The sequence below is a fragment of the Spirosoma flavum genome (assembly GCF_042686045.1).
GTDB lineage: Bacteria > Bacteroidota > Bacteroidia > Cytophagales > Spirosomataceae > Spirosoma > Spirosoma flavum.
Genome location: NZ_JBHUOM010000001.1, coordinates 288,358 through 403,700, shown reverse-complemented (window position 1 = coordinate 403,700; position 115,343 = coordinate 288,358). Strand labels below are relative to the sequence as shown.

At 46.2% G+C, this 115,343-nt stretch carries 87 protein-coding genes and 1 tRNA gene (2 of these 88 only partly in view); 68 read left to right on the top strand and 20 right to left on the bottom strand.

Annotation, left to right across the window (positions count from 1 at the left end):
• Positions 1-964, bottom strand: partial view of a ribonucleotide-diphosphate reductase subunit beta gene (locus tag ACFS25_RS01555; protein ID WP_381496643.1) — the 5' portion only. The gene continues 86 nt to the left of window position 1, outside the view; the window shows 964 of its 1,050 coding nt (coding positions 1-964); it begins with the start codon at positions 962-964; its stop codon lies off the left edge, out of view.
• Between the two features lie 777 nt (positions 965-1,741).
• On the opposite strand from ACFS25_RS01555, the gene ACFS25_RS01550 reads away from it, so the two are divergent.
• Positions 1,742-2,434 (top strand): TetR/AcrR family transcriptional regulator, encoded by a 693-nt coding sequence (locus tag ACFS25_RS01550; RefSeq protein WP_381496642.1) that lies wholly within the window; start codon positions 1,742-1,744, stop codon positions 2,432-2,434.
• 75 nt (positions 2,435-2,509) lie between these two features.
• On the opposite strand, the gene ACFS25_RS01545 is transcribed toward ACFS25_RS01550, so the two are convergent.
• Entirely contained in the window at positions 2,510-4,555 is a 2,046-nt protein-coding gene (locus tag ACFS25_RS01545; RefSeq protein WP_381496641.1) for a glycoside hydrolase family 65 protein, read from the bottom strand.
• A gap of 266 nt (positions 4,556-4,821) precedes the next feature.
• On the opposite strand from ACFS25_RS01545, the gene ACFS25_RS01540 reads away from it, so the two are divergent.
• The 3 genes from ACFS25_RS01540 to ACFS25_RS01530 are packed head-to-tail and all read left to right on the top strand — an operon-like array spanning position 4,822 to position 6,794.
• Entirely contained in the window at positions 4,822-5,676 is an 855-nt protein-coding gene (locus ACFS25_RS01540) for an alpha/beta fold hydrolase (RefSeq protein ID WP_381496640.1), read from the top strand.
• A gap of 13 nt (positions 5,677-5,689) precedes the next feature.
• Positions 5,690-6,184: an RNA polymerase sigma factor gene (locus tag ACFS25_RS01535; RefSeq protein WP_381496639.1), complete on the top strand. Its 495-nt coding sequence runs from the start codon at positions 5,690-5,692 to the stop codon at positions 6,182-6,184.
• Positions 6,171-6,794, top strand: a complete 624-nt coding sequence (locus ACFS25_RS01530; RefSeq protein WP_381496638.1) for a hypothetical protein — start codon at positions 6,171-6,173, stop codon at positions 6,792-6,794. The genes ACFS25_RS01535 and ACFS25_RS01530 overlap by 14 nt, the downstream gene beginning before the upstream one ends.
• Positions 6,795-6,890: 96 nt before the next feature.
• Here the strand turns inward: ACFS25_RS01530 and ACFS25_RS01525 are convergent, their stop codons facing one another.
• The 5 genes from ACFS25_RS01525 to ACFS25_RS01505 all read right to left on the bottom strand — a co-directional run bounded on the left by ACFS25_RS01525 (position 6,891) and on the right by ACFS25_RS01505 (position 20,207).
• Positions 6,891-8,246: a vanadium-dependent haloperoxidase gene (locus ACFS25_RS01525; protein WP_381496637.1), complete on the bottom strand. Its 1,356-nt coding sequence runs from the start codon at positions 8,244-8,246 to the stop codon at positions 6,891-6,893.
• A gap of 91 nt (positions 8,247-8,337) precedes the next feature.
• A complete protein-coding gene (locus ACFS25_RS01520; protein WP_381496636.1) occupies positions 8,338-11,760 on the bottom strand; it encodes a VCBS repeat-containing protein in 3,423 nt (1,140 codons plus the stop codon).
• Between the two features lie 53 nt (positions 11,761-11,813).
• Positions 11,814-15,224, bottom strand: coding sequence for a VCBS repeat-containing protein (locus tag ACFS25_RS01515; protein WP_381496635.1), 3,411 nt, complete (start codon positions 15,222-15,224; stop codon positions 11,814-11,816).
• 206 nt (positions 15,225-15,430) lie between these two features.
• The gene (locus ACFS25_RS01510) at positions 15,431-16,909 is read right to left on the bottom strand and encodes a RagB/SusD family nutrient uptake outer membrane protein (protein ID WP_381496634.1); all 1,479 of its coding nucleotides are present in this window, start codon (positions 16,907-16,909) and stop codon (positions 15,431-15,433) included.
• 130 nt (positions 16,910-17,039) lie between these two features.
• The gene (locus tag ACFS25_RS01505; protein ID WP_381496633.1) at positions 17,040-20,207 is read right to left on the bottom strand and encodes a SusC/RagA family TonB-linked outer membrane protein; all 3,168 of its coding nucleotides are present in this window, start codon (positions 20,205-20,207) and stop codon (positions 17,040-17,042) included.
• Positions 20,208-20,678: 471 nt separating this feature from the next.
• Between ACFS25_RS01505 and ACFS25_RS01500 the strand changes: the two genes are divergently transcribed.
• On the top strand, positions 20,679-23,645 hold the full coding sequence (locus ACFS25_RS01500; protein WP_381496632.1) for an FAD-binding and (Fe-S)-binding domain-containing protein: 2,967 nt from the start codon (positions 20,679-20,681) through the stop codon (positions 23,643-23,645).
• A gap of 91 nt (positions 23,646-23,736) precedes the next feature.
• On the top strand, positions 23,737-26,319 hold the full coding sequence (locus tag ACFS25_RS01495) for a GEVED domain-containing protein (protein WP_381496631.1): 2,583 nt from the start codon (positions 23,737-23,739) through the stop codon (positions 26,317-26,319).
• Positions 26,320-26,333: 14 nt separating this feature from the next.
• Here the strand turns inward: ACFS25_RS01495 and ACFS25_RS01490 are convergent, their stop codons facing one another.
• Positions 26,334-27,704 (bottom strand): APC family permease, encoded by a 1,371-nt coding sequence (locus ACFS25_RS01490; protein WP_381496630.1) that lies wholly within the window; start codon positions 27,702-27,704, stop codon positions 26,334-26,336.
• Positions 27,705-27,914: 210 nt separating this feature from the next.
• Positions 27,915-30,932 (bottom strand): TonB-dependent receptor, encoded by a 3,018-nt coding sequence (locus ACFS25_RS01485; protein ID WP_381496629.1) that lies wholly within the window; start codon positions 30,930-30,932, stop codon positions 27,915-27,917.
• Between the two features lie 216 nt (positions 30,933-31,148).
• Between ACFS25_RS01485 and ACFS25_RS01480 the strand changes: the two genes are divergently transcribed.
• Complete coding sequence (locus ACFS25_RS01480) at positions 31,149-32,507, top strand: Gfo/Idh/MocA family oxidoreductase (protein WP_381496628.1); 1,359 nt, start codon at positions 31,149-31,151, stop codon at positions 32,505-32,507.
• Between the two features lie 65 nt (positions 32,508-32,572).
• On the opposite strand, the gene ACFS25_RS01475 is transcribed toward ACFS25_RS01480, so the two are convergent.
• Positions 32,573-33,586 carry an FAD:protein FMN transferase gene (locus tag ACFS25_RS01475; RefSeq protein WP_381496627.1) on the bottom strand — a complete coding sequence of 338 codons (1,014 nt, stop codon included), beginning with the start codon at positions 33,584-33,586 and terminating at the stop codon, positions 32,573-32,575.
• A 39-nt stretch (positions 33,587-33,625) separates the two neighbouring features.
• Here ACFS25_RS01475 and ACFS25_RS01470 point away from each other — a divergent pair, with 39 nt between their 5' ends.
• Positions 33,626-33,829, top strand: a complete 204-nt coding sequence (locus tag ACFS25_RS01470; RefSeq protein WP_381496626.1) for a hypothetical protein — start codon at positions 33,626-33,628, stop codon at positions 33,827-33,829.
• A gap of 17 nt (positions 33,830-33,846) precedes the next feature.
• On the opposite strand, the gene aroC is transcribed toward ACFS25_RS01470, so the two are convergent.
• Together aroC and ACFS25_RS01460 are read right to left on the bottom strand one after the other, a co-directional pair.
• Entirely contained in the window at positions 33,847-34,926 is a 1,080-nt protein-coding gene (gene aroC, locus ACFS25_RS01465) for a chorismate synthase (RefSeq protein WP_381497402.1), read from the bottom strand.
• A gap of 93 nt (positions 34,927-35,019) precedes the next feature.
• Entirely contained in the window at positions 35,020-36,390 is a 1,371-nt protein-coding gene (locus tag ACFS25_RS01460) for a hypothetical protein (RefSeq protein WP_381496625.1), read from the bottom strand.
• Positions 36,391-36,593: 203 nt separating this feature from the next.
• On the opposite strand from ACFS25_RS01460, the gene ACFS25_RS01455 reads away from it, so the two are divergent.
• Complete coding sequence (locus ACFS25_RS01455; RefSeq protein WP_381496624.1) at positions 36,594-36,803, top strand: hypothetical protein; 210 nt, start codon at positions 36,594-36,596, stop codon at positions 36,801-36,803.
• Between the two features lie 72 nt (positions 36,804-36,875).
• On the opposite strand, the gene ACFS25_RS01450 is transcribed toward ACFS25_RS01455, so the two are convergent.
• Positions 36,876-38,273: an MBL fold metallo-hydrolase RNA specificity domain-containing protein gene (locus ACFS25_RS01450; RefSeq protein WP_381496623.1), complete on the bottom strand. Its 1,398-nt coding sequence runs from the start codon at positions 38,271-38,273 to the stop codon at positions 36,876-36,878.
• Positions 38,274-38,451: 178 nt separating this feature from the next.
• Between ACFS25_RS01450 and pbpC the strand changes: the two genes are divergently transcribed.
• The 40 genes from pbpC to ACFS25_RS01250 all read left to right on the top strand — a co-directional run bounded on the left by pbpC (position 38,452) and on the right by ACFS25_RS01250 (position 87,929).
• Positions 38,452-40,743, top strand: coding sequence for a penicillin-binding protein 1C (gene pbpC / locus ACFS25_RS01445; protein WP_381497401.1), 2,292 nt, complete (start codon positions 38,452-38,454; stop codon positions 40,741-40,743).
• Positions 40,744-40,812: 69 nt separating this feature from the next.
• Positions 40,813-41,253, top strand: a complete 441-nt coding sequence (locus ACFS25_RS01440) for a nuclear transport factor 2 family protein (RefSeq protein WP_381496622.1) — start codon at positions 40,813-40,815, stop codon at positions 41,251-41,253.
• 90 nt (positions 41,254-41,343) lie between these two features.
• Positions 41,344-46,971 carry an alpha-2-macroglobulin family protein gene (locus ACFS25_RS01435; protein WP_381496621.1) on the top strand — a complete coding sequence of 1,876 codons (5,628 nt, stop codon included), beginning with the start codon at positions 41,344-41,346 and terminating at the stop codon, positions 46,969-46,971.
• 135 nt (positions 46,972-47,106) lie between these two features.
• Complete coding sequence (locus tag ACFS25_RS01430; protein WP_381496620.1) at positions 47,107-48,516, top strand: hypothetical protein; 1,410 nt, start codon at positions 47,107-47,109, stop codon at positions 48,514-48,516.
• 111 nt (positions 48,517-48,627) lie between these two features.
• Entirely contained in the window at positions 48,628-49,140 is a 513-nt protein-coding gene (locus tag ACFS25_RS01425) for a gamma carbonic anhydrase family protein (RefSeq protein WP_381496619.1), read from the top strand.
• A gap of 3 nt (positions 49,141-49,143) precedes the next feature.
• Entirely contained in the window at positions 49,144-49,758 is a 615-nt protein-coding gene (locus tag ACFS25_RS01420; RefSeq protein ID WP_381496618.1) for a HupE/UreJ family protein, read from the top strand.
• A 186-nt stretch (positions 49,759-49,944) separates the two neighbouring features.
• A complete protein-coding gene (locus ACFS25_RS01415; RefSeq protein WP_381496617.1) occupies positions 49,945-52,329 on the top strand; it encodes a M1 family metallopeptidase in 2,385 nt (794 codons plus the stop codon).
• Between the two features lie 26 nt (positions 52,330-52,355).
• The gene (locus tag ACFS25_RS01410) at positions 52,356-54,758 is read left to right on the top strand and encodes a M1 family metallopeptidase (protein ID WP_381496616.1); all 2,403 of its coding nucleotides are present in this window, start codon (positions 52,356-52,358) and stop codon (positions 54,756-54,758) included.
• 104 nt (positions 54,759-54,862) lie between these two features.
• Positions 54,863-54,936, top strand: a tRNA-Pro gene (locus tag ACFS25_RS01405).
• Positions 54,937-55,498: 562 nt separating this feature from the next.
• Positions 55,499-56,332: a MotA/TolQ/ExbB proton channel family protein gene (locus ACFS25_RS01400; protein WP_381496615.1), complete on the top strand. Its 834-nt coding sequence runs from the start codon at positions 55,499-55,501 to the stop codon at positions 56,330-56,332.
• Between the two features lie 12 nt (positions 56,333-56,344).
• A complete protein-coding gene (locus ACFS25_RS01395; protein WP_381496614.1) occupies positions 56,345-56,971 on the top strand; it encodes an ExbD/TolR family protein in 627 nt (208 codons plus the stop codon).
• Between the two features lie 57 nt (positions 56,972-57,028).
• Positions 57,029-57,565 carry an ExbD/TolR family protein gene (locus ACFS25_RS01390; protein ID WP_381496613.1) on the top strand — a complete coding sequence of 179 codons (537 nt, stop codon included), beginning with the start codon at positions 57,029-57,031 and terminating at the stop codon, positions 57,563-57,565.
• A 4-nt stretch (positions 57,566-57,569) separates the two neighbouring features.
• Positions 57,570-58,394, top strand: coding sequence for an energy transducer TonB (locus ACFS25_RS01385; RefSeq protein WP_381496612.1), 825 nt, complete (start codon positions 57,570-57,572; stop codon positions 58,392-58,394).
• A 5-nt stretch (positions 58,395-58,399) separates the two neighbouring features.
• Entirely contained in the window at positions 58,400-58,621 is a 222-nt protein-coding gene (locus ACFS25_RS01380; protein ID WP_381496611.1) for a hypothetical protein, read from the top strand.
• A complete protein-coding gene (locus tag ACFS25_RS01375) occupies positions 58,614-59,543 on the top strand; it encodes a PstS family phosphate ABC transporter substrate-binding protein (protein WP_381496610.1) in 930 nt (309 codons plus the stop codon). Before ACFS25_RS01380 ends, ACFS25_RS01375 begins: the two co-directional genes overlap by 8 nt.
• A 79-nt stretch (positions 59,544-59,622) precedes the next feature.
• Positions 59,623-61,380 (top strand): tetratricopeptide repeat protein, encoded by a 1,758-nt coding sequence (locus tag ACFS25_RS01370; RefSeq protein WP_381496609.1) that lies wholly within the window; start codon positions 59,623-59,625, stop codon positions 61,378-61,380.
• 193 nt (positions 61,381-61,573) lie between these two features.
• Positions 61,574-62,155: an adenylate kinase gene (locus tag ACFS25_RS01365; protein WP_381496608.1), complete on the top strand. Its 582-nt coding sequence runs from the start codon at positions 61,574-61,576 to the stop codon at positions 62,153-62,155.
• A 9-nt stretch (positions 62,156-62,164) separates the two neighbouring features.
• A complete protein-coding gene (gene obgE / locus ACFS25_RS01360; protein ID WP_381496607.1) occupies positions 62,165-63,169 on the top strand; it encodes a GTPase ObgE in 1,005 nt (334 codons plus the stop codon).
• A gap of 49 nt (positions 63,170-63,218) precedes the next feature.
• Positions 63,219-66,185, top strand: coding sequence for a T9SS type A sorting domain-containing protein (locus ACFS25_RS01355; protein WP_381496606.1), 2,967 nt, complete (start codon positions 63,219-63,221; stop codon positions 66,183-66,185).
• A 182-nt stretch (positions 66,186-66,367) separates the two neighbouring features.
• On the top strand, positions 66,368-68,524 hold the full coding sequence (locus ACFS25_RS01350) for a T9SS type A sorting domain-containing protein (protein WP_381496605.1): 2,157 nt from the start codon (positions 66,368-66,370) through the stop codon (positions 68,522-68,524).
• Between the two features lie 202 nt (positions 68,525-68,726).
• Positions 68,727-69,098 carry an NADH-quinone oxidoreductase subunit A gene (locus ACFS25_RS01345; protein ID WP_381496604.1) on the top strand — a complete coding sequence of 124 codons (372 nt, stop codon included), beginning with the start codon at positions 68,727-68,729 and terminating at the stop codon, positions 69,096-69,098.
• A gap of 62 nt (positions 69,099-69,160) precedes the next feature.
• A complete protein-coding gene (locus ACFS25_RS01340; RefSeq protein WP_381496603.1) occupies positions 69,161-69,706 on the top strand; it encodes an NADH-quinone oxidoreductase subunit B in 546 nt (181 codons plus the stop codon).
• Positions 69,707-69,751: 45 nt separating this feature from the next.
• Positions 69,752-70,252: an NADH-quinone oxidoreductase subunit C gene (locus tag ACFS25_RS01335; protein WP_381496602.1), complete on the top strand. Its 501-nt coding sequence runs from the start codon at positions 69,752-69,754 to the stop codon at positions 70,250-70,252.
• Between the two features lie 83 nt (positions 70,253-70,335).
• Entirely contained in the window at positions 70,336-71,574 is a 1,239-nt protein-coding gene (nuoD, locus tag ACFS25_RS01330; RefSeq protein WP_381496601.1) for an NADH dehydrogenase (quinone) subunit D, read from the top strand.
• Positions 71,575-71,589: 15 nt separating this feature from the next.
• The gene (locus ACFS25_RS01325) at positions 71,590-72,093 is read left to right on the top strand and encodes an NADH-quinone oxidoreductase subunit NuoE family protein (protein WP_381496600.1); all 504 of its coding nucleotides are present in this window, start codon (positions 71,590-71,592) and stop codon (positions 72,091-72,093) included.
• A 7-nt stretch (positions 72,094-72,100) separates the two neighbouring features.
• Positions 72,101-73,441 (top strand): NADH-quinone oxidoreductase subunit NuoF, encoded by a 1,341-nt coding sequence (gene nuoF, locus ACFS25_RS01320; protein ID WP_381496599.1) that lies wholly within the window; start codon positions 72,101-72,103, stop codon positions 73,439-73,441.
• Positions 73,442-73,506: 65 nt separating this feature from the next.
• The gene (locus tag ACFS25_RS01315; RefSeq protein WP_381496598.1) at positions 73,507-74,592 is read left to right on the top strand and encodes a 2Fe-2S iron-sulfur cluster-binding protein; all 1,086 of its coding nucleotides are present in this window, start codon (positions 73,507-73,509) and stop codon (positions 74,590-74,592) included.
• A 90-nt stretch (positions 74,593-74,682) separates the two neighbouring features.
• Positions 74,683-75,840 (top strand): NADH-quinone oxidoreductase subunit NuoH, encoded by a 1,158-nt coding sequence (gene nuoH / locus ACFS25_RS01310; RefSeq protein ID WP_381496597.1) that lies wholly within the window; start codon positions 74,683-74,685, stop codon positions 75,838-75,840.
• Between the two features lie 71 nt (positions 75,841-75,911).
• A complete protein-coding gene (locus tag ACFS25_RS01305; RefSeq protein ID WP_381496596.1) occupies positions 75,912-76,478 on the top strand; it encodes a NuoI/complex I 23 kDa subunit family protein in 567 nt (188 codons plus the stop codon).
• Positions 76,479-76,521: 43 nt separating this feature from the next.
• A complete protein-coding gene (locus tag ACFS25_RS01300) occupies positions 76,522-77,076 on the top strand; it encodes an NADH-quinone oxidoreductase subunit J family protein (RefSeq protein ID WP_381496595.1) in 555 nt (184 codons plus the stop codon).
• A gap of 178 nt (positions 77,077-77,254) precedes the next feature.
• Entirely contained in the window at positions 77,255-78,124 is an 870-nt protein-coding gene (locus ACFS25_RS01295; protein ID WP_381496594.1) for an alpha/beta hydrolase family esterase, read from the top strand.
• Positions 78,125-78,255: 131 nt separating this feature from the next.
• Complete coding sequence (locus ACFS25_RS01290; protein WP_381496593.1) at positions 78,256-79,434, top strand: acetyl-CoA C-acyltransferase; 1,179 nt, start codon at positions 78,256-78,258, stop codon at positions 79,432-79,434.
• Positions 79,435-79,663: 229 nt separating this feature from the next.
• Positions 79,664-81,463, top strand: coding sequence for an acyl-CoA dehydrogenase family protein (locus tag ACFS25_RS01285; protein ID WP_381496592.1), 1,800 nt, complete (start codon positions 79,664-79,666; stop codon positions 81,461-81,463).
• Between the two features lie 219 nt (positions 81,464-81,682).
• A complete protein-coding gene (locus tag ACFS25_RS01280; RefSeq protein WP_381496591.1) occupies positions 81,683-82,171 on the top strand; it encodes a GyrI-like domain-containing protein in 489 nt (162 codons plus the stop codon).
• A gap of 127 nt (positions 82,172-82,298) precedes the next feature.
• Positions 82,299-83,471 (top strand): Gfo/Idh/MocA family protein, encoded by a 1,173-nt coding sequence (locus tag ACFS25_RS01275; protein ID WP_381496590.1) that lies wholly within the window; start codon positions 82,299-82,301, stop codon positions 83,469-83,471.
• A 419-nt stretch (positions 83,472-83,890) separates the two neighbouring features.
• On the top strand, positions 83,891-84,007 hold the full coding sequence (locus ACFS25_RS01270; RefSeq protein WP_381496589.1) for a hypothetical protein: 117 nt from the start codon (positions 83,891-83,893) through the stop codon (positions 84,005-84,007).
• Between the two features lie 88 nt (positions 84,008-84,095).
• Positions 84,096-84,971, top strand: a complete 876-nt coding sequence (locus tag ACFS25_RS01265; protein WP_381496588.1) for a heme/hemin ABC transporter substrate-binding protein — start codon at positions 84,096-84,098, stop codon at positions 84,969-84,971.
• 5 nt (positions 84,972-84,976) lie between these two features.
• Entirely contained in the window at positions 84,977-86,083 is a 1,107-nt protein-coding gene (locus ACFS25_RS01260) for a FecCD family ABC transporter permease (RefSeq protein WP_381496587.1), read from the top strand.
• Positions 86,084-86,095: 12 nt separating this feature from the next.
• A complete protein-coding gene (locus tag ACFS25_RS01255) occupies positions 86,096-86,890 on the top strand; it encodes a heme ABC transporter ATP-binding protein (RefSeq protein ID WP_381496586.1) in 795 nt (264 codons plus the stop codon).
• Positions 86,891-86,903: 13 nt separating this feature from the next.
• A complete protein-coding gene (locus ACFS25_RS01250; protein WP_381496585.1) occupies positions 86,904-87,929 on the top strand; it encodes a hemin-degrading factor in 1,026 nt (341 codons plus the stop codon).
• A gap of 74 nt (positions 87,930-88,003) precedes the next feature.
• Here ACFS25_RS01250 and ACFS25_RS01245 read toward each other — a convergent pair whose 3' ends face one another.
• The 4 genes from ACFS25_RS01245 to malQ all read right to left on the bottom strand — a co-directional run bounded on the left by ACFS25_RS01245 (position 88,004) and on the right by malQ (position 94,052).
• Positions 88,004-88,498: a heme-binding domain-containing protein gene (locus ACFS25_RS01245; RefSeq protein WP_381496584.1), complete on the bottom strand. Its 495-nt coding sequence runs from the start codon at positions 88,496-88,498 to the stop codon at positions 88,004-88,006.
• 51 nt (positions 88,499-88,549) lie between these two features.
• Positions 88,550-89,290, bottom strand: coding sequence for an ABC transporter ATP-binding protein (locus ACFS25_RS01240; RefSeq protein ID WP_381496583.1), 741 nt, complete (start codon positions 89,288-89,290; stop codon positions 88,550-88,552).
• Positions 89,291-89,356: 66 nt separating this feature from the next.
• A complete protein-coding gene (locus tag ACFS25_RS01235; protein WP_381496582.1) occupies positions 89,357-92,377 on the bottom strand; it encodes a tetratricopeptide repeat protein in 3,021 nt (1,006 codons plus the stop codon).
• A 91-nt stretch (positions 92,378-92,468) separates the two neighbouring features.
• Positions 92,469-94,052: a 4-alpha-glucanotransferase gene (malQ, locus tag ACFS25_RS01230; RefSeq protein ID WP_381496581.1), complete on the bottom strand. Its 1,584-nt coding sequence runs from the start codon at positions 94,050-94,052 to the stop codon at positions 92,469-92,471.
• Positions 94,053-94,352: 300 nt separating this feature from the next.
• Between malQ and atpD the strand changes: the two genes are divergently transcribed.
• The 4 genes from atpD (at position 94,353) to udk (ending at position 97,696) form a co-directional block, all read left to right on the top strand.
• A complete protein-coding gene (atpD, locus tag ACFS25_RS01225) occupies positions 94,353-95,876 on the top strand; it encodes a F0F1 ATP synthase subunit beta (RefSeq protein ID WP_381496580.1) in 1,524 nt (507 codons plus the stop codon).
• A 111-nt stretch (positions 95,877-95,987) separates the two neighbouring features.
• On the top strand, positions 95,988-96,677 hold the full coding sequence (locus tag ACFS25_RS01220; RefSeq protein ID WP_381496579.1) for a hypothetical protein: 690 nt from the start codon (positions 95,988-95,990) through the stop codon (positions 96,675-96,677).
• Positions 96,678-96,724: 47 nt separating this feature from the next.
• Positions 96,725-96,970: an ATP synthase F1 subunit epsilon gene (atpC, locus tag ACFS25_RS01215; RefSeq protein WP_381496578.1), complete on the top strand. Its 246-nt coding sequence runs from the start codon at positions 96,725-96,727 to the stop codon at positions 96,968-96,970.
• Positions 96,971-97,078: 108 nt separating this feature from the next.
• Positions 97,079-97,696: a uridine kinase gene (udk, locus tag ACFS25_RS01210; RefSeq protein WP_381496577.1), complete on the top strand. Its 618-nt coding sequence runs from the start codon at positions 97,079-97,081 to the stop codon at positions 97,694-97,696.
• Between the two features lie 43 nt (positions 97,697-97,739).
• On the opposite strand, the gene ACFS25_RS01205 is transcribed toward udk, so the two are convergent.
• Entirely contained in the window at positions 97,740-98,810 is a 1,071-nt protein-coding gene (locus tag ACFS25_RS01205) for a 2Fe-2S iron-sulfur cluster-binding protein (RefSeq protein ID WP_381496576.1), read from the bottom strand.
• 186 nt (positions 98,811-98,996) lie between these two features.
• Between ACFS25_RS01205 and nadA the strand changes: the two genes are divergently transcribed.
• From nadA to ACFS25_RS01130, 15 genes are all read left to right on the top strand, one after another.
• Positions 98,997-99,986: a quinolinate synthase NadA gene (gene nadA / locus ACFS25_RS01200; protein WP_381496575.1), complete on the top strand. Its 990-nt coding sequence runs from the start codon at positions 98,997-98,999 to the stop codon at positions 99,984-99,986.
• 88 nt (positions 99,987-100,074) lie between these two features.
• A complete protein-coding gene (gene nadB / locus ACFS25_RS01195; RefSeq protein ID WP_381496574.1) occupies positions 100,075-101,661 on the top strand; it encodes an L-aspartate oxidase in 1,587 nt (528 codons plus the stop codon).
• A 415-nt stretch (positions 101,662-102,076) separates the two neighbouring features.
• A complete protein-coding gene (locus ACFS25_RS01190) occupies positions 102,077-103,450 on the top strand; it encodes a glutamine synthetase family protein (protein ID WP_381496573.1) in 1,374 nt (457 codons plus the stop codon).
• On the top strand, positions 103,450-104,490 hold the full coding sequence (locus ACFS25_RS01185; RefSeq protein ID WP_381496572.1) for an aminoglycoside phosphotransferase/kinase family protein: 1,041 nt from the start codon (positions 103,450-103,452) through the stop codon (positions 104,488-104,490). The genes ACFS25_RS01190 and ACFS25_RS01185 overlap by 1 nt, the downstream gene beginning before the upstream one ends.
• 23 nt (positions 104,491-104,513) lie before the next feature.
• Positions 104,514-105,107, top strand: a complete 594-nt coding sequence (locus ACFS25_RS01180) for an RNA polymerase sigma factor (protein WP_381496571.1) — start codon at positions 104,514-104,516, stop codon at positions 105,105-105,107.
• 30 nt (positions 105,108-105,137) lie between these two features.
• A complete protein-coding gene (locus ACFS25_RS01175; protein ID WP_381496570.1) occupies positions 105,138-105,461 on the top strand; it encodes a hypothetical protein in 324 nt (107 codons plus the stop codon).
• Positions 105,440-105,979, top strand: coding sequence for a periplasmic heavy metal sensor (locus ACFS25_RS01170; RefSeq protein WP_381496569.1), 540 nt, complete (start codon positions 105,440-105,442; stop codon positions 105,977-105,979). Before ACFS25_RS01175 ends, ACFS25_RS01170 begins: the two co-directional genes overlap by 22 nt.
• Before the next feature lie 48 nt (positions 105,980-106,027).
• Positions 106,028-106,834, top strand: coding sequence for a YHYH protein (locus tag ACFS25_RS01165; RefSeq protein ID WP_381496568.1), 807 nt, complete (start codon positions 106,028-106,030; stop codon positions 106,832-106,834).
• Positions 106,806-107,408, top strand: coding sequence for a toxin-antitoxin system YwqK family antitoxin (locus tag ACFS25_RS01160; protein WP_381496567.1), 603 nt, complete (start codon positions 106,806-106,808; stop codon positions 107,406-107,408). Before ACFS25_RS01165 ends, ACFS25_RS01160 begins: the two co-directional genes overlap by 29 nt.
• Entirely contained in the window at positions 107,377-108,063 is a 687-nt protein-coding gene (locus tag ACFS25_RS01155) for an SCO family protein (protein WP_381496566.1), read from the top strand. The genes ACFS25_RS01160 and ACFS25_RS01155 overlap by 32 nt, the downstream gene beginning before the upstream one ends.
• 117 nt (positions 108,064-108,180) lie before the next feature.
• Positions 108,181-109,029, top strand: coding sequence for a TIGR01459 family HAD-type hydrolase (locus tag ACFS25_RS01150; protein ID WP_381496565.1), 849 nt, complete (start codon positions 108,181-108,183; stop codon positions 109,027-109,029).
• A 155-nt stretch (positions 109,030-109,184) separates the two neighbouring features.
• Positions 109,185-109,424, top strand: a complete 240-nt coding sequence (locus tag ACFS25_RS01145) for an acyl carrier protein (RefSeq protein WP_012929621.1) — start codon at positions 109,185-109,187, stop codon at positions 109,422-109,424.
• 147 nt (positions 109,425-109,571) lie between these two features.
• On the top strand, positions 109,572-110,822 hold the full coding sequence (gene fabF, locus ACFS25_RS01140; protein WP_381496564.1) for a beta-ketoacyl-ACP synthase II: 1,251 nt from the start codon (positions 109,572-109,574) through the stop codon (positions 110,820-110,822).
• A gap of 3 nt (positions 110,823-110,825) precedes the next feature.
• Entirely contained in the window at positions 110,826-111,590 is a 765-nt protein-coding gene (gene rnc, locus ACFS25_RS01135; protein ID WP_381496563.1) for a ribonuclease III, read from the top strand.
• Positions 111,591-111,988: 398 nt separating this feature from the next.
• Positions 111,989-113,515: a Do family serine endopeptidase gene (locus tag ACFS25_RS01130; protein ID WP_381496562.1), complete on the top strand. Its 1,527-nt coding sequence runs from the start codon at positions 111,989-111,991 to the stop codon at positions 113,513-113,515.
• 116 nt (positions 113,516-113,631) lie between these two features.
• Here the strand turns inward: ACFS25_RS01130 and gmd are convergent, their stop codons facing one another.
• A complete protein-coding gene (gmd, locus tag ACFS25_RS01125; protein WP_381496561.1) occupies positions 113,632-114,744 on the bottom strand; it encodes a GDP-mannose 4,6-dehydratase in 1,113 nt (370 codons plus the stop codon).
• Positions 114,745-114,836: 92 nt separating this feature from the next.
• Positions 114,837-115,343, bottom strand: the 3' portion of a protein-coding gene (locus ACFS25_RS01120) for an SPOR domain-containing protein (RefSeq protein ID WP_381496560.1). Its footprint extends 93 nt past the window's final position; only the last 507 of its 600 coding nucleotides appear in the window; its start codon lies beyond the right edge, outside the window; it ends in the stop codon at positions 114,837-114,839.

Sequence of the window (115,343 nt, the reverse complement as noted above, 5' to 3'; positions counted from 1 at the left end):
CGGCTGCTTTCATTGCCTTGAATTTAGACATTACTTCACCCCGCTGGTATTCACCAACCCGCTTTTCGAAGAAATTGGTCTTGCCCTGCAACGAAATCATGTCCATAAAATCGAATGGGTTTGTTACGTTGTAGAGTTTACGCAAACCAAGAGTCGTCAGCAAGTGATCGGCCACAAAGGCGATATACTGCTTCATTAACTCGGCATTCATACCAATCAATGATACGGGCAGTGCATCGGATACAAACTCCTGCTCAATTTCAACGGCGTTACGAATGATGTCATACACCTCCGACTCCGGCATTTTATTGACAATGTGGTCGGTGTAAAGCATACAGGCAAAATCGCGGTGCAGGCCCTCATCGCGCGAGATGAGTTCGTTTGAGAAGGTCAGGCCTGGCATCATACCCCGTTTTTTGAGCCAGTAAATGGAGCAGAACGAACCTGAAAAGAAAATACCTTCTACTACAGCAAACGCAATAAGACGCTCGGCAAACGTACCGTTATCTATCCAGCGCAAGGCCCATTCAGCTTTTCTCTGAACACACGGAATTGTATCTATAGCATTTAGCAGCCGGTCCTTTTCGGTGGGGTCTTTAATGTACGTATCAATTAGCAGCGAGTAGGTTTCGGAGTGGATATTCTCCATCATAATCTGAAAACCATAGAAACACTTAGCTTCAGCATACTGCACTTCCGACAGGAAATTGACAGCGAGATTTTCGTTTACAATACCGTCTGACGCGGCAAAAAACGCTAGTACATGAGATATGAAGTGCCGTTCGCCATCGTTGAGGCTGTTCCAGTCTTTCATATCCTGGCCAAGGTCTATTTCTTCAGCTGTCCAGAACGATGCTTCATGGGTTTTGTAGTATTCCCAAATGTCCCAGTGTTTAATAGGAAACAACACAAAACGGCCTTTGTCTTCTTCTAAGATCGGTTCGATCACATCATTCTGTACCATAGCGTTCGGTATACGGTTTATGTGCAAATAACCAGCCTAGCGAACTGGTTAAGGAGATAACTGATGAGTAAATTTAGTCTAACAAAATTACAGTTTCTGCTCATATCCACAAGTCAGACCGGTGGAACAACTAGCAGGAGACAGTTGAGGGGATAAGCTAACGTGAACGTAATTAGTTAGTTAAGACAAAACAAGTTAGCGAAATTCTTGAAATAATTTAGTTGTAGTATAAGAGATCAATTTGAAGTAAAAAAGAGTGAGGCATGACCTTCCTCAAGTTTCTCCTTACTACACCGGATCATTAAGTTAGTATAGCCTTTGACACTAGGTTGATACAGTGGTGTATAGTGGCCTATTAACACTCAAAGTGTGTTGATATCATGCGTAGAGTATTCTCGAACATACTGGCCATACTGGCCATACAATCTTGAAAGTGCCTACTAATCTCACATTGAACACTTTACCAGTTAATTCAACTTTGACAGGCAAATCATACTTGTTGGCACTGTTAGCACATATAATTTATGCGGTTGCGTATAGTATATTTTGGGCTAAGCTGACAAACCCACCTACCTATTGAAGCCGAAAAATCACCTTCTCCATAAATATGGGAGTCTATGTTCAAGTAAGTGACCTGAAAAAGTAACTACTTTATTTACCTCTGCTGACAAGTGCCATTACAGTCTGTTGATACTAATCGGTTGACAAATAAAAGCTTGCTAAAGTGACTTTAATAATTAGTTATAGTCAAAGAAGGTGACATATACTTGAATTACAATGAATACAGTTATTATGGAGAAGGATGAAAAAATCAGACGCAACCGCTCAAAAACTACTCAACGCATCGTTGAAGCGTTAGAAGAAGTCATTGCAGAACGCGGTTTAGAAGGCGTAGGTGTAAACCGCGTTGCGGAGAAAGCCAATGTCAGTAAAGTTCTGATCTACAGGTATTTTGGCGGAATGGAAGGTCTGCTAGAATACTACGTAAAAATGGGAAAACTTTTCCCAGTCTTTACACCTGCAGTTTTAGACCAGATTCGTCCTTTACACGAATCTGATATAGCCAGAATCTGGTACCGGCAGGTTATTCAAACATATAGATATTTCCGCACGTTCAAGGCCGCTCGTGAGGTACTTAAAGCAAGCGTTATTGAGAATGATTCGATTGCGGAAACAGCAGCTCGGGCGCAGGATGAAGAAATGACACGGCTTGTTAGCCAACTCTCATTTGTAAAAGGAGCGGATACGCAGGCAATCTCGGCAGTCATACTGGGCGCCATGAATTACTTGACCATCATGGCCCAAAACAATCGTACAATGATTAACATTGACCTTCGAAGTGAAGATGGCTGGCAACGCGTTGAGAATGCCGTAAAAACCATCTATATCTCCTTGAATAAAATGGCAATTAGTGCGAAAGATGTTGAACTGGAACTCCAATCTGCCCATTTGCCAGTGGCACAATGGTAAGAACTGATAAGCAGCTTACAACAGGTTGCAGTTGACCAAACTTGTTACTGCACCCCACTGTAAACTGCTTATCATTTACTTGACCTGAATAGTCTTCAATTGCGGACCAACGCCTTTAATTGTCAGTGACTTCCACTTCTTTGGAAGTTTCGTTTTAAGCTGCGTAATACCATTGTCCGTAATCTCTATACCGCCAAAACCGTTCAGAACAGCTTGTAGCATACCACCCGCCCCCGTTGCAAAATACGGGTTTGTTCCTCCGGCTGTTTCAGCAAGCACACCAAACGGCGGCACCTCATTCGGCTTATAACTTCTGACAAAAAAGTCATAGGCTTTGTCCGTTTCGCCTAAGCGGGCATGTAGCGTCGATAATACCGACCAGCCCATGGCTGGTCCTCCGGGTGAATAACGAGGCTCATAGTAGGCCAAATCTTTCTTGACAGCCGCTTCGTCGCTCACAATAGTAAGCGGATAGGCCAGTAGATTCGCATCGGCCTGTTTAATTTGCACACCATCATACGTACGATTTTCTTTGGTAACTCCATCCGGAAATTTCAGGATTGGAATATTGTCAGCGACGAGTTTCCAGTCAGGATTGGCGGTTATGCCTAATTCCTGAGCCGCCTGCGTGGCATACATTAACGAGGTTTTGGCCATACCATTTGTGAAGGCATTGTCATCAATATTTTCCTGCCATTCGTTCGCACCAATTACGTTGTTAATGTGAAATTTACCTAAGCCTTCACGTTCAACGCGGCTGGACCAAAAATCAGCCACTTCCTTTAGCATTGGGTAACCACGCGTTCTGAGCCACTCTTTGTCTTTCGTTACCTGATAATATTTCCAAAATGACCAGCCGACACAGCCAGTTATGTGGTGTTGAAACGGACCCGTTAAGGCCCAAACGGGCGTAGCTTCCTGTCCGTCAGCATCGGACTCCCACGGAAACATGACACCTGCATAGCCGTGGCTGAAGGCATTTTGTTTAGCCATTTTCATACGCTCAAACCGATACTCAAGCATTGATTTAGCGATCTCAGGCTTAAGGGTAAGAATCGGTGGATACATCCAGAGTTCAGTATCCCAGAAAACGTGTCCGTTATAGCCCAGACCTGACAAACCCATTGGCGACAAACTATAGCCGGTGCCCTCACGAACAAATGAATACAGATGATAAAGTGCCGACCGTACTGCCTTCTGGGCATCAGGGTCGCCGTCGATTACAATATCGCTTTGCCATAATTTGACCCATTCAGCATTGTGGCGCATTAAAAGCCGTTCAGGACGCTCGAGGGCGGCAAAAAGTGTTAGTCGTTCTGCTTCGTTGTGTGGATCGGCAGTATGAGCCGTAGACGATACGGATCCCACTACGCTAAACCGATACGTCTCCCCTGCTTTGAGCCGTTTTTTGAACTTGGCAAGATGCATGTTATAATCCCAATCTTCATGAATAACATCGGGTTCCTGACCGTGTGGTTCCTCGAAAATAAAGCTAGTAGATGCCGCTACCGTATGCCGACCCGATGGGCTCTTAGCCACCGATGTCAACAGGCGAATGGTGACGTGGGAACGGTCGATTTCCGAATAAAAGTTCTTAACTTCTTTCAGGTTTTCCGGTGTCTCAATAACGCTCATCGGGATAATTTCGCAGTCTTTCTTTGCCGTAATCTCGACCATTGTTAGCTCCGAAAATGGTAAATGACGCAGGGCCATCATTGTTTGCCGAACGCTTACCTTGTCTTTATAATCGAACGTAGTCGTTAAGGCAGCTTTCTGCATATCAAGTGTCTGCCGGTAGTTGGCAATGTCTTTCGGACCTAGTCGCTGGCCATCGACATCAAGGTTCATGTTGGCAAAATTAAATACCTTCAGAATATTTGAAACGCGGCCCCGCCCATAGGTATCAAACGCACCGTTCAGCACTACGTCTTTCACTTTCATCGGCTCCGGCGATGACACTAGCCCAATCATGCCGTTGGCAATGGTAATACCATAATAAGTAGCTGGATTAATGTTCTGGCCAACAATCTGCCAGGCTGCATTATCGGGTTGCGTCTGTGCTGTAGCTGATAACCCACAGAAGGTTAACAAAAAGCCAAGTAGTACTCCTTCTTTCTTCATAAGTATAGCATAGATGAAACAAAGGCTAAAAATAATACCATTAATATAAATAAGCCAATCAGTTTATAACCTCATATCAAGTAAGAAGTAAGACCTCAGCAACAGAATGGCTCTTCTCTCCGACTAAATAATTTACAGAAAAATGGCCTACACGCTGTAACATTTTGCCAGAACTGGTTTCCAATCACTAACACGATCACTCTGGAGGCCCGGCGCAATGGCGTCAATTCGGTTTTCTGTTCACGAATCTCAACTAGCTAAACACTATGAAAACGTTCCTATTTTTTATACTACTCGTTGCAAGCCAACTGGGGTTTGCTCAACCAACTTCATTTAGTGTAACCGTTACGGGTAAAGGTCAGCCTGTTATTTTGATACCTGGGTATTCATGCAGTGGGGAGGTTTGGAATGAGACCGTAGCTCACCTGAAAGACCGCTACCAGTGCCATGTTCTGACGCTGCCGGGTTTTGCGGGCGTAGCACCGATTAAAACACCAATTTTGCAAACTGTTCGCGATGAAATCATTCGGTATATAAAGGATAAACACCTCCAAAAACCTATTTTGATTGGACACAGCCTCGGTGCCTTTATGGGACTTTGGATTAGCAGTAAAGAGCCTTTACTGATTAGTAAATTAATTTGTGTTGATGGCGTACCGTTTATTTCGGCTATGGGCAATCCCAAAATTTCCGCTGATTCACTTCGTAAACTGCCTATATATAATGCAGATGCAGTAGCCCAGAACTTCGTTAATCTGCCAACGGATTCCTACGAGGCCAATGTGGCTAAATCTATGCTTACACAAGTAAAGGATTCGACACGGGCACGCCAGATTGCGCACTGGTCGGCGTTGAGCGACCGCCGAACGCTTGGCTATACCCTTGTTGAAATGAGTACAACCGATATACGGAAAGACATTTCGGCCATTCAAGCGCCAACCCTGGTAATAGGCAGTTTATATTTTAACAGTGCATCCACTACCGAACGCATCCTCAATGAACAGTATGCTTTGCTAAAACCTAAAACTATTTTAGTTGCGCATACAAAACACTTTATTATGTACGATGACCCAACGTGGTTTTTCGGACAGATAGACCAGTTCCTTAACGCGTCAAACTAACAGCCACGGTTCCATGCTATCGCCACCGGATTTTGACACGCTTTATCAAACGTACTACCCTAAGGTCTTAAAACTCTGCTTAGGCTATACGGGCAGCTATCCTCAGGCGCAGGACCTGGCGCAGGAAGCATTTGTGAAAGCCTGGCAAAATCTGTCATCGTTCAAAGGCGATTCCTTAGTAAGCACATGGCTTTACAGAATTGCAGTTAACACCTGCCTGAATCACCTGCGAAAAGAGCGTAAACAGGCGACCGATACGCTACAGGAATATCACAGCGATCAGCAGGCTGATGAACCGAACGAACTGGAGAGTCAAATCAGTCTGCTTTATAGCTGCATTAGCAAACTTGCCGAAACCGACCGACTTATTATTACGCTGGTATTAGATGATATGCCCTATCCTGAAATTGCCCAGATTATTGGTATTTCGGAAGGCAATTTACGGGTCAAAATTCACCGGATTAAGCAACAACTAACAGATATTTATCATCGACATGGACGACTTTGAGCAACTTAAACATGTGTGGCAGCAACAGTCCGCTCCAGCAAGTATTCCTGACATCGGTGATCTCAAAAAGCGTAATAAAAATACGCAGCTAAAGCTGGAGCGTTTACAATTGTTATCGGCTGCGGCACTACTATTGACGTCGATTTTCATCGTCTGGATGGGGTTTTTCAGCAGCGTTCAATTTCAGTCAACCCTCACCTACGTTGCGGTTGTACTTCTGGCACTGATTCCGGCTGTACAGGCCGCGATTAACATAAACGTTTATGTCCGTTTGCGTCGGATCGACCTGGCAGCGTCTGTAGCGCAACATTTAGAGCAATGGGAGCAGTATTATGCCTTCCGGAAACAGTCAATCAAAGTAAATCTGCCGATCTATTACATTCTCTTGAATGGCGCGTTCGGACTCTATTTTATTGAAATTTTGGGGCATTTCTCAATGCTTGGCCGGGTCTTGGCTCTAATCCCATATTTTGCCTGGATGCTCTATGCCTATTTCGTTCTGGGAAGAAAGTCACTTCAGAAAGAAAACGGACGACTGGAGTCTATTATCAATAACCTACAGACCATTCAGCAACAACTGGACAGCGCAGAAAGTCCTGCCGAAAAATAGCCAGTCACCTCTGGTAAGCACATTCCATTAGTAGCACAAAAGAACGGTCTCTACTGAAGCTACCAGTAGAGACCGTTCTTTATAACTAACGTAAACTTATCGTTTCGCAATGGTTGATTTACGGGCATGAATTTTATCAATTACCCACTTGCCCACTTTTTCGCCTTCAACCTGCCCATTTACTAAGGCTGAACGATAGTGAATACCACCGTACAACCGACTGATAGAGGCTTCGTCGGCGGCATTTCGAAATGACGTAAATGACCGAACGCCATGCCCATATTTAAACTCGGTAGAATCGGTGAAGGCAATATTGTCGCCGATAAGGTTGGTAAGCACCGTAGCCGCTGCGGTGGAGATTACACTATGCCCACTCGGATATTCGGGGAACGGTGGTGTTTGTAGAAAAGGCGTCCATTTAGGGTCAATCGACTTGTTGATGACCGTTTCGGGACGGATCGTTTTGGTCCGGTATTTTTCATCCCAGCACGAAATAAAACCATCGCTCAACGCAAATGAAGTTAGCGCATAGGCTTCAACAGTACGCATCATGTTCAGTTTTTTCTGGCGGGCAACAGTTTGCGCAATCGCCAGCCAATGCCCACCGGGCGTCATTTTCTTGCTGGCATACATAACATGTCCAGCTACATTCATGACAAACGCGTTATCGTCCCAGAAATAAGCAATATCCTGTTTCAACTTATCGACGTCTTTACCTGCCTTGTATACTTCGTCAAGCTCTTTTTCGTAGGGGCTACCTTTAGCAAGGCTATATGGGAATGGGCGAGGAGGCATAAACTGGTTACATGTGTCCATTGCCCAACAGCGCAACTTGTTCCACTGTGGTTCAGCAGCATCCATATAGGCCGGGGGCGTTGGCACCCATGTACCCTCTTCGTTCGTAACAGTATGCTTAAATCCCCGCGTTTGCTTATAACTGTCTTTAGCCGCATAATCCAAAATATGCTTGGCTACAGATTCGCCATAAACCATTGACCGATCATACACCTCGTCGGGTACGCCATCTTTTTTATACTGCTCATAAAATGGTTTCTCGAACTCATCATAAAAATCAACGGAGAACGTCAAGGCTCGGGCAACCATCATGAATGCATGTGTGCTCGCCAAGGGAAAACAGTAGTCTTTGCCAGCTTCCGGCTTGGGGCCAGCCTGGAACCGCTTTAATTTACCTCCCATCGATTCATATTTCGCATCGAATGGCACAAGAGCTTCGTAGCCCGCCAAATTTGCGTAAGAATATATCCGACTGGCAACGGGGGGCGAAAAGATGTCATGAATAATTACTTGTGTCAGCTTATTCAGAGCAGCGTTGTAGTATTCAGGATTGGCAGCCTTTGCATTATATTCGGCAGGCGAAGCAGGCTTCTGACAACCAGTCAATCCAACCAGTAACAGGGCCACCAGATAGCCAAAGCGAAGGGAAGAGTTCATACGATTAATGACAAGTTAGAACGGCAACCAACCGCGATGTGATTGGTTACTATTGACAAATTTAACAGAAAACAGCCGATAAGATTAAGCTTTACTTAAGCTGTAATGGTTTAAACGCCTGCAAGCCAGCACCGTTGCGAGCAACAACAATCAATGTACCCTGTGCCGTATTTACCGGACGAATATCCCGTATCTCCCCATTGAGCAGGAAGCCACTGTCTATTGGCGATAAAGCTACAAAATGTCCCTTACCGTCATTGCGTAAGACCAAACCATAACTTGCGTCGTAACGACCCTGGTATGTACTGACACCGTAAAAATTACCTCCACCCAACACATCAAGATCACCATCGTGGTCAATATCAATAGCTTGCAGAGCAAACAGCTTCGATACTTGTGCCATCATGGGGAGTTCGTGTATAACAAAGTTAGGCTCCCCATCCCGAACACCCTTATTTTCCAGATAGACTGATGCGAACTGATCGACCGTGAACTCTTCAGCTCCTTTTAGTTCATCGTCTTTTAAGACAGCATTAAGCGGTTTACCGGCAAACGACACATAATCGTTAAATCGTTTGTTGATAATACTCGGTATCTGCTTACCCAATTCATCCTTAAATGCCAGTGGATACCATTCTTCCCCCCCGCCTGGTGCAGTCCGATTGTACGCAATGATTTGCTCTACACTCTGATTGTTATCTATATCCTTAACCCACATCCGTAATTGAGAATCGGGCATTTTGCGCAACTTGGTATTCGTACCAATATTACCCGCTATTAAGTCAATGTCGCCGTCTCGGTCGAAATCAGCCGCTATAATCCGCTGGTAAAAACCATTCAAGGGAGTTTTGTTCGCCGTGATAGGTTTAACCTCAGCAAACTTTCCATTGTTGTTGGCGAAAATACGAATCGGCATCCAATCGCCCGCCAGAATCAAATCTTGGTCTTTGTCACCATCATAGTCGGCCCAGACAGCATCAGTAATCATTCCGGCTTTGCGCAGGCCCGCAGCTAGTTTGTCTGTCTGATCTGAGAAATGCGGTTGACCATCCCGCCCTTTGCCATCGTTAATCAGGAGGTACGAGCTTGGTGATTTACCATAGCCAAAACCAACTACGCGCCCTCCAACGAATAAATCAAGGTCACCATCGTGATCAATATCGAAAGGACGAACACAGCTTTTGTTGTCGTACATGGGCGGTAGCGCAGTGGTCGCCCGGCTGAAGTTGCCCTTACCATCGTTCACGTAAAGCCGGTCGAATTGCTCCGACATTTTGTCGTAAAATTCATTCCCCCCCGACACTACATACAAATCTTGATCTTTGTCACCGTCAGCATCAAAGAAAACAGCATCCACATCCTCATAGGTTGAATCTTTTTCGAAGTCTGGTTGAAACGACGCCTTAAACGTGCCATCAGGCTGCTGGACTAACAAACTTCCGGTCTGCCATTTAGCCCCACCAGCATATACGTCGTCTAAACCATCGCCGTTAATATCACCAACAGCTAAATGCGGCCCCTCGGTTGAAACCTTAAATGGCATCAATGATTCACGAACAAAATCAAAGTATTCCTTATTCTCCCTGTGTTTGTATGGAATAGAATCAGTGGTTGTAACATCAGTAAAAAGTGGATGTACAGCCGAAACGGTATATCGAAAATTCGCCCCATCAAGGTGAGCATCTACCTGTTTTAACACCAATGACTGATTAGTTTTCACCTTTGTGCGGATTTCCATACGCTGGTTTGGCCAGATCACGATCAATGAATCAACAAGTTCATGTTTACCTAAGCCGAATAGCAACTCTGGAGCTACCGATGATTCGAAACCTCGTGTCAGCATCAACTGTTGTACCTGCCGCCCCGTTGAACCGGTCGTGTCTCCCCTATATGTCATGATCACTTTTGCCCCTACGCCAAACGTATTTGGAGCATCGCCTTTTAGCTTAATAGTCAGGTGTTTATTATCAGGAAAGATAGTATTCGCATCATTGCGATATAGTCCGGCAGGATCATCAATATTATTAGTAATCAGATCCAGATCGCCGTCATTATCCAGGTCTGCGTAAGCAGCACCATTTGAATAGTTTGGCGTCTCAAATCCCCACGCGATAGACTTGTCCTCAAACCGCAACGAAGGTGTTCCGTGATACAAATAATTGTGAACCTTACCCTCAGGCATAAGCTTGATCGCTCGTTCGTCGAGGGAGCGCGATGTTTCCATGGCGTAACGCAGTGAATCATCGGCGGCAAACTTCACATAGTCGAGGTTGTTAGGCCGGTGTACAATACCGTTACTGATAAATAGATCCTTTATACCATCGTTATCATAATCGGCCAGCAACGGCGACCAACTCCAATCCGTTGCCGCTATACCCGACATGGCCCCAATATCTATGAATTTTTTTCCGGATAGGTTCAGTTGAAGGCAGTTCCGGCTATATTGATTCATGTAGCCAAAGGCCAGTTTGTACAGATATATATCAAGCGGGTCTTCGCCTAATGACGATTTTTCGACGGTTTCGTCTTCCGGATACATATCGAGCGTAACCACATCAGCAAAGCCATCGTTGTTCACATCGGCAATGTCGTTGCCCATCGAGAAACGGCTGGTGTGCTGAAATGCTTTCTTTACACTCTCGGTGAAGGTGCCGTTATGGTTGTTAATGTAATAATAGTCATCCTCATGAAAATCATTGGAGATATACATATCCTCCCAACCATCATTATTCAGATCAGCCACCGAGATTCCGAGTCCGTAACCCATAGCTGCGCCAAAAATTCCAGCCCGCTCGCTCACATTCTGAAATCGGGCAACTTTGCCAGCCGGGGCTTTGCCGGTTTTCGATACAATCTGATTTTCGTACAGGTAATCGCCCGATTCATTGTTGCGTAAATTTCGGGCCGTTACACGATCGTAACTTCGGGAGGTGTGAATGGCATGGTTGAGCAGGTAGCAATCCAAATCGCCATCGTGGTCGTAATCAAAGAAGGCCGCCTGGGTCGAAAATCCCGTGAAGTCCAGTCCATAGTCCGAGGCTTTCTCGGTAAAAGTCTCGTCGCCGTTGTTGATATAAAGCTCGTTAGAACCTTCCTGCCCCCGGAAATTACCAACGGCACAGACGTATATATCTAATAACCCATCGCCATTCACATCGGCCATTGTCGAGCCGGTTTGCCAGTCAGCGAAGCCTTCCACCCCGGCTTTTGCCGTTATGTCTTCGAATTTGAAATTTCCTTTGTTGAGATACAACTTATTTTTACCCTGGTTCGAAACAAAGTATAGATCGGTTAACCCGTCATTATTGATATCACCCGCCGAGACACCCCCTCCGTTATAAAAATACAGGTAGTCAAGAATATTCAGCTTCTCAGTTGGCACTAAATGATTCACAAAATTCACCCCGGTCTGGGTGGAGTCGACTGCCTGGAAAAGTTGTTTATCAGATTTGGAAAGGTTGCAACTCGTCAACGTTATTGCGCCGACAAAGAGAAATAAAGCAATGCGTTTCATAAGGATAATAGATGATGGAAAATGAGTAACGAATCGATAGCCTAGGCCCGTTTTCATTTTTTATTACTCATTGTAAAAATCTGTGCCCGGTCGTTATTCTTGGCTAGAACGATTTGTCCTTGTGCCAGCCGCGCAATATGTCGAACCTGACCTCGCACGAAGAAACCTGACACAGCCGGATTGATTGCTTCGTAAGCAATTGTGCCATTGGGTGCTTTTCCTTTATTGCGCAATACAACACCGTAACTAGCATCATAACGCCCAACTTCCGGCAACACGTCCAGAAAATTACCCGTTAATATGAGGTCGGTGCGGCCATCCCGATCATAATCGGCAAATAGCGCACCACAAACGGGCGAAAATTGAGCTTCGGCTGGCAAAGGCTGAAAGATTAAATTGCCCTTTCCATCATTCAGAAGAATAGCTGTTGTGCCCATAAACGCCTGCTTCACAATAGCCTGTTTCAACTGGTCTTCGTCTAAGATGTCATTGATTTTTTTGCCAGCATAGTCACTGTATTTTACATATTTTTTCTTGATACTGGGCATGGCTTTCTGCAAGTCCTGCTTCAAAACCATTGGATATAATTCGCCCGTTTCATCGGCACAGTTGATAATCTGTTCGACCGTACCATTATGATCAAAGTCGCCGACATAGATTTCAGCTGGAGTGGTCTGTGTAGCCTTAATACGGGAATTTGTGCCTAGATTTCCTACTACCAGATCAAGATCGCCATCACCATCGGCATCGCCCGCCGTTACGCAGTTCCACCAGCCATTCGTTTTTATCGGTTCACCTTTGGCATTTTTGATGGCTAATGCAGGGTTTTGACTTAATTTTCCGCGCTTATTTTCGAATACTTTTACAGGCTCCCAATCACCGACGACAATCAGTTCGGGATAGCTATCGCCATTGAGATCGGCCCAGGTAGCCGACGTTACCATGCCTAGTTGCTCGGCATCAGGCAGAGAACGCTTCGTATAGTTTTTAAAGTTTCCGGTTCCATCATTGGTAAGCAGGTAACTAGCTGGGTTCTGGCCGTACTTTCCCGGAATCATCCGGGAACCCACAAACAGATCAACATCTCCATCCTTATCAAAGTCGGCGGCAGCCACACATGAGCCACTGGCTTTCAGGTTCGGCAAGCCCGTTTCTGAACGAGTGAACCCACCTTTACCGTCGTTCAGGTATAACCTATCCAGTAACTCATCGGACTCATCATCAAACTCATTACTACCCGAAACTATGTAAAGATCCAGGTCTTTATCACCATCAGCGTCGAACAGAACGGCGCTTACGGCTTCGTAGGTAGTATCCTGACGCATTAGAGCAGGCGTTTTATCGACGAATCTGCCAGCGGTTTGCTGCACAAATAAGTGGGCAGGATGTCCGCTAGCTCCCCCAAGAAACACATCATCCAGGCCATCCCCATTTACATCACCAGTAGCTAAGGCGGGGCCCTGCGTAGAGAATTGCTGTTTCAGTAACGCATCCCGGTTGTAATCGACGAAGGGGCTTTCTTTGTGTATGTAATTCAGGCCCGCTGCAACCGTATTATCCTGAAAAAACGGTTCTTGTTTAGTAAGCATTGGTTTCCAAAATTGGGTTGCGTCCTGCTGCCGTAAAATGATCAGTTGGTTTGCCTTCGGCTGGCGCAGGGTTTGTTTCCTGTCGTCGGGCCAGATGACCACAAGCGAATCAATCTGAGGGCTAGAGCCCAAGCCAAACACCATATTAAGATCTACCGACGACTCAAATCCCCGATTAGGCATCTGCTGCAACAGTTGAGTTTGTGCTTGCTGGTAGACGAATACACGGGCACCAATAGCATTCCGATTCAGGCCAAGCCCATCCAATTTAATTTTTAAGTAATTCGTCTTGTTCTTTTCTATAGATTGATTCTTATAAACGGAAACCGGAGAATTTACATTATTAACAATTAAATCCAGATCGCCGTCATTGTCTAAATCACCATAAGCCGCACCATTAGAAAAATCAGGTTCCGATAGCCCCCAATCGAACGCTTTATTGGTAAATTGGAGGTTTCCATCATTATGGAATGCGTAATTCGGTACGGCCTCTGAGGGAGCTTTATCTAAAAACTCCTTAAAGTTGAAAGATCCTTTCCGAGCCATTTGAGCCATGTTTTCGCGGTCGGCCAAGAAGTTCACAAAGTCCTGATCGGTTACGTCTTTGGCAATACCGTTGGCCACAAACACATCTTTACGACCGTCGTTATCCATATCGAAAATCAATGCCCCCCAACTCCAGTCGGTAGCCTGAACACCGGCAAATCTAGCTATTTCGCTGAACGTCGGCAGACCATTATTGCCCGGCTGATTTCCCTGGTTTAAATGCAGCATGTTCTGCATAAACTGATAATGGAAGTCCCGGCCAACTTTAATCTGTTCCAGATCGTGCCCCTCAAATGTGGATGTTTTCTTTAACCGACGGTCATTGCCGGGCAGCATATCGGTTATAAAAATGTCGAGTTTACCATCGTTATTAATGTCAGCCACATCAGCACCCATAGATGACAAACTCGTATGCGGCATAGCGTCTTCTATCGATTCTCGAAATGTACCGTCGTGATTATTGATGTAGAGGTAGTCACGCTCGTAGAAGTCGTTGGAGATATAAATATCCAGCCAATTATCTTCATTCACATCGCCGATAGTAATACCTAACCCAAAACCAATAAGGCTACCATAAATCCCTGCCTGCTCCGATACATCAGTAAAAACGGTAGCCTTAGCAGTATGTATTTTACCCTTGCTCTTCTCAACGGTCATATTTCGGAACAGCTTATGTCCCCCCAATGAATCTCGTTGAGCCCGTAGATTAGCGTAAACTAATTTACCAACAGGCATGAAGCTGTTGTTAAGCAGATACATATCAAGATCACCATCGCGGTCGTAGTCAAAAAAGGCCGCGTGAGTTGAATAACCCCGATCATCTAAACCGTATTCGACAGCCTGCTCCGTAAACGTAGGTATCCCGTTCGCATCATTTCCATTATTGATGAAGAGTTCATTGGCACGGTCGTCCCCATCACGAATGCCCGCATTACAGACGTATAGGTCTAAACGTCCGTCGCTATTTACATCTGCAAAGGTTGCACCTGTGCTCCAGGCTCGCTTACCGGCCACGCCCGCTTTAGCGGTTACATCCTCAAACTGCATCTTACCTTTATTCAGGAAGAGTTTATTATCGCCCATATTGGCAATGAGCAGCACATCGGGCAGACCATCATTGTTGACGTCGCCGATAGCTACACCACCGCCGTTATAAAAATTTCGGTAATTGAAGATGTTAAAATCTTTGTCGTCAGTGACTGTATTAGCGAAATTAATATGGGTTTCGTCGGCAGATAACTTTTGGAAAAGCGGGTCTGAAGGAACCTGTTGTTCTGAACGGCAACTGGTCAGCAGACTCATTGCCACAAATAATAAACGAATGCGCATTAGCACAAGAACGTGATTAATAAAAACGTAGTCTTATTGAAGATTTAACAAAAAAATCTAGAAACTCTCTGTAAAAGGGACTACAAATGTAACGAATTACAGAGGCAGATTAGCCATTTTCCCGGGATTAATTGGCTTTTAATCAGTCAAAAGCGAAAAGAGCAAGCCCTCACGAGCCTGCTCTTTTTATCATATAATTTTATAGCTTAATAACCCGGGTTCTGTTTCAAATTCGGATTCAGCGACAACTGATCTCTAGGAATTGGGTACAATGCCCAGTGGTTATCTGCATCTACAGGTTTGAAGCGTTTAGCATTACCAAATGTGCCAAAACGAATTTGATCCTGACGACGGTGATATTCCCAAGCCATTTCGCGACCACGTTCTGCCAGCATCATATCCAGCGTTAGTGTTGTAAAATCCGGCATGCCAGCCCGTTTCCGTATCACGTTGATATCTGTCAAGGCAGTTGCCATATTCCCTAAACGCAGGTTTGCTTCTGACCGCATCAGATAAACGTCGGCTAAACGGAAAACAACGAAATCGTTATCCTGACTGGTAAAGCTGTTATTTTTCTGAATCTCATACTTCACACTTCTAGCCCCCTGTATACGTCCTTCGGCACCAGCTGCTAACACAAGTGATTTAACTTCAGGCGTGTAGGCTAATGGAAGCGCATCATCTATCAACGCTGTTCCATCAGCTTTGTATTGTTGCCCAACCAGCCACATTTTCTTCCGTGTATCCTTGTCATCGAACGAATTATAGAACTCCGTTACGGCTGCGAAACCATTCCAGGGTGCTGTACCTAAATTGTACGTCAATTGTTGCAGATAGTGAAGATTCTGCATTTGTACCTGAAAGCCCTGACGCTTCGATTTATCGAAAGGCGTTGCCAGAATAATTTCCTGTGAATTCTGGTTTTGCGTAACGAAGTTGCTGAAGAAATCGCCAACGATCTGAAACTTGCCCGAACTAATGATATTCGTTGTACGGGTTACTGCATCGGCCCAACGGGGAGTACCGGTATACACCTGCGCATTCAGATACATTTTCGCCAGAATCATATCAGCCACGTACTTGTTCATACGACCATAGTAAGCTCCACCCGACACATCACTTAGATTGGGATAAACCGCTAGCAGTTCCTTTTCTACATAAGCAAAAACCTGAGCGCGGGTACTTTGTTTCGGTGTACCAGCGCCTACTGAATCAGCAATAATAACATTACCAAACATGTCCATTGCTTCGTAATGGAAAAATGCCCGTAATGCCCGTAGTTCAGCTTTAAGATTGGCATCCGTAATAGTACCTAACTGCTGATTGATGGAGGTAATGTTGTTGTAGCACCAGTTCCAGGGACCGTTAAATTGGTTGTTATCCGTAACCGGGTCCCAGGTATGCGTGTACAACCGTATCCAGTTATCACCATCTTTCCAGTCACCACCCCGAGTTGGCACAATCTGCTCATCCGTTGTAGTGTTCAGGTTGGTTTTATTTCCGTAGTAATCGCCCAAACCATTATAAAGCGGTCCTATCAAAGCCGCCTGCTGATTAGCAGTGCTACCAAAGGTTCCACTAGTAGGGATTACGTCGTAAGTCGTCTCGGAAAGATCAGTACAGGCCTGACTTGCCAATATGAGTACCGAGCAACCCAAAATTGTTTTTATGGTTATTCGTTTCATGTAAGTTTTTAGTAATTAATTAGTTACATCGTCAAACCTTAAAGTAATATACTAACGATGTGTTAATCAGGACGGTTTTCACAAACCGAATTATTTTTTGGATTTAATCCAGTTTGTGAAAACGCTAGGTTTAGAACGTTAAGTTTAGACCTAACTGGAAAGTACGTGTTTTAGGATACACGCCATATGCATCTAAGCCAACACTATTTGGTGCCTGTTGAATGGCACCATTGGATACCTGCAAATCAGCTTTTACCTGCAACTCAGGATCAATGCCTTTATATTTTGTGATTATAAAGAGGTTATTTCCTCCTAAATAAACACGGGCATTGGTAATGTATTTGCTAGCAGGCAATGGTATATTATAACCGATCTGCCAGTTATCGAAGCGAACAAACGAGCCACTTTCAAGCCAGTTCGTCGACAACACATTTATACCATATTTTGGTGGCATACTAGTCACTTCTTTCAGCATATTAGTTTCCAAAATAGATCCTGGAATCATCAGGTTCGACCGCAGGCTATTAAGGATCGTATTACCAAATGTACCCCGCAACTGGAAATACACATCGAAGCCTTTATAACGGAACGTATTGATAAACGACGCATTCAGGAACGGTTGCGGATTACCCTGTTTTATTGGGTTTCCAGCAGCGTAAGCAGCAATTGCATCAGAGTCACCTACTTTTGTTACTGGTGTGTCGCCCGAACCCGGTTTTAGCAAGACCTCACCATTGGCATTGTATCCCAAAAAGGTTGGAACATAGTTAAACTCACCTAATGCCTGCCCTGGTACCAGATACGAGGCATATACATCCGACAAACCACGACCAACGAACGGATTGAAACGCACTTGCCCATTGCTAAACTGATCGTTTGACAATGTTACAATGGTGTTCTTGTTGTAAGCACCTACGACTCGTGAATTCCAGGAAAAAGAGCCTTTCTGGATGACATCACCCCCGAAGGACAATTCGAATCCATTATTACGCATCGAACCAACGTTAGCCAGAATTGTATTTGTGAAGTACGTTACACCATCGGCTGGTACCGAGTACGGATACAGCATGTCTTTAGTCAACTTGTTGTAGTACTCTAATGTACCCGAGAAGCGTCCGCCCAACAACTGAAAATCCAAGCCAACGTTCGAGGTTGTCAAGACTTCCCATTTCAGGTTTGGGTTAGCATTTTGCGTAATCCCATAACCCGGCAGGAAGTCGCCCAGCGTACCATCATAATACGTGCCTTTCTGCCCGTATAATTGAATGGAGTTGTACGGTGCAATACCTTCCGAATTACCCGTCTGCCCATAACCAACACGTAGTTTCAGGTAGTTAAGCGTATTGCTTTTTGGGAAGAATGGCTCGTTGGTAATTGTCCAGCCTGCTCCTACTGATGGGAACATACCCCATTTGTTGTTGATACCAAATTTAGAACTACCATCCCGGCGAACCGTAGCAGTCAAATTATAACGGTCGTTCATATTCAGGGTTGCCCGACCGAAGAACGAAATCAATTTGTACTGATTCCGGTAAGATGTAGCGTAGTTGTTCGCCGGATTTACTAATGTTCCAGAACCTAGACCCAGATTATTGAAGTTAACATCGCCCGTAACAAATCCTGAGTTAGAAGCACTAAATCCATCATTGTCAAACTGTTGGAATGAGTAACCGCCTAATACGTTAAAGTTGCTGTTTCGTGTCCCAAATCCTTTCGTATAGTTCAACGTCGTTTCCAGCAATTTTGTATTGCTTTCTGTATAACCCCGGCCTGCACGTCCATTATTGGCAGAATAGGCTTTAACGGTTGGATCTGTAGAGAAACTACTAGTTGAGTTGTCCCGTTGCATCTGTCCACTAACGCCAAAAATCAGGCCATCCAGAAGCTCGTAGCGTAGAGTAACCCCACCCTGCAGATAGTGTTGAATAGCCGTATTCGTAGAGGTTTCAAGCATAGCCACTGGGTTGAATAGGTCAAAACTACCACCAACTTCAGCGTAGGTACCATTTGCATTACGCACCGGCAGTGTTGGAAGGAACGTCAACGCCCGGTTAAGAATACCATTCGAGCCGCCTGATCCACTAATATTTGGGGCTCCTAAAGTTCCATTATCTGGAAAGTCTTTGTTCGTTTCCGAATACGATAAATTATACTGAATATTCAATCGGTTGTCGAAGGCTTTCTGATCTAAGTTGATCCGGCCCGTAATACGGTCAAAGCCTGTTTTTTTGACAATACCCTGATTGTTAATATAATTCAACGATCCCCGGTAACTAAAGGTTGGCGACCCACCAGCAATAGCCAAATCATGGTTGTTTGTAACCGCTGTCCGGGTAATTTGCTTAACCCAGTCTGTATTATTGCTTCCAGTTGGAAAACGTTGTGCATCCAGCAAGGCGGAATCGCCTTTGAACGCAGAGACAGCCGACCGATACCCATTGGCGTCCAGCATATCCAACCGCTTCGAGATGACTGATATACCAACGTAGTTATTGAACGATACAGTTGTTTTACCGGCCTTACCCCGTTTTGTCGTTACCAGAATAACACCGTTAGCCGCCCGCGAACCGTAAATAGCTGCTGCCGATGCATCTTTCAGTACATCCATCGACTCAATATCCTGTGGGGAAATTGTGCTAATGGGGACACCAATCATACCATCTACTACGTATAGTGGGTCACTACCACCCGCCAGCGACGTATATCCCCGAAGCCTTACTGTTGGCTGTTGGTTCGGATCGCCTGAAGGTGCCGTGATAATCAGACCAGCTACTTTACCCTGAATAGCTTGCAACGGGTTCGGGTTTACCCCGGCGTTGAAGTCTTTTGAACTAACCTGCGCTACCGAGCCGGTCAAATCTTTTCGTTTTGCAGTGCCATAACCCACAACCACAACTTCTTCCAATGCCTTTGTGTCGTCAGACAATTTAACATCTAATGTTGAGCGGTTGCCTACGGCTACTTCCTGACTGGTATAGCCAATGAAGCTTAATACTATCGTAGCGTTATCTGGCACGTTAGCCAGCGAATACTTACCATCAGCATCGGTATTTGTACCACGCTGAGTACCTTTAATCTGCACACTTACACCGGGTAGGGTTGCGCCCGATGGGTCAGTCACGGTACCCGTTAAGGTACGTCCCTGCGCCCAGGCTGCCTGATTGCCAAGCAGCATTATTATCGCCAGCATTGTTAGAAAGCTAAAAAGCGCTTTCTGTCCAAATAACTGAGGCTGGGTTGCCCCAACCTGACCTACGTAGCCACCGAAGCGGTTCATTTTGTAGGATTTGTCCATCATAGGTTTACAGTAAAAATGAATGTTTATTGACTTCTGGTTAAGGCTTGTAAACTATAATGTCGCGCCTTCGATAATAGGACTATCCTACTTGTTCTTCCTTAATTCTATCAACTTGACGAGAATTTATAGAACTAAACCTAAACCATTTGGCGAATTACATCATGTTACAACAAAAATACAAATACAGGGAGGTTAAAAATTAAGCATTTACCGTCAAAATCGTATCATAATTTTTCTTAAAAAAAGTCAACTAAATTGTATTATTACGCTTCTAATTATTATTATTTTTTCTCATTAAAGCTTACTTATCAACTTTTTAACCTATAATTTTACATCAGTAATTTATAACTTTACCAATAAATACTGTATACTATATTTTTTACTCTATTACTCAAAAAAATGTGGTGTTTACACCTACTTTTGCCTATGTATTTTATTGGCTGACAATCAATATCCAGTCTATGTGCTTCTATGAGCGTAAATCCCCTCAAAAATTTAGCTAGTCAGTTAACCGGTGACCTCTTCGACGATACAACGTATCGAACCTTATATGCAACGGATGCATCGGCTTACAGAGAGATGCCAATGGCCATTGCCATCCCCAAAACAACTGAAGATATTAAGACCTTAATCTCGTTTGCGAAGCAGCATAAAACTGCCTTAATTCCCCGTACAGCAGGAACATCATTGGCAGGACAGGTTGTTGGTAGCGGAATCGTAGTCGATGTATCAAAACACTTTACTAAGATACTGGAAATCAATCAAGAAGAACGGTGGGTACGGGTACAGCCGGGCGTTATTCGGGATGAATTAAATCAATTTTTGAAGCCCTACGGCCTCTATTTCGGCCCCGAAACATCTACCGCCAATCGCGCTATGATAGGGGGTATGGTTGGCAACAATTCCTGTGGGTCAAACTCGGTTGTGTACCGGGCAACACGCGAACATACGCTGTCGGTAAAGGTCCTGCTGGCCGATGGTACAGAAGCGGAATTTGGTCCGGTTAGTGGTTGGGATTTCACAAAACAAGTGGGCGAGGCAAGCAAAAAAAATGGTTCCACCACGCTGGCCGATAAAATTCTGCTCAAGACAAATGCTATTTTGTCGGACCCTCTTAATCAGGAAGAAATTAAGCGGAATTTTCCTAAGAAAACGATTGAACGGCGCAATACCGGGTATGCCTTAGATGCTCTGCTCGATATGCAGCCGTTTGCCCCAGAAGGTGAGCCGTTCAATATGGCAAAGCTACTTGCCGGCTCAGAAGGTACGTTGTGTTTCTTGACTGAAATCAAGTTAAATCTGGTGCCGTTACCGCCAAAAGAAAGCGGGTTGGTGTGCGTTCACTGCCACTCAATAGATGAGGCATTGCGCGCTACTTTAGTCGCGCTGAAGTATAAGCCTTACGCCGTGGAGTTGATCGACGATATTATTCTGGAACGGGCTGATACGAATCCAGAGCAACGAAAAAATAGCTTTTTCGTCCAGAAAACTCCAACCGACCATTTCCCGATTATCCTGGTCGTTGACCTGTCGCGCGATACTCGAGCCGAAATTGAGCAACTCTCGGCTGATATGGTAGCCGATATGCACGAAGCGGGCATGGGGTATCATTATCCGCTCCTGTTTGGTGAGGATACCAAAAAAATCTGGACGCTTCGCAAGGCGGGTTTAGGTCTACTTGGCAACCTGCCCGGTGATGCAAAAGCGGTAGCGGTAATTGAAGATACAGCCGTTGATGTCCATGACTTACCAGACTACATCCGCGATTTCAACGAGATTCTGGAGAAACATCACATGCACGCGGTTCATTATGCTCACGCTGGTTCAGGCGAGTTGCATTTGCGGCCAATTATTAACCTTAAAACGGAGGAAGGGCATCGGCAATATCGGCTGATTGCCGAGGAAATTGCCACACTGGTAAAAAAGTATGATGGTTCGTTATCGGGCGAACATGGTGACGGACGGCTGCGGGGCGAATTTATTCCACAAATGGTGGGAGCGCATAACTACGAGTTGATGCGGCAGATTAAGCACACCTGGGACCCGGATGGCATTTTCAACCCCGGAAAAATTATTGAGACGCCCCCGATGGATACGTTTCTGCGCTACGAGGCCGGCCAGGAAACACCAACCTTCCAGACCTATTTCCGCTACAAAGATCAAAACGTATTACAACACGCTGAACAATGCAACGGCTCCGGCGATTGCCGCAAAACCGAAGCTTCGGGGGGAACCATGTGCCCAAGTTACATGGCCACCCGCGACGAAAAAGATACAACACGAGCGCGGGCCAATATCTTACGCGAAATGCTAACGCACTCGCCCAAAGAAAACCGGTTCGACCATCAGGAAATCAAAGACGTTTATGACCTTTGCCTGTCGTGTAAGGGGTGCAAAAATGAATGTCCATCTAACGTTGACGTTGCAAAACTGAAAGCGGAGTTCCTACAGCATTATTACGACACAAACGGTATTCCTGTCCGGTCGCGGTTGATTGCTAACTTTGCCCGATTATCGGGTCTGGCCTCACTGGTTCCCTGGGCCTGGAATGGAGTGTTAGGCACACCGTCGCTCCGGCGCATCGCCAATCGCGCAATCGGATTTCATCCTGATCGCACAATGCCGCTAATGGGCAAGACAACATTAAGGCGTTGGGCAGCGAGCAGAGAGCAAGCTATTTCCAATTCCACACCCAATATACCACGAACACTGCTTCTTTTTTGTGACGAGTTCACCAATTATAACGATGTTGAAGTTGGGCAAAAAGCCATTCAGTTGTTCGAACGGTTAGGCTACAAAGTTATCATCCCGCAACATGGGGAGAGCGGGCGGGCGGCACTGTCAAAGGGCATGTTGAAATATGCCAAAACATTGGCGGAAAAGAATATTCGTCAGTTGAAAGACGTCGTTTCTGCCGAAACACCCTTAGTTGGGTTAGAACCATCGGCTATTCTGACGTTTCGCGATGAGTATCCAGATTTAGTGGATGAGTCGCTGATGGCTGATGCTAAACGCATTGCAGAAAATGCATTGACTTTCGAGGAGTTCGTAGCGCGCGAAATAGAGGCCGGACATATCAAATCAGAGCAATTTACGACTGAAACAAGGCTAATTAAACTGCACGGACATTGTCAACAGAAGGCAGTCTCGTCGCTGGTGCCGAGTAAAAAGGCGTTGTCATTGCCCAAGAACTATACGGTGCAGCTAATTCCATCGGGTTGCTGCGGTATGGCCGGTTCATTCGGTTACGAAGCCGAACATTATGACGTGTCGATGAAAATTGGGGAGTTAGTTTTATTCCCAGCCATTCGTCAACAACCCGATGGCGTGATTATTGCAGCCGCCGGAACATCGTGTCGTCACCAGATCAAAGACGGAACTAATCGTAAATCCCAACACCCAGCCGAGATTTTATTTGACGCCTTGATGCAATCCTGACAGCGCAATTCAATCCCGGCATCTCTTGTACAATCGGTCAGACAACGTGTAGGCATAATTCTTGCGTATGTGTTGTTAATCAATGATTTGTATGGGAAACTTTTTACGGTTACTGATTTTATGGCTGTTGTCATCATTTGTCGTTGTGGCCCAGCACCCAAGCCTTCCGAAGTTACCTGTTTGTGAGACCCTCGATCTAACAGCGGCTCAACGCCAGGAGTTGAATCAGAAGGCGGCACTGGCACTGGCCCAAAAACGGACTAACAATGCCGCCTTTGTAAATATCACCTATGTGCCTATCCGGCCTCACATCCTTCGCCGAAGCGATGGCACTGGTGGTATGTCGCTGTCGAGTATTAATCAAGTCATAGCGACTACCAATAATTATTATCTGCTAAATGGGTACGGCATCCAGTTTTATTTCTGTGGTACCTCACCCGATTATGTCGATAACGACGCCCAGTACGATAGTTTCAGCAATGAAACAGCGATCACACAGGGTCATGATGTGACCAATGCACTGAATCAATATTATGTTCATTTGTTCGCATCGGGCGCGGGTGGTTATTCGTACTATCCGTCTAATAATGTGGCGTCAACCCGCTCTTTTATCCTTAACCTTGTCGATAATGAGGAAGATATGGGAAACCGTCTGGTGCCGCATGAACTGGGACACATTTTCAACCTTGTTCACACATTTGGAGAACGAGTAGGAGACGGCACATTAGGCTCGGGCACAACCCTCGAATTGGTTACGCGGGGCGCGGGGGCTAACTGCACCATTGAGGGCGATTACGTCTGCGACACACCTGCTGACCCGTACAATAAACCGGGAGCCAGTCTAACTACGGTAGGCGGTTGTGTATATTACGACCCTAACAGTTCGGCCCGCGATGCCAATGGCCAGGCTTACACGCCATCGGTCGAAAACATCATGTCATACTATTTCCCGTGTACGCATAACTTTACTTCAGGACAGTACGATCGTATGCAGGCTGGCCTTGCGCTTCGTCAAACGCACACCGCTTACTCCTTGGATTGCCCGCCAACGAATGTAGCGACTCCAACGAATGTAACAGCCACGATACAGGCCAGTAATGTGTTGGTGACCTGGCAAGATAATGCCACGAACGAAATAGGGTATTTTATTGAACGCTCTACTTCGCCTACGTCAAATTTTTTGGCCGTTGGTGGTGTCGGACCGAACACAACAACATTCACTGATAGTAAAATAGCCGCTTACACAGTTTATTACTACCGGGTTAGGCCGTCGAATTCAACCACAACGGGCATAAGTCAGACAGCTACCGTTCGAACGCCAGCTTGCCACCCCACTTATACGTCTACCTCCGCCTGTATATACGGTGACGGTTTATCGGGTCTGGCTATAAACGGCGCGGTATTAAGTCAAAATTCAGGCTGTTCAACGAACGGCTATGGCGTGTTTAATGTAACTTCGGCAACCGTTGCAGCAGGCCAATCCTACTCATTAGCGGGAACGCTGCTTAGTCAATCGTATGCGGAAGGAGTAACGATCTGGGCCGATTTGAACCGTGACGGCATATTTGATACCAGTCAGGGGGAAAATTTGTTTCAAACCCCCAACACAGTAACTACTCAGTTTTCGGGAACGCTCACTTTACCTCTTAGTTTATCATCCGGCCAATTAACTATTCGGGTAGTTGTTGCGTATGAGGTAATCCCGAGCAATCCCTGTGGCACTTATTCGTACGGAGAAACAGAGGATTACGTCTTGACGGTAGTCAATCCAACGCCATCTACTGCCGACCTCAGCCTATCGCTGCAAATCAGCAACCGAACACCAACTGTTAACCAGCCAATCAGTTACTCCCTGACGATGCGCAATAATGGGCCAGCCAATGCTACCGGTATTAGCTGGCAAAATCGATTACCGCCTAATTTAAATTTTGTCAGTGGCGATGCGAATATAATAAATTCCGGCACTGCGGTTAGCGGCAGTAATTTATCGCTTGTCAACGGCACATCGATCACGTTCGTTTACCAATTACAACCAACCCAGGCGGGTACATTTATTAATGCGGCTCAAATTCTGGCCAGCAACCAGCCTGACACAGATAGCCAGCCCGGTTCGGGCACGGGCGATGGGCAGGACGATGAAGCATCGGTAGATGTACGCACTGTGCTTAGTAGTAGCACCGTTTATATCTCACCAAACCCAAACCAGACGCCCCTGCCACCTGTTTCATCGAATCAGCCAGTGCCCGATCCAGCTAAAGCTGATTTATCATTGGTAATGGCTATCAGTCAGCGCACACCCGTATTGGGGCAACCTATAACCTGTACAATTACAATTAGTAATGCGGGTGGTCTGACTGCCACAAACATCATCGTGCGAGATACATTGCGGGGGCTAACCTTAACAACAGTACCCACAGGTATGAGCGTGGTGAATACAGGTAATGGCTATACAATTATTGAAGGAAAAGTGGCATCACTAGCTGGTAAAGCATCAGCACAGTTGATTTTTACGGCGATGACCACCACACCCGGCTACATGAAAAATGCGGCTCAAATCTGGTCGGTGGACAACCCTGACCCCGATTCAAAACCAGGCTCTACAACACCAGCAGCGAATAACATCAACGGCGAAGATGATGTTGCCTGGGCAGACTTTCGGGTGATTTCGCCCTAATTAAATCAGAAGAGCTATTGCTCAAATGGCCATTGTTTTCTAACACCAGCCGATATCAGGTAAGCTACCGTACCCAAACCAATGACTGTTACGCCTGAAAGCATGAATGTTACTCCCGTTGAGAAAAATATGAATAACCATATAACGATTGCCAGCAACACAGGCAATGGGTAAAGCGGCATTCGGAAGGGAAATTCGGAAGCAGCCCGTCGGCGATGTAATAACATCAACCCAATGGCTTGTCCAACAAACTGCACCACAATGCGCATAGCAAGAATGGCCATTATGACATCGCCGAGTCGGAACAGCAAGCTGAACACGAAACCCAATCCGCCCAGAAAAAGCAATGAGACATATGGGAATTGGCGAGTTGGGTGCAGTTTGGCAAATATCTTGAAGAATTGCCCGTCAACAGCAGCGGCATAGGGCACACGTGAATAACCAAGCAAGACAGCAAACAAAGACGAAAAAGCAACCAGCAACACTAAAATCGTTGCCAGTTGGGCGGCACCAGGTCCATAAAGTGTTTCGACAAATGTGCTGACAATGAAGTTGCTGTTTTGAGCAATCTGCCAGGGCACCACACTTATAACACTCAGGTTCATAAGCAAATACAACCCGGCGATACCGATAATAGAGACAAAAATACTAATTGGAATATTGCGCGTAGGCCGCTGAATTTCACCGCCCAAATGGCAAACATTGTAGTAGCCCAGGTAGCAATAAATTGTTTTGACAGAGGCTTGCCCCAGACCAGCCGCCAGCAATCCCCCACTTACGGAACCAATTGATTGAAATGTATCCGCCAACGGAATTCGGGCATTTGTTAATCCGCCGATGATTATCCAGCCGAGTGTCAATAAAACGGCTCCCCACATGATCAACCCGATTTTACCAATCGAATCAATCTTCCGGTATAACAAGGCAATAATAACCAGAACCACTGCCCCCGAAACGGCTTTTCGTTGCCACTCGTCCAAAGGCATCAGGTAAGAGGCATACTGCGCAAACCCGATAGCACCGGAAGCAATAACCAGTGGAGCCTGAATAAGCGTTTGCCAGACGTATAAAAACGATAATAGGCGGCCCCAACGCCGTTCACCATAGGAGATTTTCAAAAAATTGTAGCTTCCGCCTGCCTGCGGAAAGGCCGCTCCTAACTCGGCCCAGACAAATGCATCAATCAGCGATACGAACGCACCCAATACCCAGGCCCACAGGAAAAGAGAGCCCCCAAGGGTTTTGATGACTAATGGTAACACCACAAATGGGCCAATACCGACCATATCGATCATATTTAACGCCGTGCCTTGCAGGAGCGTTAACCGACGGGGTAAAGCAGCCGATGAATCGGGAAGTTGTTCTGAAGAGGTAGCGTTACTCAATAGCGTACTGGATAACAAGCTTATTACGGTAGTCGTATCCCGATTTCAGCGCCATGCCAGGTAAGCATGGTACTGACTTCACGCAGGGCGGACTTATCTGACAAAGGACAGAAACAGCCTAAAAGTTCGGTTAACGATTAGCCTCCGTGGACAAAAAATGCCCTGCTTTTTTGTGATAAAAGCAGGGCATAAGGAAAACAATTGATCAACTTAGTTCATCAATTGGTCGAATGTCAGGCTAACGTAGTACATCGACCCAACACTTGGATTTCCCCAGGCTTGCGTGTAGAGTTTACCAGTCAGGTTTGTACCACCAATTTTCAAAATAGATTTTATACCCGAAAGTTTCTTACTAACCTGCGCATCAAGGGTTCCATAAGCGGGAACAATGGTCTTCTGACGGGCTGTAGCGTCAGAATTCCCAAAGGTTCCTTCCCATAAGAATGAGTCCTGATAGCGCCATACCACATTGAATCCCAGGCCAGTGCCTCTAATACTCCGGTTGCCGAATGATAAATTATAACGATACTTAGGCGTGTTAAACAGCGTTATAAAGCCCGTTGGAATCTGGTCTTTATCGATCAGGTAGTTCGATGACACATTTGCACCAACCATGTAATTACCCGGCAACACGTAGTCTGCTCCAATCGCCCAACCAGCATTTTTCAATTGTGTTGGCGAGTTCACAGGATAGGCGTATACGGCGCGGGTCGATGAACTAATGAGTTGCAGCGTCGAAACAGGATTCGCCAGCGATACCGGATTGTTACCCTGAACCACAACTTCATTTCCTAAAAAATTCAAAAACCGATTGTAATAATAATAGGCATCAATAAACAATTTATTACCTAATAATCCTTTGTACCCTATTTCGTAAGTTTCTACACGCTCAGGATCATACCCGGAGTTGCCTGATGGTTTCAACAACGCTATCGCTTGAGGCAGTGCCGCCGAACCACTTTGCTGCAATACGGCACCAAAAGCCTGAACCGATTGGAGTGTATATACCGGACTGTTGGCAAAGTTGTACCGCTGCTTCAGAAAAGGTAAACCACCAATCAGGTGATAAGATGGCGTGTTGAGATCGATGTACTGGTCTTGTGTGGTTGGAATCCGGAAACCTCGCTGAAACGACGCTCGGAAATTATGCACTTTGGCTAACGTCAGTACCGCCGAAAAACGAGGACTTACCTGCGCCTTGAAGTTCTGATTTTTATCGTAGCGGAGTGAGCCCGTTAGTTTTAATACATCAACCAGCGTTTTCGATGCCTGCGCGTATGCCCCATATTCATCGATGGTAAATTCTTTTCCGTTCTCATCACGAGCGAATAAGGTGCCTTCTGAATTCAGGGCATACCGACGAACATTCCCCCCCACAATCAACTCAACCAGTTTGGGGTCAATGACCTTACTGAAGTTGTACATTGCTTCGGCATGATAGAGGTTCGTTTTATCCAGAAACAGAGCACCAACACCCATTGCGTTTCCCGGTATCGGCTTTGCTGCTACAGCATCAAACGCCTGTTGAAAACCAGGTGTACCGGGCATTAATCTTCCCTGATCAGCTAAACTCCTCGCCTGATTCAACCAACTTGTTTGCTGACTGGCTGCATAGGCTTGGGCAGCCGTCAACGCAGTCGCCTGAGCCTGACCAGCCCCAAGGGCAGTTAGATAAGCACCCGCATATCCCGTAAGTGCCGTTTGTGCATAGGTACCAAAATAAGTTGGAAACCAGGTGGACGCACTACCACTCCAGGCTTCATTGATACCCTGACCCAGGGTTGCGGCAGCATAGGTATTACCTGAACGCTCCTGCGTGGTGTAGGCCCGCACAAAGAAGTTAGAACCACGTAACTCGAGTTTATACTGGCCCAGTTTGAAACCCTTAATGTAATAGCGATCGGCACCCGTGTATACGGTTGTTCCAGTACCCCAGTTGGCTTGCACAATAGCTTCTACGTTATCGTTCAGACGGTAATGCAAAGCACCATTTAGTTTCAAATTCGTGGCGTTATAGTTAACCAGATCCCTTTCCTGATAGCCCGTCCGCGAAATGTTCAGATTTGGAATAATATTATTAAAAATTTGCTGTGGGGTCAGACCCGTAAGCTGTGGTAGGGTTCTGTTGCCCGCCTGTGCAATTTGAGTGGTAGCAATCAGTCCCAGCGCCTGCGATGTGCCATTAGCGCCCGTTCCAGGATGACCATTACCATAAAGATTTGAGTATAGATTGGCACTGGCATCACCGTAAATATTGACGCCATCGTAACCCGCATTGTTCGCACGAGTGCCGGTTTCGAGAGTAGAGCCATTCGAATAACTCTGATCCCGATAATCGGTCGCCTGCCAATCTTTAGCCGTCAGGTACGAAACACCCACTTTAAATGCCAGCCTATTATTAAACGCTTTAGCATACCGAAAGGCGGCATCATAGAACGGTGTAGTAGCCGTTGTGCGATTACTGGCATTCATTACGCCCCCTTTCACGTAAGCACTTAAGCCCTGATACAGAAATGGGCTTTTCGAGGTCATCAGCATTAATCCATTAATGGCGTTCGGGCCATATAAGGCTGATGCTGCGCCCGGTAACAGCTCCACACTCTCTAAATCAAGTTCCGATACACCCGCGATATTGCCCACCGAGAAGTTAAGACCCGGAGCCTGATTGTCCATACCATCGAGCAGTTGCACAAGGCGCGTATTCCCGTTGGATCCGAAACCACGCACGTTGACTGACTTAAATGTTAAGCTCTGCGTACTCATATCCACGCCCTTAATATTCTGTAAGGCGTCGTAGAAGGTGGCGGCTGGCGTAGACTGAAATGAGCGAATATCTAACCGCTCAACCGATACGGGTGATTTCAGTACACTCTCTTCCACCCGCGAAGCCGACACGACAACTTCCTGTCCAATTGTCACGCGCTCCTTCAGGCTCACGTTCAGGTCGGTTCGGTCACCATTAATAACGAATTCCTGCGCCTGAAAACCGACTGCCGAAATGGCAATAGTAAACGGCGTAGGTGTAGTTGTTGTAAGTGAAAAATTACCCTTCTGATCGGTAATAGTGCCAACAACCTTACCTTTCACAGCGATGCTAATACCTACTAATTCTTCTTTTTTAACCTCGTCGGTCACATTCCCGGCAATCCTTGTCTGGGCTCTTGCTTCGATACATAGCACGAAACATAGTCCGAAAAACAGCAGTGAGTAAGTAGTCAGTTTTTTCATAAGTAAAGAGTGAAAAGTGAATGGAGAATGCTCTTCGTTACTTTATGGCTAAACTTACGGATAAGTCCGCTTTTCGTGCAAAATTTTCTTGCAATTGATAAATTACACCCTGCTAATCACACGCAAACAGGTAAGCGCCGGCTAAGCCAATAGTAAATTTAAGAGTGTACTCTCTTTATAATCAGACAACTTTCTCAACTGAAATTATCTACCTGCATGACAAACGAACCGAATCAGGACCGGAGGGACTTCCTCAAAACGTCCGGCTTATTAACGGGCAGTGCCCTGCTTGGCGGCTTGCCATTTCAAACGAATGCCGCAACGGGTAGTCCGGGCTATCATTTTTCGGTAAATGATACAATTAAAGTAGCGCTCATCGGTTGTGGAGGGCGCGGCACGGGTGCGGCTCAACAAGCTCTGAATACGAAGCAAAATGTTAAAATTGTGGCGATGGCTGACGCTTACCGCGACCGTCTTGACGACTCGTATAAAGCCCTGACCGAACGTGGTCTGAAAGCGGCTGACGGTTCGCCTAAAGTAGATGTACCCGAAGATCATAAGTTTGTGGGTTTCGATGCCTATAAGCAGGCAATAGCCTTAGCTGATGTAGTCATTTTAGCCACGCCACCGGGTTTCAGACCAAGTCATTTTGAGGAAGCTGTTCGGCAGAGCAAGCAGATTTTCATGGAAAAACCTGTGGCTACCGATGCGCCGGGCATTCGGCGGGTACTAGCCGCTGCCGAAGAAGCCAAGAAGAAAAAACTGAATGTAGTTGTCGGCTTGCAACGGCGCTATCAGCCCAGCTACCGTGAGATGATTAAGCGCATCCACGATGGGGCTTTGGGCGATATTGTTGGAGGTCAGGTGTACTGGGTTAGCGGTGGTGTCTGGCAGAAACCCCGTAAACCCAACCAGACAGAAATGGACTATCAGATGCGCAACTGGTATTACTTCAACTGGCTCTGTGGCGACCATATCAATGAGCAGCACGTTCATAATATCGACGTTGCAAACTGGGTAAAAGACAGTTACCCCGTATCTTGTCAGGGAACGGGCGGGCGGCAAGTTCGGACGGGCAAAGATTACGGCGAAATTTTCGACCACCACATCGTAGATTATGTCTATGCCGACGGCACGACCATTAACAGCCAGTGTCGCCATTATGAAGGCACCTATAGCCGGGTGGACGAAATGTTCCTCGGCACAAAGGGTAAAATTGAAGGTATGGAGAAAAAAAGCAGCGCATTAATGGGCTATAACGGTCAGCCTATTTACACCCATAACGCTAAAGCCGATGGCAATCCATACCAAATTGAGCACGACGAACTGTTCGACGCTATTGCTAAAGGTCAGTATAAATTTGCCGATGCCGAACGAGTAGCAAAAAGCACAATGACAGCCATTATGGGCCGTATGGCTACTTATTCCGGCAAAGTCGTTAAGTGGGACGAAGCCCTAAATTCGCAAATCGACCTTTTCCCTACAACGTTGGCCTGGGACGCTATGCCCAAAAGCCTACCCGATGCGAATGGATTGTATGCGATTGCCGTGCCGGGCAAAACAGTAACGGTGTAAAGACCTGTCGGACTATCCCGACAGGGAATCGCGCATTACCGCCGGTTCGACAACACTTGGCATCTTTACAAAAACGGGGCCGACTGCCATTTGTGCAGCTGGCCCCGTTTATTTTCCAGAATAAGCAGTTTCGTATCAGGAAATCGTTTGAGCAATCGACGACTTTTACGAAGTCCAGCCACGCTAAATACTTTCGTCAGTGCATCGGCGTGGTAGCCATCGGAGGCCAGCACCGTTGCCCGAACAAAGTGCCGCAGTCCTAAACCCGAACGCGGATTCATAATGTGCGAATACCGGTGGCCCTTGTGTTCTAGAAAACGATAGGTATCACCGGAAGTCGTAATGGCCGCATTCTTAAGCAAAATCGTCGTTGTGTCGGCGTCACCCGCTTTCCCAGAACCAATGCCTACCCGCCAGCCATTACTGTTTGGTGGTGCATTACCAGCCAGAATATCCCCTCCAATGTCAATCAGAGCAGACTGTATCCCAAACTGGTGTAACACTTGAAGAGCCTCGTCAACGGCAAACCCTTGCCCAATACCGCCAACGTCTAACCGAATACCAGCCCGGCGTAAACGTACTGAACGGGTTACGTTATCTAAGTCCATCAGCTTATAGCCAACGGTTCGCCTAGCCCTTCGACGTTCTGTTTCTGTTGGAAACCCTTTCCGCCGAACGGCTCTGCGCCACAACATTGTCAATGCACCAACGGTTGGATCAAAACGCCCGTTCGACAGTCGAGCAATGGTTTGAGCTTTTTGCAGGACGTTGAACAGGTCAGCCGACACGGGTATCCATTTGCCTGAACCGGCTGTTTCTGATAGCTTATTTATTTCGGAGCCATCCATGTAATCACTCATGATATGGTTCAGTGTGTCCATGCGGGCCGAAACAGCAGCATCTGCCCGCTGGGCAGTCAGGCTATCGGGCGCGTAGAAAATGACATTGAACTGTGTCCCCATCAGGCCCCGGCGGAACGAAAAACGGTTCATCCCGGGTTGTGCAATGACCAGTCCCGGTAGCAGGATAGCCATTATAACCCAACCGGCTAAAAAGCGAAAAGAAGAAGGGGCGTTCACGATGTTTTAGCAGGGCAGACTTCCAGAATCCACCAACTAATGGTTACTATCAAAAATAAATATATACTGCTGGCCGCCGGATTTTGGATCACCGGTCTTGCCTCAACACTCCTGGGTGCTTACGGAAAAAACCATCAATGGACTGCCACGGGTACCTTACTAACCGTTGGTATTTCAGCGCAGGCTATTGGCTTCGCCTTTCTGGGCTTTGCTATTATGCAGGCCGTTTTCAGGAAAAAGTGACCCGCTTATAGGATTATTTATACCTGCGCTACTTTATTCCGTAAATACATATCGGCCAGCACCAACGCGGCCATAGCTTCGACAATGGGCACGGCGCGGGGAACCACACAGGGGTCGTGCCGCCCTTTGCCTGAAACCGTTACAGGCTGACCATTTACATCGACGCTATCCTGATTCTGCATGATAGTAGCAACGGGCTTAAAGGCCGTTCGAAAATAGATATCCTCGCCATTGCTGATACCTCCCTGAATACCCCCCGATTGATTGGTTTTTGTCCGGACGCGGCCCGTTTCGTCAGTATAAAATTCGTCGTTATGTTGAGAGCCCTTCAGCTCCGCCCCGGCGAATCCACTGCCGTATTCAAACCCTTTTACCGCATTGATACTGAGCATTGCTTTACCCAATTCGGCGTGGAGTTTATCAAAAACCGGTTCGCCCCACCCTACCGGAACACCCGTAACGACACAATCGACTACTCCACCGATGGAGTCGCCCTGCTTCCGGGTTTCGTCAATGTACTGAAACATCTGTTCAGCAATTTCAGGATCGGGGCAGCGTACGGCATTTTCTTCGGCGAGGGCCAGATTTAGTTCCGAGTATGGCTTTTCGAGTTTCAACGTACCAACCTGTGAAACGTAAGCCTGAATCTGGACACCCTGTTGGGTGAGTAAAAGTTTAGCCACTGCGCCGGCAGCAACCCGGGCCGCCGTTTCACGGGCCGACGACCTCCCCCCCCCCCGATAATCGCGGGAACCGTATTTGGTCTCATATGTATAGTCAGCATGGGAAGGCCGAAATTGCTCAGCAATATGACCATAATCTTTACTCCGCTGGTCGGTGTTTCGGATGATTAGCGCAATGGGCGTACCCTGGGTACGGCCCTCAAATACGCCGGACAACACCTCAAACTCATCCGCTTCGCGCCGTTGGGTTGTAATGCGCGACTGGCCCGGTTTCCGTCGGTCCAATTCATGCTGAATAAAATCGGTATCGAATAACAGCCCGGCTGGGCAACCATCAATCACAACGCCAATGGCTGGCCCGTGCGATTCACCGAATGTAGAAATCTTAAATAGTGTTCCGTAAGTACTGCTCATGCTGACGATTTGGGGCTTCATCCCCGATTAATAGACAAAAGACGGGTAGCCTTACCAGCTATGATCTTTTGTTCTACACCGTTTATCTCAATTCTATTTCTTAATTAACACAAAAACCATCCCTAATAACATCAACACAATCAGCACATTAGCAATAGACCGAATTAAAACTGAAATGCTGATAGGCTGACGCGTACTATCCATCGCTTCGAGGCCCGCATAAAGTGACTTGTTAACCGGTGCTCCCGGAACAGTCTCACTGTTTGTAACGGATGAATCGCTGAGTACATTTGTATTATTCACGGCAACAGCCCCTTTGCCGCCAACTTGAAGTTTTAGATGTGGCCGGAGAGTGTCATATCGGGCGGTTTGCGGGTTGAAGTAAATCCATTGAAAGTAATTTACCAACGAAACTACCTCATTTTGGTGCGGTACAATAAAATACGTAAACGTCTTGCGACCCGTTACTTCATTGCCGTTATGACTAATACTGTGGTGTTCTTCAGGCGGAAAGACATCTACTTCGGTATGTTCATTCAGAATGACAGGTGCCGGAAGAGTCGCTATATTACCTTTTCCTGAGATAGAGAAAGTATAGCGAACACTTTTTCCTGCGATGATATGCTGCCGCTCTAATCCTTCCTCTAGTTGAAACACACCAATCGGCACCCGCCCCCGCAATGGATGAACGGGCCATGATCTGACAGCTACCACAAGGGGTTTACTGGTAAATACAATTGTTTCGGGCTGAGACGATGGCGGCCCAATAACGGGTCGACGTCCTAGTTGAAGGGCTACGGCTGGCAATCGTAACGCTTGATTCGATAAGGGGAAAAAGACGGACTGAAAAAGTCGATACTCCCGAAACTTCTTCCCATTAATTGCTACCGGAATCGGCTTTAAATCAATAATAGGCACGTTTTCTTCCCATAAATTAGCGGGGCGAATTTTCTTTGTAATTTTTTGCAACTGTTTGTCAAGCGCCTGAAAGTTTAGTTCATAAGGATAATTATCAGCGACGAAAAAGGCTAACGTCAAGGATACTCCATCACCCACATAAACGGATGACTTTGATGCGCGAAGTGACAAGAACGCAGCGCCACCCGGTACTATTTCAACCGTATTGATGGTGGTGCTCCCCGGCGGTGACACGGTTGCAGAAGGCTGAACAATAAGGACGGCTCCTTCCGAACGTATCGTCTCACCATTAATAATGACGGCAAAGGGTAACAACCGGAAACGTCCCGGCGCTCTTGCCTGATAATTTTGCGTAATAATTTGATTAGTAACTGTTTTATCGCCTACTTCAACTGGTGTTACGCTGGTTGACGTACCTTTTTTGACAAACCCGATAATATCAGGAAAAGTGACTGTGGCACGAGTTTCACCATTGGGAATAATAAGTGAGATTGTAAATGTCCGTTCAATCGGAAAAGTCGTTTGTCCCAATTCAATAGACGCCACATTGTCAGTAGACTGTCCAAATCCTGCAACAGCAACAAAAGAAAATAGTACAACGAATCTTTGGAATATTACAAGAAACATTCTTATTTTTGAACAACAAAAGTATAAGATGAGCCGTTACGCAGTAAGGCACCAAAGTTAAGAACGAACTATCCATCCTCTTTCAATATCCTTTAGCTTATTAACCGAAAAAATGTCCTCTTATGCTGTCAATGCTTGAGTATATCAAGACTATCCTTCAGAAGGTGAGTTTTGACAAATCCCTATTCGAAAAAGAACTGGCTAAAGCTATTAAAATGCTTATTCCTAAAGAAATCAAGCAACTTAAACGCTGGTGCTATGCCCAATTTGGCAAAGTATATCGTGTTGTGTTAAATCACTGTTTCTCACGGGTACGGGTGCGGTTTACCTGACGACATAATCCGTTTTCGTTAGAAAAATATCCCCCGGCTACCTAAGCCGGGGGATATTTTTGTTCAGGACTTTTATATCAATGTTACTTTTTCCCGCATGTCTGGTATCTCAACATGTTGAAATCCAGCCGCTTCTAAATGATCTTTCCAAATTAGCTGCTTGTCATAGTCGCCGTGTACGAGAAATACAGTTTTTACACGGGTCGGATTCTGACAACTTAGAAAGTGCAGCATTTCGCGGTAATCGCCGTGCGCCGAAAACGAGTCCATAATGGCAACGCGGGCGACAACCGGGTAGCGTTCCCCAAATATAGTTACCTCCTTGTCACCCCGTTTTAGCGCACCACCCAAACTATTGGGCGATGCGTACCCTACCAACAGAATAGTTGTGTTGGGCTTAGAGATGTTATTTTTAATATGATGTTTGATACGACCAGCTTCGGCCATGCCCGATGGGGCAATAATGATACAAGGCTCTTTGCTGTTATTTATCGCCTTCGACTGTTCGACATCAGTAATGTAATGCAGATTCGGGAATTGAAAAGCATCGCCATATTTTTTGACGTAAGCGAGAATGTCAGGGTTAAAGTCCTCTTCATGGTCGCGCATTACGTCCGTCGCTTTTACAGACATTGGGCTGTCAATGTAAACCGGCAAACGAGGTAAGCGACCTTCACTCGACAACTGGTCTAGGGCGTAAATTAATTCCTGAGTACGGTCAACGGCGAAGGCCGGAATGATAAGTTTACCACGTCCTTCAATACAAGTTTGCTGCACTATTTGCAATAAATGAGACTTCATATCGGGCTCCGCTTCGTGAAGCCGGTCACCGTAAGTTGATTCGCAAATGATGTAGTCAGCTTGTGGAAACGTATCGGGCGAGCGCAGAATTTTGTCGTTGGGCCGTCCAATATCTCCACTGAAAAACAGGTGTTTTTCACTATTGTCCTCACGAATAGTCAGACTGACCGACGCACTGCCGAGCAAGTGGCCCGCATCGGTGAGCAAACCCGTTACCTCATCACAAATAACAAACGGCTTACTGTAGTCAACGGGGCGCATTTGGGCGAGTGCCCGCTCCACATCCTTTTCGTCGTAAAGTGCCTCAAGTTCGGGATCGCCCCGACGGATACGTCGCTCATTAACCCGCTTAAGGTCGCTCTCCTGAATACGGGCACTGTCCATAAGCATTACTTCGCAGAGGTCAATTGTGGCTGATGTGGTGTAAATTGGCCCGGTGAAGCCTTGGCGTACGAGCCGGGGAATCAGACCCGTATGGTCAATATGAGCATGAGAAAGTACCATGTAATCAACTCGGGCCGGGTCAAAACCAAATTGCTGGTTGAGTTCATCCGTGTTAATACCCTGAAATAGCCCACAGTCGAGCAGAATTTGTTTGCCACTACTGATAGTGATCAGGTGTTTACTACCGGTTACGGTTCGGGCGGCACCAAAAAATTGAATGGTCATTGTCTGACGTATGATTTTGATGATTAAGGGATTTCAATAACTTTTCTACACATGTACACTTTCCTCTAACCACTAAGAATAGGAGGAAGTCAGAAATAATATGATACTATCCAGGTCAATATTGGGGAACGTTCGTGGCATTGCCAAACGATTCTGGCGATACCGTCTGGTGAAAACGATGGTTGCGGCTTTATTGATTTTTTTTGGGTCAGATTTTTTCTTTCCCATAAGTACTGCCGTTCCGTATTCGACTATCATCACCGCCCGCGATGGCTCTATTTTACACGCGTTTCTGAGCCGGGATGATAAGTGGCGGATGTATGCCGAACTAAATGAGATTACGCCCGCCCTCCGCGATGCTATTCTGTTCAAAGAAGACAAATATTTCTGGTATCATCCTGGGTTTAATCCGGTGGCAATGCTTCGGGCAGCCGGTCGAAACCTGCTGACAAGTCGGCGAACGTCTGGAGCGTCAACCATTACGATGCAAACTATCAGGCTGCTCGAACCACGGGAACGAACTTACGTCAGCAAACTAATCGAACTGTTCCGGGCATTGCAACTCGAGATACATTACTCTAAAGAGCAAATTCTGCAACTCTACCTAAATCTAATTCCCTATGGCGGCAACATTGAGGGAATTAAGTCGGCATCAATACTCTATTTTGGAAAATCACCGGCGTTGCTCAGCCTGGCCGAGCTGACAACCCTGACAATTATTCCAAACCGACCATCGAGTCTGCGCCTTGGCACACATAATGCGCTAGTCGTGCAAGAGCGCAACCGTTGGCTTGGTCGCTTTCGCACAAGCCAACTCTTCGACGAGACTACGATTATGGATGCGATGAATGAACCACTCATGGCCTATCGTCGGGAAGCCCCGCAACTGGCTCCGCATTTGGCACGCCGATTACGTATAGAAAATCCAACTACTCCCATTGTTCATTCGTCATTAAATCCAGCTATGCAGGCAACCGCCGAGCGATTAGTGCTACAGTATGCAAATCGCATTCGGCCTTACAATATCCACAATTCGGCTGTACTGATTGTGGATAACAAATCGCGGGAAGTGGTTACTTACATAGGCTCGGCTGATTTCGACAATGCATTCGATGGTGGACAGGTAGACGGGGTTCGGGCTGTTCGATCGCCGGGAAGCGCATTGAAACCCCTACTTTATGGCTTGGCCTTCGATGCGGGCATCATTACGCCAAAAACCAAACTGGCTGACGTACCTACCAATTTTAGCGGATACGAACCCGACAACTACGACCGACGCTTTAATGGGGCCGTTACCGCCGAGTTTGCGTTGGCTAACTCGCTCAATATTCCAGCGGTAGCTTTATTAAAAGAAATTGGTACACCAGCACTGGTCTCAACACTCCGGAAAGCCGGATTTTCGGCGATAAAAAAACAAGCGAGCCAGCTAGGTCTTTCCATGATTCTGGGCGGTTGTGGTGTTACGCTGGAAGAAATGACACGACTCTATGCGGGCCTGGCGAATGGGGGAAATGTGCAACCACTTCGGTATACCTCGTCTCAAGCTCCTCCCCTGAAAACTAATACTAGGCTTATTTCCTCCGAAGCCGCTTATCTTGTTACGCACACGCTGACCCAGATTACCCGTCCTGACCTGCCCAATAATTTTGATAACAGTTACCACCTGCCACGCATTGCCTGGAAAACCGGAACGTCTTATGGTCGGCGTGATGCCTGGAGTATCGGTTATAATCAGCGGTACACCATTGGCGTGTGGGTTGGCAATTTTTCGGGGGTGGGTGTAGCCGAACTTAGTGGAGCCAATACGGCCACACCGCTATTATTTCAGCTTTTCAATGTGCTTGATTACAATTCACCAACGGGCTGGTTTAAAGCGCCCAAAGATGCCTCTAAACTAACCATGAGGCTTATTTGCCCCGAAACGGGTGACATTCCGGGGGAGTTTTGCCGTAATCCGGTAACCGACTATTGCATTATGGGCGTGTCGCGTTATCGGCGTTGCCAGCACCGGAAAGCCGTTTTTACCAATGCAACCGGAACAATATCCTACTGCGCTCAATGTCTCCCTTATACCGGCTATACTCGCCGATCCTATCCAAATGTATCGCCGGAAATTATGGCGTTTTACCAAACTCACCACATTCCAGTTGAGATTGTGCCACCGCATAACCCTGCTTGTGAGCGTGTTTTCGGGAACATGGGTGCCGGTCAGGTTGGGCCATTCATAACCAGCCTGAACGATGGCAGCGAGTATTTTATCAACCCCAAACAATCGACTGAAATGGAATTAGGTTGCCAAGCCGCCAATGATGTGCAAGCAGTTTTCTGGTACTTAAATGACAAACTGTATCGGCGGGCCGAACCAACAGAAGCGGTATTTTTCAAACCTCGGCCGGGTGCGCTGAAAATTTCCTGTGCCGATGATAAAGGACGCAGTCGTGACATCCAAGTAATTATAAAAAACGAGTAACATTTTGTTGATTTTGCTTTTCCTCAAATTATTTACACTTTTCCGGTCTACAAAGCCACTTGGTCTTCTATGAAACATATAGTACCGTTTATCATCGCCTTATTGCTTACAACCACTACGTTCGCTCAGCAAGCCAATACGCTCGCACAAGACCCTACTGCGCTTGGTAACGCGTTCTTCAAAGCTCTGCTTGATGAAGATAGCAAGACATTGGGTAGTTTAATTTCAAGTGATCTGGACGTTATCAGCTTCGACGGACAGTCCGTAGATGGTGATGTACTGATACAAGGTGTTAGTGGTGGGTTTGTTCTCGTCGAAACAGGTACCGTTGCGGATATAGTTACTCGCCAATACAATAGCGATGCGGCTGTGATGACTGGCACTTGGAAAGCTAAAGGCAATATTCAGGGACAGGCATTTGACAACAGTGTCGCTTTTTCCCTTGTGAGTGCCAAACAGGGAGGTACCTGGAAAATTGTCAATGTGCAGTTTACCCCCTTGCACCAGTAACCGTTTAGTAAGTGACGTGCTGAAATTCAGCCCACTCGATAACTTCGGGTGGGCTTTTTCGTCTACCTTCGACTTTACCCCACTACGTTCATGAAAACGCGCCCGTTCCTTCGTACCCTTCTCTTGGTTTTCCTCTTACCTTTCTTTCTTTTCCAGTGCTCGCGGTTATCATTCAACGAAGTATCGGTCGTTGGGCGCAACTTCGGTGATGAAGTGCAACAGACCCAGAATCTGACCTTCACGTTCAACAAAAATGTTGGCCCCGAGAATCAATTTGGTGATTGGGACTCAACTCAATATATACATTTTATTCCAGCGGTTCGCGGAAAGTTCAAATGGACGGCTCCTAACGAATTGGTTTTTTCACCTGCTCTTGCCTTCGATCCGGCCACCGATTACCGCGCTGAATTAACCGATGATTTACTCAGACGCTCCGATAAGAAAGACCTGAAGATTTCTGGCGACGACATTGTTTTTCACACGCCCTATCTACAGCTTACCAACGTTGAAAACTGGTGGTCGCGCTCGCGTGAAACGGGGCAGCCCATGGCCAAAACCCGCCTTAATTTTAATTACCCGATTTCTTCAGCAGATGTGGTCGAGAAATTAACCGTTACAGCTGAAGACAAACCGATCACAGTGCAAAGCGCACCAAATGATGCCCAAAACTCTGTTGTTCTGACCCTCACCAATGCGCCTGCGTTAAAGAATGAGCAGCCACTGACAGTAAAATTGGACAAGGGTCTAAAAGTGCCAAACACGGGATTTGTCAGCAAAGAAGTTATTGAGGAAACCAGTACGTTACCATCGCGCGACAAGGTCGAAATAGCTGACGTGCAGACAAGTTTCGAGGATAACCACGGCGTTGTGCGGGTCATAACAACTCAGGAACTTCAACCAAACCGGGACGCCGGACCGGAGTTGAGTCAATACTACACCATCCAGCCCCACGTAGAAACAACAGCTGAATTAACAGAAAACGGCTTTATTATCCAGGGTAATTTTAACGAAACCGACACCTACGTATTAACGCTTACCGACCAGATTCGCGGGGTTTTAGGAACCAAACTGGATGAGCCGGTAACGCGCGATTTATTTTTCGGAAAAATGCCCGCCAGCATTCAGTTTGCCAATAAAAAGGCGCTGTATTTATCGTCGAAGGGCGCGAGAAACATTGGCCTGAACATTGTCAATGTGCCGAAAGTACAAGTCAAAATTGTGAAGGTGTATGAGAATAATATCCTGAATTACCTGCGCTCGAATCGCTACGAAGAATACAAAGAAAATGCCAGTGGCGAGTGGGGTCCATCGGGCTCTTTCAATTACAGTGACGACGAATCGGGTGATCTGAGCGATATACTCGTGAATAAAACTGTTGAAACAACCGACTTACCCAACGTGCGGGGTGTATCAGCGCTAAATCTGGCATTACCGGATCAAAACAATAATTTCCGCGAGCATCCACTCCGGGGAGTTTATCTGGTATCGGTAAGTTCAAAGGATGAAGCTTATTTGCAAGCTAGTCAGTTGGTTTCGGTGTCAGATATTGGGCTGCTGGCTCGGCACACGAACGACGAGGTATTGGTTTGGGCTAACTCCATCCGTACCGGCGAGCCTTTGCAAAGCGTTGAGATAACGCTTGTTAGCAGCAATAATCAATCTGTTTACTCGCTCAAGACTGACGGCACTGGCTTCGTCAAATTCGACAAAGTGAGCGAAAAAGCACCCGGCTTTAAAATCGCCCTACTGACTGCCCGCACAACCAGCACTGCAACGGCAAGCGGGTCGGAGCAGGATGACTTCAACTTTCTATTTTTACCCGATACACAGGTCGAAACCTCTCGTTTTGAGGTAGAAGGCAAGCGCGATAACAAATCCGGTTTTGATGCCTTCGTTTATGGTGACCGGAATATCTATCGACCCGGAGAAACGATCCATTTTAACACAGTTATTCGGTCGCAAGCTTGGCAAAGTGTGGGCGAAATCCCACTTTTGATTCGGGTTTTAGCCCCCAATGGCCGCGAAGTACGGACTTTCCGCAAAACGACAAACGCACAGGGAGCCGTAGCAACCGATGTGCCGCTTGACCCGGCAGCCGTAACGGGCAGCTATACCGTTGAGATCTTGAACGCAAACAACGTTTTGCTGACGTCGGAGTCGATAAGTATAGAAGAGTTCGTTCCTGACCGTATTAAAGTGGATGTGCTAACTGATCGAACGAGTTACAAAGCGGGCCAGACGATCACCCTTTCGGCAACAGCCACGAATCTATTTGGGCCACCAGCCGCCGACCGGGCGTATGAAATAGAGCTTCAGCTTAAGCGAAAAGCCTTTGCCCCGAAAGGCTTTGGTGAATATGATTTTACTATAGCCAACGGCCAGTCACGATCTGGCGCACCGGTAGGCGATGGGGCCAAACCGGATGTATTTCCTAAAGAACTCCGTCAGGGGCGAACCAATGCCAACGGTCAGGCTACCGAACGATTCCCGATATCGGCTCTTTATCAGGATATCGGCTTGTTGGAAGGCAAACTTTTTATGACAGTCTTCGACGAAAATGGTCGCCCTGTTAACCGGCTACGGCGGTTAGACATTCTAACGCAGGATACCTTTTTTGGTGTACGATTGCCCGATCAATATGTTGCGACCAATTCACCCATTGCCGCTGATCTAATTGCTCTCGACCCGGCAGGCCAGCTACGTTCTCCGGCTTCGGCGGTGGTTGACGTTATTCGCTATGATTATCAAACAGTTATCGAGAAAAAAGAGCAGCAAATTAAGTACACGACGAAGCGACATGAAAAGTCGGTTTATACCAATACACTTACTTTTAAGGACGGAAAATCAAGCTTCCGCTACGTACCAACTGTTTCGGGCGAGTACGAAATTCGGGTTCGACGATCTGGCGGGGTAGGCTATACGGTCACTAATTTTTACGCCTATGGATACGGTAGCACGTCAGCGTCGTCGTTTGATGTGAGTCAGGAAGGACAGGTCCTGATGACGCTTGATAAGCCCGTTTACCAAACCGGCGATAAGGCTAAAGTGCTTTTCAAAGCTCCTTTCGACGGAAAATTGCTCGTAACTGTTGAGCGCAATCGTGTTCTCGAACAGCACTGGCTTACAACCAATAACAAATCGGCTGAGTGGAGTTTTTCGGTTGGTGCTGAGCACTTGCCCAACGTTTACATTACGGCTACGCTTATCCGAGCCATTGACAACCGGGATGCTGGCGGCACTAATCTTCCGCTCACTGTTGCGCATGGTTTTGCACCCGTATCTGTGCAGGATGCCGACACGAAACTACCCGTAACCCTCACAGCCACAACGCAATCTCGCTCAAAAACGAAGCAGACTATTCGAATTAAAACGGCTAGCAATGCCCAGGTAACGGTGGCCGTTGTGGATGAGGGGATTTTGCAACTCAAGAACTTTAAAACACCCGACCCATACGGCTTTTTCTACCAGAAACGAGCCCTCGAAGTTGACAGTCACGATCTTTACGCCTTGCTTTACCCCGAACTTTCTCTGCAATCGAAGTCGAGCGTTGGGGGTGATGGCTACGATTTAGAACGTCGGGTTAATCCGCTCAGCAACGGTCGTGTGCGATTAGTGGCCCTCTGGAGTGGCATTTTGGAAACTGGTTCTGATGGAGAAGCGGAATTTTCGGTCGATATCCCCCAGTTTTCGGGTGATTTACGTGTGATGGTCGTCGCCTATAAAGACAATGCATTTGGATCGGCGAATACCAATATGAAGGTGGCTGACCCCATCGTCATTAGCACGGGTGTTCCGCGATTTCTGACGCCCGGCGATAATCTCGAACTGCCAGTCAATCTAAGTAATACAACCAAACAAGTGGCTACAGTGACGGCCAAGTTAAGCCTGACCGGCCCACTGACAGCCGATAGCCTAACTACGCAGACGCTCACGATCCAGCCCGGTCGGGAAAGCCGGGCCATTTTCCGAATAGCCGCGAAACAGGCCATCGGTGCCGGTGCTATAACGATAACCGTCAACGGATCAGGCAAATTTATGCGGGATGAGACATTTACGGAGAAGACAGAAGTAACCGTTCGTCCGGCGGCATCACTACAGAAAACGACATTATCAGGTGCGGTAGCCGGTGGGAAAAGTCAGACGCTTCAGTTAGCTAACAGTTTTCTTCCGGGCACAGCACGAGCAAGCGTAACCCTGAGCCGGTCGCCGGTGGCGCAGTATGGTCGCGAATTGTCATACTTACTCGGCTACCCACACGGCTGCATTGAGCAAACAATTTCCAAAGCCTTTCCACAATTATATTTCGCTGATTTAGCGAAACAATTATCGACTAATACGTATTTCGTCCGGGCGGGCGATAGTGATCTAAATCCAGCTACCAACATTCGACAGGCGGTGCAGAATGTTGAGGGATTACAAACACAAAATGGCGGTTTTACCATGTGGCCGAGTATGGTTGCGGTGCCGGGAAAATCAAATGTCGATGAATGGGCGACTGCCTACGCGGTGCATTTTCTGGCCGAAGCGCAGGCAGCAGGTTACGACGTTCGCTCTTCGGTGCTGAGTTCAGCAATTGACTTTCTGACAACCCTTACGAACACCCCCGCCACTGAAAATGTGGTTACGTTTGATGATGCCGGTGGGCGAACTGTTCAGAAAGTAGCCAGCCGCACAAGTATTTACTCGCTTTATGCGCTCGCCATAGCGGGCAAGCCCAATCGTTCAGCGATGAATTATTATAAAGGTGCGGCTCTCCGAAATGCGTCTCTCCAACAAAAAGATGGCTTTTTAACGGCTGACAGCCGTTATCTACTGGCCTCAACGTTCTTCCGAGTCGGTGATACCCGCAGTTACGCATCTCTGCTACCCAAACGATTTACCGAAACATTGAGCCGCGACCATATAAACGGTCGGCAAACAGGCGGCAGTTATGCCTCTCCCATTCGTAATCTTGCCCTCGCTCTTGATGCGCTTGTTGATACCGACCGAGACAATATCCAGATTCCAACGTTGGCCCGGCAATTAGCTGGTGCCTTGAAACAGACGGCTTACCTCAACACACAGGAAGCGGCTTTTTCCTTTCTGGCGCTTGGCAAATTGGCCCGACAGATAGCAAATAGCACAGCTACAGCTACACTTACGGCAGGCGGAAAACCACTTGGCACAATGAGCGACGCGCTGTTAAATCTGAAACGTATTCCGACAAATATTCCACTCAGTTTGAGCGCAAAAGGCTCCGGCAACGTCTATTATTTCGCACAGAGTGAAGGTATCCCAGCAAGTGGAAAAATCACAGCCGAAGACAATGGCCTACACGTACGGCGGGAATACCTCAGCCGTGAGGGAAGAGCGATAAAAGACATTCGGCAGAATGACCTAGTTGTTGTGAGAATTAGGCTCACAAGTACAAATGGTCTGAACGTCGAAAATGTGGTTGTAACGGATTTGCTTCCGGCGGGACTGGAAGTTGAAAATCCACGTTTAACTGAAGCGCGTGATATGCCCTGGCTTAAGAACCCTTCGCAACCTGATCATTTCGATTTGCGCGATGACCGGATTAACTTTTATACGACAGCTACGGGCACCGAACGAACCTTTTATTATTTAGCGCGGGCCGTGTCGAAAGGTCGTTTTATTCTAGGACCTGTCTCAGCCGATGCGATGTATAATGCAGAATACCGTAGTTACAATGGTGCCGGTACGGTATTCATTCGGTAGTGATTTATCAAGCGCGCAGAATGTCGATTAGAATTCCCAACATTTGCAATACCTCGTTGGTTATACAAGATAAAACGGCACTGATACACGTTTCAGCCCGTTTTTGTCGGTGTTACCAACAAAAGACATAACGTTATGAAAAGGAAAATATGGGTAGTGGGTGCTTTATTGGCAGCCATGGCAGGTTTATCATCCTGCGCTTCAACTGAGCGTTGGGTTTACGGGAATTCTAAAAATAGCCGAGAAGACGTTGTACAGGGCGATCGTAGTAGCTCACGAAACAGTCGGGATTCACGAAATCGAACCTATGGCAGCGACGACGAGGGCGGGATTTTTAGCCGCAGAAATCGTGACGATGAACGCACGAGTCAGAATGATTCACGCGATAATAGCTCGTACCGAAATCCATACCAGTCTTCAAATGATCGGATGAGTTATCGTAGCGATGATTCAGATCGGTCTAATCGTATGTCGTCGGGTGGTAATACCTATAATAATCCATACAGCAGCCGGTCAAATGATCGGCAGGACTCGTATAGCGACCGCGATAACGACTATGATAGCCGGTCGAATAACAGCCAGAATTCTTACAATGACCGGTCAAGTAATAGCCGGGATTCATACGATAATCGGTCGAATGATAACCGCAACAGCTACAACGACCGCTATAACGATCAATCCGGCAACGACCGTTATGATAGCCGCAATTCCCGCGATTCATATAACGGTAACAGCCGTCAGGATTCTGACAGTAACCGGGACCGGAATAATAACCGGTATGATAATCGGCAATCTGACAATCGAAACTCCTCTGACGACCGATATAACAACCGCCAGAATGATGATCGCATGCAGTCTGATCGGGATATGCGTCAGGACAATAACAGCAATAATCAACGCAACTCGGATAACCAATCCAACGATCGGGATAACCGAAATATGAATGACGACCGCCGGAACGATAACCGGGATAATCGTCAGAGCAATGATCAGGGTAACCGTCAGAGCAACGACCGGAATGATCGTCAAAGCGATGATCGAAACAATCAGAATAACGACCAGAACAGCCGCAGAGACAGTAATAGCTCTAGTAATCGTCAGTCTGGTAGCAACAGCAATACATCCGATGATCGTGACAACCGACGTAATTCTGACCAAAATCAGGACAATCGTGATAACCGGAATAACGATAACAGCCGTGACAATGGGCAGAATAATCGCAACAATGACCAATCCAACAATGGGGGATCGGATCAGGATAAGCGCGATTTAACTGATCGTATTTCGGGTCAGATGGATAAGGTTGATCAGCAACTTGATGAAGCCAAAGCCGATGTGAAAAATGAAAGTCGGAAAGATCGTAAAAAGCGGGAAGACCGGGTTAAAGATCTGGAAGATAAGCGTCGTCAATTAGCCGATTCTTACTATAAAGTTCAACGGTCAAGTGCTGACAACTTCGACAAAGCAAAAAAAGAAGCGAGTAAAGTCCTTGATGATATGGGCGATTCGCTGGACAAAGCGGTCGATAAGGTTGATAAAAAATAAGCAGCATCTGCTTACTCATAAAAAAAGGGCTGATTCTATGAATCAGCCCTTTTTTTATGAGTAAGCAGATCATTAATCAACAAACCATCGACGCCGAACTATATTTGCGCTATGGCACTAATTAAACCTGTTCAGGGAAATCACCCCCATTTCGGCGACAACTGCTGGTTTGCTGATAACGCCACGATTGTTGGCGAGGTAACCATGGGCCGCGACTGCACCGTTTGGTTCAACGCTGTTGTGCGGGGTGATGTTAATTCGATCACCATTGGCGACCGCACCAATATTCAGGATGGGGCTGTAATTCACTGCACGTACCAAAAACACAAAACCACCATCGGCAATAACGTGTCCATTGCGCACAACGCTGTTGTTCATGGCTGTACACTCGAGGATAACGTATTGGTTGGCATGGGGGCCATTGTGATGGATGGCGTCGTTGTTGGTTCAGGCAGTATTATTGCCGCCGGAGCCATTGTCACGCAGCATACTATTGTGCCACCCGGTTCAATTTACGCGGGAAATCCAGCCCGGTTTCTGAAAGCTGTTTCGCCCGAGCAGGCCGAAATTTTCAGTCGAACAGCTAACAACTATGTCATGTATGCAGATTGGTTTAAGGAATAGCGCATGGACGACTTTCTAATTTACCTGCGCCTGGGCTTCGATCACATCACTGACCCTAGAGGCTACGATCATATTTTGTTCGTCATAGCTCTCTGCGCGGTTTATACAATTCGCCAATGGCGACAAGTGTTAATTCTAGTTACAGCCTTCACCATTGGCCATTCGATTACGCTGGCTTTGGCGACTCTGCAACTTATCCACTATAAAACCGCTCTGGTCGAACTTCTCATACCAATCACAATTCTTATTACTGCCGTTACTAATTTCTTTTTTCAAGAACCAAAATCGCGGGCGGCCTTCGCGAAGCCAGCTAACCGATCCTGGCGCTATATGCTGGCGTTAACATTCGGACTTATTCACGGCATGGGATTCTCTAATTACCTGCGGAGTTTGCTTGGTCGGGAAGCTGAAATTATTAAACCCCTACTGGCATTTAATATTGGCCTGGAAATCGGTCAGTTGGTTATTGTTAGTCTCGTTCTGGGACTGGCGTTTGTGGTGATTGACCTTGTCAAAAGGAATCGCTTACGCTGGACGCTCATCGTGTCGGGAATAGTGGCGGGAATGGCTCTATCACTCATTATCGACAATGAGTATTTGGGCGAGTTGCTGAAATAAGAGTACTTTATATCACGCTAACTCCATTCTGGATCAGCCCATAATCTCAATTATTCCCGATCACAGTCAGGCCAGATTTTCATTCGGTAAGGCTATATATTACGCCTTCCGTTCATCATAATCGAGGGTGCATAAACTCTTTTTTTTGTACTTTTACCCATCTTATCAACAACTATAAGTTAATATATGCAAAAGATAGTTTTGCTGGTGGCAAGTTTTGCCATTCCCATATGGTCTGCCCAGGCGCAAATGCCAGCTCCGCCAACACAACGCGCCAACACACGTTTTGAGCAACTCGGCCCTATTCTACCCACTCCTAATACGTTTCGAACGGCATCTGGGGCACCAGGAAAGGACTATTTTCAAAATCGCGCTGACTACGATATAAAAGCTACTCTTGACGATGTTAATCAAAAAATAACAGCCTCAGAAACGATTATTTACCATAATAATTCGACGGACGTATTACCATTTATCTGGATACAACTCGACCAGAATTTGTTCCGGCCCGACGTTATTAGCCGGACTTCGCAGACCAACAGTATCAGCGAACAGGGAGCATCTCTTCAGCAGATCAATCCCAATGCAGCACTGGCGACTAAAGATTATGGTCATAAAATCACATCTGTGCGCGATCAGGCTGGAAAACCCATTAAATACACTATCAATCAGACCATGATGCGTATTGATTTGCCTCAGCCTGTTGGCGCTGGCAAGTCCGTAACCTTTTCTATTGACTGGAATTTCAAAATTGTTGATGTTAAAGGCGTAGGCGCTCGGGGAGGCTATGAATTTTTCCCGAAAGACGGCAACTACATTTACGAAATCGCCCAATGGTTTCCCCGTTTATGTGCTTATAGCGACGTAACCGGCTGGCAGAACAAGCAGTTTTTAGGGCAGGGCGAGTTCACGTTAATCTTCGGTAATTACAAACTAGCCTTAACGGTACCCAACGATCACATTGTTGGCGCAACGGGCGAATTGCAGAATCCAGCACAGGTATTGACCGCCACTCAGATAAAACGATGGAACGACGCGAAAGGCAAAGGAGATAAACCCGGCGAAAATCCAGTTGTGATCGTGACGCAGGCCGAGGCCGAAGCTGCCGAAAAAGGCAAACCAACCGGCACAAAAACCTGGATTTACAAAGCTGATAATGTTCGTGATTTTTCGTTTGCCAGCAGTCGTAAATTCATCTGGGATGCCTTGCAACCTAATGTAGAAGGAAAGCGTGTTTGGGCTATGTCCTTATATCCAAAAGAGGGCAATCCGCTATGGGGCCAATATTCTACCCGGCTTGTGGCGCATACTCTTCTCTCCTACTCGCGCCGGACAATTGCTTATCCGTATCCAGTAGCCTATTCTGTTCATGGTCCGGTTGGTGGCATGGAGTATCCAATGATTAGTTTCAACGGGGCTCGACCAGAAGCTGACGGCACGTATTCAGTAGGCACAAAAAATGGTCTCATTGGAGTGATTATTCACGAAGTTGGTCACAATTTTTTCCCGATGATCATCAATTCCGACGAACGCCAGTGGTCTTGGATGGACGAAGGGTTAAATAGTTTCATGGAAGGATTGGCCTGTTTAGAATGGGATGCAAATTACCCGGCGCGGGGCATTGATCCTCAGTCTATTGTTCCCTATATGCGGATAGACTCTAATCTACAGGTGCCAATTATGAGTAGCTCCGACAATATTCCCAGAAATACATTTGGGCCGAACGCATATAGCAAACCCGCTACAGGACTCAATATTTTGCGGGAGACGATTATGGGTCGTGAACTCTTTGATTACGCCTTTAAAGAATACGCTCGTCGCTGGGCCTTCAAAACGCCCGAACCCGCTGATTTCTTCCGCACAATGGAAGATGCCTCAGGCGTTGATCTGGATTTTTTCTGGAAAGGCTGGTTCTATGGTGTGCAGCCCGTTGACCAATCGTTGGTAAAAGTTGACTGGTTTCAGACTAACTCTCAGAATCCCGAGATAACAAAAGCCGAAGCACGAACTGCTGCTCAAAAGAAGTTGAACACGGTTAGCAAACAGCGCGACGCGTTGAGCAAAGATCAAACTGTGGTAGCGCAGGACAGTACTATGAAGGATTTCTACAATCGCTATGACCCCTACGCCGTTACCGATGAAGACAAAAAGAAATATCAGGATTACCTGGCCACCCTTACGGCTGAAGAACGCTTGTTAACTGAAGCAGGCACTAATTTTTATACGCTGTCGCTGAAAAATAAAGGTGGCATTCCGATGCCCGTAATCGTACGAATGGAATTTGAGGATGGCACTGATTCTGTAGCCCGCTTCCCGGCCGAAATATGGCGGTTCAATGACGTTTCCATCAGAAAAGTAATTGCGACCAACAAGAAAGTGAAGCAATGGACGCTTGATCCATTCTATGAGATTGCCGACATCAACACTGAAGACAATTCATTTCCGCCGGTCGCCCAACCAACACGCTTCCAGTTGTTTAAGCAACAGCAGCGGGGTGGGGCAGCAGGACAAAACCCAATGCAGCAACAACGGCAGCAATCACCAGCGAAGCAGGGTACCGGAAAAAATTAACCACCTCTATCAATCTGAAAAGAACTATGAAAAGAATAGTATTAATGGCTAGCTTGACCTTTTGGTCGGCAGCGTTACTGGCTCAGGCACCAGCAGCTCCTACGCAGAACGCCAACACGCGTTTTGAGCAGCTCGGTTCTGTTCTGCCAACGCCCAATACATTCCGTACGGCATCCGGAGCCCCAGGGAAGGATTATTTTCAAAACCGAGCCGACTACGATATCAAGGTAGAACTTGACGACGCCAACCAAAAAATCATTGGTTCAGAAACGGTTACCTATCATAATAACTCGACCGACGACCTGCCGTTCATCTGGCTTCAACTCGACCAGAATCTGTTTGCAAAAGGCTCTATTGGTAGTGTGACTCGCACAGGTGGCGTTAATGAAAGTGGTATGAGTTTCGCCCAGCTACAAAACCTAACTTCGGTTCGCGAACGTAGCAGCCAGCAGGCTTCCGACAAATATGGCTATCATATTACATCAATTAAAGATACTAAGTCGGGCACAGCACTAAAATACACGATTAACCAAACGATGATGCGGGTTGAGTTGCCAACGGCACTAAAGCCCGGTGGCAGCTATTCGTTCAATGTAGACTGGAATTACTTCATTACGGAGTATTATGGCCGGAGCGGTATGGAGTTTTTTGCAAAAGATGGCAACTACAACTACTTCATTGCTCACTGGTTTCCACGTTTGTGCGCGTACAACGATGTGAACGGCTGGCAGAATAAGCAGTTTTTAGGACAAGGTGAGTTTACACTTATTTTTGGCAATTATAAAGTAGCCATTACTGCCCCCAGTGACCACGTTATTGGCGCAACGGGTGAGTGCCAGAACTACAAGCAAGTGCTAACGGCTACGCAACAGAAGCGAATGGCGCAGGCGGCAACGTCCAAAACACCCGTTGTTATTGTGACGCAAGCCGAAGCGGAAACAGCAGAGAAAGTAAAACCCGGCGATGCAAAGAGCAAGAAAACTTGGGTATATAATGCTCAGAATGTTCGTGACTTTGCCTTTACCAGCAGCCGCAAGTTTATTTGGGATGCTATGCAAACCGATGTCTATGGCGATGGTCATAAAATTTGGAGCATGTCGTTCTACTCTAAAGAAGGCAATCCTCTTTGGGGCCAGTACTCGACCCGCGTCGTTGAACATACGCTGAAATCATACGGCAACCGAACGATCAAATACCCATATCCTGTGGCCATTTCCTGCCACGCTACAGCCGGGGGAGGTATGGAATATCCAATGATTTCGTTTAACGGTGGTCGGCCTGAAGCAGATGGCACGTATTCAGAACAAACGAAAGCGGGGATGATTGGGGTGATTATTCACGAAGTTGGCCACAATTTCTTCCCGATGATTGTCAATTCCGACGAACGCCAGTGGACCTGGATGGATGAAGGACTAAACACGTTCTGCCAGTACCTGGCCGAAAAAGAATGGGATTATAACTTCCCAAGCCGCCGGGGTGAACCACAATATATTGTTGATTATATGAAGTCTGACAAGGCGGTGCTGTCGCCAATTATGACCTCTTCAGACAATGTTATTGGTCTCGGTCCTAATGCCTACGCTAAACCCGCTACGGCCCTCAATATCCTGCGGGAGACGGTTATGGGCCGCGACCTGTTCGATTATGCCTTTAAGGAATACGCTCGTCGATGGGCCTTCAAAAGCCCCGAACCCGCTGATTTCTTCCGCACTCTGGAAGATGCCTCCGGTGTGGACCTCGATTGGTTCTGGAAAGGCTGGTTTTATGGCGTTGAGCCCGTCGATCAGGATTTAGTAGAAGTAGATTGGTTTCAGGTCGACTCGGGTAATCCTGAGGTATCCAAAGCAGCCGCCCGTGCGGAGGCCAAACGTCGTGCAGGCACAGTTAGTAAGCAGCGTGACGCAGCTACACAAGCAGAAACAGTTGTTGCGAAAGATTCGACAATGAAAGATTTCTACAATAGCTACGATCCGTATGCTGTAACAGACGCAGATAAAAAGAAATATCAGGACTATCTGGCGACGCTGGGTGAAGACGAGCGAAAAACTCTCGAAACAAACGCAGCTACTAATTTCTACACCCTGTCGCTGAAGAACAAAGGCGGCTTGCCAATGCCGGTTATCATACGGATGCAATTCGAGGACGGGACAGATTCAGTAGCTCGCTTTCCAGCCGAAATCTGGCGGTTCAATGATATTTCCATCAAGAAAGTAATTGCGACTCCCAAAAAGGTAACGCAGTGGATTCTTGATCCCTATCAGGAAATCGCTGATATCGACACAGAGAATAACTCATTCCCACGGATGGCTCAGCCGACACGTTTTCAGTTGTTCAAACAGCAGCAACGTTTCGGACCGCAAGGCCCAAATCCAATGCAACAACGGCGTACTACGCAGCCGCCTGCTGCACAGGGTAGCGGGAAAAACTAAGTAAAGGGGAAGCGTCGGGAATGAACAATGTGGATGAGCAGCTATAAATTTCCTTTATTCCGTATTGTTCATTCCCGGCGCTTCACTACTTTTGCAAACCAGTTCGGGATGTAGCGCAGTCCGGTAGCGTGCTTGCATGGGGTGCAAGAGGTCGTGGGTTCGAATCCCGCCTTCCCGACAATTTAAAAAGAGATGCAAAATTTTTGCGTCTCTTTTTTTTGCTTCTCTCAATCTGAAGTCTCTCTCCATTCAGAACTTTTAAAGACCGTGAACTTCAGACAGTCGTCTGCTCTTAAAGTATTTTTTAAACTTCTTGTGGAATTAGCCCCGCGTCTGCATCTCTTCTAAAAATAATTTGTAAGCCAGTGTAGCAAGTCATTTTTACTATTCTTAACAATTATTTCATGAGCCATGCACCACCCTAAATCGCTGTCAAAAGCCCTCTGAACGAAGAATATTTTGTGTATGTCACTTGAGAAACAAGGCTTTATCGAAGGTCCGGTAAATAAGGTATAAATAGAAGGAGTTATTTATGTCCAAGTATTTGTTGGTGGATTACAATAAATGTAAAAGAATAGACTTATAGGATTGTGTGGTTATTAGCGGAAAACACATATTTTTGTGGAGGTTTGAAAGCATTTCCATTAAAAATTTGGAGGCACAAACTGAAAGAGTCTAATTTTTTCACTTTTTTTACCGGGTAAACCAACTTTTAATTTTAACCCTACAGTCCAGTTCCAATGAAAACACAAACTCCTTCTCCAGCACCCGCCAAAGCAGCGGCACCAAAAAAGAAGTCAAGTGGTCTTAATCCAGCACTTGTAATTCCAATACTGCTGCTGATCGGTATCCTGACGTACATGTTCGTTTTCGGTGATGGCAGCCATTTTCAGGAAGGCGACAATACGAAAGAACCACTTCCTGGCGACTACTTCGGTACCGTCTACAAAGGAGGCTTTATCGTACCTATTCTGTTCACCTGTTTTCTGACAGTACTGGTATTCTCAATCGAGCGCTTCATTACCATTGGCCGCGCAAATGGTTCGGGTTCAATTGATGATTTTGTTCGTAAAATCAAAGGTCAGCTTGACCGTAATGAAGTGGCAGCCGCCATTCAGGAATGTGATCGTCAGAAAGGGTCAATTGGTAACGTAGTAAAAACAGCCCTGGTAAAGTATCAGCAACTGGCTACCGATACCCAGTTAGACAAAGAGCAGAAATTAGTAGCTCTACAGAAAGAAGTAGAAGAAGCGACTACGCTAGAATTGCCAATGCTGGAAAAAAACCTGACTATCATTGCAACGCTGGCTTCGGTTTCTACACTGATTGCTCTGCTTGGAACGGTACTTGGTATGATTCGGGCGTTCGCAGCCATGGGTGCTACGGGCCAGCCTGACACAGGTGCGCTTTCGACTGGTATTTCTGAAGCCCTTGTAAACACGGCTCTCGGTATTGGTACAGCCGCTATTGCAACCATCATGTATAGCTACTTCACTAGCCGTATTGACACGTTGACTTACAACATTGACGAAATCGGCTTGAGCATTCAGCAGAATTTCGCAGCCCATTATTAATAAGACCAACTTATGCCAGCAGTTAAAGTAAAACGCGCCAGTTCTTCGGTGGACATGACCGCGATGTGCGATGTTGCGTTTCTTTTGTTGACGTTCTTTATCCTGACGGCCCAGTTCCGGTCGCAGGATGCCGCCACCATCGAAACACCTTCGTCCATCTCAGGAATCAAAGTTCCCGATAGCGATATCATGACCATTGGTCTTGGTAGAGACGGCAAAGTATATTTTGGTATTGACAATGCGCAAAACCGCATTGCTATGCTGGATAACATTGCTGCCGCGAAAGGAATTACGTTCTCGAACAACGAAAAGAAAGAATTTTCGCTGATGTCAAACTTTGGGATACCCATCAATCAGTTGAAATCCTATCTGAATTTGCCAAAAGAGCAACAGGCGAAGGTGACACAAGCGGGAATTCCGACTGACACAACCGGCGCAGGCCCAACCAATGAGTTGAAGGAATGGGTTTATAATGCCAGAAAGGCTAACAACAATCTTCGAATTGCGTTGAAAGGTGATAACCTCGCTAAATTCCCCGAATTCAAGAATGTATTGGCTACGTTACAAGCGCAAAATATCAACAAGTTCAACCTAATTACAGGGACAGAAGCCCCCCCTGCTGGTTGGAAAGCTGATTAAGCGCGTAGCGATTGCAACTATAGTTAGATTTTCACCACGCGAATCGGTTAAAAAAACATGTCAGAAATTAATACTGGCGGTGGTGGTGGTAAGCATGATGGTGGTAAGGTTAGGTCCAAGAAAGCGTCAACCCGGGTGGATATGACACCTATGGTTGATCTGGGATTTCTCCTAATTACCTTCTTCATTCTAGCCACCACTCTGAGCAAACCATCTTCGATGACGCTCAATGTGCCGGATAAAACAAAAACAGAGGAAACGGAGCCTATTAAGGCGTCCAACGTAATGACGGTCTTTCTGGGGAAAGATAATAAGGCATACTACATTTTCGGTAAAGCTGCCAATGAAGACCCCGAATTAAAGACTGTTGGATATGGCTACGAGTTTCGGCAGGCACTTCAGGAAAATGTTAAGAAAGTCGGTGGAGAAAAGTTTGTGGTTGTTATTAAACCTACGAAACTATCGACTTACAAAAACATGGTTGATGTATTGGACGAAATGGCCATTACGAAACTGAAGCGATATGCCCTCGTGGATGCATTGACTGCGGACGAGAAGAAACTTCTCAAAGACAAAGCAAAAATAGACGTATAACACCATGGCAGAATTAGACTCCAATGCAACACTCGATGATATCGTGTTTGCAAACCGGAACCAGGCGTATGGTGCTTACGATCTGCGTAAAACATATCCCAAGACCGTAACACGTGCCCTGATTATTGGCGGCATTCTGTTTACGCTTGGTGTGCTTGCGCCGACTATCATAACCGCTTTGACACCGGAGAAGACCGAACAGGCAATGGTAGAGGTGGATCTGATGAAGCTCCCGCCACCACCAATCGACCCGAACGAACCGCCACCACCGCCACCACCACCGGTAGAACTGCCGAAGGTGAATACGGTGAAATTCCTGCCCCCCGAAGTAAAACCGGATGAGGAGGTGCCTGAAGAAACACCACCACCAGCTGTTGAGGAACTGAAGGAAGCTGTTGCTGCCGAAAAAACGCAGGAAGGTGACCCAAATGCTGAGGAAGTTATTGCAGCTCCCGAAGCTTCAGCGGCCCCAACGAAGGTAGAAGTTGCTGTTGAAGCTGCTCCAAAAGATGACGAAATCTTTACGGTAGTAGAACAGCAGCCAGAGTTTAGTGGCGGTATGGCTGCTCTCGGTCAATACTTAAGCAAAAATCTGCGTTATCCGGCGGCAGCCCAACGGGCCAACGTATCAGGACGGGTGTTTGTAAGTTTTGTAGTTAACACAGATGGTAGTATTCAAGACGTACAAGTGCTGAAAGGTCTGGGCTTCGGAACAGATGAAGAAGCGCAACGCGTAGTGAAAGGTATGCCGAAATGGCGCCCTGGTAAGCAATCAGGCCGGCCGGTTCGGGTAAAATACAATCTACCAATCAACTTCACGCTGGAGTAATACCTATGCGCGGACAGAATAGAGGTCCGGCGCGGCTAACGCTGTATATTTCGGCACTGGCTTCGCTGGTATATTTGGGAGGAGGCATCGGACTGATTGCCTCCTCTCAGTCTTTTGGGATACTTCCTGAGCCGGGATTACTCCGGTACGTAATGGGCGTGTTGCTACTGATTTATGGTGCTTTTCGGCTCTACCGTGCCTATCAACGTTTCCAAGAAAATGATTAAACGAGTCTTAGGATGTGCTTTATTGGCAAGTTTGATGAGCTGCGGTAATAGCAAGCCTCCTTTGGATAATCCGTCACGCGGTAGTATTATTGTTGCTGCTGACGAATCTTTTCAACCGTTGGTTACCCAATTAACATCGGCTTATTCAGGTATTTACCCAGACGCGCATTTTAAAATCGTTTTCAAGCCCGAACAGGAAGCTATCAATATGATGCTTCAGGATAGCGCCAGAATAGTATTTACCACTCGTCTTTTGAAGCCAAATGAACGGGCCGTACTTAATCAGCGAAAAATAACAGGAGCAAACGAAAAAATTGCTACCGATGGGGTAGCCCTTATTATTAATAAGGCAAATACTGATAGCTTGATTACGATGGCTGAACTGAAGCTTATTTTCAGCGGTCAGATAAAGCACTGGGGGCAACTAAATGGTGGTAACCAGAAAAGTCCTATTACACTGGTATTCGACAATAATAATTCTAGCAATTTAGAGTTTGTGTTAAACACCTTCAAAGTTAATAACGTTAAAAATTTGCGCATTTTCACAACGCACTCAAATAGGGAGGTTATTGATTTTGTACGTAAAAATCCGTCGGCAATGGGCTTTATTGGCGTCAATTGGATTAGTGACAGTGACGAGCCACTTTCACTAGAATTAGCTCAGGATTTGCGGGTGATGGGGGTATCTGACAAATTAAAGCCGACGAAGCGCGATGATTATTTCCAGCCTTTTCAGGAAGATTTAGGCATGCAACGCTACCCGCTACGGCGTCCCGTGTATATATTGAGCCGAGAAACCCATCCTGGCTTAGGCGAAGGATTGATTAATTATATTACCAGAGATGCTGGTTCGTTGATAATTCAAAAATTAGGCCTATGGCCCAGAACACCATACGATCGTGTTATAAACATAACAAAGTGAGTAAGTTTTTTTGGTTTAGCCGCAATTTTTTAGATTTGTCAATTGTTTTATAAGCACTAACCAATTTCCAACTTAATACATGATGAACAACAAGAAGCAATCGCTGATGACCATCTTGTTCGTTGGGGCAACTATGACTGCCCCTTTACTGGCGCAGGACGTCCAAACGGCCTTGAAGGATGTAGAGGCTGAGCGATATACTAAGGCGGGGCAAACGCTAACGCAATTAGCCACTAGCGCACCAACGGCTGATAACCAATTTTATCTGGGCTACTATTACCTTAGGAGCGGACAATTGGATAAAGCTAAAGCTACTTTTGAAAAAGGCGCAACCACTGACGCTAAGAATCCATTAAATAACATAGGTCTGGCTGGAGTGGCATTGGCAAAAAATGACGGAGCTACCGCTAAGTCACTTATTGATAATGCAGTTGCACAAACCAAAAGTAAGAATCAGGATGTTTTAATTCGTTCTGCTGAAATGTACACGCTGTCAGATCAGCCGAAGCAAAATGATCCAGCCGCTGCTCTGGGCCTACTTACAGTGGCTGACGAGAAGGATAAAAAGAACGAAAACGCTGAGATTGAGATGCTCATGGGCGACGCGTACTTCCTGAAAAATGATGGTGGTAATGCTATTACGAAGTATGAAAATGCGCTGGCAATTAACCCTAATTTGGCCGAAGCCAATTACAAAATTGGCCGTTTGTATTTACGGGGCAAAAATTATGTAAAAGCGCAGGAGTTCTTCAAACTAGCTATCCAGAATGATCCTGAGTTTGCGCCTACCTATCGCGCTTATGCCGATGCATTAGCTAATTCAAGGTCTTACAAAGCGGCTGCTCAAAACTACGAACTATACGTACAGAAAAGCGGCACGACTGATCCTGAATTGCTGCTTGACGTAGCTCGCTATAAGTTTCTGGCACAGGATTATCAGGGTGCCATTGGCTATCTGGATCAGTTGAAAGGAAAAATCAACAACCCGATCATTGATCGGATGTATGGATGGGCATATAGTGCTCTGGGCAAAAACACCGAATCGGTTGAATCACTCAATCGCTTTATTTCGACGGCACCACAGAAAGTAATCTATGACGATTACAAGTATTTGGGTCGTGCTTATGCGCAGTTAAACACACCTGAAGCTGATTCACTAAGTATCGTTAATTTGGAAAAAGCAGCTCCCTCAGATACCACAGAGAATCTGTATCGTGAAATTTCGAAAAAGTATTACGAAACGAAGCGTTACGATAAGGCCGCTGATTATTATGCCAAAACCATAAAAAATGACAAAAAACCATTAAACAACGATTACCTGTTCAATGGTTTAGCCAATTATCAATATGGCTTCCGTGTTGGTCGCGATACTACAGCAGCACCGATGGATACGGCTCAGATTCGTCAGATGAAGCAAACATACTTCCTACGTGCTGATTCTGCCTTTGCTCAAATGGCGCAACAGGTTGAGAAGACGGCTGGCGAGACTTATCCATTAGCCTACTATTATCGTGGTCAGTCAACGTATTATGCGTATCCATCAGCAGTTTCTCTATCGACGGGTGCGGCAGTACCGTATTACGAAAAATTCATTGAACTAGCCACTGCAGAAACAGATGCCACGAAAAAACAGAGTTATCAGAAAAATCTGGTGACAGCCTATAAATTCCTGGCATCTTATAATCTAGCCAAAAAGGATGATGCAAAAGCAAAAGAGTATTTTAATAAAGTACTTGAAATAGATCCAAACGATGCTGATGTGAAGAAAGCATTGGAAGGCCCTAAAGCAGCAGCAGCACCGACAAAGTCCGCTACAAAGGCACCAATCAAGAAATAAGGTAGCCGGTCAATATAGATTTTTCTCGTTAAAAGAGATAAAAGCGTAGGTTTGATACCTACGCTTTTTTTATTTGTGTATAATAAAGCACATGACTGTTAATTAATAAAGTCAATATTCTCAATGGGTATCGTAACTTTGCGGGCGCAATTTTTTTTAACTGACTGATACTGATACTACCTTAAAGAGCCGTATGCTTAATCTTGTACTGTTTGGCCCACCGGGTGCGGGGAAAGGCACCCAAAGTGAAAAGTTAATTCAGAAGTATAATCTGGTTCATTTATCGACAGGTGATTTGTTGAGATCACAGATTGCATCCGGTACGGAGCTTGGCTTACAGGCAAAACAACTTATGGATCAGGGTCTGTTGGTGCCGGATGAGGTAGTGATCGGCATGATAGAAAATAAACTACACGAAAATCAACCGGCTCCAGGTTTTATTTTCGATGGGTTTCCACGTACTGTTCTACAGGCAGTTGCTCTAGACCAGCTCCTAAACCAACATAGTACGAAAATAAATACCATGATTGCGCTCGTTGTAGACAGTGAAGAACTAACACGACGACTGTTGCTCCGAGGACAAACATCTGGGCGACCCGACGATCAGAATGAGGAATTGATTCGACGCCGGGTTAAAGAGTATAATGATAAAACAGCTCCGGTAGCGGACTATTATAGTCAGCAGGGGAAATTTGCAGCAATCGATGGTATCGGTGAGATTGACATTATTTTCAAGGAAATTTGTCATCAAATTGATGAGTCCTTGGTGCGGTAACTATTTACTATGGCTTCATCTAACTTTATAGATTACGTAAAAATAAATTGTCGTTCGGGCGCGGGCGGTGCCGGATCAGTTCATTTCCGTCGGGAAAAACACACCCCTAAAGGTGGACCAGACGGGGGTGATGGTGGACGGGGAGGGCACATTATTCTGCGGGGGAACTCGCAACTTTGGACTCTTTTGCATTTGAAATACCGTAAGCACGTTAAGGCGGGCAATGGTGTAGCTGGTGAAGGTGGCCGGCGTAGTGGTGCCGAGGGCGAAGATATGTATTTGGATGTACCACTTGGTACAATTGCCCGTAACTCGGAGTCGAATGAGAAAATAGCCGAAATAACGGAGGAAGGGCAGGAGATTATTCTTTTTCCGGGAGGTCGGGGTGGCTTAGGAAATGACCATTTTAAGTCAGCAACCCAACAGGCTCCTTATTACGCTCAACCTGGTGAGCCAGGAAGCGAAGAATGGGTAGTATTGGAGTTGAAATTATTAGCAGACGTAGGCTTAGTAGGTTTTCCAAATGCCGGTAAATCCACCTTATTATCTGTGTTATCCTCTGCCCGACCCGAAATTGCCGATTATCCCTTTACAACCCTCGTCCCTAATTTAGGGGTCGTAGCGTATAGAGATTATAAATCGTTCGTAATGGCCGACATTCCGGGTATTATCGAAGGGGCTGCTCAGGGAAAGGGACTGGGTTTACGTTTTTTGCGTCATATTGAGCGAAATTCAATATTATTATTTCTGATTCCGGCAACTTCCGAGAATATTCGTCAGGAATATAATACCCTGTTAAATGAATTACGCGAATTCAATCCTGAGTTAATGGATAAAACTCGCTTGCTGGCTATTACAAAAATTGATCTTATTGATGAAGAGGCTCGAATTAAGCTTGAAAGCGACTTACCAAAAAAGTTGCCTATTGCCTATATTTCAGCTATCAGCCAGCGTGGTTTAGATGAATTAAAAGATATTATCTGGCAAAACCTGACGACTACGGAGCCAGTATAACAGTACTCATGTCTGCCTATTTGCAATTGTTGTCGCGCTTTAAACTATTATGAAATACTTTTCCGTAGCCATTGGTACGGCCTTTATTTTATTGCTTCCTCTTTTAGCAATAGCCCAAATTCAGGTTTCCTTCCCTACCAGTCGGGCGGTTCTCCAACGTAACAAGGCAAATCAGGCAACCATTCGTATAACTGGGTACTATACGTCACCAATCACGAGGGTTGAAGCACGCTTACAGGCACGGGATGGCCAGGGTACATCAACAGATTGGCGCACAATTCAGGATAACCCGGCTGGCGGTGTATATGCGGGAGACCTAACGGGAGTTGGGGGTTGGTATAACCTGGAAGTTCGAGGAATGAATGCTGATCAACAAATTGCCACCACTACTATTGAGCGTGTTGGCATCGGCGAGGTATTTGTTATTGCGGGCCAATCTAACGCACAAGGTGTTCATCAGAACGCGCCCAATCCGCTTAACGACCGCGTTAACTGCGTAAACTATAGGTATCCTGACGACGGTTTCCCGAATGAACCGCCGACACCTGTTTTTACGCAACTCGATAATACAGATGGCTTCACGATTGCACCCAGAGGTGTTGGAAGTTGGTGCTGGGGACAATTGGGCGACCTTCTGGTGAAACGTCTAAATGTGCCCGTTATGTTTTTCAATGCGGCTTTTACAGGTACATACGTTAGTAACTGGAGTGATAGTGCTCCAGACGGCGGACTTGCCCATGGCCCTGGCGGTGCCTACCCAGCACGCCAACCTTACATTAATCTAAAACTGGCATTACAATTCTACGCCAACACGCTTGGTTTGAGAGCTGTACTCTGGCATCAAGGAGAGACGGATAATCTGATTAATACAGAAACATCAGCCTACGTGAGGGATTTGCAGTTTGTAATTACCCAGGCAAGGCATGACTATAACAACAATATGTCGTGGGTAGTAGCACGAGTTAGTTACGGTGATTTCATTGGCGGCACAGATCCAGCCATTATAGCTGCCCAAAATCAAGTTATTACCTCAACGGCTAATGTGTTTGCGGGACCGTCTACCGATGTTATTCAAGTACCCCGCAAGCGTCCTCCTCTCAACGAAATACAGGGTTTACATTTTGACTATGATGGTCTTGTTGAGGTTGCATCTGCCTGGAATACAAGCTTGAATGATTCGTTTTTTCAAAATTCAACCCCTGTCAGCGCCGTTCTCCCGCCTACTGTTTCGGTTGCCTGTGCGACCAACAATAACCTGAAAATTACAGTAAATGGCAATTACTCCAGTGTCCAATGGGACTCGGGCGAGTCAGGTAATACCATTACGAAAGGCGCGGGTACCTATCGGGCTAAAATAAAGGATGCTTTCGGCAACACGGTATTTTCGGGACAGGTTCGAGTAGCCGATGCTCCCGTAGCAGCAGTTGTCGATAATCGTCCGCCTTCTGTATGCATTGGCAGTAGTTTATCGCTAACAAGCAATTACGACAATGTAACGTGGATAAATCAGCAGAATAATACAACTGTATCTACTTCCCGGCTGTTCTCCACCACCTCTGCGGGTGCTTATTACGTCCGTTACCGCGATATAAGTGGTTGCGATTTCACATCAAACGTTCTGACTGCTACGGTGAATCCGTTGCCTGCTACACCGGCAATTGCTAATGACAAACCGACAACCTTTTGTCAGGGTGATAACACAACACTACGAGCAAATGTCGATAATCTTCAATATAACTGGAATGATGGCCAAAAAAATAAAGTAATCAGTGCGGGTAATTCAGGAGGTTATTTTCTAACGGTAACTGATCAGAATGGCTGCACATCGGCCCAGTCGAATACAATTGTAGTAACGGCAAATCCAGTACCGGCCAAACCTGTTATTGCCGCGAACGGCCCAACTACATTCTGTGCAGACCGAACTATTACCCTAACGGCTCCACAGGAAGCCGTTTACCAATGGACAAGTGGACAGACAAGCCAGAGCATTACTATTGGTCAGTCTGGTAATTTTGCTGTCCGCATCAGTAACCAGTTTGGCTGTACATCGCAGCAATCGGATGTTGTAACACTCAAGGTAAATGCTTTACCACAAACACCGACAGTGACAGCTAGCGGAACAACCACATTTTGTGATGGCAATCGCGTCACCTTAAATGCAAGCAGTTCCTTTGATATTGTATGGTCGAGTGGTCAGACCGATAAAGGCATCACCGTTAATACATCGGGCAACTATGCCGTGCAGGCTCGTGACCAGAACGGCTGTTTATCGCCTTATTCAACTGTCTTAGCGGTAAAAGTTAATCCCTTGCCTGCCACTCCAACTATTCTTGCCAGCCCGTCTCCAATCATTTGCGTTGGTGACAAAACTACTTTGCGCGTCGATGGGCCTTATACCGTTTTTTGGAGCACAGGTGATTCAACACAGCGCATCACAACTGGTTCCGCAGGCACATATTCTGCTTCAATTCGAGATGCAAATGGGTGTGTATCAGCCCAAAAAGGCGCAGTTACCGTTGAACTAAGACCCCTCCCCCCTCCGCCTACTATTAGTATTATTAGTGTGTATACACTCCAAGCAGTAAGTTCCACGAACGGAACCCAATTTCGCTGGCGTTTAGGCAGTGATTCACTTGCTGCTCAAACCGCTATTATTAAGGCAAACCAGTCCGGTATCTATACAGCCCGCTCGTCTATTGTTTACTCCCAAACATTAACTTGTTTTTCAGAACCGTCGGCACCAATTACGTTTACGGTTGATTTGACTAACGAAGGTCTAAGTATCTATCCAAATCCAAACCCCGACAAGATCGTAACGCTGGAAACACAGGCGAATCTGACCAACGCAGTCGTCACAATTTATACGCTAAATGGCCAGACTGTTTTAACTACAGTTGTCCCCTTCTTTAACGAGCGCAAACAGCTTATTCTAACAGGTATGCCAACAGGCTCCTATATTTTGCGCGTTCAGTCAGCCGATTTCGATGTTTCAAAACGAATTATACTCGGATTGTAATATAATCATGTACTTACCGTTCAATCATATATATTAGCCCTAATTTTGCATTTTACCGAGAAACCGCACTGGTTTTTTCAGCCTGTTAAACTGCAGTTAAAATCGGTCTGATTTTTGAACATATTCTGTGTTGCTATCTGCTTCAGGCAGTAACAGATATAAGGGGGTTATTGAAAGACAAAATGAACAATCGTTATTTTCTAGTACACCTGTTGGTATTGGGTTTGACAGCAGTCAGCATAAGGGTATCGGCGCAGAATTCCAGCCAGATACTCAAAATTACTTATCCAGAAAGCCGGGCAATTTTCCAGCGCGAGAATGATAATACCAGTACAATTTATTTATCCGGGAGTTTGTATCAACCCGTTGATAGTGTCCAGGCTCGTGTGCAGGCAGAAGTGTCTGGTCAAGGGTTAAATACAAACTGGATTACTGTTCAGCGTAACCCGCAGGGCGGAATTTTTCAGGGTTCTTTGCGGGCAAAAGGTGGCTGGTATCAGCTTGAAGTTCAGGCTTTCGTTAAAGGTGTTGTCACGGGCAGCGATACTATTCGTAAGGTTGGAGTTGGTGAAGTATTTATTATAACGGGTCAATCCAATGCACAGGGTTTTCAGAACTACGGCGCGGTGGGTGCCGCTGACGACCGGGTTAATTGCGTAAACTACGATAACAGCACCGCTAATTCGTTATCCGATCCTCCAGCCCCTACCTTTCAACAACTAACCGCTACATCGTTGATTGGGCCGCGCGGCCAGAGTGCCTGGTGCTGGGGGTATTTGGGCGATTTACTTGTAAAGCAGTACAATGTTCCTGTCTTGTTTATCAATACAGCCTGGCAAGCGACTGTTATAAAAAACTGGCGTGAAAGTTCAGACGGCCAAATTACAAAGAACATTTTTGCCCTTGGTACGCCTAATGAGAACTTTCCTGCCGGGATGCCTTATGCCAACCTGCTGATTGCCCTTCGTTATTATTGTTCTCTTCAGGGCTTGCGGGCCGTGCTGTGGCAACAGGGTGAAAACGACAATGTACCGCTGCATTCTACTCGAAAAGCCTATTCAGATGATATGCAGTATATAGTGAATAAAACCCGTGCTGATACCGAGCGTTATCCAGCCTGGGTTTTAGCAAGATCATCCTATAATGAAGGACAAGTAAGTCAGGATATTATTCAGGCTCAGAATGATGTTATCAACACCTATAACAACAACGTTTTTGCGGGACCTTTTACCGATAATATTCAGATTCCACGCTTTGATGTTGTTCACTTCGGTGGAGACGGGCTAAAGCAGTTAGGTCAGGCATGGTACGAAAGCCTCAATGCTGTTTTCTTTTCCAGTTCACGTCCCCTTCCGCCTCTCCCACAGCCGACTATCAGTGTTGCCTGCGCAACGACAACTAATGCAATAACACTTAGCTTACCCAGTTTATACAAATCGTATACCTGGAATTCAGGTCAGACAACCCAGAATATTACCATTACTCAACCAGGCATTTACCGGGCCACGTTAAAAGATAGAGTAGGTAATACCTATCTATCTCCGGTTCTTGATGTTCAAAGTCCTATTCGACCAGCCACGCCAACCATCTCGCTAGTCAGTCAGCCCGGTAAAGTAGTTGATAATCAACAACAAATTTGCGCTGATTCTACCTTGACCCTACTCGCTAATACGCCAGCGAATAGCACAGGAGTATGGAGCCTGAGCACGACAAGTAGTATTAGTAAAACGATCACGTTGAATCAGGGAGGAACCTATTCACTGCAGGCAATAAATGTATATGGTTGTAAATCAGCCCAGCCTGCTACAATAAGCTTAACCGTACGGCCCAAAGTGCCGGTACCCAGCATCGAACAAATCGGCGCTTATAGCTTACAGGCTGTATTACCAACGCCAACAGGTGGGCAACCTGATTTATTCGACTGGCGACGGGCTGCAGAAATTATTCCGCAAAATAGCGCAGTAGTGAAGGTAATCGTATCAGCCAACTATTCGGCCCGTACAAGAACAACCTATGCGCTTGCAAACGGGTCTAATTTAACCTGCTACTCAGGGTATAGTGTCCCTAAAGCATTTGTATTCGACCGGTCTAATGGTGGATTGAGTGTATATCCAAATCCGACAACTACGGGTACCATCACAGTTGAAACCATTGAAGACTTGGCGAATGCCAATATTGACGTGTTCTCTCTTAGCGGTCAACAGCTTTTTACGACCCAGGTTCCTTTGCTGAATGAACGAAAATCAATCGATCTTTCGGGTTTGGCCCAGGGAGTTTATCTCATCCGGGTGCGCTCGGCTGGCTTCGACATATCTCGACGCGTTATTGTCAATCGTTAAAGGCATTTAGCCTATTTACCAGCCGGGGTCCTTTATAAGAAAGGGCCCCGGCTGTTTTAGTTTTTTTACACAAGTCCATAGAGGTTGATAAAACAACGCTTGTAGCTTATCTTTGAAAGATAGTCTGTATAACCCTTAAGCGTAAGCAAATGGGCTTATTGGTTTTATCGCTACCTTTGTACCGATCCTGTCAACTACGTATATGAACGCAACCTACATCCCGGCTGACTATTTGCCGGTACTTATCCAACTGGGTCTGGCGCTTGGTTTCATCATCACAACGATGATTGTTACCCATTCTGTTGGGCCAAAACGCCACAGCCAGAAAAAGGATGATCCGTTCGAGTGTGGAATTCCCGTTCAGGGTGATGCCCGCACACCAATTTCTATTAAGTATTTTCTGATTGCGATTCTTTTCGTTTTATTCGACGTTGAAGTAATCTTTTTGTATCCCTGGGCCGTCAACTTCAAAGGATTAGGCATGACAGGATTTATTGAAATGGTCCTGTTTATGGGTCTCCTCCTGGCTGGTTTCTACTACGTTATCCGTAAAGGGGTCTTGAACTGGGAATAAGCTTTTTTAATGAATTTTAGAGCCTATTTATTCGTTGTTACAGTAAGCAACTACAACGTTTTATGACAACTGATATTAAGCTGGCCGAAGCCCCCGCGAGTTACGATGGCCCGGGTTTTTCGGCTACTTCTTTCGATAAAATTATTGGATTAGCTAGAGCAAACTCGCTCTGGCCTTTGCCATTTGCGACCTCCTGCTGCGGCATTGAATTCATGTCAACAATGGCTTCGCACTACGACTTGGCCCGCTTTGGTTCAGAACGTCCGAGTTTTTCACCGCGTCAGGCCGATATGTTGCTTGTTGCCGGGACAATCGCTAAAAAGATGGGGCCGATTTTGAAGCAGGTTTACCTGCAAATGGCCGAACCCCGCTGGGTAATTGCTATTGGTGCCTGTGCATCGAGTGGCGGAATTTTTGACACTTACAGCGTTCTTCAGGGCATTGATCGTATCATTCCGGTAGATGTTTACGTACCGGGTTGTCCGCCCCGCCCCGAGCAAATTCTAGAGGGTGTAATGCAGGTGCAGGAACTGGCCAAAAATGAGTCGCTGCGCCGTCGGAACACAGAAGAGTATCAGAAACTGCTGAATTCATATAGCATTCAATAGTAAAGACGCCAGAATCGCGTTTCCTTCACCCTTCATTATTTAAAAATGCTGACCAACGAAGAAGTTGCGCAGACAATACTAAATCAGTTTGGCGAGAGTGTTACGGACTTTGATGATCCGTATGACTTGTTGACCTGTTCGACTAGTCGGGACCAGATTTTTCCGTTCGTCAACTATCTGAAAGAGGACAAGACCCTACAGATGGGTTTTCTGACCGATATTACAGCCGTTCACTATCCTGATTCGCCCGGAAAAGAATTTTGCGTCGTGTATCACATACACAGTTTGACGAATAATTTTCGGTTACGAATTAAAGTCTACCTGACAACAGACGACCTTCATATTCCCACGTTGATTCCGCTCTTTGCCAGTGCCAACTGGATGGAACGGGAGACTTTTGATTTATTCGGTATTATTTTCGACGGACATCCCGATTTACGCCGAATACTGAATATGGAGGAAATGGATTACCATCCGATGCGCAGAGAGTACCCACTCGAAGATGCGACTCGGGAAGACAAAATTGACGCACTGTTTGGACGATAATTACAAGTGAAAGAGCGACTGTTTTGCAGCTATTTCATTCATAGCAATGGTCATTCGTTCATTCATTTATTCGCTAATTAGACATGGTTTCTGAAGAACTTGATATAGCACCGAAGAACGTTCCAGCCCGAAACGATAACGGCCCAATTCAGTACGTCAATGAACTGACGACACTTAACCTCGGGCCAACTCACCCTGCTACACACGGTATTTTCCAGAACATCCTGCAAATGGATGGCGAAAAAATTGTGTCGGGCGAGCAAACTATCGGCTATATCCACCGGGCGTTTGAGAAAATTGCCGAGCGTCGGCCATTTTATCAGATCACGACCCTCACCGACCGCATGAACTACTGCTCGTCGCCCATTAATAATATGGGTTGGCATATGACAGTAGAAAAATTATTGGGTATTGACGTGCCAAAACGGGCTCAGTATATCCGCGTTATTATGATGGAATTGGCCCGTCTGTCCGATCACCTTATTTGCAATGGCATTTTGGGTGTAGATGCAGGCGCTTTTACAGGTTTTCTGTACATCTACCAGGAGCGCGAGTACATCTACGAAATCTATGAAGAAGTCTGCGGAGCGCGACTCACGACTAACATGGGCCGAATTGGTGGTATGGAACGTGACCTTTCGCCAACCGCTATTCGTAAGATTAGAGAATTGCTGGTACGTTTCCCGAAAGTATTGCGCGAGTTTGAAAACCTGTTTAACCGCAACCGGATTTTCATGGATCGCGTCGTAAACGTCGGCGGAATTTCGGCAGAACGAGCGTTGAGTTATGGCTTTACCGGGCCAAATCTACGGGCTGCCGGTGTTGACTATGATGTGCGGGTAATGAATCCCTATTCATCGTACGAAGACTTTGAATTCGATATTCCCGTTGGACAAAGTGGCGACACCTACGACCGGTTTATGGTTCGAAACGAGGAGATGTGGCAGAGTCTGCGCATCATTCAGCAGGCAATAGATAACCTGCCTGAGGGTTCCTATTATGCCGATGCTCCTCAGTATTATCTGCCTCCAAAACAGGAAGTATATAAGAACATGGAAGCCCTCATTTATCACTTCAAGATTGTGATGGGTGAAATCGACGCCCCAGTTGGGGAAGTTTATCATGCTGTTGAGGGTGGCAATGGGGAGCTAGGTTTTTACCTCATTAGCGATGGTGGCCGAACTCCCTATCGATTACACTTCCGTCGGCCTTGCTTTATTTATTATCAGGCATATCCCGAAATGTGTAAAGGTCTGACACTATCTGATGCCATTGTCATTTTGAGTAGCATGAACGTCATTGCGGGTGAGCTAGACGCTTAAACCTGCCAATAAACTATGACAACCGAAACAAATAATCCCGCCGTACAATTCACACCTGAACGGATTGCTAAAGCGCAGGAAATTATTGCCCGTTATCCCGAAGGCAAACAAAAATCAGCCTTGTTGCCTCTATTGCATATGCTGCAAGAGCAGGAAGGATGGACCAGCCCCGAAGGAATGGATTATGTGGCCCGTATGCTTGACATTCAGCCCATTGAAGTTTATGAGGTAGCATCTTTTTATAGCATGTACCACCTTAAACCAGTCGGCAAACATGTTATTGAATACTGCCGAACAGGACCTTGCTGCCTTATGGGGGGTGAGGAAGTATACGCGCATTTGAAACAACGACTTGGCATTGATACCGCACAAACAACCGTAGATGGTCAGTTCACCCTCAAAGAAGTAGAGTGTCTGGCGGCTTGTGGTATGGGACCGGTATTTCAGATCCGGGAAAAATACTATATGAACCTCACCAACGAGCGCGTGGACGAGATCATTGACGAATTGTCGAAATAACCCAAAGATGGCGACCAAAATACTAACCGAACATATCAACGTTCCCGGCATTGAGACTTTCGATGTGTACCGGAAGCAGGGCGGCTACACAGCTGTAGAGAAAGCTATAAAAACAATGACTCCTGAAGCCATTGTTGACGAAGTTAAAAAAGCGGGTGTTCGGGGCCGGGGAGGTGCTGGTTTTCCGATGGGTATGAAGTGGAGCTTTTTGGCTAAGCCGGAAGGTGTTCCCCGATACCTTGTCTGCAATGCTGATGAGTCGGAACCGGGTACGTTTAAGGACCATTACCTGATGAAGAACATCCCTCATTTGCTTATTGAGGGCATGATCATTTCGTCCTTCGCGCTCGGGGCTAATAAATCGTTCATCTACGTACGTGGTGAATTGATGTATGTTATTCACATCCTCGAAAAAGCAATCGCCGAAGCGAAAGCGAAGGGTTTTTTGGGCAAAAACATTCTCGGTAGCGGCTACGATCTTGAGTTGATCGTACAACCGGGTGGGGGTGCTTATATCTGTGGTGAAGAAACAGCTTTACTAGAATCGCTGGAAGGAAAACGAGGTAACCCACGAAACAAACCACCATTTCCTGCGGTAAAAGGTTTGTATCAAAGCCCAACTGTAGTTAATAACGTCGAATCTATTGCCACAGCCGCCTGGATTATCAACAACGGTGGCGACGCTTATGCTGGTATTGGTATTGGGCGCAGTACGGGCACCAAACTAATTTCGGCATCGGGTCACATCAACAAACCAGGCGTTTACGAAATCGATTTGGGCGTTCCAGTTGAAGATTTCATTTATGCCGATGAGTGGTGCGGTGGTATTCGGCCGGGTCATAAATTCAAGGCACTTGTGGCGGGTGGGTCATCGGTTCCAATTTTGCCCGCTAATCTGGCATTAACGCTGGCTAATGGCGAGAAACGATTGATGAGCTATGAATCGCTGTCAGATGGTGGTTTCGCTACAGGCACCATGCTTGGTTCAGGTGGTTTTATTGTCTTTGACGAAACAGCTTGTATCGTACGGAATACCTGGAATTTCTCGCGTTTCTACCACCATGAATCCTGCGGTCAGTGCAGTCCATGCCGCGAAGGAACGGGTTGGATGGAGAAAGTACTCCACAGAATCGAATATGGTCATGGACACCAGCAAGACATTGACTTGCTGGTTGATGTTGCCAAAAAAATTGAAGGAAATACCATTTGCCCGCTTGGCGATGCGGCTGCCTGGCCGGTTGCCAGCGCTATCCGACATTTCCGGGATGAATTTCAGTGGCATATTGATAATCCTACAGAAGCCACGCAACCCGGTGCCGTTTATCGGGGAGAGATGGCATTAGTGTAAATTGTAGTTCGGCTAAAAGCCGCTCAGTAATGATTGATTTGCGGCTTTCCAGCCGCACATGATATATGGAAGACGTAAAGCCGCAACTGTTAAAAGTTACCATTGACGGAATTGAGGTCGAAGTAGAGCCGGGAACGACCATCTTGCAGGCCGCTCGCAAAATTGGCCCGGCGGTAGCTCCACCAGCCATGTGTTACTATGAGCCGCTAAAGGGTAGTGGTGGTAAGTGCCGGGCGTGCTTGGTACGTGTGTCAGCGGGCTCGGCTAAAGACCCTCGCCCAATGCCTAAGTTGGTAGCCTCGTGCCTGACAGCCGTACAGGATGGTATGATTGTCGAAAACGAAACCAGTCCACAAGTAATTGATGCCCGTAATGGCGTGGTTGAATTTCTGTTGCTTAATCATCCACTCGATTGTCCCGTTTGTGACCAGGCTGGTGAGTGTGACCTTCAGAATTTTGCCTTCGATCATGGCAAAGCAACTACCCGTTACGAAGAAGACCGACGGACGTTCGAAAAACGAGATATTGGCCCTTATATACAACTGCACATGACGCGTTGCATTCTGTGCTACCGTTGTGTTTATACAGCTGACCAAATCACGAATAAACGCGTTCATGGTGTAATGGGTCGGGGTGATGCGTCTGAAATCAGTACCTATATTGAGAAAGCGATTGACAACGATTTTTCGGGTAATGTGATCGACGTTTGCCCTGTTGGTGCATTGACCGATAAAACGTACCGTTTCAAAAATCGGGTGTGGTTCACTAAACCCGTTGATGCTCACCGAAATTGTCCAACCTGCTCAGGTAACGTAACACTATGGTACCGGGGCGACGAGGTAATTCGTGTAACAGCCCGCAAGAATGAGTGGAGTGAGGTGACCGAGTTTATCTGTAATACTTGCCGTTTTGAAACCAAAAAAACCAGCGACTGGATCATTGATGGCCCAACGAAAGTATCGCGGAGTTCGGTTATTTCGGCAAACAAATACCGGGCCGACACTATTAAGCCAAGCTTTGGTGAGCGGATGGCAGCAGCAGATTACAAGCTTATCCACGATGAACGTGATACATCGCAATTAGCTATTAAACAGTTACCTGCCGAACGTTTTGCGAAAGTATTACCCTCTGCTTTAGAACCAGAACCCTGATCGTTTATAGTCAACCTTACGGTCAGAGTTAGTGCTTTAACTGGCTTACCGTAAACTTAAGACTGTAATTCGTAAATCATAAATTATAAAATGGACTTAACCGTATTACTCGTTAAAGGGATAATTATCCTCGTCATTTTCGGGATAACACTCCTAATTGCAACTTACTCCACGTATGCTGAGCGCAAAGTGGCGGCCTTTTTACAAGACCGTATCGGCCCAAATCGCGCGGGACCCTGGGGACTATTGCAACCCATTGCCGATGCGGGCAAGATGTTTTTTAAGGAAGATTTTATTCCGGCTCAAGCCAGCAAGTGGCTATTTATTCTCGGTCCCTGCTTAGCTATGCTAACGGCCCTTATGTCGAGCGCAGTTATTCCGTTCGGTGATAGTATCAAGTTTGGCACTTATTCAATACCCGTACAGGCTATCGAAATTAACATTGGCGTATTGTATATTTTCGGTGTTGTATCGCTGGGGGTATATGGCGTTATGGTTGGCGGATGGGCATCGAACAATAAGTTTTCGCTGTTGGGTGCTATCCGGGCTGCATCGCAGAATATTAGCTATGAAATTGCGCTGGGTCTTTCGATGATTGCTATCTTGATGATGACCGGCTCACTATCTGTCCGGGCTATTGTTGATCAGCAGGCCACTTTCTTCGAGTGGAATATTTTCACTCAACCGTTGGGTTTCATTATCTTCCTAACCTGCTCGTTTGCAGAGTGTAACCGTACACCCTTCGACTTACCTGAGTGCGAAACTGAACTTATTGGCGGTTATCATACAGAGTACAGTTCCATGAAACTGGGCTTTTATCTGTTCTCGGAATACATCAATATGTTTGTTTCGTCAGCGTTCATTTCGGCTCTCTATTTTGGTGGTTTCCATTACCCATTTATGAATGAAGTTGGCAACGCACTCGAAAATTCATTTGGTGCTATAGCCGGTCACAATGTGGCAACAGGCATTGGTGTTGTGGTTTTCTTCGGCAAAATTTTCTTCTTCATTTTCTTTTTCATGTGGGTTCGCTGGACGCTACCGCGTTTCCGTTATGACCAACTTATGAATTTGGGCTGGAAAACATTTATCCCATTGTCAATTCTGAATGTTGTTTTAACTGGGGCTGGCCTTTTGTACAATTTCAAATATGCAACCTGGCTGACGGTTATCGTTATGATTACAATGGTATTAGTATCATCAGCCCGAGCACCAAAAGGTCAGGTTGTTATTCCGCAGCAGTCATAACTATTGAGTAGTTTGTGATTAGTGGCAAGTTCCTGCTAATCACTGATAACTAACTGCTAACCACTACGTTCATGCAATTAACTAATCGTTCTAAACAAGTCAGCAATAAGGAGATGACGCTGGCCGAGAAGATGTACTTGCCCGCCATCGTTAGCGGGCTGGCCATCACTATCAGCCACTTTTTCCGTAAAAAGCCGACAATTCAATACCCTGAGGTAAAAAGATACCTCGGTCCGATCTATCGTGGGCATCACATTCTAAAACGTGATGAACAGGGCCGGGAGCGTTGCACAGCCTGTGGGTTGTGTGCGGTGGCCTGCCCGGCTGAAGCGATTTCAATGGTAGCTGCCGAACGCGAAAAAGGCGAAGAAAGCTTATATCGGGAAGAGAAATACGCTGCGGTGTACGAGATTAATATGCTGCGGTGCATTTTTTGCGGTCTGTGCGAAGAAGCTTGCCCAAAGCAGGCTGTCTATCTCCGCCACGATCGTATGGTACCAGTTTTTCAGGAACGCGACGAAGTAATTTATGGTAAAGATCGGCTGGTCGAGAAAATGGATGATCGCTACGTGCGTGTTGCCAATTCTGAAGTGAACACGACACCTACCGAACCCAGCCTGACAAGGGCCGCTACATAACCGGTAGACGAACTTCATCCATTGTCCTCTATTCGATAAAGCCATGACCGAATTTATAAGCTTTTTTAAAGCCCTAACACCCACCGGATACCTGTTCCTGATTCTAACGGCATTGACATTATTCAGTGCTATTGGCGTAGTTACAGCTAAAAACCCTATCTACAGTGTCCTGGCACTTATTGCTACGTTCTTCTGTCTTTCAGGTCACTACATTCTGTTAAATGCTCAGTTTCTGGCGGCAGTCAACATTATCGTTTACGCTGGCGCAATCATGGTTTTGTTCCTCTTCACGATCATGTTTCTGAACCTGCGTAAAGAGGACGAAGAATCGAAAACAAATCTGACCAAAATGGCCTCGGTTGTGGTTGGCGGGCTATTAATGGTGATGCTGATTACTATTTTCCGGGCCAAAAGTGCCCAGGTTCCCGTAGTAAACCCAACAACGTTCAGTGCCAAAACCGGCCTTGTCGAGAATCTTGGTCAGTTGCTTTACAGCGATTATATTTTGCCATTCGAGTTGGCTTCAGTTCTGTTTTTAGTAGCGATGGTTGGTGCGGTTATGCTTGGTAAACGCGAAGCAGGCGACCGTCACTTTTAATTACTTAACTTTATAACAGACTGTTTTACGCTGAACCGATTTAGTATATTGTCCTGGTTTTTAGCCGCTCAACGAGCGGCTTTTTTTTACCTTCTCCGAGAATAGTCAATGCATTATTCTGTGCGTATCATAAGCCGCAAAAAGATAAATTTGCCAACACTTTTATTCCATACATCATATGGTACGATTTTTCCTGTTTTGCATTCTCCTCAGCATAAAAACTGCATCAGCACAAAAGCAGCTGCTCACTGATTCTGTCTTAATAGAGGGCCATTATCGGACATTTCACTTTCTCGAACCGCCAAAGCCCAACTCATCGTTAATCTTTATTCTACATGGTTCGGGAGGTAACGGACTGGGAATCCGTGAGGGAGCCGGGAAACTGGAAGAAAAAGCGGACGATGAAAATCTGTTACTAGTCTACCCGGACGGCTATAAAAAATACTGGAATGAATGCCGAAAAACGGCAAATACAGCAGCGAATCTGGAGAATATTAACGAGAACTCCTTTTTCGAAGAAATGATTGGCTACTTCGACAGGAAACACTTGATCAATCCAAAGCAGGTTTTCGCTATTGGCACATCAGGCGGGGGGCATATGGCGTATAAACTTGCCTTAACCATGCCCGAGAAATTACGAGCTATAACCGCGCTTATAGCCAATCTTCCAGATACCAATAACCTGGATTGTCCCGAAAAAGGAATAGCCATTCCGGTAATGATTGTCAACGGGACCAGTGATACGGTTAATCCTTATGAGGGCGGTGAGGTGATAACCGGGAACATTAGTTTGGGCCTTGTGCGATCGACAGAGCGTACGTTCCAATATTGGGCCAGGCTGGCCGGGTATACCCGAAAACCTATAAAGGAATTAGTACCTGATGCAGACCCAAATGATCATAAAACAGTTGAGCGTTATACGTATAAAGAAATAGGTAAACCAGAAGTTACATTGTTGAAAGTACTGGGGGGAAAACACGACTATCCCAACGATATTAACGTCTATCTCGAAGCCTGGAGCTTTTTCAAACGGCAACTTATACCCTAATTCTTCATTGGCATTGGTTCAGAAAAGTAGTATGCTTGCATAATAATTACCTGCATATCTGTAATTTTTCGCCTGAAAAATGAGTTATTGCCTTGAATTACTTGCTTAACCAGTAAATCAACACCGCATTTATGGACGCATACATTGTAGCCGGATACCGTACAGCCGTAGGCAAAGCGCCACGCGGAGGTCTCCGTTTTACCCGCCCTGATGATATGGCGGCTGAAGTTATTAAGCATTTGTTGAGCCAGGTTCCTGCGCTTGATCCGGCCCGCGTCGAAGACCTGATTGTTGGAAACGCCGTGCCCGAAGCTGAGCAGGGAATGCAGATTGCCCGTTACATTGCCTTGCTATCACTGCCTAACAGCGTACCCGGCATGACCGTCAATCGGTATTGTGGTTCAGGTTTGGAAGCCATTGCTATTGCCTCAGCTAAAATTCACGCGGGTCTAGCTGATTGTATCATTGCTGGAGGTACAGAATCTATGTCAATGGTTCCGGTAATGGGTTGGAAAACAGCGCTGAACTATGAAATCGCGAAAACTCATCCAGACTACTATATTGGTATGGGGTTGACTGCCGAACAAGTTGCCCAGCAATTCAACATCAGCCGCGACGCACAGGATCAATTTGCCTACGAATCGCATGTAAAGGCATTAGCCGCCCAAAAAGACGGAAAGTTCACGGACGAAATCGTACCCATCAAGGTGAGCGAAACGTATTTCGACGCTGAAAGTAACAAGAAGAAAACCCGCGAATGGACTGTATCCCAAGACGAAGGCCCACGAAAAGACACAAGTGCTGAAGGATTAGCCAAACTCAAACCGGTTTTTGCCGCTGGCGGATCAGTTACGGCTGGCAACTCATCGCAAACGTCTGACGGAGCCGCTTTTGTGGTCGTAATGTCGGAACGATTAGTAAACGAATTGAATTTACAGCCCGTCGCCCGGATGGTATCGTATGCTACGGCTGGTGTCGAACCCAAAATTATGGGTATTGGACCTGTGGCAGCTATCCCTATTGTCCTTAAAAAAGCGGGATTGAAACAGGATGATATTGATCTTATTGAACTGAATGAAGCTTTTGCCGCTCAGTCGTTGGCTGTCATTCAGGAATTAGGTCTTGACCCAACCAAGATTAATCCAAACGGCGGAGCTATTGCCCTAGGCCATGCTCTCGGTTCGACTGGGGCACGGTTGTCGGTACAATTGTTAAATGAAATGCGCCGTCGCGATCAGAAATATGGAATGGTCTCTGCTTGTGTGGGAGGTGGTCAGGGTGTTGCTGGTATTTTTGAACGCCTAAATTAATCGCCAAACACAAATCCAGACCATTGACATGCCGGATGCTGAACCTGATTAATCAGATTTAGCATCCGGCATTTTTAGTTTACAGTAGTTTTATAAGCAAGGGCCATAGAACGAAATATGAAACCGGATTATTTAATCTAAAAAAAATATTAGTATGCTTGCATACTATTTTTGAAATGAGTTTATTTGTTAACGAATTAGTATGCAAGCATAATAAACTCATTTCGACATGATTGCGACAGAACCAAAAGCTTCCATTAAAGGTGGCGAATTTCTGATCAAAGAAACTCAAGCGGCACAGGTCTTTATTCCTGAAGAATTTACTGAAGAGCAGCAGATGATTGCGGCTACCTGCCGCGAGTTTTTGGAGCGTGAAGTCTGGCCGCGTCTGAACGAAATTGACAATGCCAAGTCACCCGAATTGATCTCATCTTTAATGGACAAAGCGGGTGAATTGGGTATACTAGGCACGTCGGTACCGGAGCAGTATGGCGGTTTCGGAACGAATTTTAATACATCTATGCTGGTAGCGGAAGTGACAGGCGCAGGTCATTCATTTTCGGTGGCCTTGTCGGCGCATACCGGTATTGGTACGTTGCCAATTGTGTATTATGGCAATGAGGACCAGAAATCAAAATACCTGCCTAAACTGGCATCAGGCGAGTGGAAAGCCGCTTATTGCCTCACAGAGCCAGATTCTGGTTCAGATGCAAACTCGGGAAAGAGCAAGGCAATATTAACGGAAGATGGTACGCATTATATTCTGAACGGGCAGAAAATGTGGATTACCAACGGCGGATTCGCTGATATCTTTATTGTTTTTGCCAAAATTGACGATGATAAGAACCTATCAGCATTCATTGTTGAGCGCGGCTATGAAGGCATCGCAATGAATGAGCCGGAGCATAAAATGGGTATCAAAGGCTCCGATACGCGCCAGATTTTCTTCAATGATGTACAGGTACCGGTCGAGAATCTGCTGTCAGAGCGTGGCAATGGCTTTAAGATCGCGGTAAATATTCTGAATATTGGTCGGATTAAACTGGGTATTGCGGCTGTAGGTGGCTCTAAAGAAGTCATCAATAATGCGGTGCGCTACGCCAACGAACGGAAACAATTTAAAACGGCTATTTCTCAATTTGGAGCGATTAAGCATAAATTAGCTGAAATGGCTCTGAAGATTTATGCCTCAGAAACAGCTTCGTATCGCGCTGGTCAGAATATTGACGATCTGATTGAAGACCTTAAAAGTCAGGGTATGGAAGATGCACCCGCTAAATTGAAGGCGTTGGAGCAGTTTTCTATTGAGTGTGCCATAATGAAAGTTCACGGTTCGGAAGCCCTGGATTATGTTGTAGACGAAGGTGTGCAGATTTATGGCGGCATGGGCTATTCGGCCGATGCACCAATGGATCGGGCCTACCGCGATGCGCGCATCAACCGGATTTTTGAAGGCACAAACGAAATTAATCGGATGCTCGTCGTGGATATGCTGCTGAAGCGGGCTATGAAGGGCGAACTTGATTTGATGGGACCAGCTATGGCTGTTGCTAAAGAAATCATGTCTATTCCTGATTTCAATTCGGACGAGGAAGAGGGCGTATTTATCGCTGAGAAAAAAGCACTTCTCAATCTGAAGAAAGCCGCCTTGATGGTGTCGGGTGCCGCCGTGCAGAAGTTCATGACAACCCTGTCGAATGAACAGGAAATCCTGATGAATATAGCCGATATGGCTATTGAAATTTACGTGGCCGAGTCCGTATTACTTCGCGTTGAAAAGCTGATTGGTATTAAAGGCGAAGAATCGGTTGCTCTACAAAAGCAGATGGCACTGGTCTATCTTCACGAAGCTGTTGAGAAAGTCAACAATGCAGGTCGGGCAGCCATCACCTCTTTTGCTGAAGGTGACGAACTTCGGGGAATGCTGATGGGGCTGAAACGTTTCACGAAAATTGAGCCAATGAATCTTAAAGATGCCCGTCGTCAGATTGCGGATGCCATGATTGCCGAAAACAAATATATTTTCTAATAGGCAATTTCGTCAACGTTTAGAATCCTGACAAAGTTTTTGGTTATCGAACACAAAGCGAGCCAGTCCCAAAATGGGGCTGGCTCGCTTTTTTATTATAAATCTGTTAGCCTTAAATCTTTACTATTCAAAGCTGATTACTCCTCAACCCTGCTGACATAGGGCTGTCATTATTACACTAGATCTTTGTCATAATTATTCACCAATCCTCAATAAGCCATGACAACATCACAATTAACCATTTCATCTAAGGCTTTTAAAATCAAAGAAACAGAGACTTTTACAGGGCTTTCTTTCGCAACCCAAGCTACCTTACAAACCCTTTCACGGCACGTTCCCGACGTTGCCAACAACCTGTATGCAGAAGCGACCCGTCTTGGCCTCGACATTACTGGTCCGATTCAGTGGATTTATACCGGCATTAACGGCGATGAAACCAACGAATTTCAGTTGGCAATTGTCCTGCCCATCAGTCAGACGGGTAATCAATCCGACAGCTTTTCCTATCAGTCATTTCCTGCCTTTCGATGCGCTTCTTACTCACATACCGGGTTGTGGAGTGATTTTGGTGAGTTATATAATGCGTTATTTTTTCAACTTTATCGGGATTGTTATCAGAATGATGGCTGCGTCCGTGAGATTTATAGTGTTGTTGATTTTGAAAATCCAGAGAATTGCGTGACTGAGGTACAAATTGGGCTTGTATAAATTGTTGGTGACCCATAAAGAACAGCGCACTGAAGTTGGTAGAAAAGCCAGCTTTAGTGCTTTTTTATGAGCTCTAAAGCACAGGGCATTTTATGTAGCTTTACCAAGCTTCTCTAAACGGCTTCTCATGAAAGAACAAGATCTCAATTCCCGACGAACCTTTTTACGTAATTTGGGTATGGGCGCATCGGCCCTATCGCTACCTCTGGCGGGTTATGCCAACAATCAATTTGCCCAAAATGAGTCCAGTGGTATTTATTCATTGCTAACAAACAACAAGAATCCTGCTCAGCCGAATAAGAAATTAGGTATTGCGCTGGTTGGCCTGGGCTATTATAGTGCAAACCTCTTGGCTCCGGCTTTACAACAGACTCAGAATTGCCGACTAGCCGGAATTGTGACGGGGACACCGTCAAAGGCAGATGAATGGATGAAGAAATACAATATCCCCAAGGAAAACGTCTATGACTATAAAACCTTCGACCGGATTATTGATAACAAAGATATTGATGTCGTCTATGTTGTGCTACCTAATTCGATGCACGAAGAATATGTTGTTCGGGCGGCTCAGGCTGGTAAACATGTCATTTGTGAGAAGCCAATGGCGATTACGCCTAAGGCTTGCCAGAATATGATTGATGCCTGCAAAAAGGCCAACAAGCAATTGGCCATTGGGTATCGTCTTCACTATGAGCCATTTACCAAAGAAGTTATGCGGCTTGGTCAGGAAAAAGTATTTGGAGCTGTTAAGTTTATTGAAAGCAGCGATGGGTTCCGTATTGGTGATCCAACCCAGTGGCGCATGAAAAAAGCGATGGCTGGTGGTGGCCCCCTCATGGATGTTGGCATTTATGCCGTACAGGGAACACGTTACGTAACAGGCGAAGAACCGATTTCTGTAACGGCTCAATTTTCCCCTAAAACAGAACCAGACAAGTTTAAGGAAGTTGAAGAGACGATGTTCTGGCAATTCCAGTTTCCAAGCGGAGCTGTTTCAAACTCGACAACCAGTTATACAGCCGGAGTAGAGCGGCTTCGTGCCTCCTGTGAAAAAGGCTGGTTCGAATTATCACCTGCTTTCGGCTATGGCCCTCTCAAAGGAATGACCAGTAAAGGGCCAATTGAGCAACCTGTCGTCAACCACCAGGCCGCCCATATGGACGGTGTTTGCAAAGATTTATTAGACGGCAAAAAACTCCCTAACCACGTAACTGGTGAAGAGGGTTTACGCGATACTCGATTGTTACAAGCCATCTATCAAGCCGCCGAAACAGGCAGAAAGATTAATTTAAAGGCATAATAAAGAGTGTAAACAAGGAGTCGGCTGATTGTTAGAGATCTCTAACAATCAGCCGACTCCTTGTTTATAAAGATACATTTTCAGAACTAGCACACAATTAATTAACGCTGAAAGGTCAGGTAGTTCGCTAGGATTGAGACAAATTCGTCCATTGCTATGCCCGCTTTAGTAGGCTGTCAAACTACCAGACTATATGCTACCACATCTTCGCTACTACGCTATTGACCATTGTTGATGACCCATCTGACCTCCTCTAGCGCAATGGTTATACTTCATATGGAATTCTGAATTTTCCAGCGCTTGATCAATCTAATAGTAATCTTTATTTAGAAATATTCTAATCAAGTATTGGTTTTCCCAAAACCTCATCTACTTTTACTTTATAATTTAAAATTAGTCTTAATAAAATATCTTTCGGTGTGATTAAGGATCCTACAGGAAACATTTACAAAGTAAAATTTATCAGCTTCACCTCGAATGATAGTGGTACGAGAGGATACCCAACACTCAAACACAAGTTGATTAAACAAGACTAATAGCTTAGATAATTAACATGCTGGCAGTTTTAATTAACGTGGTGGCAGTTTTAAGAAACAGCTACCACATATTACACACACAATCACCATGAATAAATCGTCCGTTTTTATAACGTGGCTTGCCTGCCTTCTGGGAGTTCTTATCGTGAATACGAACCCCGCTCTTGGTCACAAACCACCTATCGATGAGCCGGTTCGCATTATTTCGCTCGATGGTACCGTTAGCGAAATACTATGCGATTTAGGGCTTCAATCCCATTTGATTGGCGTCGATGTAACGAGCACATACCCTGGATCGCTGAAAAAGCTACCTAAAGTTGGCCATAACCGAAGCATTTCGGCAGAAGGTGTTATTTCGCTGAAACCGACCCTCGTATTAACCACCCAGAATGCCGGAACAAAACCGGAAATCATCGAGCAAATTAAATCGGCGGGCATCAAAGTGATTTCCTTTCAGCAGGAATACAGCATCGCCGGTACTAGAAAACTAATTCAGGATGTAGCCACCATATGTCAGGTTGCCTCAAAAGCTAAGCCGATTATCAAAAAGTTAGACGATGATTTAACCCAAGTAAAAAAAGCGATTAATAGCCCGAAAGTACTTTTCATTTATGCCCGTGGAACTGGTACAATGATGGTATCAGGCCGAGGTACGCAGGTTGAAAAAATGATTGAGCTGGCTGGAGGTGTCAACGCTACACCTGACTTTGAGAATTACAAACCACTCACCGCGGAGTCGTTGGTGACGGCCAACCCCGACGTAATTTTACTATTTGACAGCGGTCTTGAGAGCTTGGGAGGAGCCGATGGCTTACTGAAAGTACAAGGAATTGCGCTAACAAATGCGGGAAGAAATGGCCGAATCATCGACATGGATGGACATTTGCTGACCGGATTCTCACCTCGTTTAGGGAAAGCTTTGCAGGAGTTAGCCCAAAAAATTACTCAAAAACCCAAAGCGTAAGGTCAATGAATAGCACTACTGCAGCAATCAGCCACGCGACTACCATTCGTTCAGTCCAACAATCAAGACTAAAAGCCATCATTAATCCGTGGCTAATGCCTGCATTGATTATAGCGCTATTTGTAACGATTGTTTTCTCGGTCGGGATTGGTGCCGTACGAATTACGCCCTACGAAATCTGGCAAATCATCAGCAACTCAGTAGGCTATTCAACTGATGCAGACGGCACAAAGGAGGCTATTCTGCTGGCAATTCGATTACCGAGAGTCTGCTTGGCTGTGCTAATCGGTGCTGGATTAGCTATTTCAGGAGCCGCTATTCAGGGATTATTCCGAAATCCACTCGCCGATCCTGGCCTTATTGGTATTTCGTCGGGTGCTTCTTTAGCTGCGGTACTCATGATTGTTCTGGAAGTAAAGTTTTTTCAGACGCTCACGGGTCTGTTAGGCATGTATGCCTTGTCTATCGTTGCGTTTGCAGGAGCCTGCGCTACGGCTTTCTTGGTGTACCGTATAGCAAAACTTGCCGGGAAAGCACTCATCACAACCATGCTTTTGACCGGCATTGCCATTAATGCTTTATCAGGAGCTTTAACGGGAATTATGACTTATATGGCTACTGATGAGCAACTTCGCAACATCACATTTTGGAGTCTGGGCAGTTTGGGTGGTGCCAGTTGGACATCCGTATTAGCCATTCTTCCGTTCACAGTGATCGCTTTAGTGGGCATTCCCCGTTTGGCTAAATCCCTGAATCTACTTTCTCTTGGCGAAAGTCAGGCAAACATGCTGGGCGTCAATCTAAAAAGTATCAAACGTCAGATCATTGTTTTTTCGACGATGGCGGTTGGCACGTCAGTGGCTGTAGCGGGAATCATTGGATTTGTGGGTTTAGTGATTCCGCATCTGATTCGAATGGGGGCTGGTTCCGACCATCGCCGTGTACTAACAGGGTCAGCTTTAGGCGGGTCGATTGTTCTTACGCTGGCCGATTCTCTCGCCCGAACAATAGTTGCACCAGCCGAATTGCCCATTGGTATTCTTACGGCTTTACTGGGCACACCCGTTTTTTTATGGATTTTGTTTCGGGAAAAGCGTCGGGCTGTAGCGTAAATTACCAAGGAGATGTTAGAGGTCAAAAATCTGTCATACCACATCCGCGATCGGAAATTACTCGATGATGTTTCATTTCGGGCGAAGCCGGGCGAAATGCTGGCTATCGTTGGCGCAAATGGGGCTGGAAAATCAACGTTGCTCAAATTATGTACCCGCGAAGTGCAATCATCTGTCGGGGTAATTCAGCTTCGCAGTAAATGTATTGATACATATTCCGAAAAAGACCTGTCCTTATTCCGAGCGGTTTTGCCTCAGCAAAATTCTGTTGTTTTCCCTTTCCTGGTCAGTGAGATGGTACTAATGGGTCGGTATCCTCACTTCGATTTCCACCCGTCCGAACATGATTACTTCGTGGCCGAACTAGCCCTGAAAAAAGTGGATATGTGGAATTTTGCCACCAGGATTTTTACGACTCTGTCAGGCGGTGAACAACAGCGCGTACAGTTGGCCCGAGTGCTGGCTCAAATTTGGGACGTGCCACAGGGAATTTTGTTTCTAGATGAACCAACAATCGGCCTTGATCTTCTGCACCAACACCAAATGCTGGAATTGACCCGAGAGTTTACCAAAAGAGGCTTTTGTGCCGTTGTCATTTTACATGACTTAAACTTAGCGGCACAGTATGCCGACCAGATTGTTATGTTACGGGCGGGAAAGGTAGAAGCAGCAGGCACGCCACGTGACGTAATCACATCTGAAAATATTCAACGTGTATTTAATTTGAAGGTTTGGCTCATTGAGCACCCTGAAATGGATTGCCCGATGATAATTCCACAACACAATCAACTCTCTGATAACCACTAAACATCAAAACAAAATGATCACTACACAAAGCCTTAAAGAGCGCTGGACTATATTCAAGGAACAAAACCCGAAAGCGAGAATCCGCGATGCGGCAAAAGAGCTGGGCGTAAGTGAAGCGGATCTTTTGGCTACCCAAGTCGGCGAAACCGTTCAGAGACTGGAAGGCGATTTCCGCGAAATCCTGAAAGATATTCCAACGCTGGGGTACGTCATGGCGTTAACGCGCAACGATACTATTGTTCACGAACGAAAAGGCGTGTACGAGAAAGTATCGTTCAACGATCATGTTGGGCTAGTGCTTGGACCCGATATTGACCTGCGTCTATTTATGTCGCACTGGCATTTCGGTTTTGCCGTTGATGAAAATGGTCGAAAAAGTCTTCAATTCTTTGATTTGGATGGTTCAGCTGTGCATAAAATTTACCTGACCGACAAATCTGATGAGACTGCATACGAAGCGCTGATTCAAAAATACTATGCTGTTGAGCAGATACCCTTGATTGTTACGGTTCCTTACCCCGACAAAGAGGACAGTGTGTCCAATGAAGAAGTTGATGACCAGGCATTCAAAAAAGAGTGGTTAGCCATGCAAGATACGCATGAGTTCTTCGGCCTTTTGCGGAAGTATAAACTTGATCGTGAGCAAGGGCTTCGCATGGCACCCGAAGGACACGCTCAGTTGATATCCGTCGATCAGCTCAAAAGGATCTTTGAAACGGCTGCGGAACGGGAAGTTCCTATCATGGTTTTTGCCTCAAGTGCGGGGTGCATTCAGATTCATACGGGACCGATTAAGAAGTTAGTCAGCATGGGTCCCTGGTACAACATTCTGGATCCTGAATTCAACATGCACCTGCGAGAAGATCAGATTCACAGCATCTGGGTAACCCGCAAACCAACTAAAGACGGTATCGTGACGGGCCTTGATCTTTTCGATAAGCAGGGCAACAGCATCGCTCTGATATTTGGGAAACGCAAACCTGGTATTCCTGAAATGAAAGAGTGGCAACAAGTCGTTTATGAAGCCATTACTGCATAGAAAAAACAATCAACACTGGTTAAAACGAAAGCCGTAACTATGCGGCTTTCGTTTTAACCAGTGTTAGCAGAGGCTTAATGCGCTTCGTGATGATGGTCGTTCTCTTTTTTGCCAGCAGGAACTGAATGTTGAGACCGTAATTGACTCGCCCAGTTAGAAACAAGTTTAGCTTCTTCGGACGAGAGTTTAGCGTCACGATGAATCCATAGATAAGACCCTAAAGGCATCCAACCATCAGTAACGGCCTCCCCTATTTTTTCCAGTTTGTGATCTGCTTTTTTGGGCGAATAGGTGGCAAATTCCGAGAAATTGAGTTCGTCTTTCCCCTCCTTAATATGACTATTGAGCCACCAGGATACCGGCTGAATATTGTCATACCAAGGATAAACTGTGTTGTTGGAATGACAATCGAAACAGGACCGTTTCAATACGTTGTGAACGTCAGCAGGAATGGCATACTTTGTCGCAATATCATTAGCGGAGATCCCGGTTATTTGGTTCTTCTCTGGCCGGACAAACTGAATTAGCACAAAGGCTCCCAGGAAGATGAGAAGAATTTTACGAAACATCGCTCATAAGAAGTTAGAACAAAATATAGGAAGAAAGTTACGAGAACCCGTCTACTCTATGGTTTCTCGCGACCCTAATGACTGCATAAGTACCTGAGCCTTGCGAATATTTGCATTTGCACGGTCTGTTTCGACCAGCCCATCACGGAGCCGAACAATACGGTGAGCATATTCGGCAATATCTTCTTCATGCGTAACCATGATAACCGTATTTCCTTTGCTGTGAATCTGATCGAAGAGGTCCATGATTTCGTAGGATGTCTTGGTATCAAGATTCCCTGTCGGTTCATCAGCAAGCAGAATACTGGGATCATTGACCAATGCCCGCGCTACAGCCACCCGTTGCCGTTGACCACCCGAAAGCTCGTTGGGGCGGTGACCGGCCCGGTTTTCCAGACCAACGTTTTTAAGCGCCATCATCGCTTTCTCCGTCCGATCGGCCTTATTATAGCCTGCATAAATGAGCGGTAAAGCCACATTTTCGAGGGACGTTTGGCGCGGTAGGAGGTTAAATGTCTGGAATACAAAACCGATTTCTTTGTTACGGACCTCGGCTAGTTCATTTTCACCCATCCCACTAACATCTTGACTATTAAGAATATACTGGCCGGATGTTGGTGTGTCCAGGCAACCGATTATATTCATAAGTGTAGACTTTCCTGATCCCGACGGACCCATGAATGCGACGTATTCGCCTTTTTGAATAGTGATCGTAATGGATTTCAGAGCTTCTACAACTTCGGTACCCATCACGTATCGCTTGGCAATATCGCGGGTTTCAATAATATTCATAAGTGTGTCGATATGGGTTGCCCGTGCGCCGGGTCGCCGAAGTGGTCGTCAGTTGACAAATTTACCTCATTGCAGAAATTTCTCCTTACTCTTTTCGATTGACGCCAATTTTCCCTGATAAGTTACTAGAAACGCCTGATAATCGGTGGGAGCGGTGGCAGCCTGAAGTTTTGCCAGTCCGCTTTCGGCATAGTCTGGTAAGCTTAATTCCAAACATAGCATGACGTAGGTTTTGAGTAGTTCGGCGTTATCACCGTTAAACGGCAAAGCCGTCAGAACGAGGCTGTAGGCCGTTTTTGTTTGCTTATTTTGCTGCTCAAGTTGAGCTGCGGCTGTGACAAGACGAGCATTCAGCGGAGCCAGCCCTAGGGCTTGTTGGTAAATTTTCTGTGCTTGCCCAAACCGGCGAGTACGTTCATACGTTTGTCCCAACCAATAATCACGCTCGGCTTGGTATTGAGGCAAAATAAGTTGCTTAGCCATCGTCTCCGCTGATCCAACGCTTCGTCGAAAGGCTGATAATCGAATGGCGGCAACGTTGCGCAAAGAGGTCGCTACCAGACTTATACGCGTTGAATTGGGTAAGCCGGAAAGTATTAATTGTGCGTTTCGCCACTGCAACTGAACAAGATAATCGTTTGTCAGGGCAACCCCCGCCACTGTTTTTAAGCTAGGTTCCTGAATCGTTTCCCAATAGGCACCCCGGTTGGAATCATCGGTTCGGTATGTTACATAAAATGCCTTTTCCAAGTCTGTCTGCGGTTTACGCTCCTGATATAGAACCTGTTTTAGAGCGGCCACCGCCGGATCATTTCTGGCGGCTGTTTCCCAGAAGGACTGTGCCAGTGCTGGGTCATTAGCTTTAGTAAGAGCCACAGCCCGGTAATAGATTGACGTTGTATCCGAGTTGGCACCAAATGTCTCAGCGGCCTGTCGATATAATCCTTGTTCCAACAGCCACAAACCCGTTATGGAGTGGTACACCGACCCATTTTGCGGATCACCTTCTGCTAGTTGACTCATCAGGCTAAACGCGGCCGGGTGGTTATGGCGTTTGTACTCAGCGACAGCGCGGGCAAGTAGTAAATCATCCGTAAAATCCTGATTAGTAGGACTATCTGATAAACGCTGAAGCACTCCCGTCAATGTGCTATCGGCTTGCGGCTTCACTAACGTATAATTATATAAACTGGCAAAACGTCCGATACTCAGACCTTGCTTCGCAAATTCACCATTCAACCAGGCGGGTTTACTAGGCTGCGTAGTATCAGTTTTGGTAACCAACCGGATAGCCAGTACATTAGCCCGATACGAGTCATATAATACGTTTCCCTTCGTTTGTCTCAAGCTCGAATCAGTAGCCAGAACGGTTGGATTACGGGCGTAAAAAGCCAATAAATTTGATTCGGGGACCTCACTCCGATTGGCTTGGTCTGTGGCAGATTTATAGTAATAATAAGCGGAATCAGCCACACTTGTACGCGCATAGAGATAGCCAAGGTTGTTCTTCAATTCGCCACTTTTGGGAAACGCCCGAATACCGCGTTGCAGAGCTTTGACCGCTTCAAAAAACAAATTAGTTTGTAAATATATCTGACTCAATCCCGCATAATCCTGCGGATTGGGTTGTTTGAGTAGTGCTTGCTGAAAATAAAAAGCGGCTGCCGTCTGGTTGTTCTGGGATAAGGCCAGCGAGGCTAACGCATAGTTCGACTTGTGATTCTGAAACTCCTGTTCCAGAGCCAGTTGATAGAATGCATTGGCTGACTGAGGTTCATTTTTCGCCGTGTATACATCACCCAAGCCGTTGAAATAGCCCGCGACACTCTGTCGGAATGTAATCAATCCGCCCGACGCAATTAATACGGCTACACCAAATACGCCAACCACTCGGAACAGGCTTAACTCAAGGCGTTTCGGTTTGTAAAGTACCCTATAAACAGGCAAATTTTGCTGATAGATTGGCCGGAAATTTATCAGTACGTAGGCTACAAAGAACACGCCCATTGCCAGATGTGTGTACACAATTACGTCCTCAAACATCTCTACCAATGGATCATTGGCGGTGGCGAATGCATAGGTAATAGTGAGCGTCGTGAGTAAAGCCAACCCTGCGTATAGATATGCGCCTGCATCGCGGAAAGAGAAAGAGTCCTGTTGCTGAACCAATCGACGGAAGCCCCAAACACCCAGTGTTACCGAAATCAGATAGAGAATAAACGGACTAATAGCCAATACATCCCAATCAATGGATTTTGTGTTTTTAAGCCAAATGAGCGTCAGGTTAATTATATATAAGAAGCTAACAAACAGAAAGTTATTGACGCCTAACGTGCGACGTTGGCTCGTTGGCGAATCGGTATTCTCCGAACGACCAGCCGACGTTATCCAGACCAGACCAGCAATGATTTCGGTAGCAATGAAGAAAATAAAGCCTATGCTAAACACCAACAGCACCGGCATTCCGTAACTCACAACCACCAAAGCAGGAAATTTGAGGGGGGACAACGTACTCAGACTAATTGCAGCGAGAGCCGTTAAAAAGGTAAAGGAACCAAGCCGAACGGCAATTGTATAGTCAGGTCGGAAAGCATGAAAATAGTAGCTAACAGATCCGAACACGAACGTTAGTAGTAGAAATAGATAGTTGCTACCCAAGCCCGGCACTTCGAGCATTTCCCACCGAAAAAAAGCCAGACCAAGAATTAGAATAGCCATGCTGACTATATATCGAATTCGGCTAAAGCGGGTAACAGCACTCATCAAAAGCACAAACGCCAGGCAAATACCAGTTAGAAAAGCAGTGGCTATAGTTGGCCGCACCTGCATAGCCCCCGCCACAAATTGTTCTGAAACAGCATATGCTTTACCATTTACGGCATAATCTAACAGGCCATCAGAAAAGGTATGGAAGGTGACGGGAAGTTCATTGAGTTCGCTCAACACATCCCAATGGACAACATTATCCAAACCTTGTGCCCAGGCAATAGCAAACAGACTGATACTGACAATAAAGGCAATAAGACTAAACAGATAGGTAAACCGGTAAACTTGGCTCCAATCTTTCCAAAAAAATAAGGATGACATGCATGAGAAACGCACGTGTCATCGTGTTAGTGCCTATCAGTAGACCTTATAGCTCTATGCGGGCCAATCGTTGAGAGTTGCAATGCCTTAATCACGCCCTACCAGTCATTTTTGTGAGCGTCAACAACTTCTTGGCTACTTCATCCGTTAATTGGTCCGGTAGTAATCGCCATTGCCAGCTCCGGCCACCCTGACCAGGCGTATTCATTCGGTTGGTCTCGTCAAGATTTAGTATATCCTGAACAGGTATAATTGCTAATCGAGCCACCGATTGCATGGTCAGGCGGGATACCTGGTCTACTACATTTGTCTCGGTAATGTCAAAGCCGAGGTAGTTGTTCATTCGCTGGCGATGTACCTCGTCGGACTCACGAAACCAACCCAGAGTCGTATTGTTGTCGTGGGTGCCGGAGTAGACTACAAAGTTTTCAGCATGGTTGTGTACAGCATAAGATGAGGTAGGCAGATCGTGGCCAAATCCAAATTGCACAACCCGCATACCCGGTATACCATAGTGCTGCAGATACGGTTGTATATCAGCCGCCTTAGCTCCCAAATCTTCGGCAATGATAGGTAGCTGCACAAACTGCCGATACATAGCACGCATGAATGGTTCGATAGGTGCTTTTACCCATTCGCCAACTTTAGCCGTCGGTTCACTCGCCGGGATTTCCCAGTACACAGCAAAACCCAAAAAATGGTCCAATCGAGTCAGGGTATATAGTGACATCTGGTGCCGAAGTCGACGCATCCACCAGGCAAAATCAGTACGCTCATGCTCGGCCCAGTCGTAGATTGGATTGCCCCAACGCTGTCCATATTCGCTGAAATAATCGGGTGGTGCACCAGCGACAAACAGCGGCTGAAAACTGGCATCGAGTTTAAATAAAGTTGGATTTGCCCAAACATCTGCACTGTTAAACTGGACATAGATGGGAATATCGCCAACGAGGTGAATTTTCTTTCCATAGCAGTAAGTTATCAACTCATTCCACTGCCGCATAAAAAAGTATTGCTGCACTTTTAATACGTCAATCTTATCGTGAAGTAACTCAGCCTGTTCAGCTAACGCAGCTGGATCACGCCGAACGATCTCACTGGGCCATCGTAGCCAGAACGGCTCACCTGTTGCCTCTTGAAGGGCCGTGAAGAGTGCATAGTCATCAAGCCAGTCGGCTTGCAAACTGCAAAACTGATCAAAGTTACCGCGCTGGGCCGGTGTGGCATCCTGCAAGAACCTTTCGGCAGCCTGTTGTAATAACGGGCGTTTTTTTATCCAGGCGGCATGGAGTGTAGACGGGGCTAAAATAAGCGGTCCAGCCAACACAGCCGATGTCGTATCGCCCGACGTACTAGGCGCTTCAGTTATAGTTACATCGTGGACAGGTTTCTCGTTAAATACCGCCAAATCAGCATGATTCAATAAATTATCACCGGCCAGCTTCTCCAGGCTAATCATCAATATATTGCCAGCGAAAGCAGATGGGCTACTATACGGTGAGAAACCAGCACCGGGATCAACGGGTGTTAGCGGTAGAATTTGCCAGTACGTTTGACCAGACAACTCCAGAAAATCAGCGAAACGGTAGGCTTCGGGCCCTAAATCGCCAACACCATGTGCCGAGGGCAGCGATGTGATATGGAGCAGCAAGCCACTTGAGCGTTGTTGAAGCATGAAAAGAGAAATCTTCTGTCGTGAGTCTATCTTCGTTAGCGACTAATTGATAGCGGCCAGAAGGTTATTTTATACCGAACGACCATTATTGGCAGCTAACAACTGTGAACTAACTTTTGTACAAATCCGCCCGAAGCCGCTTTTGTTTACTTTTTATCGTAAAAACCTTAGTGCCAAACCTATTCCAGTACTAATCAGCAGGAAAATGACTAGGCTGATCCTTGACCTTACGCGGTTTTTCTCCTACTTTTGCAATCCCAAACAATGGGCAACTTTTAATTAACAGCATATTCTATACAAATGAATACGGCAACGGCAGTCAATACAGGTAAGATTACACAAATAATCGGACCGGTCGTGGACGTGAGTTTCGAGGGTGAAGGCTCGCGAATCCCCGCTATCCTGAACGCTCTCAAAGTAACCAAAGCCAATGGGCAACAGGTCATTCTGGAAGTCCAGCAACACCTCGGTGAAGACCGTGTTCGGACTATTGCAATGGATTCTACCGATGGTTTATACCGGGGCATAGATGTCATTGACCTTGGTCATCAGATTACAATGCCAACCGGCGAAGGCATTAAAGGTCGTTTATTTAATGTAGTGGGTCAGGCTATCGACGGACTGACGGAATTAGAAACCAACAAAGGGGCCTCTATTCACCGCAGTCCTCCCCGTTTCGACGAGTTGACTAACTCAACGGAAGTTCTTTACACAGGTATTAAAGTTATTGATTTGCTGGCACCTTATGTAAAAGGCGGCAAAATTGGTCTCTTCGGGGGTGCTGGTGTTGGCAAAACCGTATTGATCATGGAGTTGATCAACAATATCGCTAAAGCTTACGAAGGTTTGTCAGTATTTGCCGGTGTGGGTGAGCGTACCCGCGAAGGCAATGACCTGTTGCGCGAATTTATCGAGTCGGACATCATTAAGTACGGCGAGGAATTTAAGCACGGCATGGAAAAAGGTGAGTGGAATTTATCGAAAGTTGACTATACCGAGCTAGCCAAATCACAGGCAACGCTGGTGTTCGGTCAGATGAACGAGCCGCCTGGTGCCCGTGCGCGGGTAGCCCTGTCGGGTCTGACGATTGCCGAGCAGTTCCGCGATGGCGACGGTGAAGGTCAGGGTCGCGACATTCTATTCTTTATTGATAACATCTTCCGGTTTACCCAAGCTGGTTCTGAGGTATCGGCTCTTTTGGGCCGGATGCCATCAGCCGTAGGGTATCAGCCAACGCTGGCTACCGAGATGGGCGTTATGCAGGAGCGGATTACATCGACCAAGCGCGGTTCGATCACCTCGGTGCAGGCCGTTTACGTACCTGCCGATGACTTTACCGACCCTGCCCCAGCTACGACGTTTGCTCACTTAGATGCTACGACCAATTTAAGCCGGAAAATCGCTGAGTTAGGTATCTACCCAGCCGTTGACCCTCTTGACTCTACTTCGCGGATTCTGACCGCCGAAATCCTCGGTGACGAACACTACAATACAGCCCAACGCGTGAAAGAGATTCTGCAACGCTACAAAGAATTGCAGGATATTATCGCCATTCTGGGTCTGGAAGAATTATCGGAAGAAGACAAACTTGTCGTGAGCCGTGCCCGCCGGGTACAACGTTTTCTGTCGCAGCCATTCTTCGTGGCTGAACAGTTTACGGGTTTGCAGGGTGTGTTGGTTCCTATTGAAGATACGATTAAAGGCTTCAACCAGATCATTGACGGTAAGTATGACCACTTGCCTGAAGCAGCGTTCAACCTGGTCGGCACGATTGACGATGCTGTTACTAAGGGCGAGCGGCTTATCAAAGAATCAGGCCAATAATAGCTTTCCAGAGTACGGTTAACTAATTTAATTTTTATTTAACTGTATTCTGGAAACTAATACCTTTCCCTATCGTCTAACAATTCGACAATAAAAACGCCTGTTAGTTTTATGAAAACGATTCGATTTGGAGTAGGAATAGCCCTTGTATCATTTGGTATGGTGGCAACATCGGTTACATCGGCTCAGATTGCAACGCCTGCTGTTCCGACATCTTCTGCACCAGTTGCAGGTGGTGCGATCAAAGACACGTCAATTACGCCTGGAACATCGGCAATTACAGCCCCGGCTGATTCGGCAAATATCCACTTAGACAATGCCGTAGCTGCTCTTGACAAAGGTGATAAAGCAACCACTACCCAAGAGCTCAAGACGGGAATCGCAGGTTTGGAAGCACAAGCCCAAGCCAAGCCGACTTCGTTTAAGGATAAATTGCTGTCTCAAGCCAGCAAGCTAAAAGCGTTGCTTCCCTTAATTCCAACTGGAGTTCTGGGCAATGGTGTTTTAGGAAAAGCCGTTAGTCTGGCAAAGTTGGCCTCTGGTGGAAACCAGCTTGAAGGTATTTTAGCTGCTGGTTCGTTACTCGGTAAAGGCAGTCAACTAACCAGTGGTTTGTCTGGTATTGGTAGTGCGCTGTCAACACTAGGTGGTAGCACCAAATCATCGGGTCAATCATTGATTTCTACTGCTCTGGCAACAGTTGGCAAATTAGATCAGGGCGGGCTGGCAGCGAAAGCCGCTGAGCCAGCGGCAAAAACTCAGCTTAGCAGTATACTTAATCTTGTAAAAGGAGTCCTATAAAAAATTATGAGTAATAAATTATCACTCATAATTCATCATTAGATATCATGACAATAGACATCATCACTCCCGACCGTAAAGTCTTTTCTGGCGAAGCTAGTGCCGTTACGTTTCCGGGTAGCGAAGGTCAGTTTCAGGTTCTGAACAACCACGCGCCATTAGTTAGTACATTGGATAAAGGACAAGTTGTGGTGCAAACTGCTTCAGGACAGCAAACGTTTATGGTGGACGGTGGGGTAGTTGAAGTACTTCAGAATAAAGTACTTGTACTTGCTGAAGCGATAGTAGCCTAAATAGCGTCTCCTTCCGACTTAAAAGCGATTCACTTATCACAAGTGGACCGCTTTTTTTATTAAACTCACCCTTTCCTGCTTTCTTTGTTATTTAGTTTTGGCGCTTTTATGACCACAAAACCATTTATAGTCGGCATCACCGGCGGCAGTGCTTCCGGCAAAACGTCTTTTCTAAAAGGCGTTCTAAATGCCTTCGCAGACGATCAGATTTGCCTGATTTCGCAGGATAATTATTACCTCAGCCGTGACCTTATTCCGGTAGACGATCAGGGAATTCATAACTTCGATCTACCCGAAACGATTGACCATCATCTCTACGCGCAACACATTGGGCAACTCCGCAACGGTAACGCAATTACACAACCTGAATACACATTTAATAATCCTAATATTGTTCCGAGATTACTAACGTTTATGCCTGCCCCTATTATCGTAGTTGAGGGCATCTTCGTTTTTCACTTTCGCGAACTAGCCGATCAGATGGATTTAAAAATCTTCATCGACGCTAAAAATAGCATTAAGCTCGAACGGCGCGTTAAGCGTGATGCCGAAGAACGCGGCTACGACCTCGACGACGTAATGTACCGCTGGAAATACCACGTTAAGCCTACTTACAGGCAATTTATCAAGCCTTACCGCGCAGAAGCCGATATTGTCATTCCAAATAATGTCCACTATCAGAAAGGCTTGAATGTGGTTATCGAATTTTTGAAAACGAAAGTATAATCAGATATAACAGGAAGAAAAAGCACTTCACTTCTCCTTCCTGTTATATCTCAATTATCACTCCATCACTTTCAGGATAACCCGTGCAGGTCAATATCCACCCTTCGCGAAGGTCACGCTCGGTCAATACGTCGTTGATTGTCATATACACACTTCCCGATTGGCAGCGGGCTACACAGGTTGAGCAACGTCCACCCCTACAGCTATAAGGCAGCGCGATACCCTCATCTAAGGCCGCCTGTAAAATGGATTTATACGCCGGAACCTGAATCTCGACTTCATGGTTTTCGACCTCCTGTTCCTTAACAATCCGTCTCCGAAACCGCAACAAAACTGTTCTATCCTGTGCCAGAGCAGGCGGTGGGGTTAGCACAACTGGCTCGACAATAAAATTCTCACGCCGAATCTGATCGGCGTGAAATCCGCTGAATACGAGAGTAAAGCGCACCATACGCATATAGTCGCTTGGTCCGCAAACATAAAATTGGAGTGTCTGCCGATCCGACAGGCCAACCAAATCAGGTAGTAGCCGTTCGAGCATCACATTATTTAGCCGCCCGCGTAGACCATGCCAACTATCCGACGGATCGCTCAATAGATATAGTAGCCGAAAACGATTAGGAAATTGACCTTGAAGGTCGTTTAGCTCCTCCCGAAAAATAATATTTTGTTCATTGGAGTTACTGTACAGCAGCGTTACCCGGCGATGTGGTTCTGTCCACAAAACCTGCTTTACCAACGCGAATAAAGGCGTAATGCCACTTCCGGCTCCTAATAGTACGAGATCACCCAACAGATTTTCTTCCAGGATAAAGCGTCCGGCGGGGTACAAACTGGTCAATACATCGCCAACCTGTAATGTATCGAGCAGATAACGGGAAATCTCCCCGTTCTGGATACGTTTGATGGTCAGACGCAGCGATTCATTCGTGGCCGAACTAAGCGAATATGACCGGCGGATTTCATGACCATGATGATGTAAAATCAGCGTCAGAAACTGCCCGGCACGATGTATAATCGGGCGTCCGTCCACCGGTTCCAGATAGTAGCTTTTCGTATCTGACGTTTCTAAATGAGTGCGAACAATGCGAAGTTTAAGAAAATCGTCGGTCATGAACATGTTTGCTTTGTACCAGAACTAACCAAATACCAGTCGTTGTTTGAAAGCCCAACTGATTTCCTGAAATTCGCCCCGCACTAATCCTATCGAATCGGCACAATACACACGTTGGGATAGTTAATCCAGTGACATTTTACCGTTATTCATTGTTTAGTATAAAAACCACCTGTCATACCATCAATGGAAGCACTCCTGGAAGAAGTTCAACGCGTGGGCTACGTTAACAAACCTGTTGCCGAAGACATAGATTTAGTCGCTGAAATTAACCGGCTGAAGAAAGAAAAAAATGCGGTCATTCTAGCCCATTATTATGTAGATGGGTCTATTCAGGATATAGCCGACTATATTGGCGACAGCCTTGGTCTGTCTCAGCAGGCAGCCGCTACTCCTGCCGACATGATTGTGTTCTGTGGTGTGCACTTTATGGGCGAGACAGCGAAAGTGTTATCTCCCGAAAAAAAGGTTGTTATTCCAGATCTGAACGCGGGTTGTTCACTCGCCGATTCTGCTCCCGCCGACAAGTTTGCAGCGTTCAAGGCACAATATCCCGATCATATTGTTCTATCATACATTAACTGTTCAGCCGAAATCAAGGCCCTGTCCGACATTATTGTCACATCGTCAAATGCGCTGAAGATTGTCGAGAGTTTACCCAAAGATCAGAAAATCATCTTTGCACCCGATGCTAATTTGGGTCGTTTCGTTTCCAAAAAAACCGGTCGTGATATGGTACTTTGGGATGGAGCCTGCATCGTCCATATCGACATTTCTCTGGAGAAATTGACCAAATTGCGGCTACAGTATCCCGAAGCTAAGTTCATTGCTCACCCCGAATGCCAGGAGCACATTTTGAATCAGGCCGATTTTGTTGGGTCCACAACCGCTTTGCTCAAATATGTAGTAGATAGCCCTGAACAGACTTTTATCGTTGGAACAGAAGCGGGTATTCTGCACAAGATGAAGCAGGCGGTTCCCCACAAGAAAATTATTCCGGCTCCGGCTAGTCAGAACAATACCTGCGCTTGCTCAGAATGCCCATATATGAAAATGAACACGCTCGAAAAAGTTTATAACGCTATGCTTTACGAACAACCAGAGATTATTGTGCCGGAAGATATACGCGTGAAAGCCTATGAATCGGTAGCACGAATGCTGGAATTGAGCAAGTAGTGAGTTCCTGACAAGTCTACATTAACTTAACTTCTCTTTTCTGACTAACCACCGATTATAAATCTGGTTCGCTCAACCTAACTAAACAATGCCTCATCAATTCGATTTTCTGGTTATAGGCTCCGGTATTGCGGGCCTGAGTTACGCCACTAAACTGGCGATGCACTTTGAAAAGTTGCAGCAAGAAATAAAAATCGGCGTCATTACGAAAGTTCAGGCCGATGAAACTAACACCAAATATGCGCAGGGTGGTATTGCGGCTGTATGGTCGGAAGGTGACACATTCGAGAAGCATATTGAGGATACGATGGTGGCGGGCGACTTCCTGAGTGATCGTCACATCGTTGAAATTGTAGTTAATGAAGGACCAGGGCGTATCCAAGAGTTAATTAGCTACGGTACTCGCTTCGATAAAGAGCATGATGGCAAAGAATACGACCTTGCTAAAGAAGGTGGCCATTCAGATTACCGGATTCTTCACTTCAAAGATATTACCGGAGCTGAAATTGAGCGGGCTTTACTCGAAAAGGCTAACTCGCTGAAGTCTATTGAAATTTTTACGCATTTCTACGCAGTCGAACTCATTACACGCCACCAACTCGGCGAAACTGTTCACCGCTACGATACGGATAACAAGTGCTTTGGTGCCTATGTATTAAACACGCTCACGGGTCAGGTCGAACAGTTTCTGGCGAAAACGACGCTTCTGGCAACCGGCGGTATTGGTAATATATACCAGAACACAACTAACCCAAGCATTGCTACAGGCGATGGTATTGCAATGGCTTACCGCGCCAAGGGGATCGGCAAGGATATGGAATTTATTCAGTTTCACCCTACAGCTTTATACGAACCGGGCAAAAAACCAAATTTCCTGATTTCTGAAGCTGTCCGGGGGTTTGGCGGTATCCTAAAGACACGCAAAGGCGAGACATTCATGGAAAACTATGACCCTCGCCTATCGCTGGCTCCGCGCGATATTGTGGCCCGCGCGATTGACTCCGAAATGAAAAAGGCGGGTGATCCACACGTGTATTTAGACGTGACCCACTGCGATTATGAGAAGTTTATCGAGCATTTTCCGAACATTACAGCCTACTGCCACGACCATTTAGGACTGGATATACGGAAAGATTATATTCCGGTTGTACCTGCTCAACACTATCTCTGCGGGGGCGTTCGGGTAAATGAGTGGGGACAAACAAACATTCAATTCCTGTATGCTGTTGGCGAATGTTCCTGTACAGGTCTCCACGGAGCCAATCGACTGGCGTCAAATTCGTTGCTCGAAGCCGTTGTATTTGGCCATCGGGCTTACGAGAAGACTGTCGAATTGCTCAATCAGGCCGTTTTACCCGGTAATATACCAGCGTGGAATGACGCCGGTACGACCCACCCCGAAGAGTTGGTTTTAGTGACCGAGATGAAGAAAGAGTTAGAGTCGATTATGTCAAATTACGTTGGCATTGTCCGCACGAACCGACGGTTAAAGCGGGCTATGGACCGCCTTGAATTACTCTACCTGGAGCATGAAGAACTCTATCGCCAGTCGAAAGTATCGGTGCCGATTTGCGAACTTAGGAATATGATTGAAGTTGCTTATCTGGTTATCAAGATGGCGATGGCCCGACGCGAGAACAGTGGGCTGCATTTTAATCTGGACAACGTAAAGTAATTCTCCTCTACTATAGGGCCAGGGCTTTTTCATGAAAATGGTACCTCTATGAGGGTAGACGATTTTCATCAAAAAGCCCTGGCCTTCACATTGAATAGAGCGAAGCTTACACATTAACAATCGTCATATACCAACACTTGACTCTCCCGATTCGGCCAAGAGCATCTTTCAAAATCATAACCAGACGACTTCTGTGAATTCTTCCAATTCTCTGCATTTGCCATTTTTACAGCTACCAAGCGAACTGAAGCCCCTACCGAATAATATCTAAGCAATTCCTTTACGCGGAAGGTAGCCCAAGAATAAGTAGCTTTACCCGCATAAGTTTCGTACGCCAATTTCGTCTACGTAAAGCATAGGCCCGTTCTCTGTCTCTCGTATTTTGGTTAGTGTTCCGAAGAATAAGCTGAATGGCATGAACCATCAAGACATTATCGACTTCATCATTCAAAGCGACAGTCCGAAAATCAAATATGCGTTTACCGATATTGATGGCGTTCTGCGTGGCAAAATCATTCACCGTCAGAAATTTCTGGATGGCCTGACCGACGGTTTCGGTTTTTGTGATGTGGTTTGGGGATGGGACTCCACCGATACACCTTACGACAATGGCCGCACCACAGGTTGGCATTCCGGGTACCCAGATGCACCCGTTCGCCTTGACATTTCTACCTTTCGTCAGCTTCCCTGGGAAGACAATATGCCGTTTTTTCTAGCGGACTTCAGTCTCGGTCTAGATGGTCAGCCAAATGCCTATGGCCTAGCCGCCTGCCCGCGCAGCCTGCTAAAACGGATTGCCAGTCAATGCCAGCAGATGGGCTTTCATGCCGAATTTGCACAGGAGTTTGAGTGGTTCAATTTCCGCGAAACGCCCCAGAGTTTGCAGCAGAAAAACTTTCAGCAGCTGGAACCTCTAACACCGGGCATGTTCGGGTACTCCATTTTGCGTCCTTCACTCGAAAGTACGTTTAATCACGATCTGTTTGATCTATTAGCCCAGTTCGATGTGCCACTCGAAGGGTTGCATACCGAAACCGGGCCGGGTGTTTATGAAGCAGCCATCATGCACGATGAAGTTGTTCGAGCCGCCGACAAAGCAGCACTTTTCAAAACGGCTGTTAAAGAAATTGCTTACCGCCACGGCGTAGTTGCCACCTTTATGGCCAAATGGAATGCTGAATTGCCGGGATGCAGCGGTCACGTTCATCAAAGTCTCTGGAATCCAGAACAGACAAAAAACCTGTTTTACGACCCAGCCAAGCCTAACAATATGAGCGAACTAATGTGTCAGTTCATGGCAGGTCAGCTATATTGTTTACCGCATATTACGCCCATGTTTGCCCCAACCATCAACAGCTACAAGCGGTTGGTTGAGGGCGCCTGGGCTCCCACAACGATAACATGGTCTGTCGATAACCGAACTACGGCGTTACGAGTATTGAACCATAGGGAGGCTTACACGCGCGTTGAACATCGGGTATCGGGATCGGATACAAATCCGTATCTGGCCATAGCAGCTTCTTTAGCGTCGGGTTTGTATGGCATCCGGCATAAACTGACGCTCGATATACCCGCTTCTGTTGGGAATGGCTATGCTGATAAACGAAACGGTATATTGCCTACTAATCTGGACGAAGCTACAAAGGCAATGGCTAACTCACCCATTGCGGCTGAACTCTTTGGCACCGAGTTTGTTGACCACTTCACCCGCACGCGCGACTGGGAATGGCGGCAGTATCTGCGGCAGGTTAGCGACTGGGAATTGAAACGTTATTTTGAAATCATCTAATGCGTCTTGTTGATTATCCTACCATCATAAAAAACGCCTGGGCCGAGTTTGATGGGTCCGTGCAGATTCAAACAATCGAAGACATTAGTGCTCGGGTCTCGACCAATCACGTTTTCAAAGTCACGTTTGAGGATGGCGACCACATTATTGCCAAACTATCTTATTTCGGTAAATACGAACAGTTTCTGGAAGACCACCGCATTATTCACGCGCTGGCTAATAACCTGCTCTATCCATTCGAAAATGTGCTGGCGAAATCGCTGGTGCGGGATGGGCAAGTCTATACGTATCGGCATCGTGACGGCTTTGTCGATGCCTGGGTTGTGTTTTATAATCCTATTCGCATTCAACTAAAATTGCCTCGTCGGTTAGAAGAGCATCAAATACAAAAGCTTGGTGCTCAAGTAGCTAAGTTCCACAAGGCGTGTTCACGCGTTAGTCCCGTACTGCCCAAATCCAGTAAAACTCTTCGCTCGGATGTGTGGGATTTGCTCGACTTATTAGCGACCGAGACCGGGCAGTTTGAACACCGGATGCATATAGAGGAGTTAAAACGTCAGTGCGAATTATTCCTTGAAAATCGGCAGAAACTCGTAGCAGGTACGGTCGAAACTATGCCCGTTTTTGTGGACTGGAACATCGGAAATTTTTCCGTTACTGACAATCTGGAACTGTATTCTCGCTGGGATTATGACTGGTTCCGCATTAGCTACCGGGTTATGGACTTTTACTTTTTCAGTCGGGTAGTTTCCAACGCTGGCGACCGAACGGTATTTAGTTATGTCATCGGTCCACTGATGGAAGAACGGTTTCTACTGTTTTTAAAAGAGTATCACAAGGTTTTTCCACTGACCGAAAACGAGATTCGGTTTCTCCCCGAAGCATACCGGTTTTTTATTCTCAACTACGTTATAAAATACGGGCGATATTTTTTCCATCGAACTTACGCGACCAAACTCCAACGCGAGGCATATGAGATTTACTTCCCGTCGATTGAAAAATTCGATGCGGAGAAAATTTTAAGAGCCTTGGGGATATAGTCGAGTCGGCGGTCCAACCACCCATGACCGACTCCCAGAATCTATCGAAATTAATTGCCGCTGCCCGGCAAGGTGAAGAAGCGGCCTTCAGACAATTTTATGGAAAAACCAAAAGCCGGGTATTCAACCTGGCTCTCAGCTATGTGCGTTCGCGTGAGGATGCCGAAGAAATTACGCAGGATGTTTTTGTAGAGATAATCCGGTCGGTAGATACGTTCAAAGGCGATGCCAGTATCACAACCTGGCTCTATCGGATTACCATAAATAAATCACTCGATTTTTTAAAGTACCAAAAACGGCAGAAACGCTTTGCGTTCCTAACGAGCCTGTTCGATCCCCATAGCGGTAAGGCACTGTATCAACCCACCGATTTTTTTCATCCCGGCATTGCACTCGAAAATCAGGAAAACGCAGCCGCACTTTTCCGAGCTATCGATAAACTTCCAGATAAGCAAAAAACGGCTTATCTTCTGACAAGAGTTGAGGGGCTGAGCACTATCGAGACAGCCGGAGTGATGGCCATAAGCGTTGGGGCTATTGAGTCACTTTTGCAGCGAGCTACCGCAAATCTCAAAAAACAATTAGCCGCTTTTTACAAAACTCTACAGAACCCGTAGGAATCCTTCTGGCTTGTCGTCTCAATCAATATGGAACCGGAAAAAGAAAAATGGATCAACGATGTACTGGGTAGTTTGAACAATATACAGCAGGCCGAGCCCAGTCCATTTCTGTTCGCGAAAATTCAGAATCGGCTGGTGCCTGTGCGCCAAACGGTTTATGTATCGACCAGAACGGTATGGCTAGTTGCGGCATCGTTTGCTTTTCTGACACTACTCAACTGGCAAGTAATTGATCAGTCCGTTTTACCTATAACAAATCACACCAAGGATTTGAATACCGTTATCTCGGACATGCAGCTTTATCCAGCTACTAACCAACTCTATGACGTATGGAGCGAACAAAACTATTAACTATCGCCGTTATTGGTCTTCTTCTCCTTAACCTCCTGACTGTCGGCTTACTGGTAGTAAAGCCAATGTCTTTTTGGCCACCTCATCCTGACCACCGCCCAGAACCGCCCAGCACCGAGGGACCGGCGGCTATAATTATTGAGCGTCTCCATTTCAATTCAGACCAGCAGAAACTGTATCGTCAGTTGGTTACCAGCCATCAAAATCAGACAAGACTATTAAATGACCAAATGGCGCAACTGTACCGAGATTATTACGGGCTGCTGGCTTCTGTTCAGCCAAATTCGGAACGGGCCAATGCGCTGAGTGAACAAATTGCGTCTAATCAGCAGGCGCAGGCGGAACTCAACTTTGACCATTTCAAGCAAATCAGACGTTTATGCCGACCCGGCCAGCAAGTTAGTTTTAACAATCTGGTCCGTGATTTGGCCCGTTTATTTAGCCGTCAGCATCCTCCGCGACCCCATGCCGATGGCCCGTTAACAGGTCCATCAGAAAATTTACCGCATCAGCCGTAGGGATTAATTTGGTGGTATCGTCTAAGAAGACAACTAACCACCAATCGCATGGAACGCACTAAATTATTCACCCTCTTAAGCGGGCTGACGCTGGCTTTCGGCCTACTAACGTTTGTAGCTTGTCAGAAAGATGATACCACTGTTTCGCCTACCACGACTACTGGAACCACCAGTACAACCGTCACAACATCTATCGGAGCGACCGTTCCCGATGTTTATAAGAAGATATATGGTGCCACCGAAATCTATGTAGAAGGAACCAATATTGTCATTAAAACCAAAGGTCGACCGGATCATAAAAGTCCTTACTACAAAGGAACCCAGTGGGAGAGCGCCCTGTATGAAGCCTACAATGGTGTGAATACCAAGTATAAAATAAACCCTAATACGATTAGTGAAGTGAATTTGACATTCAAAATTCCCATGAACCCACTAGTAGATGCATCACATTCCGAAACGCCCCTGGGATCAATCGGTGTTTCGCTCAATGGAGTTTCTTTTTTCAATCAATATGCCGCTCAGAGAGCGGTGCTAACCTTTGAAGCGGACAGTTTCGACCAATACGGTGGACATCCTCAACAACAAGGTCAATATCACTATCATCTGGAACCAACATATTTAACAGCCGCCAAAGGGAAAGATGCCCTGTTAGGTTTTCTGCTGGACGGCTTTCCGGTCTATGGCCCCACCGAAAATGGGAAAACGATTACCAACGCCGATTTAGATAAGTATCACGGTCACATCAGCAAAACGACAGATTATCCAGATGGCATCTATCACTACCATATTACGGCTGAAGACCCTTATCTTAACGGCAGTGGATTTTATGGCAAAGCAGGCACTGTTACCCAATAAGTTAGTCTCTATTGCGGGCCTGATACTATGTCTATTTGACTGTCAGCAGTCAACTCCCAAAACCGTTGCTATTCCTGGTGTTTTTGTTTCCGTTGACCAATCAGGCTGGCAAAAGACAGAAGGGAATTTATGGCTAACCGATACCCTGTTTAGCGGCTGGCAATACCAACTCTGGCCTACGGGCGATACGGCCTTCGTGTGTGGGTTTAATCAGGGAAAAGCCGAAGGGCTGCACCGGCAGTGGTATCCAAATCATCGACCCAAAGAGAGCCGTCATTATCGAAAAGGCTGGCAGGAAGGAGAGCAACGTGGCTGGTTCCCATCAGGCAGGCAGGCTTTCATTTATCACTTCCAGAACGATGTATATGAGGGAAATGTAAACGAGTGGTATTCCAATGGAAGGCCAGCCCGAACGAGTGACTATCACGAAGGTCATGAGAACGGATTGCAAAGACTGTGGTATGCTGATGGTAGCTTAAAAGCAAATTACGTGGCCCGAAATGGTCGAAATTATGGATTTACGGGTGTCAAAAATTGTGTCAATGTCTGGGATTCGCTTATTGTTTCGCATTAACATAGTGGTGGGTTTGTTGGTATTTCTATTTGCCTGCCATAAAACGGACACATCGGACCATAATCAGACTTCTACCAACGAGGCAGTCCCCTACTATAACACACCCGATTTTACGCCTATCTGGCTAACCAATTCCACCGACGTAACTCATAAAATCACGCATCGTATCGCCGATTTTTCTTTTCGTGATCAGACAAATACGTTAATTACTCAGCAAACGGTAGCTAATAAAATTCACGTGGCTAATTTTTTCTTCACGGCCTGTCCCACTATCTGCCCCAAAATAAACAACTTACTCAAGGTCGTTCAGGATACATTCCGGCACGAGCCCAAAGTAGTGTTGTTATCGTTCAGCGTGACCCCTTGGCTCGATTCCGTGTCCCGGCTTCATCGGTATGCCAAATCGAAAGGTATTCTGGCGACTAAATGGCATCTGCTAACGGGCGAGCGTAGTCGAATTTATACCCTCGCCCGCCAATCCTATTTTGCCGAAGAAGCCATTGGATTTAGCAAAGATTCAACCGAGTTCCTTCATACTGAACATGTACTTCTGGTCGATCAGAACCGCCGAATTCGGGGTGTTTATAACGGAACATTACCATTAGATATTGATAAGTTAATTGCCGATATCCAAACCTTGCTAAAGGAAAACTGATTGAAAAGTCAACTTGGCGTGTATTTTTACCAATAATCTACTGTAAGCGCAACAACAACACTCCTTTCAGATAATTGGCGGGCAGAATATTGTTGCCTGTTTTCTACTTGTGCCATTATGCAACTCACTGATTTCAAAACGATAGCGACTGATTATAAAGTGATTTTCTTCGATGCTTTTGGCGTCTTGAAAAATTCGGAAGGTCTGTTACCGGGAATTGAACATACGTTCGATTGGCTCAAGGCGAACGGCAAAGATTTTTACGTACTGACCAACGATGCATCGCGCAGTCCGCAGGAACTGGCAGAATCCTATTACATACAGGGATTATACGCCATTGCACCAGATCGCATTATCTCATCAGGGATGCTGGCTCGGGAATACTTAGACCTCAAAGTGCCCAGCGGTACGGTGGCTTATCTAGGCACTGAAAAGTCAGCTCACTACCTCGAAACAACGGGTCTGAAGACGTTACCAATTAGCCAGGTTGATCTTAAAGATGTGGCTGATATCAATGCGTTGGTATTGCTCGACGACGAAGGTTTCGACTGGAACACCGACCTGACAAAAACAGTAAACCTCCTCAGAAAGCGTAATATTCCGGTTATTGTCGCCAATACCGACGCCACTTATCCCGTCTCCAAAAATCGTATCGCCATTGCTATCGGAGCCGTAGCCAAAATGATTGAGACGATCGTTGGCAAGCAATTCATCCAATTTGGAAAACCGGATGCGCAGCTTTTTATGTTTGCCTACGAACGGGTGGAAAACGCAGCTCACGTCAGTAAAAGAGACATTTTGATGGTGGGTGACACCTTACGAACCGATATTTTAGGCGGCAATAAATTCGGTCTGGATACAGCGTTAGTCTTGACCGGCAACACCCAACCGCAAGACGCTGAAGTGCTAATTCGAAGCACCGGCATCATTCCTACCTATGTCTGTAAGTCAGTTGTGATTCGATAATGTCACCTCTATTTGTAATTTAACTAACTGATTTACTTTACATTAACCTATAGATACAAACCTACACGAACGATTTACGCGCTAAAAAATTGTTTGATAATGCAAAGGTAAATACGTTTCTTTGCGCAGTTTTTTAACTACAACGGACTACTAAAATGTCGGACATTGCACAAAAAGTAAAGAATATCATTGTTGAAAAATTAGGTGTTGAAGAATCAGAAGTGACGCCGGAAGCAAGCTTCACCAACGATTTGGGTGCTGATTCACTTGACACAGTTGAGTTGATCATGGAATTTGAAAAAGAATTCAACCTACCTATCCCTGACGACGAAGCGGAGAAAATCTCTACGGTTGGCTTAGCCATCGAGTATCTGGAGAAAAATATCGGTAAGTAAGTCTCAACGAGATTGAGCAGACGTCATAACGAATTACCTCAGTACATGTCCAATCAACCGGTTGGCTTTGGTACTGAGTATTGAAGCCAACGCCAACAATACGGTATCGGCGTTGTTTTTCTCTTTCTATTACGCAGTATCACCCGTATGACACTCAAACGAGTAGTAGTGACCGGCCTCGGTGCATTGACACCTATCGGCAATGATGTAGCCTCTTACTGGAACAGCTTGGCCGCCGGTGTAAGCGGGGCCGGTCCCATTACGAAGTTTGATGCCAGCAAATTTCGCACAAAGTTTGCCTGCGAGCTAAAAGGCGTAGATGTTACACAGTTTATTCCCCGGCAGGACGCTCGAAAGATGGATGCGTTTACGCATTACGCGCTCATTGCAACTGATGAAGCCGTACGTGATGCTGGCTTGAATCTTGACGCTATTGATAAAAATAGAGTCGGTGTTATTTGGGGTTCAGGTATTGGTGGTCTCAAATCATTTGAGGATGAGATGCTGGAATACGCCAAAGGCGATGGAACACCCCGTATCAATCCATTTTTTATTGTTCGTATGATCGCCGACAGTGCATCGGGCCAAATTTCGATGCGCTATGGTTTTCGGGGTACAAATTACGTGACCGTTTCAGCTTGTGCTTCAACGAACAATGCCATCATTGATGCCTTCAATTACATTCGCTTAGGTCGGCTCAATATGTGCGTAGTAGGGGGTTCTGAAGCGGCTGTTACACGAGCGGGTATTGGTGGGTTTAATGCCAACCGTGCCCTGTCGGAACGCAATGACTCACCAGAAACAGCCTCGCGTCCTTACGATAAAGATCGGGATGGCTTTGTACTGGGTGAGGGGGCTGGAGCGCTCATTCTGGAAGATTACGAACATGCCCAGTCACGCGGTGCCAAAATTTATGCAGAATTAATTGGGGGCGGTATGTCGTCGGATGCGTATCACATCACGGCTCCACACCCCGATGGTTTAGGTGCTTTTTTGGGCATGCAGGATGCACTCAATGATGCGGGTATTGCGCCTACTGACATTGATTACATTAACACACACGGCACCTCAACGCCTATTGGCGACCCGCAGGAGCTGAAGGCAATTTATCAGTTATTCGGTGAACATTCGTTCAAGTTGAATATCAGCTCAACCAAATCCATGACTGGCCACCTGTTGGGTGCAGCCGGAGCCGTTGAAGCTATTGCCTGTATTAAAGCGATGGAACACCAACTTGTTCCCCCGACAATTAATCATTTCACCGACGACGATGAAATTGACTCCCGCTTTAACTTAACATTCAACACGGCACAGGCACGCACCATAACAACGGTGATGAGTAATGCGTTTGGATTTGGAGGTCATAATGCCATCGTTATTTTCCGTAAACTTAGCTGAGTCTTGCAAATCGCTCTGCCTCGTAGTTTATTAAATCCCTTCGACTGGTTCCGGTCTGACAGCGCTGATCCACGTAAGAATCTGCGTCGGTCAATCGCCCACATTATTGGCGCGCGCCCGTCTAATTTGGGGCTGTATCAGCTGGCGTTACGCCATACATCGGCCTCAAAAGCAACAGCTATCGAGGGGTTTCGGGAATCAAATGAACGGCTGGAATATCTAGGCGATGCGGTGTTAGGCATGGTTATCGCGGAGTTTCTTTTTAAAAAATATCCTTACAAAGACGAAGGCTTCTTAACAGAGATCCGCTCACGAATTGTCAACCGGGAGACGTTAAATGGCATCGCCCGTAAAATTGGCCTTGATCAGCTTATTGAATACGACGGAAGTCGAACACGAAGTTTACCGGCCCGCACATCCATGTATGGCGATGCGCTCGAAGCTTTGGTTGGAGCCGTCTACTTAGATAAAGGGTTTCGGTTCTCACGCCGATTTATCCTGAAAGAATTATTGGGGCACTACGACATTGAGTCGGTAGTACAAAACAATGGTAACTTCAAAAGCCGCCTGATAGAGTGGGCACAGCGCGAGGGCAAAGAGATTCGCTTCGACATCGTTTCAGAAAAGGGGAACAGCCATTTTCGTGAATTTGTCTCGCAGGTATTCATTGATAACGAGCCATTTTCAACAGGTAGCGGCTATAGCAAGAAAAAAGCCGAACAGGCTGCTGCCGAAAAAGCCTTCGAATTGCTGGTCACCAAGCAGTAGATTATCCTCTACATTCCCTCTAATTCTAGTACTGGCTGTAGTATATACAATATGTGGATAATATCGTTGTATAGCTATCCGCACCCCCCTTACCATTTTCACGGTCATTTTGGCATAATTCTCCGTATCTGGGCAGTGCCTACTGACAAACCGTCATTAGGTGTTACTACTGATGCCATTGGTACAGAAATTGTATATTTAACCAATAATAAACAGAGATTTCAAGCGCATCAGATATGGTGAAAAGTGCCTTTAAATCACGTTAACAAAGCCCTGTTAAATTTTGTTAAGGACGCATATTGATCGGATTTTTCGTAAGCTACTTTCCGTTATAGTACTGAACAGACAAAGTCTGACTCCAACACAAAAAGAAAGCAATTAGATTTTCCTATTTAACTATGAAAAGCAACTGGAAATTATTGGCGTTGATGGCACTCCTATCGAGTGCGATAACGTTGGCCGCTTACAACCTGTTGGGATTCAACAACCGGGATGTTATTTTTAACGAGTCGTCCACAGCACCGACGATTTTGGGACGACTGGCATCAATGCCGGGCAATAACCCAACCGCCAACCCAGGCGATTTCTCTACAGCGGCTGAAGCTGTAACGCCAACCGTTGTGCACATTCGTACAACAATGACCCGAACAGTACGCCAGCAGCAGGTACCTGATATTTTTCGGGAGTTTTTTGGCGATGAATTTGGTGGTAACCAACGGCAGCCACGTCGGCAGCAGGGGCAGGCATCTGGTTCAGGCGTAATTATCAGCAAAGACGGCTACATTATTACGAATAACCACGTCGTACAAGACGCTGACGAGGTTGAAGTTATCATGACCGACAAGCGTAGCTTTAAAGCTAAAGTGATCGGTACGGACCCGCTGACGGATTTAGCCGTTATCAAAGTAGATGCCACTAACCTGCCATCTATCATCCTTGGTGACTCAGACGCGCTTAAATTAGGCGAATGGGTGCTGGCTGTTGGGTATCCCCTCGATCTTGAATCGACGGTTACAGCCGGTATAGTTAGTGCAAAAGGTCGCCGGATTGGTATTCTGGATCAGAATATCAGCAAAACAGATGCGAAACCTGATTCACCAGTAGAAGCATTTATTCAAACCGATGCGGCCATTAACCCAGGTAATTCGGGTGGTGCGCTGGTAAACCTGCGCGGTGAGCTAGTTGGTATTAACTCTGCCATTGCTTCGGCAACAGGTTACTACAGTGGCTACGGTTTTGCCGTACCTGTATCACTTGTCAAGAAAGTATCGGCTGATTTACTCAAATATGGTACTGTACAACGCGGTTACATTGGCATTCTGCCTATCGAGTTGAACAGCACGGTAGCCAAAGAAAAAGGGGCTAAAATAGGCCGCGGTATCTACGTCGAGAATGTTGTTGAGAAAGGTGCTGCTGAAGCTGCTGGTCTAAAGAAAGGCGATGTTATCGTAAAAATGGAAGGCCAGCCGCTCGATTCAGACGCTCAAATGCGCGAAATTATCGGTCGTCGCCGACCAGGTGATGTTGTGAACGTTACAATTAACCGCGACGGTACGGAACGCGACTTTAAAGTTGAATTACGCAACCGTAATGGTGGTCGTGATGTCATCAAAAAAGCCGACGTTGCAGCAGCCGTGAACACATCCCTAAATACGCTTGGAGCCAGCTTCGAAGAACTCTCCACACAGGATGCCAAACAATTAGGCGTTACCGGTGGGGTTCGGGTGAAGAAAATCACCGACGGAAAACTAGCCCAAACGGATATTGAAGAAGGTTTCATAATCGTCAAAGCGAATGGCAAGAACGTTAAAACGACGAAAGACCTTCAGACTATTATGTCATCTGTGAAAGAAGGTGAAGGGCTAATGCTAATCGGCATGTATCCCAACAGTTCGCGCATGTATTACTACGCTGTGCCTGTATAAAGTTAGTTTAGTCAATAGTAAAAAAGGCGCCAGGTTCTCGAACCTGGCGCCTTTTTATATAAAAAACGGTCGGGTTCTCAAACCCGACCGCACAAAAAAAACCATACGCATTGTTCTTATTCGAAATAATTCAGCACCTGATGACCGCTATTAGCCAAAAGCTGATCACGTCGGAATAAATCAATGTCACAAGTCATCATATCTTTTACAAGTGCCGGAAGGTCGTATTTTGGTTTCCAGTTAAGTTGCGTCATGGCTTTGGTTGGATCACCAAGCAACAAGTCCACTTCTGTTGGCCGGAAATAGCGAGGATCAACGCTAACTACTGCTTTTCCAATCTCAACAGGGAAATCAGGATTCGTTGAACTAACTACCGTACCCACTTCAGAAACACCTTCGCCAGTAAAGTTCAGTTCGACACCGATCTCAGCAAATGACATCCGTACGAAATCCCGTACGCTGGTCGTCACGCCGGTAGCAATTACGAAATCTTCAGGTTTGTCCTGTTGTAGAATCAAATACATGGCCTCTACATAGTCTTTAGCGTGGCCCCAGTCGCGCAGTGAATCGAGGTTACCCAGATACACTTTGTCCTGTAAACCCAGACCGATACGGGCTACAGCACGCGTAATTTTACGTGTCACAAACGTTTCACCCCGAAGTGGCGATTCGTGGTTGAACAAAATACCATTGCAGGCGAACATATTATAAGCCTCACGGTAGTTGACCGTAATCCAGTAGCCATAAAGCTTAGCTACAGCGTAAGGTGAGCGTGGATAAAAAGGCGTTGTTTCCGACTGGGCGTGGCCCTGAACACCGCCATAGAGTTCAGACGTTGACGCCTGATAAATACGGGTTTTTTCGGTCAGACCAAGTAGCCGAACCGCTTCCAAAATTCGAAGCGTACCAATACCATCTACTTGAGCCGTATATTCTGGTTCATCGAAGCTTACCCGCACATGCGACATAGCACCGAGGTTATAAATTTCGTCGGGCTGTACCTCCTGGATGATGCGGATAATATTGGTCGAATCAGATAGATCGCCATAGTGAAGCTTCAAATGCACTTTTTTGTCGTGCGGGTCTTCATACATATGGTCAATCCGCTGCGTGTTGAAGAGCGAACTCCGGCGTTTGATACCATGCACTTCATACCCTTTCTCTAACAGCAATGCAGTTAGGTAGGCCCCATCTTGTCCGGTAATCCCGGTAACTAGCGCTTTCTTCATAGTAGACAAAACTAAAGAAATAATAAATTCTTTTTCTTAAAAATAAACTAAAGGTAACATTCAATAAGTAACTATAAGTCAGACGTACCGACCTATTTTATCAACAGGCTACGCCGTATATCTACTTTATCTGGTTGTAATTGCGCTGATTCAATCAGGCGTCGTATCGATGTGTAGTATCGCTCGGCATCCATGCGACGCATAAAGTCGCCAACTTTTAACTTGTACGTTGGCTGGTTATAACTCAAATATGGGCTCAATTCCGGGAAATTTTGGGAAATCAGCAGTTTAGCTGCGTCAACCTCCTTACGCTGAGTACCCACGTAGACCTGAACACGGAAGCCCGGTGCATAACGGATAGATCGATTCTGGGTAGCGATTGTATCAAGCACCATATCGAGCCGTCGGTTAATATGTAAAGCCTCAATTGGAGCGTTTGATCGGCGAGTGTCAGCTTTACGCGGAGCAGTCGAGGTTGTTGCAGGCGTTGTAGATGGTGTTGGGTAGTTGGTTGATGGAGCAGCCGTCGACGTAGTCCGATAAATAGGCCGCACCGAAGATAAATCTTCGTTATAACTGTTGTAATCAACAGTAGTTCG

Excerpts from the sequence above, each read along its gene's own strand:
- ACFS25_RS01550 (WP_381496642.1), top strand. The coding sequence starts at position 1,742 with ATGAATACAGTTATTATGGAGAAGGATGAAAAAATCAGACGCAACCGC.
- ACFS25_RS01545 (WP_381496641.1), bottom strand. The coding sequence starts at position 4,555 with ATGAAGAAAGAAGGAGTACTACTTGGCTTTTTGTTAACCTTCTGTGGG.
- ACFS25_RS01540 (WP_381496640.1), top strand. The coding sequence starts at position 4,822 with ATGAAAACGTTCCTATTTTTTATACTACTCGTTGCAAGCCAACTGGGG.
- ACFS25_RS01535 (WP_381496639.1), top strand. The coding sequence starts at position 5,690 with ATGCTATCGCCACCGGATTTTGACACGCTTTATCAAACGTACTACCCT.
- ACFS25_RS01530 (WP_381496638.1), top strand. The coding sequence starts at position 6,171 with ATGGACGACTTTGAGCAACTTAAACATGTGTGGCAGCAACAGTCCGCT.
- ACFS25_RS01525 (WP_381496637.1), bottom strand. The coding sequence starts at position 8,246 with ATGAACTCTTCCCTTCGCTTTGGCTATCTGGTGGCCCTGTTACTGGTT.
- ACFS25_RS01520 (WP_381496636.1), bottom strand. The coding sequence starts at position 11,760 with ATGAAACGCATTGCTTTATTTCTCTTTGTCGGCGCAATAACGTTGACG.
- ACFS25_RS01515 (WP_381496635.1), bottom strand. The coding sequence starts at position 15,224 with ATGCGCATTCGTTTATTATTTGTGGCAATGAGTCTGCTGACCAGTTGC.
- ACFS25_RS01510 (WP_381496634.1), bottom strand. The coding sequence starts at position 16,909 with ATGAAACGAATAACCATAAAAACAATTTTGGGTTGCTCGGTACTCATA.
- ACFS25_RS01505 (WP_381496633.1), bottom strand. The coding sequence starts at position 20,207 with ATGATGGACAAATCCTACAAAATGAACCGCTTCGGTGGCTACGTAGGT.
- ACFS25_RS01500 (WP_381496632.1), top strand. The coding sequence starts at position 20,679 with ATGAGCGTAAATCCCCTCAAAAATTTAGCTAGTCAGTTAACCGGTGAC.
- ACFS25_RS01495 (WP_381496631.1), top strand. The coding sequence starts at position 23,737 with ATGGGAAACTTTTTACGGTTACTGATTTTATGGCTGTTGTCATCATTT.
- ACFS25_RS01485 (WP_381496629.1), bottom strand. The coding sequence starts at position 30,932 with ATGAAAAAACTGACTACTTACTCACTGCTGTTTTTCGGACTATGTTTC.
- ACFS25_RS01480 (WP_381496628.1), top strand. The coding sequence starts at position 31,149 with ATGACAAACGAACCGAATCAGGACCGGAGGGACTTCCTCAAAACGTCC.
- ACFS25_RS01470 (WP_381496626.1), top strand. The coding sequence starts at position 33,626 with ATGGTTACTATCAAAAATAAATATATACTGCTGGCCGCCGGATTTTGG.
- aroC (WP_381497402.1), bottom strand. The coding sequence starts at position 34,926 with ATGAGCAGTACTTACGGAACACTATTTAAGATTTCTACATTCGGTGAA.
- ACFS25_RS01455 (WP_381496624.1), top strand. The coding sequence starts at position 36,594 with ATGCTGTCAATGCTTGAGTATATCAAGACTATCCTTCAGAAGGTGAGT.
- ACFS25_RS01450 (WP_381496623.1), bottom strand. The coding sequence starts at position 38,273 with ATGACCATTCAATTTTTTGGTGCCGCCCGAACCGTAACCGGTAGTAAA.
- pbpC (WP_381497401.1), top strand. The coding sequence starts at position 38,452 with ATGGTTGCGGCTTTATTGATTTTTTTTGGGTCAGATTTTTTCTTTCCC.
- ACFS25_RS01440 (WP_381496622.1), top strand. The coding sequence starts at position 40,813 with ATGAAACATATAGTACCGTTTATCATCGCCTTATTGCTTACAACCACT.
- ACFS25_RS01435 (WP_381496621.1), top strand. The coding sequence starts at position 41,344 with ATGAAAACGCGCCCGTTCCTTCGTACCCTTCTCTTGGTTTTCCTCTTA.
- ACFS25_RS01430 (WP_381496620.1), top strand. The coding sequence starts at position 47,107 with ATGAAAAGGAAAATATGGGTAGTGGGTGCTTTATTGGCAGCCATGGCA.
- ACFS25_RS01425 (WP_381496619.1), top strand. The coding sequence starts at position 48,628 with ATGGCACTAATTAAACCTGTTCAGGGAAATCACCCCCATTTCGGCGAC.
- ACFS25_RS01420 (WP_381496618.1), top strand. The coding sequence starts at position 49,144 with ATGGACGACTTTCTAATTTACCTGCGCCTGGGCTTCGATCACATCACT.
- ACFS25_RS01415 (WP_381496617.1), top strand. The coding sequence starts at position 49,945 with ATGCAAAAGATAGTTTTGCTGGTGGCAAGTTTTGCCATTCCCATATGG.
- ACFS25_RS01410 (WP_381496616.1), top strand. The coding sequence starts at position 52,356 with ATGAAAAGAATAGTATTAATGGCTAGCTTGACCTTTTGGTCGGCAGCG.
- ACFS25_RS01400 (WP_381496615.1), top strand. The coding sequence starts at position 55,499 with ATGAAAACACAAACTCCTTCTCCAGCACCCGCCAAAGCAGCGGCACCA.
- ACFS25_RS01395 (WP_381496614.1), top strand. The coding sequence starts at position 56,345 with ATGCCAGCAGTTAAAGTAAAACGCGCCAGTTCTTCGGTGGACATGACC.
- ACFS25_RS01390 (WP_381496613.1), top strand. The coding sequence starts at position 57,029 with ATGTCAGAAATTAATACTGGCGGTGGTGGTGGTAAGCATGATGGTGGT.
- ACFS25_RS01385 (WP_381496612.1), top strand. The coding sequence starts at position 57,570 with ATGGCAGAATTAGACTCCAATGCAACACTCGATGATATCGTGTTTGCA.
- ACFS25_RS01380 (WP_381496611.1), top strand. The coding sequence starts at position 58,400 with ATGCGCGGACAGAATAGAGGTCCGGCGCGGCTAACGCTGTATATTTCG.
- ACFS25_RS01375 (WP_381496610.1), top strand. The coding sequence starts at position 58,614 with ATGATTAAACGAGTCTTAGGATGTGCTTTATTGGCAAGTTTGATGAGC.
- ACFS25_RS01370 (WP_381496609.1), top strand. The coding sequence starts at position 59,623 with ATGATGAACAACAAGAAGCAATCGCTGATGACCATCTTGTTCGTTGGG.
- ACFS25_RS01365 (WP_381496608.1), top strand. The coding sequence starts at position 61,574 with ATGCTTAATCTTGTACTGTTTGGCCCACCGGGTGCGGGGAAAGGCACC.
- obgE (WP_381496607.1), top strand. The coding sequence starts at position 62,165 with ATGGCTTCATCTAACTTTATAGATTACGTAAAAATAAATTGTCGTTCG.
- ACFS25_RS01355 (WP_381496606.1), top strand. The coding sequence starts at position 63,219 with ATGAAATACTTTTCCGTAGCCATTGGTACGGCCTTTATTTTATTGCTT.
- ACFS25_RS01350 (WP_381496605.1), top strand. The coding sequence starts at position 66,368 with ATGAACAATCGTTATTTTCTAGTACACCTGTTGGTATTGGGTTTGACA.
- ACFS25_RS01345 (WP_381496604.1), top strand. The coding sequence starts at position 68,727 with ATGAACGCAACCTACATCCCGGCTGACTATTTGCCGGTACTTATCCAA.
- ACFS25_RS01340 (WP_381496603.1), top strand. The coding sequence starts at position 69,161 with ATGACAACTGATATTAAGCTGGCCGAAGCCCCCGCGAGTTACGATGGC.
- ACFS25_RS01335 (WP_381496602.1), top strand. The coding sequence starts at position 69,752 with ATGCTGACCAACGAAGAAGTTGCGCAGACAATACTAAATCAGTTTGGC.
- nuoD (WP_381496601.1), top strand. The coding sequence starts at position 70,336 with ATGGTTTCTGAAGAACTTGATATAGCACCGAAGAACGTTCCAGCCCGA.
- ACFS25_RS01325 (WP_381496600.1), top strand. The coding sequence starts at position 71,590 with ATGACAACCGAAACAAATAATCCCGCCGTACAATTCACACCTGAACGG.
- nuoF (WP_381496599.1), top strand. The coding sequence starts at position 72,101 with ATGGCGACCAAAATACTAACCGAACATATCAACGTTCCCGGCATTGAG.
- ACFS25_RS01315 (WP_381496598.1), top strand. The coding sequence starts at position 73,507 with ATGGAAGACGTAAAGCCGCAACTGTTAAAAGTTACCATTGACGGAATT.
- nuoH (WP_381496597.1), top strand. The coding sequence starts at position 74,683 with ATGGACTTAACCGTATTACTCGTTAAAGGGATAATTATCCTCGTCATT.
- ACFS25_RS01305 (WP_381496596.1), top strand. The coding sequence starts at position 75,912 with ATGCAATTAACTAATCGTTCTAAACAAGTCAGCAATAAGGAGATGACG.
- ACFS25_RS01300 (WP_381496595.1), top strand. The coding sequence starts at position 76,522 with ATGACCGAATTTATAAGCTTTTTTAAAGCCCTAACACCCACCGGATAC.
- ACFS25_RS01295 (WP_381496594.1), top strand. The coding sequence starts at position 77,255 with ATGGTACGATTTTTCCTGTTTTGCATTCTCCTCAGCATAAAAACTGCA.
- ACFS25_RS01290 (WP_381496593.1), top strand. The coding sequence starts at position 78,256 with ATGGACGCATACATTGTAGCCGGATACCGTACAGCCGTAGGCAAAGCG.
- ACFS25_RS01285 (WP_381496592.1), top strand. The coding sequence starts at position 79,664 with ATGATTGCGACAGAACCAAAAGCTTCCATTAAAGGTGGCGAATTTCTG.
- ACFS25_RS01280 (WP_381496591.1), top strand. The coding sequence starts at position 81,683 with ATGACAACATCACAATTAACCATTTCATCTAAGGCTTTTAAAATCAAA.
- ACFS25_RS01275 (WP_381496590.1), top strand. The coding sequence starts at position 82,299 with ATGAAAGAACAAGATCTCAATTCCCGACGAACCTTTTTACGTAATTTG.
- ACFS25_RS01265 (WP_381496588.1), top strand. The coding sequence starts at position 84,096 with ATGAATAAATCGTCCGTTTTTATAACGTGGCTTGCCTGCCTTCTGGGA.
- ACFS25_RS01260 (WP_381496587.1), top strand. The coding sequence starts at position 84,977 with ATGAATAGCACTACTGCAGCAATCAGCCACGCGACTACCATTCGTTCA.
- ACFS25_RS01255 (WP_381496586.1), top strand. The coding sequence starts at position 86,096 with ATGTTAGAGGTCAAAAATCTGTCATACCACATCCGCGATCGGAAATTA.
- ACFS25_RS01250 (WP_381496585.1), top strand. The coding sequence starts at position 86,904 with ATGATCACTACACAAAGCCTTAAAGAGCGCTGGACTATATTCAAGGAA.
- ACFS25_RS01245 (WP_381496584.1), bottom strand. The coding sequence starts at position 88,498 with ATGTTTCGTAAAATTCTTCTCATCTTCCTGGGAGCCTTTGTGCTAATT.
- ACFS25_RS01240 (WP_381496583.1), bottom strand. The coding sequence starts at position 89,290 with ATGAATATTATTGAAACCCGCGATATTGCCAAGCGATACGTGATGGGT.
- ACFS25_RS01235 (WP_381496582.1), bottom strand. The coding sequence starts at position 92,377 with ATGTCATCCTTATTTTTTTGGAAAGATTGGAGCCAAGTTTACCGGTTT.
- malQ (WP_381496581.1), bottom strand. The coding sequence starts at position 94,052 with ATGCTTCAACAACGCTCAAGTGGCTTGCTGCTCCATATCACATCGCTG.
- atpD (WP_381496580.1), top strand. The coding sequence starts at position 94,353 with ATGAATACGGCAACGGCAGTCAATACAGGTAAGATTACACAAATAATC.
- ACFS25_RS01220 (WP_381496579.1), top strand. The coding sequence starts at position 95,988 with ATGAAAACGATTCGATTTGGAGTAGGAATAGCCCTTGTATCATTTGGT.
- atpC (WP_381496578.1), top strand. The coding sequence starts at position 96,725 with ATGACAATAGACATCATCACTCCCGACCGTAAAGTCTTTTCTGGCGAA.
- udk (WP_381496577.1), top strand. The coding sequence starts at position 97,079 with ATGACCACAAAACCATTTATAGTCGGCATCACCGGCGGCAGTGCTTCC.
- ACFS25_RS01205 (WP_381496576.1), bottom strand. The coding sequence starts at position 98,810 with ATGACCGACGATTTTCTTAAACTTCGCATTGTTCGCACTCATTTAGAA.
- nadA (WP_381496575.1), top strand. The coding sequence starts at position 98,997 with ATGGAAGCACTCCTGGAAGAAGTTCAACGCGTGGGCTACGTTAACAAA.
- nadB (WP_381496574.1), top strand. The coding sequence starts at position 100,075 with ATGCCTCATCAATTCGATTTTCTGGTTATAGGCTCCGGTATTGCGGGC.
- ACFS25_RS01190 (WP_381496573.1), top strand. The coding sequence starts at position 102,077 with ATGAACCATCAAGACATTATCGACTTCATCATTCAAAGCGACAGTCCG.
- ACFS25_RS01185 (WP_381496572.1), top strand. The coding sequence starts at position 103,450 with ATGCGTCTTGTTGATTATCCTACCATCATAAAAAACGCCTGGGCCGAG.
- ACFS25_RS01180 (WP_381496571.1), top strand. The coding sequence starts at position 104,514 with ATGACCGACTCCCAGAATCTATCGAAATTAATTGCCGCTGCCCGGCAA.
- ACFS25_RS01175 (WP_381496570.1), top strand. The coding sequence starts at position 105,138 with ATGGAACCGGAAAAAGAAAAATGGATCAACGATGTACTGGGTAGTTTG.
- ACFS25_RS01170 (WP_381496569.1), top strand. The coding sequence starts at position 105,440 with ATGGAGCGAACAAAACTATTAACTATCGCCGTTATTGGTCTTCTTCTC.
- ACFS25_RS01165 (WP_381496568.1), top strand. The coding sequence starts at position 106,028 with ATGGAACGCACTAAATTATTCACCCTCTTAAGCGGGCTGACGCTGGCT.
- ACFS25_RS01160 (WP_381496567.1), top strand. The coding sequence starts at position 106,806 with ATGGCAAAGCAGGCACTGTTACCCAATAAGTTAGTCTCTATTGCGGGC.
- ACFS25_RS01155 (WP_381496566.1), top strand. The coding sequence starts at position 107,377 with ATGTCTGGGATTCGCTTATTGTTTCGCATTAACATAGTGGTGGGTTTG.
- ACFS25_RS01150 (WP_381496565.1), top strand. The coding sequence starts at position 108,181 with ATGCAACTCACTGATTTCAAAACGATAGCGACTGATTATAAAGTGATT.
- ACFS25_RS01145 (WP_012929621.1), top strand. The coding sequence starts at position 109,185 with ATGTCGGACATTGCACAAAAAGTAAAGAATATCATTGTTGAAAAATTA.
- fabF (WP_381496564.1), top strand. The coding sequence starts at position 109,572 with ATGACACTCAAACGAGTAGTAGTGACCGGCCTCGGTGCATTGACACCT.
- ACFS25_RS01130 (WP_381496562.1), top strand. The coding sequence starts at position 111,989 with ATGAAAAGCAACTGGAAATTATTGGCGTTGATGGCACTCCTATCGAGT.
- gmd (WP_381496561.1), bottom strand. The coding sequence starts at position 114,744 with ATGAAGAAAGCGCTAGTTACCGGGATTACCGGACAAGATGGGGCCTAC.